We start from the raw sequence: 110,747 nt of genomic DNA, 5'->3' as shown, positions 1-110,747 counted from the left end.
CGCCACCTTCGCGCGCCGGCCCTGATCGAGCGCCGAGAGCGCGCCCACCCACCGGTTGAGGGTCTCGGCTATGGCGAGGCATCGCTTCGGAAAGTCGATGAGTTGCATGGGGATCGGCCGACGCGCGGGATAGAGACGCCCGATGTTAGGCCGGACGCGCCCCTCCGGGGACAAGTTGCGGAACGCGCCCCTCCGGGGACAACATCGCCCCCCGCAAGGCCGAAACACAGGGATAGGGATCAGCGGATCGACGGATCCGCGAAGCACTGGCGCATGTAGGAACAGCGGTGCGAGCCGGCGAAATGCATGCTGTCGCCCTTGGACGGCGCAATGAACTGGCAGATTTCCTCAAGCCCGTTCTCGTCGAGCCATCCCTGGCGCCGACCGCGCTGCACAGCGAAGCAGTCCGCCGTTTCCTCGTCGGGTCCCCGGAACTGGTGGCCGCACTCGTGCGCGTAGATCCAGAGCTTGACCGGCGTCGAGACCTTGGCGAGCAGCCGCGGATTGAGGATCAGGAAGCCCGGATAGGCCGCGCCGTAGTCGTCGAGCTGGCTGTCGATCACGGTTGGCCGTTGACCGCACACCTGCTGGCGCCCATCGAGCTTCAGCTCTCCGGGCGGGAGAACATGAGCATCGCCGCCCACGTGCTCGGCGTACTCGTCGGGAGTTGGAACATCCTCTGCGCGCGCGGGCGCGGCTCCATGCAGCACCGCAGCGAGAAATGCGCCCGCAGCAACCCATCCGAACACGCGCAACCGAGGACGATGAGCCGTCGACAAATCTTACCCCACCCAAATGCGGCCCAGCCCGCGTGGCCTTGCGACGCGCGCCGTCTGCCCCACAACCATGTGCCCGTCACGCCACCCTAGCAGGCCAACCATCGACTGCAAAAGTTAACATTTGCCCGAAACCAACGCGCGCGAGCGATGGCGCGCACAAAGAATTCCAATCACGCCAACGGTTCGCGCGCGTCCGCTGAGGTCACGCGCATCACCCGAGGGGCGCCCCTCTCAGGGTCCGGCATCCTCCTCGATCTCTTCCATATCCTCGTCGGAGAAGCCGAAATGATGTCCGATTTCGTGCACCAGCACGTGCGTGATGATTTCGCCGAGCGTTTCCCCGCTCTCCACCCAGTAATCCAGGATGGCGCGCCGATAGAGAAACACCATGTCGGGCTCGCGCGCGATGTCGAGGGAACTTTTCTTGTCGAGGCTGAGGCCCTGGTACAGGCCCATGAGATCGAACGGATCCTCGATGTCGAGCTCGTCCAGCACCTCGTCGAGGGCAAAATCCTCGACCCGGATCACGAGATCGCGGCAGACGTCGCGGAACTCGGGTTCGATCCGCTCCCACGCCGCCGCTGCAATTACTTCGAAATCCGCAAGGCTTGGCGCCGTTGCCGCTTTGAGATCCGTCGCCATCCCGCTCTCCCGCATCCGCACCACGAAATGTGCAAACGCGACAGATAGGCTGTTACGCCGTCCGAGAGCAAGCGCGCTGGCGAGGTGCTCGCCAGCGCATCAGGTCACTGGGCCAAAAGGCCCACCGCCTCAAGCCTGCCAGTTGCGGATGTCCACGAAGTGGCCGGTGATCGCGGCAACGGCTGCCATCGCGGGCGAGACGAGATGCGTCCGCCCCTTGTAGCCCTGGCGGCCCTCGAAATTGCGGTTCGAGGTCGAGGCGCAGCGTTGGCCCGGCTTCAACTGGTCCGGGTTCATGCCGAGGCACATCGAGCAGCCGGGTTCTCGCCACTCGAAGCCCGCCGCCGTGAAGATCTTGTCGAGGCCTTCCGCCTCGGCCTGCTCCTTCACGAGGCCGGAGCCCGGCACGATCATCGCATAGGCCAGGCGATCGGAAATCGACTTGCCCTCGACGATCCGCGCCACCTCGCGCAGATCCTCCATGCGGCCGTTCGTGCACGAGCCGATCCACACCACGTCGAGCGGAATGTCGGTCATCTTGGTGCCCGGCGTGAGGCCCATGTAGTCGAGTGCACGCACCATCGAGGCGCGCTTGTTCTCGTCGGAAACCTCGGCCGGGTTCGGAACGACGCCCGCGATCGACACGACGTCCTCCGGGCTCGTACCCCAGCTCACGATCGGCGGCAGCTTGGCCGCATCGAGACGGACTTCGTGATCGAAATGCGCGCCCTCGTCGGTGTACAGCGTCTCCCAGTACTTGAGCGCCATGTCCCAGGCCTGCCCTTTGGGCGCCTTGGGCCGTCCCTTGATGAAAGCATAGGTCTTCTCGTCGGGCGCGATCATGCCCGCGCGCGCGCCACCCTCGATCGACATGTTGCAGACCGTCATGCGGCCTTCCATCGAAAGGTCGCGGATCGCCTGGCCCGCATACTCGATCACCGAGCCGGTACCGCCCGCAGTGCCGATCTCGCCGATGATGGCGAGGATGATGTCCTTCGACGTGACGTGCGGCGGCAGCTTGCCGTCCACGGTCACGCGCATGTTCTTGGCCTTCTTCTGCACCAGCGTCTGCGTCGCGAGCACGTGCTCGACCTCGCTCGTGCCGATGCCGTGCGCCAGCGCGCCGAAAGCGCCGTGCGTCGAAGTATGGCTGTCGCCGCAAACGATCGTCGTGCCAGGAAGCGTGAAGCCCTGCTCGGGGCCCACCACGTGCACGATGCCCTGGCGCTTGTCACGCTCATGGAAATACTCGACGCCGAAATCGCGCGCGTTAGCCGCCAGCGTTTCCACCTGGATGCGGCTGTCCTCGTCGGCGATGCCCTTGGTGCGGTCGGTCGTCGGCACGTTGTGGTCCACCACGGCCAGCGTCTTCTCCGGCGCGCGCACCTTCCGGCCCGACATCCGAAGTCCCTCGAACGCCTGCGGGCTCGTCACCTCGTGTACGAGGTGGCGATCGATGTAGAGCAGGCAGGTGCCGTCGGCTTGGCGGTCGACCACGTGGTCGTCGAAGATCTTGTCGTAGAGCGTTTTGGCCATGATGGGGCTCGGGGTCCGGGGCAAAAGTGCTGTCGGAGAGCCGGCCCCGGTTTGAGCCGGGACAGGACCGGCGCTCCGGGAAAGCACGACAATCCAATGAGACGCATGAGATAGCGTTTCGCCCGCCGAGTTGCAAATCAGCAGGCCTAAAAACACCCATCAGACGAGATCGAAAGCCGGGATCGCGACGTTTTGCGCCGGACACCGGGCGCCTTTCGGCCGGCGAGCCGTAAAATGGCCGGACCTGAGGGGCCCGGCCAAGTTCTGCCCGATACGGCCGACCTGGGGTGGTGGCAGTTGACCCCCGAGATGCCGGACCGGATAGCCCTGATACGCACCGGCAGGGTCTTGGATCTCATATGTCCGCGAATTAATGGAGGCGCAGGCGCCGGCCGGGAAAGGCCCGCTACGCCCTCCAAAACCGGAACGCGCCTCCAAAGAGCGCGCACGCCCCGCGCGGCGGCACCACTACTCCCGCCAGTGACGCGCCTTGGCCACCAGGAAGTCGCGCAGCACCTGCACTTTTTTCGAGCCCTTGAGCTCCTCCGGATAAACGAACAGCACCGGCAGGCTGGGCTGCTCAACCTCGCACTTGGTCAAAACAGGCACGAGATCCGTGTCCTGCTCGGTCATGTAGTCCGGGATCATGCCGATGCCGATGCCGGCCAGCACCGCTTGCTTGATCGCCACGACGCTGTTCGTTTTGAGCACCGGCTCGCGCAGTTCCCCGGCGGGGCGCCCCGCGGTCTCGAGCCAGCTGATCGCCGGCAGGAGCTGGGGCGGCAGTCCGCTGTAAGAAAGGATGCGATGCGCTCCGTTGTCGAGCTCCGCAAACGTCTCCGGGACCCCGTAGCGGCGCGTATACTGGGCCGACGCCATCGGCCGGACCTGCGCCGAGAACAACGCCCGCCGGATGAGATCCGGCTGTTCCGGCTCGCGCGTCCAGATCGCGACATCCGCCGCTCGCATGGCAATATCGATCTGGTCGTCGTCGAGCAGCAGTTCGATGCGGATTTCGGGATAAAGCTCCATGAACTCGCGCAGGCGCTGCGACACCCACACCGTCCCGAGCCCGACGGGCGCGGCGATGCAGAGCAGCCCCGAGGGCTTCGTCGTCGTATCCGCCAGCAGGGTCTCGGCGGTCTGCAGCTTGGTCATCACCTCCGCGACCGTGCCGTAGAGCAGTTCCCCCTGCTCGGTCAGCACGAGGCCGCGCGCATGGCGATGAAACAGCGAAACCTTGAGGTCGCGTTCGAGGGCCGACACCTGCCGGCTGACCGCCGATTGGCTCATGTTGAGCGCATCGCCGGCGTGCGTGAAGCTCCCCGCAGCCGCGGCCGCGTGAAAAATCCTGAGTTTGTCCCAGTCCATGAGGCAATCCTCGGTCGGCGAATGAAACGGCGAAGGGGTGCAATGCGGACGAAAATCGAAGCACGACGTAGACGCATGGTCAGTACAGCAATGCAATTATTCGATAGCACAAGCCGATCGCCATCAGAAAATGCATAACGACGCGGGGACACGGTCGTACTTAAGCATGTTGGCAAGGGATAGGCGCGATGCCTATATGCGAGGCACAAACATGCCAGACCGAGGAATTTCCCTTCTGTGCCGACAACATAGGTCAAATTCAAGATGAGCTCGAAAACAGTCGCAGCGTTAGCGCTCGCCGTCACCCTCGCCGCCTGCGGCGATAGCCACACGCCGACCAAGCTTTGGGAGACAACCGGCTTCCAAACCCCAGAATCCGCCATCGTCGATACGGCATCGAACGTCATCTACGTCAGCAACATTGCAGGTGGCCCGGCCGACCGCGACGGCAACGGCTACATCTCCAAGCTCTCGCCCGACGGCAAGGTGACGGTCGAAAAATGGGTGACGGGTCTCGATTCGCCGAAGGGCCTTGGCCTTCACGGCGGCAAGCTCTTCGTCGCCGACCTCGACAAGCTCGTCGAGATTGACGTTGCCTCGGGCAACATTGTCACGAAGCACGAGGCGGCCGGCGCAAAAATCCTGAATGACGTCGCGATCGACGGCGAAGGCAACGTCTACACCTCCGACTGGCCCGGCAACGCCATCTGGCGGCTTTCGGGCGGCACGTTCGAGAAGTGGCTGGAAAGCGACAAGCTGGCAAACCCGAACGGCTTGCTCATCGATGGCGACAAGCTCATCGTGGCCGCATGGGGCGCGATGGAGGCCGACTTCTCGACTAAGACACCGGGCAACCTGCTAGCAGTCAATTTGGCCGATAAGTCGATTTCGAACCTTGGCAACGGTAAGCCGGTCGGAAACCTCGACGGCCTCGAGAGATTTGACGCCGACAGCTTCATCGTCACCGACTGGGTTGCCGGCAAGGTCTTCCAGATCACCCGGGCGGGCGATGCCAAGGAGCTTCTCGTCCTCGGCCAGTGGTCAGCCGACCTGACATATAACGCCACCACGCGCACCGCGATCATCCCGCTGATGGTCGACGGCAAGGTCGTCGCCTACAAGTTCTAAGCGAGCGCTTCGAAAGCACGGCTGTACAGAAACGAAATGCCCTCTCACCGGACCAGCCGGAGAGAGGGCATTTTTCTTGTGAGACTATTCCGCCGCGGCGTGCGTGGCGGAAGCCGCGCCTGCAGCACTCAGATGCAGGAACTTCTCGGTTTCGAGCGCGGCCATGCAGCCCATGCCGGCCGCCGTCACCGCCTGCCGGTAGATGTCGTCCTTCACGTCGCCGGCCGCGAACACGCCCGGAATGGACGTCGCCGTCGAATCCGGAGCCGTGATGAGATAGCCCGACGGCTTGGTCTCGAGCTGCCCCTTGAAGAGCTCCGTCGCGGGCGCATGCCCGATGGCGACGAACACGCCGTCCACCTTGCGCTCCGTGATCTTGCCCGTCTTCACGTTCTTGATGCGCACGGCCGAAACCGCGCGCGGCTCGTGGACACCGACGATCTCCTCGATGGCGCTGTCCCACACCACTTCCACCTTGGGATTCTTGAACAGTCGGTCCTGCAAAATCCGCTCGGCGCGAAAGTGATCCCGGCGATGCACGACCACGACCTTGCTCGCGAAGTTGGTGAGGAAGATCGCCTCTTCCACGGCTGTGTTGCCGCCGCCGACGACCACGACTTCCTTGCCCTTGTAGAAAAAGCCGTCGCACGTCGCGCATGCCGAGACGCCGTAACCCTTGAAGGTCTGCTCGCTCTCGATGCCGAGCCAGCGGGCCTGAGCGCCCGTCGCGATGATCAACGCGTCGCACGTGTAATGGTCGCCGGAATCGCCCTCGAGCCGGAACGGCCGCTGCGAAAGGTCGACCTTGACGATGTAGTCCATCACGATCTCGGTGCCGACATGCTCGGCCTGCGCGCGCATCTGCTCCATGAGCCACGGCCCCTGGATCACGTCGGCGAAGCCCGGATAGTTCTCGACTTCGGTGGTGATCGTAAGCTGCCCGCCGGGCTGGTTGCCCTGGATCATGACCGGGGACAGCATGGCGCGGGCAGCATAGATGGCGGCCGTATAGCCGGCCGGACCCGACCCGAGAATGATGACGCGTGCGTGCTTGGCGTTGCTCATGACGACCCTTCTGTTCGCCGAACCGCGCGGCCGCGCCACCCATGAAGCGGCGGTCGTCCAGCGGCGCTCAGCGTGCGAATCCTGCTGCGAGGCTGCTCTCATATAAGCAAGGATGGCGGGCGGCGCGAGCCCCGCCAAACGCAACGCGCCTAGCGTCAAACCGCGCTGAGATAGGACATGGCCGCGCGAATCACGGGGGGAGCGAACAAAATATTCCTGTGCCCCAAGCCGTCGAACGCCTTGAGGCGGGCCGTCGGGCATTGCGCGACGATTTCCTCGGCGTGGTAGAAGCCGACTTCCGTGTCGTCGCGGGCATGCATCACCAGCGCCGGGCGCCCGGTGGCGGCCAGCAGGCGCGCCCCCGTGAACTCGGCAATCGGCCGGTGCGCGATGCGTGCGAGCCGCTGCTCGTAGGCGCGCGCGGCCGCCGGCTGAAGCGAAAGCTCGTCCGCGAACTCCCGCGTAATGGCGCCGAATTTGTTCGGCATCGACACGAGCACGTAACGCTCGAACGGATAGGCGCGCGCCATCGGCGGTCCGCCCTCGCCCGCCAGCAGCAGCGCCAGCCCGCCCATCGAATGCGCCACCGCAAAACGGATCGGCCCCAGCGCCTCCGCCACCTGCAGAAGCGCCCGCGAGCAATCGATCAGGCTGGCGCGCTCCCGCGCGCTGCGCCCATGCGCCGGCTGGTCGAACGCCACGACGCGGAATCCAGCTCTGCGTAGCTGCTCGGCAAAGACCGCCATGAACGAGGCTTCGCTCGTCCAGCCATGCGCGATCAGCACGCTGCCGCGCTCACTCCCGGCGCGATCGGGCCCGTCCGGCTCGAACACATAGGCCTGCACCGGCCCCTCGGTGGTCGGCACCTCGATCCACTGCGCATGCCGGAGATGAAACCGCGCCCGCTCCGTCAGCACCGTGTGATCGGCGCTCCGCCGCGACGAAAGCTTGGGCGTGCAGAACCGTTCGTAGGCGAGATCCCCGGCGCGCGCCGGCGGAAGTCTTTCGTAGGACAATGGCTGGAGCCGCAGTGTCCGGTCGAAGAACGTCGTCACTCCCCGCCCCCTAGAGCTGCCGCATCGCCTTGAGGCTCGCACAGCCCGAACGACCGACGATGACATGATCGTGCACCAGCACGCCAAGCGGCCGCCCCGCTTCGGCAATCATCCGCGTCATGTCTATATCCGCACGCGACGGCGTGGGATCGCCCGACGGATGGTTGTGCATCATGCCTGCCCGCATGGTAAGCCATTGATTTTTATCAGATAAATGACAGGATGACGAGGAGAGGTGCCGGAGATTGGGATCGGTTGTTGATGCCCGAACGTGACCATCACGCCCGATCACCCCTGTGCTCGACGGCTCCCTTGGATGCACGGCACTGCACCTTATTCTTTTCATCCCATGCATCAAGCTCGTCGAGCGGGTAGAGCACGGCCTTGCCAATTTTGACGAACGACGGGCCAAGACGCATGGCGCGCCAGTTTCGAAGCGTCCCAACCGAAATGCCGCCCCGGTAGCGTTCAGCTACCTCGTCAGGCGTAAGGAATTTGCTGTCTGCCACTACCGCCTCCTTCGGCAGCACGACCAACGCCGTGTCGCCGCGCCTTGAGTTGATCATCGCGGTAGTTTGTCGAGGTTCGCTTCGGGGGTTTGTTTCACGCGCCCGAGCCCGGTGCCTCACGCTTCCGCACGGCCATACATGCTGCGGAATTCTGCAGGGCGAAAGACGTCAGAGGCAGGGGGCGTAGAAACGGATACCGTAGAGGCCACATAGGCGGGATTGACTGCGCTGCCTTTCACCGACGGCGCTAGGTGCCGAGCAGGTGCTGCGCCACGGGCATATGTGGGCGAATTCCGTCACGAGTTTGTGGGGTCGTGCGGGCGCGGAATGACGCGACACACTCAAAAAGAGGTTTGTCTACCATATCCACATGTTTTTCGACGGGCCGAAAGAGAAGTAAGTTCAGTAGGTTAGAGAGATAGGAGTTCAAGCCGCCAGAGTTTAAAAATCGCGCTAGGTGCAATGTAGGTGCAGAGAGCGACGGCTAGAATCGGCGGCAAATGTGCGGGTGTGGTGGAATTGGTAGACGCGCTGGATTCAAAATCCAGTTCCGAGAGGAGTGCCGGTTCGACCCCGGCCACCCGCACCACCTTCTTCAAGTGTTCACTCTGAGTCTAGTTTGAGTCCGGTTGGGCTCGCCGGACTCGACGAAGCCGAGAAATACGAATTCGCCATAGCGCTCCGCCGAGACGCGCCACAGCCGCACCAAATGCGAAAACGTGACCGGGACCGCGCAGTCGCTCTGGCTCGAGAGCGAGGTGAGGTGCGAACGCGTGATCTTTCGGACATTGGTGTGCCCCGCTGTTACCTGACCCGGATGTGTGACGAGGGCCTGCTTATCAAAGTTGGCTATGGCCGCTACCGTGTTGCCAAACCTGAGGCGGCTTGAGATTGGTACGCACCGAATTTAGTTAGAGCATGTAGCCGATATCTGAGGCGCCGGTGGGATAGGCAAACATCGTCCTCTTCAGATTGCCGGCCGTCAGGTCGTGGCGGATCGCCAGGGCAAACAGGTTGATCACTTCATCGGCGTGCGGTCCGACAAGATGAGCGCCGATAATGCGCCCGGTGCCGTCCTCGACCATCACCTTGAAGCCATAGGTCTTCTCTGCGGCTTGGCGGGCTGTAAACCAGTCGGACGCTTTCTGGGACTTCGTTTGGAACTTCAGGCCCTGCTGATGTGCTTCGTGCTCACTCAATCCGACAGCGGCGATCGGCGGGACCGTGAAGGCTACGCTCGGCACGCCGCGATAGTCGGGTCTATGCCGATTGCCCTCCAGAAGATTAGCGGCGACAACCTTGGCGTCGTGGCTGGAAACAGGAGTGAGCGGCGGCCCCTTCTGCGCCGCATCGCCGGCGGCGTACACGGCCGGGTTAGAGACGCTCTGCAGGTGCTCATTCAGCTTGAGCCGGCAGGTCTCGGTGGCGATGCCGCCGGCCTCGAGATCTAGCTCGTCCAGCGCGGGCGCCCGGCCGGCCGAATGGACAACGAGGTCGGCCTCAAAGGTCGCGTCTCTACTTTCGGACGAGGCGCGGACGACAAAGCCCGCACCCTTCTTCTCGATCTCCTGTACTGTGGTCCGCAGGCGCACATCCACCCCGATTTCACGAAATTTGTCCATGAGCCAGCCGACAAGATCCGGATCAAAGTGCGTGAGCATCCGCTCGCCACGCTGGAGGATTGTTACTTGCGCGCCCGCGCGCGCGGCGATGTGGGAGAATTCCGACGCTATATAGCCGCCGCCGACTAGCACGATGCGGCGGGGCAGCCGCTCCATCGCCAGGAAGTCTTCGTTGGTGGCGAAGTACTCTTCACCCGGAATCCCCAGCTTTATCGGCTCGGCACCGGCAGCGATCAGAACGTGCCGGGCTTCAAGGCTCTCGGCGTCCACTGTCAGGCTGTTCCGGCCTGTAAAGCGCGCGTGTCCGTGATACGTATCGATGCCTTTTTCATCGTAACGGTGTTCGTGGTTTTCAGGAATCGGATCGGTGAAGGTGCGTTTGAAGGCTATCAGTTCGGGCCAGTCGATGTGGACGTCGCCAGCAACGCCGTTGCCCCTCATGCGCCGGGCATGGTCGAGGGCGGAGGCGCCGCCGACAAGCATCTTTTTCGGGTCGCAGCCGCGCAGGGCGCAGGTGCCGCCGAAGGGTCTGTGGTCAATCACTGCCACGCTCCAGCCGGCGGCGCGTACGCGCATCGCGGCGACCATGGCCGCGGTTCCGGTCCCTATGACGACAAGGTCGTATCGGTTCGCCACTCGTCTCTCCTAACTTGTTCGTCACTATCGTTTTCGTATGTCTGCAGCCGCCGATCCGAACGCGGCGCCGATTCCCGCGAGAGCGCCGCCATTGATGGCATCCACAGCATCATCGTGCCTGGATCGACAGCGCACGTGCGCTTCCAGGTGACGTGGTGATGGAGTCCTTGCGCTCGAAATCGAATGTTGCCTCGCATGAATCTGCATCAACCGGCGCAGCAGGATAGCTTTGCGACGTCCTTGTTAAAGGATAGCGCTGCGAGCTTCAGACCCTCGACGGTCGTCAGATAAGGAAAGATCATGTCCGCGAGGTCCTCGACGGTGAGGCGCTGCCGGATCGCGAGCGCTGCGGTCTGGATGCTGTCCGCCCCTTCCGGCGCGAGAACATGCGCGCCAAGCAGCCGACCGCTGCCGGCATCGGCAACAAGCTTGATCAACCCGCGGGTGTCGCGTGCGGCAAGCGCGCGCGGCACGTGGTCGAGGCCAATCGTCGAGACGCGGACGGCGTGTCCAGCCGCACGCGCCGCGGCCTCAGTCAGACCGACACTCGCCACCTGAGGATCGGTGAAGACGATGGCGGGCATGGCGCTGTTGTCGTAGCGCAGGCTGTCGCCGTTGAGGGCGTTCTTCACCGCAAGCTTGGCGCCGTAGGCGGCCATGTAGACGAACTGGTCGCGTCCGGTGACGTCGCCGGCGGCATAGATGCCGGCGCGGGTCGTGCGCATACGCTCGTCGACAACGATGCCGCCCTTCGGCGAGACGATGATCCCCTGCTCGGCCAGTCCAAGACCTTCGGTGTTGGGCGTGCGGCCGGTTGTGATCAGCACCTGATCGGCGTCGATCGACGTGTCTTGGCCGTCGCGCGTGACCGTGAGCACAATCCCATCCTCGGTCCTGCGGATAGCGCGGTAGGCGATGCCAGAGACCACCGTGATCCCCTCGTTCTCGAAGTACCCGGTCAGCGCCGCGCCGATCTCTGGTTCGGCCTCGGGCAGCAGGCGGGACCGGCAGACGAGCGTCACCTTGACGCCGGCGCGGGCGAACATCTGGGCGAGCTCCGCCCCGATATAGCCGCCGCCGACCACCAGCAGCGACCGGGGCAGCTCCTCAAGGTCTAGCGCCGTCGTGCTGGTGAGATACGGCACGGTCTCAATGCCTGGGATGGCCGGAACGGCCGGCCGCGCACCGGTCGCGATGATGACCTTGCCGACGGGAAGGCGTGTGCCGCTCACCACGACACCGCCATCGACTAGGCGCGCCGGTCCCTCGCGATAGGCGATGCCGTTATAGGCGGGGAGCAGGTCGACATACTTGGCCTGGCGCAGCTCGGAAACCAGCGCGTCCTTCTGGCGGACGGTTCCGCGCCAGTCGATCAATTCGGCCTCCGCCGTGATTCCGGCAAAGCGGGCTGCCACGCGGGCGTTGTGCAGCGTCTCGGCGGCGCGGATCAGGGTCTTCGACGGCACGCAGCCGACATTGACGCAGGTGCCGCCGATGGTGCCGCTGCCGATGAGCGCTACCTGCGCCCCCTGTTCGGCGGCGGTGATTGACGCCGAGAAGCCGGCCGATCCGGCGCCGATGACGACGAGGTCGTAGGCGCCGTCATTGCGGCCGTTCACGCGGAGGGGGTGGTTCGCGACCGTCGTAATCTTCGATCCCACATCGAGACCAGCAAGACTCGGTCCGAACAGAGCGCGGCCGGCCTCCAGTCCTTCCTCGATCGACAGCCGGAAACCCGGCTCGTCTGCGGAACGTTCGTCGCGCCAGGCGGAAAGATGCTCGTCGGAGCAGAAAAAGGCAGTCGTCGCGCAAAGCGAGCTTGCGGCGCAGCCGTCTTCATAGCGAACGCTGAGCCACACGACGGCCGTCACCGGCGCAACATCGGCCAGGGCCTGGCCGCGGTCCCGCATTGTGATCCGGACCGGTGCGCCGCAGTGGCGACACGGCGATGCGACCGCGATGTCGCGCTCGGTCATCGCGCCGACGCCGAGCGCGTCAACCGCGCACATGGCATTGAGCGTGCGCCCATCCACCGTGACCTGGTGGCCGGTGTCGAGGTCGGTGAAGGGATAGGCACCGACGATCTTGTCGTCGTCGAGCACGACGAGGTCGCGGCGGCGCAGTTCTTCGAGCAGAGGCCTGATCGCGGACTCGCTCAGCGCCGCGCGCTCACCAAGCGTGCCTATTGTCGGAGCGCGTCCGTCTGCGGCGTAGAGCTGAAGCAGCGCAACGCGCACGCGATCGGCGGCGAGATCATAGCCGCTCCAGCGGTTGAGCACATGGTTGGAGCCGACCATGGCCAACAGCGCGTCCTTGACCGCCCGCGACGTGACCACCGACCAGTCCGGAATGGTCACGCCAGGTCGCACGACAAAGCTCGGCAATATCGCGGGGAAGGACGTCGCAACCGTGTTGCGGGGCGAGGACGATGCGCAGCAGTCGTTCATGGCCTTACGCCTTCCTTGTCAATTCGTCTCGGAGCGGGCGGCTTTGACACGGCGATGATGGACGCCCCACGCCACAAGACCGACGCAGGCGACCATAGGGGGAAGCACCACAGGGCCCGCCTGCGCCAGCCACGCGCCAAGACCTGCCAACGGCAAACTATGGCGAGGAGGGGCGCTGCACAGCAAAGCGCGGCGAGAAGCGCGCCTGCCATACCTGCTCGGATCGCGGCGCGGTCATTCATCTCAACTGCCCTTTCGCTTCGGATGCGCCGGAAAGCCCGCGTTCATGCTCGCGGCTGCGATGGCGTCGGGGTTCGTCCTGGCGTCGTCGAAGGTCACCGTCGCAGTTCTGGTTTGGAATGACACAGCCACCTTCGCGACGCCTGGAACCGCCGCCATCGACGTCTTCACGATGTAAGGGCATGAGGCGCAGGTCATGTTGTCGACGGTGAAGGTCATCGTGCGTTCACCGGCGAATGCGGCCGGCGCCACCATCACCGAGGCGATCAGGGCGAGAGCGCTCAAGCTTGTCTTCATGGGACGGGTCTCCTTTTGTTGGTCTCAGGCGCGAAGCAGCAGCGGGGCGATGTAGTCGAAGGCGAAGGCGGCTACGACGAGCACCGTCGCAAGCCAGAGCGCCAGCTGTACGAAGCGGCTGGGGATGGGACGTGCGCAGGCAGCGCCGTCAGCGCAGCTCTGCCTGGGCTTCCAGTAGACGAGGCAGAAGCCGTAGCCGAGAACGCCGGCCGTCCCGGCGACGAAGAGCGGCTTATAGGGCGCGAGCGCCATCAGATTGCCGATCCAGGCGCCGCCGATGCCGAGACTGAACAGGATGAGCGGAACGATACAGCAAGACGAGGCCGCAAGCGCGCCGAGGACACCACCGGCCGCGGCCAGGCGCTGCCGTCCGACTGCTTCCCGCTCAGATGCGGGTAGGTCCGCCGCGGCCGACGTTATCCCTGCTGTTCCATGTCGCGATGCAACCATGTCCGACCTCGCTTTCCTTGCCGAAATTCTACACGTACCGTACTATGCGGTCTGTAGTGACTACAGGGTCAAGAGGTATTTTGCGATGCGCGATCACGCCGTGGTGAAGGGCCTCCAGCGGGCTGAGCTTGCCCGTCGGACAGGCTGCAATCTGGAGACGGTGCGCTATTATGAGAAGGTCGGCCTTCTGCCTGAGCCGCCGCGCACGGCGCGCGGCTATCGGAGCTACGACACGACCCACGAGCGGCGCCTTCGCTTCGTTCTGCGGGCCCGCGAACTCGGCTTCTCCCTAGACGAAATTCGGGAACTGTTGCATTTGGTCGATGAGCGCGAGCAGCCCTGCGTCGAAGCGCGCGTCGTCGCCGCCACCCACCTAGACGACGTGCAAGCGAAGATCGCCGATCTGAAACGCATGGAGCGGGTGCTGAAGGACGTCGTCGCCCAATGCGCCGACGGTGCGTTGCCGGAATGCCCGCTGATCGAGACGCTGTTCGGCGAGACATCGGTCGATTGATCCGTCGCCAACATCGTTGTGCCCCAGAAAGGCGCGTCATTCTCCGCCGGAGCTTTCTGAGCGGCGAACGGCGCGAGCTTGACACTGGACCATGGTCCGGACGTTACCAGTAGGACTCTGTCCATTGGGGCTTAGCCTGGAAGGGAGCGGTAAGGCGACGCAGAAGTCGCTGAATCCTTCGCCTAACTGAATCGGCGTACGCCGAACCCTTTCCTGCCACGCACGCATGAAACGTCTGTTGCATACGAGGCGAGGATCCGGTTGAGCACAGAGTTTAACTTGCGACCAAATTCGCTCACAAAAGACCGGATCCAAAATGCGTGCTAACGATAATGGTTATTCTGCGAATACGAAGAAAGCGGAAGTTGCGTGGCTAACTTGGTTGCTCGGCAGCTATACGATGCTGGGTCCATTTTCGATTTCCACTTATATGCCGTTCTTCCCAGTGCTGATGGTGAGCCTGGGAGTCACACAGCTTGAGCTGCAACAAACTCTGAGCGTCTATTTGGCCGGCTTCGGGCTTATGATGCTACTACACGGGCCGCTGTCGGACGCCTTCGGCCGACGGCCGGTCGTCCTTATCGGCCTGACGGTTTACCTGGTCGCTTCGATTGGAGGCGCGCTCTCCACGTCGTTGACCTTCTTGATCTTGTTCCGCCTGGTACAGGGGCTGTCAGTCGGCGCTGGGAGCGTTGTGGGAAGAGCCGTCGTTCGTGACCGTCTGGAAGGGCCAGAAGCGCAGCGATTACTTTCTCACATCACCATGATTTTCGGTCTCGCACCGGCTGTCGCGCCCATCTTCGGAGGATGGCTACACAATTGGTTTCCCTGGCAGTCTGTGTTCTTTTTCATGGCAGCGTTCAGCTTTCTTCAGCTCATTGCCAGCTACTTCTATTTGCCGGAAAGCCTGCCGCCCGCGAAGCGAGCATCCATGCGGCCAGCGCAACTGGCGCGAAGCTATGGCTCTGTTCTGCGGTCTCGTTCGTTTTGGCTGCTTTCGCTTGCGCTGAGCAGTAACTTCGTCGGTTTCTTTCTCTATATTTCGGCTGCCCCGATATTTGTCATTCAGTATCTAAATCTCAAGCAAGACCAGTTTGGATGGCTGTTCATCCCTGCGATGTCAGGTGTGATTTTCGGCGCGTACCTTTCCGGCAAACTCGCCGGACGGTCTCAACCCGCCAGCACGGTCGCTTATGGCTTCCTCGTGATGGCGGGAGCCGTTGTGCTGAATCTGTCGTACAACGCTTTCTTCCCGCCTGTTATTCCTTGGGTAGTGCTGCCTCTCATGCTCTTCACGACTGGGATGTCTCTCGCCACGCCAAGTATCACTTTGCTGACCTTGGACCTATTCCCGAAGAACCGCGGCATGGCTGCGTCTATGCAGGGGTTTGTTCAAATCCTCATAATGACACTCGTCTCGGGCTTCGCCGCACCTGTGCTGGGCGCTTCGGGCATGAAGATGGCGCTCGGAATGCTTTTATCTCTGGCAGGAGGATATGTCGCCTGGATTGGATATCTGAGGTGTTCATCATCCTCACAAGCGGGGGTTCTGGAAGAACAACCTCGACGGTGAGTGAGCCGTTTCAATGGCTCCGATCGAGAGAACCATCAGGCGCTGAAGGCTCTTGCAGAGGCGGAAAAAGGCTAGGTGAAACTGGCCGTCGGCCACAGATCATAGGTGCTTGACACCGTACTATAGTCGGGAGGGTAAGCTGCGTCCTCAAACGAGGAGGACCATAAACGTGCGAAAAATTGGGATCAGGAAGATGCGGCCGGTCGTGTTCGCCGCGCTGGCAGCAATTCCGCTCATGGGCTGTAGCGAATCCGAGTCGGGACAGAGGTTCACGATGGTGGGCGAGGAGCGGGAAGTTCGAGGTACTGTAACCGATGCGAAGCTTACCCTATGTGCTCCGACGCCTGAAAAGCCGGGGACCTGCGAAGGCACCTTAACTGTGCAACCAGCCGCAAGCGACGCGGGTCGGATCGTTGTTGAGGTGACCCGAAACGTGCAGCTGATGAAGGATGGTCAGTCGGTCTTTCTTCCGCAGCTCAAGGGTGCCCAGGCGATCATCAAGTACCGAGCAAGCAAAGAGGGTCCGAGTGTTGCCACGTCCGTGGTCGCCAGCACGTGATTTTTCCGAGCCCACACGAACGGCTTTGTAGAGCGATTTCCATACTGTTGGGGGGCGCTGTGCTCGGTTATGCCTCGGAGGCGGCCGCCCAGGACCAGACTGTGGCGACAGTAGAAACTCATGGTGCTACTGAAAGCGCAGCAGGGTCTCAATCCGAGGAAATTGCGGAGGAGGCGGCAAAGGGTTCTAATCGACCCGAGGAAAAGCCAGCATCCACTTCCCCGTTACTTTGGAAGGGGTTAATCCAGGGCGGACTGATCAGCCGTTCGGATCCGCGTGCAGAGCCAGCGAACGAGTTTCGCTTGCGGGAGGCGCAAGTCAGCGTCGAAGGAAGCCCGATTAATGGCACGCACTTCTTCATCGAAGTCAATTTTCCCGGCCCCGGAGAGGAGGTTGAACTCAACGATGCGGCCGTGACATTCGATGTCATGAGAGGAGTGCGGGTCGTTGCGGGTCAGCTTCGCGTCCCACTTAACCGGCCGGCCGTGAGCGCGCGGACATCACTTTTCGTCACCGAACCTCGTGCAGCCGGACCCGTGCAGCGCAAGGCAAGGGACCGTGGCATCAACGTCGTCCTGTCGCCGTTCAACGGCCGCGTGCTCTACGAACAGGCGCTTGTGATCGGCAATGGAATCCAGAACGGCGAGCTTGGCAACGACAATGATGGCTTTCTTCTCGAGGGTCGGTTGGTGTGGTTTGCAACTGGCGAATGGCCCCTGCCGCTTCCCTCGCAGACAGATTTGCAGAATTCGCCTTGGAGCACATTTTTCAAAGCCGGTTGGGCATCGGGCAGGTTCGAGAAAGGTCTCAGCGAAGCGTCGAGGTCGCAGGTAAGGGAAATCACCTGGAACGTGGGCCAAGCGGTCGTAGGAAAGGGCTTTTACGCCTACTGGCAATACAGCAAAGCTTTCGCAGAGAGCGAACAGAATTTCGACTCGCAGTCTTTCTCGATCACTTCGGGCTACGCCTTCCCGATTGGTCGGTATCTAGCCGCCAGCGAATCCGCCCCTCGCGCCATCCGGGATGGTTGGGTCGAGCCAAAGCTTCAATTCGAAATGCTTCGTTATGAGGATGCGGTGCTTTCGAGCCAATCGGACCGCAAAATATATCGCTACGGCGTCAACTATTATCCCCTTGGCACACTCAATATCCGTCTGATGGTTGACCACGAAGTGGCAGTCCGTCCTCAACGCAGTGAGACTCTGCTCGTCTCACTTCACTACATGTTTTGAATCGGCCCAAATCGACTCGCGTTCAAGGAGGGTTGAGTGGTTCAAGGCGGGGCTCTGCGTTGGCCGATCGCCAACCGTCATTCGAACCTGACTCGGTACTATGGTCCAGCCTGTAGGGTCCGCGACGCGACGCAGGCATGGGGGTATAAGCGCCGCGCCGCAGTGGTGCGCGTTGTGCGCGGACATCTGTGAAACGAGCCGCCCACGAATGTTCTTCAGCGGCCTGTTAATTGAACGCTGATCTGGGATGAGCTGATTGGGCACGTCTCGCCTCTCTCCCCGGAGCTTTGATCGCGCCAGAGGATGGCCATTGACTCCGTAGATAGGTACGGATGTTAGAGTTTCAAAAGGTAGAGTCGCCGGTGCGTTCTTTGGACGTTTGCCGGCCCGAGGAGCAGAGAATGAGCGCAGTTGCGAGAGGGCTCCGAAATCCCTTCCGAACGCGAGTCCGCACCGGGGTCGTAGTTCTTCTCCTCGCCATCATCATTGGCCTGTTCGCCGTGATGGTTCAGGGCGCCTTTCAGACACGCGCTAAGCTCGAAAGCCTTCAAGCGAACGTCCGGACTGTAGTGGAATTGCGCGAAGCCGGCGCCTTCGGCACCGGGGGATTCGGAGGCGATAAGCCGGTTGGCGCAGATCAATTCTCGGTGGCGACCCTTGAGCAGATTCGGCGCATTCCCAGCGCTGAGCATATCGTGAAGGTCGAGGAGTACATCCATGCGCCTCAGGTCGATCCGTCGAGGCCAAATGCCTATGCGATGATCATCGGACTGCAGCCGGGCGCACCAATGCGCGCGATCGGCGAGGTGGATTACGAGAATGCAGAGATCGTCGCGGGACGAGGCTTAGGCGCGCAGGACGTTGCTCGGGAAGTCGCCGTCGTGGGCCAGGTTTATGCCCGAGAGCGCCTTGGGATCAGTCTGGCGAGCGGCGCCGCACTTCAGGGCAAGACAATCACCCTCCAAAACCGACCGCTACAAGTGGTCGGCATCTACGCCACCGGTAACGATTTCGGCGACAACCACGTCTTCGTTCCGTTGGAGGCGTTTCGGCGCATCTACAATCCTGGCGACAAGCTTTCGAAGATACGGGTCCGGGTCGACTCCATTGCCAATGTAGCGGCCGTCGCCGACGATCTTCAGCAATTGCCCGGCGTGGATGCTGTCACCGCCGCCGAGCAGGTCTCGACGGCCAAAACCACCCTCGGCAGCATGGCCGCCGCAACGCTCTACGGGTCGCTGCTCCTTTTCGCAATCGGCGGCGTTCTGGTTGTTTTCATCATGGTTCTGGCGACTCGCGAACGGATCAATGAGATCGGCACGCTAAAGGCGATCGGCGCCTCCAATTGGGAGATTGTCAAGCAGTTCCTCGCCGAGGTTCTCGCTGTCACGGCACTTGCAGCCTTGGGCGCGGTGATGATGGCAGCCCTCTTTGGAGCGGTTCTTCGGGCGTCCTTGCACCTCGAGTTCAGCATCGACCAGAACACGCTGCTCTTGATCCTGCTGGGCGGCTTCGTTTTCGCCGCGCTCGGCAGCCTCTATCCAATCGTCAAGGGTATCCGGCTGAGCCCGATCCAAGCCATGAAGAACAACTGAGGAGGCCTCATGGGCATGATCATCCTGGGTTTGCGCAATCTCCTTCGAAACAAGGTCCGCCTGGCCCTTGTCGCAATCTTGATTGGCATCCCCTTTTTCCTGCTTCTCGCCATGTACTCGATCGGCGACGCGATGCAGCGGCAGACGAAGATCATGAATGAGAACGTCAACACCGTCGTGCAACTTCGCGGCCGCGGCTCGATGGGCCATGTGAACATGGTCGGCCAGGATCGCCTTCTGCCGCAGGATACGCTGGAGAAGGTGCGCGGGATCGAGCACGTCGAACATGCTGAGCCGTATCTCCTTGCCATGGCGCCGATCACCCCGCCGAACTTTGTCATGCATGTCGGTCTCGCAACCAACGCGGTAAAGCGGCTTGAGTCGCACGGCGAGGCAGGCAATCCGCGGATCATCGCTGGACGGGACTTCATGCCTGAGGACGCTGGACAGGACGTCGCCATCATCGGCCAGGGTTATGCGAAATGGGCCGGCATCACGCCCGCGCAGATCGGCGATGCGACGATCACAATCGATCCGACCCGCACCCATCCGGCCATTTACGGCATGGATCGCCCGAAGCGGGAGCTCCGGATCATCGGCATGTATGCCAGCGGGTATATCTTCGGCGATCTGCAGCTCTTCATGCCGATCGAGACGTTCCGCTCGATCTACGGAACCGACCAGGGCATTTCTTGGCTGTTCGTCAAAGTTGATAGCGTCGAGAACGTTCCTCTGGTGGCGCAGCGCCTGCGAGAAACAGTCGGCGACGTCGCGGATATTCTCGTTCCCGAAAGCGCCGCCGTCTTCACGGCCACGACCAGCGAAACCGTCACGCAGCTCACCAGCGTGGGCGGTATCCTGGCGGTCACGCTAATGGTCATCGTGGTGTTCTTCGTACTCCTGATGATGGTGCGCGAGCGCGCACGCGAGATCGGCACGCTAAAGGCAATTGGTGCGAGCAATGGCGGCGTTACCGCTCAATTCCTCACCGAAGCCGTCGCTCTGACCCTCCTTGGCGGGGTCCTTGGCCTTTTGCTTTTCCGCGGCGTCGGAGAGATGGTTACCGGACGTCTCTTCGCGCTGAGCATCGGCCCGTTCCTGCCGAGCCACTACAAGCCGCTCTTCGAGAGTCTCGCAATCAACAACAATCTTTCGGCTTCGGCTCTCGCCCTTGTCCTTGTCATTGCCGTGCTCGCGGCGATGATCGGCAGCGCCTATGGCGTTTGGCAAGCGGTCAAACTTTCTCCGCTAGAGGCTATGAAACATGAATAATGCATTGATCGAATTCCGCGGCGTCTCAAAATCCTATCGCAAGGGCAGCGAAGTCGTCGATGCGGCGGCCAACGTCGACCTCCGGATCCAGGAGAGAGGCATGGTCGCAATCGTCGGCCCAAGCGGAAGCGGCAAGTCGACGCTTCTGCATATGATGGGCGCCATGGACCGGCCGACGCGCGGCGAGGTCCTCGTCGCCGGGGAAGCTGTGAACAGACTGTCTTCCGGCGAGTTGACTCGCTTTCGCCGAAAGACCGTCGGGTTCGTCTTCCAGACCTTCAATCTGATCCCGAACCTTACGGCGCTGGAGAATGTCGCCCTGCCGATGGAGTTCAACGGTGTCAGTGCCGCGGAAAGGAGCGCTAGGGCGAAGGCTTTGCTCGTGCGCTTCCAGCTCGGACACCGCCTAAAGCATCGTCCGCGCGAGTTGAGCGGCGGTGAGATGCAGCGGGTCGCAATAGCCCGCGCCGTGGCCAACGAGCCGCGCTTGGTGCTCGCCGATGAGCCCACCGGCAATCTCGACTCGCGGTCGGGCAAGCTCATCTACGAGCTCCTGCAAGAGGTCTCGCGCGAAAGAACAGTCATTGTAGTTACACATGCAGAAGAATTGGCCAAGCTAGCTGATCGGGTCATCCACATTCGAGATGGACAGCTCGTGGAAGATCCGAATTCGGCAATCAGGTTGGCATCTAATACTCTCTAACGCCATATCTGCGAGAGCCGTTATCTGCATGGAAACCACCGCCGTCGGGAGATAATGATGCAAGCGTTCACGATCAGCAAAGCCGCTCACGAGGCGGGAGTCGGCGTCGAAACTATCCGATTCTATGAGCGGCGCGGCTTGATAGATCAGCCGGAGAAGCCGGGATACACCGGATATCGACACTATTCTGCAGAGACCGTGAGGCGGATCAGATTCATCCGAAAAGCGCAGCAGATTGGCTTCTCGCTCCGCGAGATCCAAGAGCTGCTTTGGCTTCGGGCCGATCCTGTGGCCGATTGCAGCGATGTGCGCCAGAAGGCGGCGTCGAAGATCGACGAGGTCGATGAGAAAATCATGGAGCTCAAAAAGATCCGCAAAGCGCTGGAGAAAGTGATTGCGGACTGCCCTGGCCGGGGGGCGCTGAAGGGGTGCACCATTCTGGAGGCGCTTCAGGACGGGGAGCGGCTTGAAAAGCAAATGCCCTCTACCCGAACACGAAGGAAGATCGAATGAAGTCCGTCACGCTAAAAATCGAAGGTATGCACTGCAACGGCTGTGCACAGAATATCAAGGCCCTCGTCAGTTCCGAGGCGGGCGTTCGCGGCGCTGATGTTTCCTTCAAAGACGCCCAGGCCCGCATTCTCTTCGATCCGCAAACCGTCAGGGAAGACCGGCTTATCGAGATGATCAAGAAAGCAGGCTACCAGGTTCCGGCCCAAGATCAGTGACCGAGCTGGGAGCTTTTCAACTCGTGGTCCTTCCAATCGGGCTCGGCCTTCTCGACTTTGTAGAGCCTGCTCAATCGGATCGACCTTGGTTTTTGTAAAGTACCTCGAAGGCAAGACCTTCGCAGATAAGCTTGCCCAAGTCTGTATCTTTGCGGTCACTCGTGCAGTGCTCATCGGAGCGTTGGGCGCGGTGGCCATTGTCATCGGCACCGCCTTCATGGGCTTCCAAAAGGCTGCTTGGATCGTGCTTGGCGCGATTTATCTGGCGATCGGTCTCTTGTACATTTTTCGCCGTGCTGGATCGCTGAAGGGCCCGGCTTCGATGGCCTTTCCGGGCCACGTGGTTCCATCGCCTTGGGTCTGTTGTTTGGCCTCAATATTCCTGCCTGCGCTGCGCCGCTGGTATTTGCCTTGTTGGGTATGGCTGCAGCAGGCGGCGTGAGCGGTGCAACTCTTTCGGCTGGCTTTGTTTCATTGGCTCTATTCGGCTTCGCGTTGTCGCGGCCGATCGTGGCAGCGGTTCTCGTCGCGCCGACGCGGCGCGCCTTGGATTGGCTATCTGCCTTATCGCGACGGGTACCCCTCTGGACTGGTTTGCTGCTCGTCGCGCTTGGACTTTGGTCGATCGGCTTAGGCTTGTTCGCCAGATCAAGGCGTAGCCCCACGAAGAGCAACGCGTAGAAATGTCCGCTTGACTCCGTAGGTTGGTACGGAGCGTAGACTCGGTTCAATTGGATAAAGCCGGCAGTTCGCCGGCAAACGTTGGACCGGAGGTCAGGGCATGAACACGGCTACAGCGATTGCATCACTCAACAAGCCTTGGAGCGAGGAGCCTGCGAGCCGACCCGATCGGGCCAGGATACGCGCCCGGATTGGCGGTCTGCATTGCTCGCTTTGCACTGGAACGATCGAAAAGGCGCTTGGCAGCCAAGTAGGCGTCGACAAGGTTGCGGTAAGCCTCACGCACGAGCAGGCGCTGGTCGAATACGATCCGAACGTGGCCCGCCCCGAGGCGCTGCTGAAAATCCTGCGCGACATCGGCTATACAATTTCCGATCCGCGCAAGGTTCGGCCCTTCGAAGAGGAGGAGCGCGAGCTCGTCCGCGAGGGCCGCCGTTTTCTCGTTGCGACCGCGTTCAGTCTGCTCGCTATCGCCCTAATTACGAACCCGATGGGAATCGCCGCCCTCGCCATCCATGGCGTGGTGTTTTTCAGCCTCATCGGGTTGATGTTCCTCGTGCTGCGAGCACAAGGTCTTGCTCAGGCGATTCTCGGAGCCGGTGGGTTGGGCATCGCCGCGCTCGCGCTGATGCTCGTCAAGGAGCAGGCCTGGTTCGCTGCGGCCGTTCCCTGGCTTGTCGCCGCTATGGCCGTTATTCTGGTCTTCGGCATCGGACGCCATATTCTGCTGATGGCAGCACAGGCACTGCGCCGGGGCATTCTCAATCAACATGTCTTGCTCGAGACGGGTGCCTTCGCCGGTATCATCGGCGGCATGATCGGGTTCATCTTCTCCCCCGCGGCCTATCCGACGGCAGCCTTCTTCGCCGTCTCAGTGATGGTCACGACCTATCACATTTTTTCGGAATGGCTCTCGCTCATCGTCAAGACCCGTAGTTCCCAGGCGGTGAAGCAGCTCCTCGATCTTCAGCCGGAAACTGCGCGTGTCGAGCGCGATGGCCAAGAGTTGGAAGTGCCGATCGCGGAGGTGGCGATCGGCGATCTCGTCCGTATTCGTCCGGGCGAGCGCGTGCCAGTCGATGGTGAGGTCGCTAGCGGGCATTCCGCCGTCGATCAGTCCTTCGTCACCGGCGAACCGATCCCGGTCGAGCGAAAAAAAGGTGACGCTGTGATCGGTGGTTCGATCAATGGCAATGGCACCTTGCTTGTTCACGTGCGGGCCGTGGGCGAGGGAAGCTTCCTGCAGAAAGTCATCCGCGAGGTCGAGGACGCTCGGGCACTCAAACCCGGCCTCTTGCATCTCGTCGACCGAGTTCTTCAGGTTTACACGCCGACGGTTCTCGTTATTGCCACGCTCGCCCTTGTCGGTTGGCTGGCCGGATCATGGATCGTATCCGGCGAAGTCGATCTGGAACGAGCAATCTTTGCTGGGTTGAGCGTGCTTGTAATGGGCTATCCTTGCGCGGTGGGTATCTCCGCACCTCTGTCCATAGTGCGCGGTGCTGGCGAGGCAGCCGAACGGGGCGTTCTTATGCGCACGGGCGAAGCCTTCCAAGGCTTCCGGCTGGTGAAGACCATTATCCTCGACAAGACCGGCACGCTTACTCAGGGCAAGCCTGCGGTTCGTGAGATTGAGGCCGTTAATGGCGAAGAGGACGAGCTACTCGCCTTGGCGGCAGCGGCAGAAGCTTCGTCTGAACACCCGCTCGCCCAAGCAGTGGTCACGGCGGCATTCGAGCGAGGTGCCGTCCCGCCAGACGTCGAGTCCTTTGAGGCTGTGCCCGGCAAAGGCATTGTCGCGAAGATTGATGGCGGGGAAGTCCTGGTCGGCAGCCCGCGCTTCCTTTCGGAACGAGGACTGGATCTTGCGAAGTTCACTGATCGGATCTCGGCGCTGGAGGAAATCGGTCGGACAGTGATTGCCGTCGGCAGAGACGGTCGCTCGCTCGGCATCCTCGCCCTCGGTGACACGCTGAAAACTGACGCAAAGGAAGCAGTTGCCGGAATGAGGTCCGACGGGCTCCGCCTGGTCCTGCTGACAGGTGACAACGAGCGCGCAGCACGAAAGGTCGCACGAGACGTCGGGATCGAGACTGTGCACGCCGGCATTCTTCCTGATGGCAAGGCGGAAATCGTCCGTCAGCTTCAAGCGGGCGGAACGCGAGTCGCGATGGTCGGCGACGGCATCAATGATGCCCCCGCTCTGATGCAGGCGGATGTCGGTGTCGCAATGGGCGGCGGCACCGACATCGCGATCGAATCTGCTGACATCATCATCCTGTCCAATCGCTTGGACGCCGTTTTGGTCGCGCGCCAGATCAGCCGGAGGAGCTACCGTAAGATGCTCCAGAACGTGACTCTCGCCTTCCTGTTCAATGGCGTCGGAATTCCGATCGCCGCGACGGGTCTCGTCTATCCGGTATGGGCCATGGTCGCGATGGCCGTCAGTGTCACCGCAATCTTCTTCAATTCGCTGTGGGGTCGACCGCAGCTCTTTTTCGACGCGGTACTGAGTGTCGGCCGCCCCGTCGTGGCGGACGCGATCCAGACGGCATGAGGCACGGACATGGCAACTGCAAGTTACAAGGACATGAGTGGGGATGGATGTTTCACAGGTAAACAATGAACGCGAGCGCCTGCTTCGGATGCTCGCGGCGGCGACCTTCGTCATCTTCTTTCAAGCTTTCATGGTCGCGCCCATCATACCGACGCTCGCCAATACTTTCGGGACGTCGGTCGAGAGAGTCGGGCTCATTGTGCCAGCCTATCTGATCCCTTACGGAATCGCGACGCTGGTTTTTGGGCTTCTCGCGGATCGGCTGGGCATCCACCGCGTCATGTTCGCGTCGCTGGCGGCGTTTGCGGTACTCACAGCTTTGACGGCGACGGCCGCCTCCATCGAACAGATCGCCCTTTGGCGGGTCCTGACCGGGCTCGGCGCCAGTGGAGTCGTGCCGCTCGGCCTCGCGCTCGTCGGCCGCCTCTATCCTTATGAGCAGCGTGGGCGCCCGCTAGGCTGGCTGTTTGGCGCCATGGCCGGCGGGATGGCCTTCGGCTCACCCGCGGGCGCGATGCTCGTTCCCTTGGTCGGATGGCAAGGGCTGTTTCTCGTAGTGGGAGCGGCTGGAGCGGGTATCCTGCTCCTGTTCCTGCCCTATCGCCGCATCATTGCTGCGGCGGTGCAGCCGGTCACGGGCACGTTCGGCGATCTTTTCCGCGGCTACAAGAGCCTCCTCGGCACCCCAAGGGGTCAGCGCACATACGGCTATGTCCTTGTCAACTCGATGTTCCACTCCGGCGTCTTCACGTGGCTTGGCGTGTATTTTGAACAGCGACACGGCGTCGGACCGGTCGGTGTCGGCTTGGCCTTGCTCGGATACGGCGTGCCGGGCTTCCTGCTCGGGCCGATGATCGGCCGGGCGGCGGACCGCTGGGGCCGCGCCAGGTTGCTGCCCCTTGGTCTCACGCTCAGCGCCGTCGCAGCCGCACTGCTGATCCTCGGCTTTCCCTTGATCCTCGCGCCCGTGGTGGCGATGCTTCTCTCTCTTGGCTACGACATGACGCAGCCGCTCTTCGGCGGGATTGTCACCTCGCTCGGCGGTAAGCGGCCTGGGCAAGCCATGGGGTTGAACGTCTTCATGCTCTTCGTCGGCATGGGGCTGGGCAGCTTGATCTTTGGTGAGATGCTCCGCTTTGGCTTCGAAGTATCACTGGGCCTTTTCGCCATGGTCGAGCTGGGGTTGGCCGCGATGTCCATCCGTCTGTTCCGGTCTGAGGTAGTTCAAGTCCGGAGCAGCTGAAGGGCGAGGCACCGTGCCCCTGGCATGCGACATTCGAGGCCTATTGACTCCGGACTACGGTACGGATGGCAGAATCTCAAAAAATGCGGAGCAGCTGCACTTGGTGCGTTACGACGAAAGGCGAACATCACATGACGAACACGAGCCGACCGTCCGGGCTGTCTCACGTCCGTTGGAGAATCCTGTTTTCAGCTGGCGCGTTGCTCCTCTCTTTTCTGTTCTCGCTCGCGATCTCTATAAGCTCAGCTTCCGATAGGGCTGCTGGAACGACAATGGTCGTGCCAGTGACCGGTATGTCGTGCGTGAGCTGTGCCGCGACGATCAAGCGAACTGTGAAGAACATCGATGGCGTATCTAATGTCGAGGTGAGCTTGGCGGCCAGGACCATGCGTGTGACCTATGCTCCCGCACGTGTTTCGCCTGACCGCATCGTCGCCGCTGTCAACGCACTCGGATATCAAGCTGGGACCCCGGTGGAGGCGAAATGACGTTGGAGTCCGCATTGCAGTCGATCCAACCTGGCCTCGCTGGAGGGGGACTACTACCCGCAATAGGCACCACGTTCCTCGCGGGTATTTTGGCGAGCGCGGTTTGTCCGTGCACATTGCCTGTTGGGCTCAGCGTTGCGGGTATGGCCGGAGCATCTGACACCGGAGGTCGTCACGACGGGCTTGCAATCGCAAGTGCTTTCTTCGTCGGAATCGTCGGAAGCCTCACCGCGCTTGGTCTCTTTGCGGGTCAACTCGGCGCATTGGCGACGGAGTCGTTCGGCCGCAATTGGGCGCTTGTTATGGCTATTCTTTCATTCGCAGCCGCAGGGCTTGCCTTCTGGCGACCTCGCCTCCCATTCGACAAGCTGACGGCTTGGCGCCGCCCCGGCGTGGCGGGCGCTTTCGGCTACGGCCTAGTGTTCAGCCTTGGTACTTCCGTGGCTCCGCTTCTGCTTCTGTTTACGATCGTCGCAGCTTCGGGCGCGCCGAAACTCGGCGTATTGCTGGCCTTTTTCTTCGGCATCGGTCGGGGTTTACCGTTTCTCCTCGCGGGGGCTGTTGCAAGCACCGCGACGCGCTTCACTCGGCTTGGTTTGTTGGGCCGCCCAATTCAGTTCGCGAGCGGCATCGCCCTTGTATTTGTCGGCTGGTACTATGCTCAGGTGTATGCCGCATTACTGTAATGGAGAATGACATGCTTCGTCAGGATGGTTCGCTTGCAACTGTGACCCTGGCAATACCTGGGATGGTCTGTGAAGGCTGCGCTGAAAAAATCCGTGGTGCGCTAACGGCGATACCTGGCGTTCATAAGGTCAAGACGAAGCTGTGGCGGAAGCAAGTCGAAGTTACTCTCGAGAAGGAGACCGTTCGTGAACAGACGGTTGTGCAGGCACTCGGCGAGCAGGGGTTCAATGCGGTCGCAACCTAGCAATCTTGACGACCTGGTACTTACCGCATTCAGGCGCGCCTCCGACGAGGATCGACTTGATGTTGCCGAGCATCTGCTGTGTGCACTCGAGACGTTGGCTGACGTGGGCAGAGAAGCGCACAGGCGAATTCCGGCTCAAGCTCGATTAATCCAAGCCTATCGAGTGATCGCGCATCGGGCTGAGCGTCGGCGATGATCGACTCTGACGAGCCGCGAACGCTCGTCAGAGCGCCCACGCCATATCCAAGAGCGCGGATCTATATGCGTGGGCAACGAAGTTGCTGTGAGTGAAGGGATTGCGCGAGTGGCAAGAGTAAAGGAGTATTTGGAGGGCTACCAGGTTTGGATTTACTTCGCCGCGATCCTCATCGGGGCAGTGACTGGCCTAGTAATTCCCGGAAGTCCATCGCTTGAGCCGACGATCAATCCGGCGCTCGCGTTCATGCTCTTCGTGACCTTCCTGCCACTTGCGTTTGCGGTGCCCGGTGGGGTGCCGGTGCTTCCGGCTGTTATCGTGATGCAAACAGTCGTCGAGCTGTTGAGCGAGCTCATCTACATTCGCGTGGCTCCCAGGTTCACCGCCGTCGCATTGAAAGATGTTGGCGAGGTGCAGCCATGAGGGCGGGTGTTCAGCAGCAAAAAGAAGCGATCAGCCTCGCTCCGATGACGCGGCGCGATGGGGGCGCGGGTTGCGCCACGGTCTTACTGCCTCGCCGGCCCGGGCCGGAGGCCTACGGCCGTCGGCTCGGTCGAAGTATGTCGCCGTCCCGTGCCCGATCTCGCGCTTGATCTCCGCTACTTAAAGTATGCGATGCTTGTCGCCGAACACGGTAGCTTCCGCCGTGCCGCGTCGATCCTCAATCTTTCGCAATCGACTATAAGCCGTCGGATTCAGTTACTCGAACGCAGGCTCGGCATGCCGCTATTCGAGCGTAACCACGCTGGAGCCCGCGTGACGCTGGCCGGCGAGCGCTTCATGCGCGACGCTGCGGTAGGTGCGGACCACCTTCATCAAGCCGTTCTTGACATGGCTAGCACGCAACGCGGTGAGATCGGCGATTTGCGGATCGGTTTGATGGCATCGCTGGCTAGCGGTTTCCTATCGGACCTGCTCGGAACTTACCGTCGCCGATTCCCCCGTGTAGACGTCCGGGTCCAAGAGGCAGCATCGCAAGCGAACGCCGCTGGCGTACTGAATGGCCGCCTCGATGCGGCGTTCATCACGGGGAGCCCGCTACTGCCTGGCTGCGAAGCCGAGCACCTCTGGGACGAACGGATCTTCGTCGCGCTGCCAGAGGATCATCGATGTGCTGGCGGACGTGTGGTCGCCTGGGACGACGTGCGCGAGGACATTTTCTTGGTGAGCGCCGAGGCCGCGGGACCGGAGATTAAAGACTATCTCGTGCGGCAGCTATCTGGACTTGGGTTTCGTCCAAGACTCTCCGTCCAGCAGGTCGGCCGAGAGAATCTCCTGAACATGGTTGCAAAGGGCTTTGGCCTGACGCTGACCACTTACTCCACCCTGGGCGCGACCTACCCCGGCGTCGTATTCCTTCCGATCGGCGCCGCCACCGAGACGGTGGGCTCCAGTGTCGTATGGTCGGCGACCAATCGAAATCCAGCGCTAAAGCGGTTGTTGCAGATCAGCTCGGAGTTAGCGGAAAAGCATCGGCGAGGCTCGTCTCGAGCAAGAAGGGCTGAATCGAGACGCGGCTAAATCTGCTAGGGATCTGTCGAGTTAGGTTTGGCTTCCAACCGAAGATGCCCGCCTAGTCTTGGAAAACCCGCGGTCGGTAGCGATGAACCGCTCCAGCATGGGCACTATCAATTTCACTGGATCGGCGATCGGTTGGCCTTGCTCTCGCCCGAGCGCTTCGGCGTAGGCGGCAAGGTCTCGATGAAGGGCTGCCGGCAGCTCCACCGACACCTTTACCGGTTTATCATCGACGATTGGGCCAAGTTTCAGCTTTGCCACTATGATCCTCCATAGGGTTCGAGGACGAGGTCGCGGGTCACGATCACACGCACTGGGAACCCCGGCCGGATCGTCAGTGTCGGCGCAATGTTGAGCTGACGGCGCACGATCTGCTGGCCGGCGTCATTGATAGTGTCCTGGCCGCCATTGCGGATTGCCTGGATCAGGCGATCGTCATTGTCGACCGCGAGTTCAGCCCCGACGCTGAGTAACGTCGAAAGCCCGGCAGCTTTGGCGAGATCCCACCAGTGATAATCAATACCATCCTGCAAGCCGGCATAGCCCTCGGCGTCAGTACCTGGCTGGCGCTCGAGAACGATCGAGCGGCCGTTGGGGAGAATGAGCCGATTCCAGACCAGCAGCACGCGGCTCTGCCCGAACTGCACATTGTTGTCGTACTGGCCGATGACACGCGTCCCCTGCGGCACGAGCAGAATGCGGCCTGTCGGGCTGTCGTAGATGTTCTCTGTCACCTGGGCGGTGATCTGGCCGGGAAGGTCCGATCGGATGCCGGTGATCAGTGCTGCTGAGATCACCGCGCCAGCTTGAAGGATGTTGGGTGACGCCGGCGCCGCGACGCGATCAGGCGCCACCGTCCTCCGATCGGCTGCCGCGTTCAGGAATGCGTTCTGGCGATCCTGCGCCGAGGGCGTTGCTGGCGGAGGCGCAAGGCCGAGGCTCGCCAGGTCCGGCGCTGGCGGCGGGACGATGGCAGGCGCCGCCGCCGCCGCTCCAGCGCGGGTCTCGGTTCCGGAGAAAAGGCGGCTGGTACGTGCGGTCTCGATTTCCTGAAGGCGGCGCTGCTCTTCCGGGCTGATACCGGGATTGGGGGCGGCGACGCCGGGTGAGGGCACCGGCTGCCCACGATCCTGGGTGCTAAGGATCGGACGGCCGAGATCGCCGGGAAGCGGCGGACCGAGCTGCGGCACCCCGCTGTAGTCGCGCGGCAGACCTGCAAGGCCATCAGCGGTCGACCGGTTTTCGGTCGAATAGAGTTCCTCGTTCGGCCGACCGCCGTCCCGGGTCTGGAGTGCATAGATCAAGGCTCCGCCGAGCCCGACGCTGGCGACCAGGCCGATGCCGGCCAGCACCTTCCGCGACAGTCGTGTCACGCGCGGCGGCTCGGCGCGCAGGCGCATCGGCGCGGGACCGGCCGGCTCGCCGGTCAGCGGCTGCGCGTCGTCGTCCGGCACTTCCTCCTTCCGGGGATCACTCTCGCTCACGATGCCGGCCTCCCATCGGTGCGGGTGATACGCACGCGCTTCTGGCGGTCGCCGGAGCCGAAGCGCAGCTCGGCGGCGGCGAAGAGCCGATCGACGATCATGTGATGGCCGCGCACGCGGTAGTTCACCAGCTCCGAAGTGGTGCCCTCGGGACCGACGACGAACAGCGGCGGCATCTCGCCCTGGCTGATACCGCGTGGGAATTCGATGAAGACCTGGCGGCCGTCGTCGAAGGCGCGCAGCGGCCGCCAGGGTGCGCGGTCGCCCTCGATCGCATAGCGGAAATTGACGTTGGCGAGATCAACACCGCTCGCCACCGGCTGGGCGGCCTGCGCCTCGGCGTTCTGCCGGCGCAGCGCGATGAGCTGGTCCTGCGGGTATTGCCAGGAGACCGACGCCATATAGGTCCGCTCGGTCGAACGAAGCTCCATATGATAGGTGCGCAAATTGGTGTTGATGACGAGGTTCGTCATCAGATCGGCGCGGGTCGGCTTGACCAGAATATGGATCTGGCGTGTCGCGCCCGACCCGCTTTCGGTATCACCGATGATCCAGCGCACGGTGTCGCCGGCGGCGACTGGGCCTGAGCCGACGAGCTGCTCGCCGGGCTGAAGCGCAACGTCCGTGATCTGGCCGACAGCGGTATAGACCTGATAGAGCGCGCCCTGTGTGAACGGATAGACCTGCATCGAATTGATGAAGCCGTCCCGCACCGGCTGGATGCGTGCGGCGGCATTGGCCTGGTTCACCCTCGTCGTGGGATCGGTAGATTCCGGCGTGCGCCGGGATTGCTCTACCCGCTGCAACTGGCCCGGCAAGGGCAGCGGGCGCGGCAGTTCGACCACGGTGACGGGCGCGGGCGGATCGACCGTCTGCACTGCCGGCGCGGCGTTGTCGTAGGAAATCTCCGGCGGCGGAGTGGTGGTGGCGCATCCAGCGAGCGCAGTCGTCGCCAGCAGTACCAACGGCAATGCGGATCTGCGCAGAGCCGGGAATACGAGGATGTGTGAAGCCGGTTTTCCAGCTTTACGGAAAGACGGCTTCATTGCCCAAGCTCCCGTGACCAGTTGATAGCGTTGACGTAGATGCCGAGCGGGTTCGCCCTGAGCCGGTCGGCGTTGCGCGGTATCTGCACCACGATGGTCAGGATTGCGGTCCAGCGGGTGGTATCGGCGATCTGGCCGTTCTCGTAGCGGCGCTCGACCCAGGCGACGCGGAAGCTGTCGGGCGAAGCGCGAATGACGCTGGAGACGTCGACGGCGATCTGCTGGCGGCCGACCTTGGTGAACGGGTCGTTGGCCCGCGCATAGTCGTTGAGCGCCGCCGCGCCGCGGTCGGTCGTGAAATCATAGGCACGCAGCCAGTTCTGCCGCACGATGATGGCGTCTGCTGGGATCGAGCGGACCTGCTCGATAAAGCGGGCCAGATGGAAGGCGATCTGCGGGTCGGTCGGACGATAGTCGGCGACTGCAGGCGCCACGGCCTGCGCCTGGCCGAACCGGTCGACCTGCACCACCCAGGGGACGATCGTGCCGCGCGCCGATTGCCAGACCAGCGCGGTGGCGAAGCCGGCCGAGAGGATCAGCGAACCGAACGCCATCAGCCGCCAGTTCTTCGCCTGGACGCGCGACGCGCCGATCCGTTCGTCCCAGACCTGTGCGGCGCGCTGATAGGGCGTCTCGGGTTCGGGGGCTTTGCCATAGTGGGTGGAGGGTCGTTTGAACATCAGCGGTCGCCTTCGGAGAGATTGACGGAAGAGCCACCGCCATGCGCGTCACCGGAGCGCACGGCATGGGCGGTCGCCTGGACGGCGTGGGTCATGCGTTGGGAGCGGCGCATGCGCTGCGCCCATGCGGGCGGCCCCCCGGCAGCTGCCGGAGCAGCCGAGCCGCCACCGTCGCCGGCTGCGTCGCCACCGACCGAGCCCATGGTCGAGGAGCCGCCGGTGGACTCGAACGCGGCCTTGCCACCGGCATTGAAGCTCGAGCGCATGCTCTCGGCGGCGCGTGAGGCGGCACGGCGCAGCGGCGAGACGGCCGCGCTGCCGCCAGCGCGGGCGACACCGCCCAGGCCCGACGCGACGCCGCTGACGCTCGACTGGCCGGCTGCGCCGAGGCTATAGGCCGTGGATGCGCCACCCGCCATTGCGGCGCCGCCCCGGGCTGCAGCGGCAGCGCCACCAGCAAGTGCTGCGCCGCCGGATGCGACGGCGCCGACCGCGCCGGCTCCGGCGGCGATCATGCCGCCGGCCGCGAGGCCCGTACCAACCGCCGCGCCGGCGCTGAGTTGCGGGCCGCCAGAGACGATGCCGCTGGCGATGCCGGGGCCGAAGATGCCGAGGCCGAGGAGCGACAGCGCGGCCAAAACGATGGCCATGGCCTCGTCGATCGAGGGTGTGGCGCCGCCAAAGCCAGCAGTGAACTCGGAGAACAGCGTGGAGCCGATGCCGATGATGACGGCCAGCACCAGCACCTTGATGCCGGAAGATATGACATTCCCGAGCACCCGTTCGGCCATGAAGGCGGACTTGCCGAACAGGCCGAACGGAATGAGGACGAAGCCGGCGAGCGTCGTCAGCTTGAATTCGATGAGCGTGACGAAGAGCTGGATGGCGAGGATGAAGAAGGCGAGCAACACCAGCGCCCAAGCCAGAAACATGCAGGCGATCTGGATAAAGTTCTCGAAGAACGACCAGTAGCCCATCAGGCCAGAGATCGACTCCAAGAGCGGCCGTCCGGCGTCGAGACCGGTTTGCGCCACCTTGCCGGGGCGCAAGAGATCGGCCGTGGTGAAGCTGGTGCCGCTGGCCTTCAGGCCGAGTCCGGCGAAGCTTTCGAAGATGATCCGGGCGAGGTTGTTCCAATTGCCGATGATGTAGGCGAAGACGCCGACGAACAGCGTCTTCTTCACCAGGCGGGCCATGATGTCGTCGTCGGCGCCCCAGCTCCAGAACAGCGCGGCCAGCGTCACGTCGATGACGATCAGGGTCGTGGCGATGAAAGCGACTTCGCCGCTGAGCAACCCGAACCCGCTGTCGATGTACCGGGTGAAGACCTCAAGGAAATGGTCGATGACGCCTGTGCCGCCCATGATGCTATCGAGCCTCGTCGAGGTGTGGCGGAGCGATCGGCGCGGTTGGCCCCAGAGCCGGTCGATCGGTGCGATCTATCGGGGACGCGGGGTTGTCGCGTGGCGCCGGGGGTGGCTCCGGTAGACTTTCGGCCGGTCGGACGCCGGGGGCGAGGAAGCGGTTGCGGTTCTCGGCCCAGGCCCGCAGGCAGGCGGTATCGCGGGGACCGGCTTCGCCGAGTCCTTGGCAGCGGATCAGCTCGTCGCGGAGCGGATCGGTCTGGGCCTGGGCGGCCCGTCCGGACGCCCACGGCTCGGGCGCTTCTTCTTTCCGGTTCATCTCGATCGCGGTCGCGGTGATCGCAACCGCGACGAAGACGACGGCGCCGAGCCGGGCGAGCATCTTCCCGTCCATGGCCAGGCCCTCAGTTGCCGTTCGGGAACATGCGGGCGTTGCCGGGCTGATAGCCCGTACCCGGCGTCAGGAAGCGGCGACGCTGCTCGCGCCCCTGTTCGGCGGCTGCGGCGCGCTCTGCTTCAGAAAGCGCCTGCGCCCGGCCATTCGCCGCGACGACGGCGGTCAGATCGGCGAGCTGCTGCGCCTGCAGGGCGAGAAGCTGGTTGCCGGCCTGCGTCGCCTGTAAGGCACCCGTCGCCCCTTGGCTTTGGCCGACCAGTGCCGACATCTCGCTCCGGTTCGTGTCGATGTTACCGACGACGCCGGCTTGGACGCGCATGGCGTCCTGCAAGCCGCCGACCGTGTTTTGCCAGCGTTCGCGCGCACTGGTGACGAGCTGGCTGTCAGACGCGGACATCGATGCGTTGCCGTAGGTCGTCTGGAACGCACGGTCGATCTGCTGGACGTTGAGGGCGATGCCCTGCGCCTGTTGCAGAAGCTGCTGGGTGCGCTGAACCGACTGCTGAAGCTGTTGGAGAGAGGAGTATGGCAGGCTGGTGAGATTGCGGGCCTGGTTGATCAGCATTGTCGATTCGTTCTGGAGCTGAGTGATCTGCTGATTGACCTGCTGCAGGGTGCGCGCCGCTGTCAGGACATTCTGCGCATAGTTGGTGGGATCGTAGACGATCCATTGCGCGGCGGCGGGTGTGCTGAGGATTGGCGAGAGCGCGATCGGCGCGGCCAACAGCGCGGCGGCCAGACGCAGCGCGCGCGAGCGGGATTGAACGGAACGGGTCATGGGCGTGCCTCCGGATCGGTTTGGGGGGTGACGTTGGTGAGGTCAGCGATCAGGTTTGCCGCCCAGGCGAGCCGGTTCTCCGCGAGCCATTCGGCGAGGAATCCGTCGGTGCCGCTGCGGGCGTGAACCTCGGCGATCAGCGCCTGGTGCTGCTTTGACGAAGCGGCGCAAAGCGCCAACGCCACGTCCGACAGACCCAGCTCGAACAGCCGGTTGCCGCGCCGGGACTGGCAGTAGTAATCGCGCTTGGGCATTGCGCGGGCGAGGATCTCGATTTGGCGATCGTTGAGACCGAAACGGCGATAGATCGCGGTGATCTGCGGCTCGATGGCGCGCTCGTTCGGGAGGAGGATGCGGGTCTGGCAGCTCTCGATGATGGCCGGTGCGATCGCCGAGCCGTCGATGTCGGAGAGCGACTGGGTGGCGAAGATGACGCTGGCGTTCTTCTTACGCAGCGTCTTCAGCCATTCGCGGAGTTGCCCTGCGAAACCCTCGTCATCCAGGGCCAGCCAGCCTTCATCCACGATCAGCAGTGTCGGGCGACCGTCGAGGCGGTCCTCGATGCGGTGGAAGAGATAGGCAAGCACGGCCGCCGCGGCGCCGGTGCCGATCAGCCCTTCGGTCTCGAAAACCTGAACATTGGCTTCGCCGAGATATTCACCTTCGGCGTCGAGCAGCCGCCCATAGGGTCCACCGACGCAATAGGGTCGCAGCGCCTGTTTCAGGTCGTTGGACTGGAGCAGGACGGAAAGACCCGTCAGCGTCCGCTCGCTGATAGGCGCGGAGGACAACGAAGACAGCGCCGACCAGAGGTGCTCCTTCACGTCGGGCGTGACCGGCACGCTCTCGCGCGCCAGGATCGCGACAAGCCAGTCGGAGGCCCAGGCGCGCTCGGCGACATCGTCGATGCGCGCGAGCGGCTGAAGCGACACGCTGTCGTCTGCCCCCTCCGTGAGGCCCCCGCCGAGATCGTGCCAGTCGCCGCGCATGGCTAGCGCGGCGGCGCGGATCGATCCGCCGAAGTCAAAGGCGAAGACTTGGCTTTGGGGATAGCGCCGGAACTGCAGGGCCATCAGCGCGAGGAGCACCGACTTACCGGCGCCTGTCGGGCCGACGATCAACGTATGGCCGACATCGCCGACATGGATGGAAAGCCGGAACGGGGTCGAGCCCTCGGTCTTGCCGAACAGCAGTGGGGGTGCTGCAAAATGCTCGTCCCGTTCCGGTCCCGCCCACACCGCCGACAGCGGGATCATGTGGGCGAGATTTAATGTGTTGATCGGGGGCTGGCGGACGTTGGCATAGACATGGCCGGGCAGCGAGCCGAGCCAGGCGTCCATGGCGTTGATCGTCTCGGGCATCGCGGTGAAGTCGCGGCCCTGGATGACTTTCTCGACCATACGCAGCTTCTCGGCGGCGATGCGCGGATCATCGTCCCAGACAGTGATCGTCGCGGTCACATAGGCTTGGCCGGCATAGTCCGCGCCCAGCTCCTGCAACGCCATGTCGGCATCGGCCGCCTTGTTGGACGCATCGGTGTCCACGAGGGCGGAGGCCTCGTTCGTCATCACCTCCTTCAAGATGGCGGCGATCGATTTGCGCTTTGCGAACCATTGCCGCCGAATCTTGGTCAGCAGCTTGGTGGCGTCGGTCTTGTCGAGCAGGACGGCGCGCGTCGACCAGCGATAGGGAAAAGCCAGGCGGTTCAGCTCGTCGAGGATGCCGGGCGTCGTAGCGGCCGGGAAGCCGACAATGGTGAGGATGCGGATATGTGCGTCGCCGAGCCGGGGTTCGAGCCCGCCGGTCAGCGGCTGATCGGCCAGCAGCGCGTCGAGATACATCGGCGTCTCGGGCACGCAAACGCGGTGCCGCTTGGTCGAGACGGTCGAGTGCAGATAGGTCAGCGTCTCGCCGTCATCGAGCCAGGCGCATTCCGGCATGAAGGCGTCGATGAGCTGAAGAATGCGATCGGTGCGGTCTGCGAAGCCGCGCAGGATCTCGTGCGCATCGACGCCGGCGTGATCGCGACCCTCGTAGAGCCAGGTCTCTGCGCGCGCCGCGTCTTCGGCGGGCGGCAAATAGAGAAAGGTGAGGAAGTAGCTGGACTCGAAGTGTGCGCCGGCTTCCTCGAAGTCGGCTTTCCGCTCGGCGTCGACCAAGGCCGACGCGCTGTCGGCGAACATGCTGGCGGGATAGGTCGCGGCGCCATGGCGCTGCGCCTCGACGAAGATGGCCCAGCCGGAGCCCAGGCGACGGAAGGCGTTGTTAAGCCGACCGGCGACCGCGACCATCTCGGCCGGAACGGCACTGTCGAGGTCGGGTCCTCGAAATCTTGCGGTCCGCTGCAAGCTGCCGTCCTTGTTCAGGACGATGCCCTCGCCGACCAGAGCGACCCAAGGCAGGAAGTCGGCGAGACGGGTATTGCGGTTGCGATATTCGGCGAGGTTCATCATCGGCGTCGCTCCTCAAACCGACAGGTGGCCGGGGATGCGCAGATGTTTGCGCACGACATCGACGAACTGCGGATCGCGCTTGGCCGCCCAGACGGCCGCGAAATGACCGAGAGCCCAAAGGCCCAGGCCGACCAGCCAGAGGCGGAGGCCAAGGCCGAGCGCGGCTGCCAGCGTGCCGTTGAGAATGGCGATCGAGCGCGGAGCGCCGCCGAGCAGGATGTGCTCGGTCAGCGACCGATGGACCGGGACCGAGAAGCCCGCCAGCTCGCCATGATGATCTGCGCCGTTGGCCATCAGACGAGCGCCCCGCCGCCGAACGAGAAGAAGGACAGGAAGAAGCTGGACGCAGCGAAGGCGATCGACAGGCCGAAGACGATTTGGATGAGCTTGCGCGCGCCGCCCGACGTGTCGCCGAAGGCCAGCGTCAGGCCGGTGATGATGATGATCATCACCGCGATAATTTTGGCGACCGGGCCCTCGATGGATTCGAGGATGGACTGTAGCGGGGCCTCCCAGGGCATTTGGGAGCCGGAAGCGTGAGCGGCAGGCGCGAGCGCCAGCGAGACGAAGGTGACGGATACCGCAGTCGCGATATGGCGGCGGAAACGCAGGGCATGCTGGATCATGACGGACCTCCTGTGAGGGGCTGGCTTGCGGGCGTGACGCGGTAGTCGCCGTCGGGGCCAAGGCCCTCGATGCGGGCGAGTTCGGCGAGGCGGCGCGACGTGCCCCGGCCGGAAAGCACGGCGACGAGATCGATCGTCTCGGCGATCAGGGCGCGCGGGACGGTGACGACGGCTTCCTGGATGAGCTGCTCCATCCGACGCAGCGCGCCGATGCCCGTACCCGCGTGGATGGTTCCGACACCGCCGGGGTGTCCTGTGCCCCAGGCCTTCAGCAGATCGAGGGCCTCGGCTCCCCGGACCTCGCCGATCGGAATCCGATCAGGGCGCAGGCGAAGAGAGGAGCGGACAAGATCGGAGAGCGAGGCGACGCCGTCTTTGGTCCGCATGGCGACGAGGTTCGGCGCGGCGCATTGCAGTTCGCGCGTGTCTTCGATCAGGACGACGCGGTCGGAGGTCTTCGAGACCTCAGCCAGCAAAGCGTTGGTGAGGGTCGTCTTGCCGGTCGAGGTGCCGCCGGCGACGAGGATGTTGCGCCGATCGGCGACGGCCTGGCGCAGCGTCTCGGCCTGATGCGCCGCCATGATCCCGGCGGCGACATAGTCGTCGAGCGTGAACACGGCGACGGCCGGCTTGCGGATCGCGAAGGCCGGGGCGGACACGACGGGCGGCAACAGCCCCTCGAACCGCTCCCCCGTTTCGGGCAACTCGGCTGAGACACGTGGGGCGCCGGGATGAACCTCGGCCCCGACATGATGGGCGACGAGGCGGATGATCCGCTCGCCGTCTGACGGCGACAACAGTTCACCCGTGTCGGAAAGTCCTTCGGAAAGCCGGTCGACCCAGAGCCGCCCATCGGGGTTGAGCATCACCTCGACGATCGCGGGGTCTTCCAGAAACCGGGCGATCGCCGGCCCGAGGGCCGTGCGCAGCATGCGCGCGCCGCGAAGGATCGCCTCCGATTTCTGGTGAGTGGCCGCCACGTCGTCCCCGTTCTCTTGCGGGACCGCGACATGCGGCCCTGGATCGGGGATGAGTAGAAGAGGCAGAAATCATGGCCTGACAACAACCATAATGTGGTCGTCGTACTGTGGCGTGCAAAGACAGGAAAACGGCGGAACCAGGGAATACTTGCGGTGCGCCGTTCCCAGATTAATCCGCGTCGCGCGCGGGCGCGATGTCCTCCGAAATCTCCTGCCGAAGTTTCGGTCCCTGCGCGAGTCGCCGTCCGAGCGCGGTGACGAACGCCTCGTAGCGCTCGCCGGCTTTCGCGCGCGCTGCGGCCTGGGCCGGCTCGGGTAGCGGCGGGTTCGTCGTCAACCAGAAGCGGATGAATACGGCCAGCGTTTCGACGGAGATGCCGAGGTCGCGCTCAATACGCGCCATTCGCCGGTCGATCTGATCGAGCCGTTTGGTCGTGGCCGCTTCCTGGCGCTCGGCGGCGTCGGGCGACAGGAACGAGGCGATGCCGGCCTCGGCGATCAGCGAGAGGGATTGATCGCGCCAGGCGGCGTGCGCGGCGAGCGCCTTCATGATGTCCGGTTCGAGATAGACAGACAGCCGCTGCTTTTTGGGAGACTTTGTCATGATGCCTCCTAAAGATCGATGCCGTCGCCGGGATCGAGCGACGCTTGGCGTGCGACCTGGCGCATGGTCTGCGTCATCCGCGAGAGACGTGCGGTGTCCTCATCGGCGTCATCGCGAGGATCGATCTCGAACTCGTTTTCGATGGGTCGCTTAGGCTCGACTGGTTTCGAGCGGCTCAGTTCCGGCTGGTGCCGGCGTTCGGAGTCGGTCGTATCCTCATCCTCCGATCCGCCTCCGGCGGTAGCCGCCGCCAGCGCCGGCGTCACCGGAAAGGGCAGCGTGCTCCAGTCGTCCTGCCGAGCCGTTGTCGACTTGACGAGGTTCGGCGGCGGTAAGATGCGCTCCTGAAACCGGCGATCCTCATAATATCGCGCCTTCTTCGCGCGGATCGGCGGGGTGCCCGCCACCATGACGATTTCGTCGGATGGCGGAAGCTGCATGATCTCGCCGGGCGTCATCAATTGCCGGGCTGTCTCCGAGCGCGAGACCATCATGTGGCCGAGCCAAGGCGACAGCCGATGACCGGCATAGTTCTTCATCGCGCGCATCTCGGTCGCGGTGCCAAGCGCGTCCGAGACACGCTTGGCGGTCCGCTCGTCATTGGTGGCGAAGCTGACGCGCACATGGCAGTTGTCGAGGATCGAGTTGTTCGGCCCATAGGCCTTCTCGATCTGGTTCAGCGACTGGGCGATGAGGAAGGCTTTAAGGCCGTAACCCGCCATGAAGGCGAGCGCGCTCTCGAAGAAGTCGAGGCGGCCGAGCGCCGGGAATTCGTCGAGCATGAGCAGCAGCCGGTGGCGGTTGCCCTTCGCCTTCAGATCCTCCGTGAGCCGCCTGCCGATCTGATTGAGGATCAGGCGGATCAGCGGCTTTGTTCGGTTGATGTCCGATGGCGGCACCACGAGGTAGAGGGTCGTCGGATGCTTGCCGCCGACGATATCGACGATGCGCCAGTCGCAGCGGCGTGTGACCTCGGCGACGACGGGATCGCGGTAGAGGCCGAGGAACGACATCGCGGTGGACAGCACGCCCGACCGCTCGTTGTCGGATTTGTTCAGCAGCTCGCGCGCGGCGCTGGCGATCACCGGATGCGGGCCGGCCTCGCCGAGATGCGCTGTCTTCATCATAGCGGCCAGCGTCGAATCGATCGGCCGCTTCGGGTCGGAGAGGAAGGCGGCAACGCCAGCCAGGGTCTTGTCGGCCTCGGCATAGAGGACGTGCAGGATGGCGCCGACCAGCAACGCGTGGCTGGTTTTTTCCCAATGGTTCCGCTTCTCCAGCGAGCCTTCCGGATCGACTAGAATGTCGGCGATGTTCTGGACGTCGCGAACCTCCCATTCGCCGCGGCGGACTTCGAGCAGCGGATTGTAGGCGGCGGACTTCGCATTGGTCGGATCGAACAGCAGCACGCGACCATGATGCGCGCGGAAGCCGGCGGTGAGCTGCCAGTTTTCCCCCTTGATGTCGTGGACGATCGCCGATCCCGGCCAGGTCAGCAGCGACGGCACGACCAGGCCGACACCCTTGCCTGACCGCGTGGGCGCGAAGCACAGCACATGCTCGGGGCCATCGTGGCGGAGATAGTCGCGATCGAACTTCCCCAGGATGACGCCATCCGCGCCCGTCAGGCCAGCGGCGCGCACTTCGCCGGCGATGGCCCATCGGGCAGAGCCGAACGTCTCGGCATTCTTGGCTTCACGCGCCCGCCAGACGGACATCCCGATCGCGACGGCGATGGAGATGAAGCCGCCTGACGCCGCGATATAGGCGCCCTCGATGAAGATCGGCGGTGCATAGGCATCGTAGAAGTACCACCACCAGAAGAAGGCGGGCGGATAGTAGATCGGCCAGCCGGCCAGTTCGAACCACGGAAGTCCGAGCTGCGGCTGGAAGCCGAGTCGATAGGCCGTCCACTGCGTCGCCGCCCAGGTTGTCATGAGCACGATCAGAAAGACGTTGACGATCTGGCCCCAGAGGATCTTGGTCGCCGACATGGCGGTTACTCCTTTCTTGATTGGGCTACATGCCGAGGCCGCGATTGCGGCCGAAGCTCCAGTCGACGCCGCCGGCGCCGCGCGACACGCCGGAGACGTGCTGACCGATCTGACGCTCGAGGGACGGCGACCAGGGCACGAGCTGGAAGCCGAGGCCGTCATCGATCATGGCGAAGCGGCCAGAGGCGAGCGCGAAGCGCTGGCGATAGGTGCCCGCCACATACTCGCCCGTTGCGGCCTTGGAAAATTGCCGGCCGGTCTCGGCCGCGAGCTTCTGGCCAAGGGCCTCCACCTCGCGCTGCCGCAGCGCGTCGATCAGTCCCGGCGAGAAGCTGACGCCGCGCGTTTGCCGCTCCGCGAGGCCCTGACCAACGAGATGTTCCGCCCGCCTGTCCATCGCCTGGCGAACCTCCGCGCCGAAGCCGCCGCCGCCGAGTGCGACGGGATCACGGGCGATCGCCTGCCGGTCGAGCCAGGTCGCGCCGGTCGCGTTGACTTGGGCGGAGATGTCGAGATCGGAGCGGACGGCGAGTGCGACCCGCCTGCGTCCCTGCGCGTCGTCGAACTTGCGCAGCTCGACGATCGAGCCCGGTGCGCTGTCGCCGGCTGCGTCGAGGTCGGGCAGCTTGATGTGATGGGTTCGTCCGTCCGTGCCGTCGACCACGGCATAGGCCGTGCCCTTCAGCTCATCGTCGAGACCGCGATCGACCAGTCGGCCGACGACGGGATCGTTGATGCTCTCGCCGGCGAGCACATAGCTCGCCGCGCCCCGTTCGATGCCGCGTTCGGTCAGGCCGCGGTGAATGCGCTTGATGATGTCGCCACGCTCGCCCAGCTCGCGCAGGGTCGCCTCGGCATTCTCGGACATAACCCATTGGCCGGGGCCAACCTGATCCGCGAGGCCGAGTGTCTCCAGCTTTCGCAGCCGGCCGACCTTCATCGCCTGGAATTCGTCGGGCTGGCGGTCGGGGTGCGGTGCGAGATCGATGACGCCGGTCCGATAGGCATCGCGCGAAAGCTGGCGGTCGAGGTTGGTCCAGCGCTCGGCATTGATCTGGCGTTCGAGATTGCGGCGTATCTCGAGATCGGTGCGCGGCCCCAGCTCCTGGGTGACGAGATCCTGCGCGCGGGCGCGCATGCCTTCCTTGATGTAGTCGCGCGAGATGACGAGGTCCTGGCCGTCATCGGTGCGCCCGCGCAGGATGATATGGACGTGGGGATTGTCCGTGTTCCAGTGATCGACGCCGACCCAGTCGAGCTTGGTGCCGAGGTCCTTCGCCATCTGCCCCATCAGGTCGCGGGCATAGGTTTTGAGGTCGGACATCTCGGTCGCGTCCTCGGGCGAGACGATGAAGCGGAAGTGATGCCGGTCGTCCTGGGTCCGCTCCGCGAACGCCTTGGGATCGGCGTCCTCGGTCTCGGGCCCGAACAGCTGCGCCTTCTCCCCATCCCGGGTCACACCGTCGCGCCGCAGATAGCTGAGGTGGGCGGAGAGCGGCGCGGCCCGCGCTGTATGACGGACGACGCGCGTCTTGATGACCGTGTTGCGCGATCGGCTGGTGAGCAGTCGATTGGCCTGCACGGTCGCGCGCTGGCCGCGCCCGAAACGCGAGCGGTTACCCGAGCTGATCTTGCCGGAGCGCGAGACGCTGCCGCCGGCGCGCTGGGCAGCAGCGAGCGCCTGGGCGATGAAGGGCCGCGCCTGTTGCGCGCGGGTGGATCGGATGCGGCCCGGCCGGATGCGGAAATCGTCCTCGCCGCTCATCGCCTGGACCCCGCACATCGTGCAAACGCGCGGAAATCCTTGGCGAAATTGCGGATGCGCAGGCTGCGCCGATCAGGCGCACCTCGCGCCAATGCGCGATAAGTCCCTGAAAACACACGACCGAACCAAGCCGCACATCGTGCGCTTTTATCTCGCCATCGTGCGGTTGTGTTGCCTGCTCCTCCTCCCCGGACCGCCATCTGTCCGCCAGAGCCCGCCATTCCCCGATCCGGTGCGAACGCCGTCATCGGGGGCTTCCTGATGCATTGCGAGCCACGAACAGCCCATCGGTGCGTGGCGCAATCGTGTTTGGATCGCGCGCCGGAGCTGGCGTTGTTGCTTCATCCGGCGCGCTTTCACGTTGCACCGGAGCGACGGTCATGCTGCTCGATGGCTGCACGACGAAGAGCGGCGCACGGGTCCAGGCGAGCGGATCGGCGGCCGCCACCACGACGGGGGAAACCATCTCGCCGCCGCCGACGACGGGTCCGAGCATGGCGACATAGGTGCGCGTTTCAGCGGGCAGCGGACGGCCGGCGAGAGATTCTTCGTAGCGACCGGGACCGGCATTGTAGGCCGCGAGGAAGCCCGGCGAACCGTAGCGGTCGTGCATTTCGCGCAGATACGCCGCGCCCGCCAGGATGTTGTCGTGCGGATCGTAGGGGTTCGCGCCGAGGCCGTGACGGGTACGAAGGCTGGCCCAGGTGGCGGGCATGATTTGCATCAAACCCATCGCGCCGGCAGACGAGATGGCGCGCGCATCGCCACGGCTTTCGACGCGCATCACGGCGCGAATCCACGCCTCTGGCACGCCGAACCGTTGCGCCGCCTCTGCGATGAACGTCGCATAGGGATCGACGCGTGATGGGCGATCGGCGGGCATCTCCTGTGCAGTGGCGGCAGGCGCGAGCGGCGCGGCGAGAAGCAGGCCGGAAAGGAGAAGGAAGGCTGTGCGTCGGAGGGCGATCCTCCCTCCGACGACAGTTTGCGAGCGAATGACGGGCATCGCTCAGTCCCGCTCGCCACGCTTCGGCGGGCGATTCCAGTGCAGGCCCCAGGCGGATTTGTCATCAGCCGACTGGAAAAGGTTGGCGCGGATCGGATGATCGAAGGTTGGATCGTCGATCTGTAGCGAGACGTAGTCGCCGGCCTTCTCGCCGGTGCGCTTCCAACCCGCGCCGATCTCGGCGCCGGGTTCGTTGTTCATACCGTCGAAGACATGAACGCGGAAATCCGGCGCATTCTCGGCATCGGAGGCCTCGGCCGGAATGATGATGATGTCCTGCTGCAACAAGAGCGTTTGCAAATGGCCGATGAAGCCGGAATCGTCGCGCGTGAATTGACCGATCAGGGACATGATTTTCTCCGTGGCTGTGCGGTGGACAAGGTCATGGGCGTGCCGTCACCGCGTCGGCGCGCGCCAGACGAAGCGGCCATCGCCGTCCTCGTCGGTGTAGAGCGGGGTGGCCCGGCCAATGACCGAGCTGGCGGGGAGCGGACCGAAGTAGCGGCCGTCGAGGCTGTCGCGGACTTCCCAGTTCATCAGGAACAGCTCACCGTCTGCGACCACGCGGCAGCCTTGCCAGATCGGCAATGGTCGGCCGCGACGGTCGTGGTCCAGCGCATCGCCCATCGGCACGGAATCGACCGTGATGGCGAGCCCTGTTCTGCACACGCGCTGCCCGGGAAGCGCCGCGACGTGCTTCATGAGAGGCACGCCGCGCGGCAGATATCCGCCGTCCGAGAGGAAGGTCGCGAGCGGCTCGGGCGCGCGGACTGCGACCAGATCGGTAACGTCCAGCCGGCCAGGTGCGCCGATCGCGTACAGGCCGATCGGCGTGCTCGCCGAAGCATTCCAGATCAGCTTCGGCGCGAACGAGGCGATCGACGCGATGCCGAGCAGCGACACGGCGGCCGTCGTGACCAAGGCATAGGCGAGCCGCGTCATGCGCCAATCTCCCGGCGCAGAATGAAGGCGCGGTGCTGCTGCACATCGTAGGCGCGCGGGGCTTCGCCGACGGTCAGCCGGTTATGGACATGACGCCAGTGATCCGGTGAAACCTCGATCGCATCGATGCCGCGCGCCTCGATCGCATCGATGAGCTGGAGCACGCGCTCGACCTTCGGCCAGCCATCGGCGCGCAGCAGGATGTCGCCACCGGGGCGCACGAATGGCAGGGTCTGACAGTGCTCACCGGCATTCACGGCGCGGACGATGTCGAGGCGCGACAGCGCGGTGCCGTAATCGTTGGAAGTCCAGCGAACGAAGGCGAAGACGCTGTTCGGTGCGAACGACACGACGCGCCGGCGGCGGTTGAGGATCTGTTCGGCGGCCTCGCGGCCGAACCTGATCCAGAACTCGATCTTCTTCTCAATCCACGTCAGCTCGACATGGGTCAGGGCATCGGCGGCAAGCGTATGCGGCAAGCCGCTGCGCACCGATGCGTCGGCGACGCCGATCATCGTGGATCTCCTTCGCTGTGTGGGAATTCGCGCTCGAACAGGGCGCGCAGCATGTCGGCGACGGTCTGTCCGCGCTGGAAGGCTGCGATCTTGATCCGGCCGCGCATGTCGGCGGTGACGTCGATCGTCAGTCGGGCAGCGAAGTCGGCCGCAGGCTCCGCGCGCGGCGATGGCCGGTCTGGCGCCTTGATCCAGCTTTCCGGGTCCGCCGGCCGAGCGGCGAAGCTGCGTTTCGGGGACCGCTCGCTCATACGCCGGTCCTCGCGACTTCGGCGGCGAGTGCGGCGATCTCCCGCGCGGCAGGCGAGGTATCGTCCTGCTCGGCGGCGAGCCGTCCGGTCTGAACGACATCGGCGAAAGCGATGCGCTGGCCGATGGTTGTCAGGAGCGGCGGCGGGTCATGATCGGCCAGCGTCTCGGCGGTCTCCCGGGCGAGCACTGTGCGCGCCGCGCAGCGGTTCAGCACGAACCGGGCTTTCAGGTCCGGGCGGTAGATCCGCGCTTCGTTGAGCAGCGTCAGCATCTCGGCCGACGCCCAGCCGTCGAGCGGCGATGGCTGGACGGGGATCAGCACGAGGTCGGCGGCCAGCAGCGCCGAGCGCATTAGCCCGGCGACACGCGGGGGTCCATCGATGACGACGTGATCGACGTCGCGCGCCAGCTCCGGCGCTTCGCGGTGGAGCGTATCGCGCGCCAGGCCGACGACACCGAACAGCCGTTCCAATCCCTCCCGGCTGCGCTGCTGCGACCAGTCCAGCGCCGAGCCTTGTGGATCGGCGTCGATCAGCGTCACGCGCTTGCCATTGCGCGCCCATTCGCCGGCAAGATGCAGGGCGAGCGTCGTCTTGCCGACGCCGCCCTTCTGGTTGAGGAGCGCGACGATCATGACGGTCTCCCGGCGGTCGGGGACTCGTCCACAGCCGTCGAAAAACGGACTTCCGTTAGAAAGATTCCGTAGGAATCTAGGTTAGATAAGTTACGGGGTTCGCAAGACGCTGATTTAGCGCGATGAATCGACGATTTCGGTCCCCGATAGCACGAGAGTCCGGTCCCCGATGGCACGATAGTGCCGGTCCCTGATAGCACGAGATGATTCACAGTTTATCCCCAGGGCGAGTTGTCGAGCGGCGACGGCGGCGCGGGATGCCGAGAGCGTCGGGATCGGTGGGTACGAAGGACAGGATTTCGGGGCCGCCGACGCATTGCTCGATGGTCAGGCGGTAGCCAGGCAGCGGCTGGCGGCGGACGATGTCGCGCAGGTCGTAGGCGAAGTGCTTGAGCGGCGAGAGGCTGCCGGACTTGGCGTGGAGATGCGGGAAATCGAAGCTCCAGCCGAACTCCTGTTTGCCGCCATGCTTGCGCACGAGGCGATAGAGCCAGCGCTCCAGGCCGCCGGTCAGCCCGAAATAGTTGCGGTCGATGGTCAGCACCAAGGCATCGTCGAGCACCGCGCCGTAGAACCAGTCGGGCAGGATCAGTTCGAGCCCGAGCGGCCGGCCGCGGTGATCGGCGCGCTCCTTCCACTCGTTGATCCAGGAGAAGCGGTGCATCCGCCGCTCGGTTGGCTGGCGGATCGAGGTCGCGATGGTGGTGGATTGAAGCCGGTCGAGCGCGGCCTTCAGCCGGTCGTAATCGCGCAGCGAGACGCCGCGTCCGATGAAGTTCAGGATCTCATAGGGCGTCGTCGCCATGAGGCGAGACGGGCGCAGGCCGACGTCGCGCGCTTCGACGATCTGCGAGGCCGCCCAGATGAGCACGTCAGCGTCCCAGATGGTGGCCATGCCATGCTCGGCGACGGCCTCGACCCTGATGACGACCGAGCCCGCCTTGAAGTCGATCGGCGCCAGGCGCTTCGACTTGGCGAGCGAGAAGAACGGATAGGCCATCAGGTCCTGCGCATCGCGTGGCGCGAGATCGCCGGGGAGCGCTCGGAACAGATCGAGCTGCGCGCGTTCGTCGTGTTGATGCGGGCGGGACGACATGGCCGGACGCCTCAGCGCGGCTGGCGGCCGGCGAAGCGGCGGTCCGCAGGCTCTTGCCTCTTGGCGGGCAGCACCGTGCCGCGCGGATCGGATGTCGAGCTGACAAGGCCGCGATCCGCCCAGGTCTGGAGATCGTCGATGGCGTAGACGACTCGGCCGCCGAGCTTCCGGTAGGTCGGGCCAGTGCCGTAGGTGCGGTGCTTCTCAAGCGTGCGCTCGGACAGCCCGAGGAAGCGAGCGGCTTCCTGCGTTCGCAGGTAGCGTGGCGGAATGCCGGCGGTAGTTTCGGCCATTATCGAGCCTCCGTGGTCTCGTTGGGGGCCGCTGCCGTCAGGCGGCGGTTCGAGAGCACGGTGGCGTGAAGACGGTGGGTCGGACGATGTCGAAGATAGAACGCTAATTTCGACACGCCCCAGCCGGCCGAAGGCAGGCTATGATCGGCGGGGTCGGCGCAGGAGGGAGCGGTAACCGCCTTCGACGAGTTTCACGCCGTCGCGCACGAGCCGGATCGTTGTTTCACGAACCGAGTTTCCGACCCAGGATTGCGCGTCGATCTGGTATCCAAGGAAAAGGGTTTCGCCGATGGCACGATAGGTCTCACCCGCATAGTGCGCGTCAACCGCTTGGAGCATCCTTCGCATTCGCTGGCGTCGTGGCGTGGTCAGGCGATCGTCGGGTGGGGTTTTCTGCCTCCACATCGTCGACCAGAAACGGTCGATCGCCTGGAGCCGATCCGGCGTGATGTCGTCGAGTATGACGACGACGGCGAGCGGTGCGTGGCCGGCTTCGCCATGAAAAGCCATGTCGAACGTCTCGCCACCGGCGGCGAGACGAAGAGTCCCGTCGGCAGCAAGAGGAGTTGAGGAAATTTGTTCGCTAGTTACCCCTGTGCCAGCGGGCGATGCTGGTGACGGAACGAGGAGAAGTTTGAACGGATCGGCGGTAAGGGTCCAGGAGATAGCCGTAGTCAACGCACTGAGGGCAGGGTCTATAGCGAAAAGATAACCCCCAGCGATCGGATAACGCCTGCGCTTTGTCCGGAGCGAGATGCCCTAAGCGCTGAAGTTCTGAATATTCCCGTCGGTAGTCGTGGTTTCTCCGCAGAAACTCCCACGCGATATCTGGCGCATTCAGGCCATCAATATAGTCATACGCCGAGCCAGTTCTCCAACTTCCTTCCTCAGACATGTTTTTACTCTCCTTTCGCGCCTCTCTGGGGCGAGCAATGCGGAGAGCACGATTCCAAGTTGTCTTTGGCTTGGGAAGTTCGAAGGTGGCGCAACGTGATGCGGCTTCTGCATCACAGTCGGATCAGTGGTAGCTCGACCGGACCAGATGGCGAAAGCCGTTCTCGGTCATCCATTTCGCGCGGGCCAGGTGGGTGGTGTAGACGCGCGCAGCCCGCTGGGCATCTTTGTCAGGGTCGAGGCCGAATATAACGGTCACCGCTTCTTCCCAGCACGCACCGTCGGCCTCGGCATCCAGCAGTCGCAGATAGGTTTTCAGGTGCTCGCGGTCATAGGGCGTGAGCACCGAGCTATCGGGCGGCTGGTCTAGAAAATCTGTCTTGGTCACACCGGTCCTCTGAAGTCATTCTTATCCATTCCGGTGGAATTTGTTAACCGTGTGTCGGGTGCATCGCAGCAAAATCGACACTGGTGATGGCAACGGCGTACCGACGGCATGCGGTTGGCAAGGGAGACGCTATCGCTTGTCGATTTTTCCACGAACCACCATCACACCTTCGCCTTGGTCGGTGGTCAGGAGGAGGATGCCGTGGCCTTCAAGCGCCCGACGCACCTGATCGCGCGTGGTCTCATATACCTCGAGCCCGCTTGCGGATTCGAGGCGCTTCAGCGCGGTCAGGGATACCTGGGCCTTGTCAGCGAGCGTCTCCTGATTCCATCCAAGCAACGCGCGTGCGGCCCGCGATTGTCGGGCGGTGATCATGCATGATCACCTCCCACTCGGACATACGCGCACACCAGAACTACGACTATAATAGTCGTTCTTGCGGGCCGATGCTACCTCATACTGCCTTTGCGGGGTGGCCTAGCAGTCAGTGGAACGCAAACTGATTCGGTCGCCCGACAAGCGATCGCCCCGCCCGGGCCAACCGGGCGGGGCGTCGCGCTGGCCTCACTCGCCGTTGCGGCGGTTCGGGCGGGACCAGATGAGGCTGAAGCCTTCGCCTTCCTCGTCGCCGAAGAGATTGGCGTAGATCGGGGCGTTGAAGCTGGGGTCGTCGAGCTTCAGGCCCAGATAGGCGCGGCCCTCGTTGGAGGTCTTGGACCAGGCGGCGCCGATCTCGGCGCGGCCGACGAAGATGCGGTGGCTGGGGGCGTTCTCGCCGGTGGTGCGGGCATCGGGGACGATGCGGACGTTCTTGGTCTGGAGGCTGAGGGTGACGATTTCGCCGGTGAACTCGTTGTTGCCGGTCTTTTTGAAGGTGCCGATGGTCGCCATGGTAGTTCTCCTTGAACTCTGTTCCGAGCCCGCACCATTGCGGCCTCGATGGCGATCGACAGGCCGGAGGCGATTGACGGCGCACCCCGCAGGGGCCTGACAGCAAAGGAGGGGCTTTCTTGTCTCGCGAGGAATGACGGCGGCCCGGGGTCCTCACGCGACCTGTCGCGTGGGGTGGGTTCCGGCAGGGGAAGAAAGTTTCGACGCCGCTGTTGCGGCATAGGCGATCGAGGCGCAGCCGACCTTCGGCCAGATCAGCCCATTGAAGAGGCCGTTTTGGAGCGGTCGACGTGACAGAGACGCATCACAGGAGAACGTGGCGACCATCCTCGACCGATATGACCGTGGCCACATCGAGAAATCGCGATGTCTCCCGGCTCCGTTAGACCCAATGTCCTGCCGGTTCCCGACCGTCGCGCACGAGCGCCCCCCCTCCCGGCACTCGCACCGTCTGCGCGCTGTCACGGCATTGCCACCGGCACCGTCACCGAGGGGATGGCGCGTCCGTCTGGGCTAGCCGTCGATCCTACCACCGCGGTCTTAGACGAACCCAGGCGTCGAAAAGCGCGATGCGCAAGATATCGGCTACTGTCCCGCCGTCGCGGCAACGATGTCAGGCGCGCGCGACGTTCTGTCTGGTTGGTCCGGGCGCGGCCATTGCTGTCACCCTGATCAGCGCCGTGATGCCGACGGCAATCGCGCCGATGACGGAGAAGATGAGCTGCCAGGTGTCGGAGGGCATGGTGTGTTTCACGATGCCATGCGTCGCGTGATAACCCGCGAGCGCCGCCGGTGCGACGAACGCCAGGGCGATCGCGAGGCGTATCCAGAGCGGACGCATCAAGGCGAGCAGGAATTGTCCGAGGCCAAGCGTCAGTGCGGCGGCGGCGAGGCCGACGACGAGCGCGCCGAGCCAGCCTGCGCCGGTCTGATAGGCCCATGTCCCGGCGCTGACGCCCGCGAAGAACGGCAACGCGAAGACAGCCAGCGTGAACAAAAGCCAGCACAGGCCGCCGATCACGGCGATGCTGGCGAGGATACCGATAAAGATCATGGCGGTGGTCTCCGTGAGATAAAGGTCTGACGGTCGCGCCTCCACCACCACCACGGCGCGATCTGAAGTATAGCGGAAGTTGACCGTTGTCGGGAGCGGAAATCGGTTCGATTTCCGCGTCCTCGACTGGCGATCGCCCCCATCAGGGGGCGAAGGGATCGATCTCCGCCACGATCTCGGCGTCGCCGTCGAACTCGGTGATGGGCGTGACGGAATGGGTGCCGTCGCCTGCCTTGAAGATGATGATCGCGACCATGAGGGTGGTGGCGAGGCTGAAGGCGTAGGCCTGTGCATCGTTGAGGGACATTGTACCGGCTCCTGTCTTGGAGGCGGGGGACCATCCCCCGCGTGACAGGCGCCCGATGTGTCCGGCTGAGGGCCGCAATCACCGCGGAGGCGTAGCTGGAGCGGCGGCATGCTCGCATAGCCGACCCTTCACGGGTTGATGGCATCAGGCCTTCGGCTGGACCAAGGATCAGCGAATGGATGCGGGGGTGGTCTTCCGCCGGTCGGAGGGGCCACCAGACAATTGGACTTCGATGCATCTGCCGGGTCCGCCAGGCGTTCAACCGGTCGTGCTGCCGTCGACTTCAGCCGCTATAGTGCGGCACGAGTAACTGCCTGTGAGGTCGCTGCATGACGAAGGTGCCGAAGAAGAGCGATTTCCCCGTCGGTCAGGTGCGCCGTTATCTGGAGCCAGGCCCGATCGTGCTGGTGTCCTCGAAGTGGGAGGGCAAGACCAACATCATGACGCTCGGCTGGCAGACGATCCTGGAATTCTCGCCGTCGCTCGTCGGCCTGATGATTTCGGGCGGTAATCATAGTTTCGAGATGATCCGAAACAGCCGCGAATGCGTCATCAACCTGCCGACGACGGCGCTGACGGACGCGGTGGTCGGGATCGGCAACACGTCCGGGAGCGAGATTGACAAGTTCGCCCGTTTCGGGCTGACGGCGGCACGCGCCAGCGAGGTCGATGCGCCGCTGATCGGCGAGTGCCATGCGAGCTTCGAATGCCGGTTGCACGACGACGCGCTGGTCGAGAAGTACAATTTCTTCATTTTTGAGGTGGTGAAGGCGCACGTCGCCTCGTCGCCGAAGCATCCCGAGACGCTGCATTATACCGGTGACGGTGTGTTCATGATGTCCGGCAAGATCATCAGTCGGCGCTCCCAATTCCGGCCCGAGATGCTGGGATAGTGGGTGGCGCTCACGCGCCACCCGTGCCGAACTTCCAGACCGGGATGCCGAGCTTCTTCGCCTTGTCGGCGAGGTTGTCCTGAATGCCGGTGCCCGGGAAATGCATCACGCCGATCGGCAGGACGTCGAGCATCTGATCGTTGCGCTTGAAAGGTGCGGCCTTGGCATGTTTGGTCCAATCTGGAGCAAATCCGACCTGTGGGACCTTGCGATGGTCGGCCCAGCGGGATGCGATCTTTTCGGCGCCCTTCGGCGACTTGCCGTGGATCAGCACCATGTCGGGGTGCTTGGCGTGGACCTGATCGAGCTTGGCCCAGATCAGCGTGTGATCGTTGAAGTCGAGCCCGCCGGTGATGGCGATTTTCGGACCGGCCGGCAGCAGCACCTCGTTGTCGGCGCGCCTCTTCGCGGCGAGGAAGTCGCGGCTGTCGATCATTGCCGAGGTCAGGTTGCGATGGTTGACCATCGATCCGCTGCGAGGACGCCAGGGTGAGCGGGTGTGCCGTTCGTAGTGCTCGGCGGCCTGGTCGCGCATCAGCTCGAAGGCGTTGCGGCGCTCGATCATCGTCTGGCCTTCGGCCGTCAGGCGTTCCAGCTCGACCGCCTTCACTTCGGAGCCGTCCTGTTCGCGCTGCCCGCGGCGCTGCGCCTGCTCGTTGTCGTCCAGCTCGCGTTCGATCCGGTCGGTGGCGCGGTGGAAGACGTTGACCGTCGACCAGAGGAGATCGTCGAGGTCGGGCTCGAGGCGAGTGTCCTCCAAGGTGACGATCAGGGCGTCGAAGATATCGGCGATCGCACCTGCGACGTGGTTGCCTTCGGGAAGCGGCCTTCCATCGGGTTCATCCGCAAAGGGACGGTAGCCATAAAGCTGAAGCTCATTGAGGACGTGGTCGGTGGGGGATGATTCGTGGTGCGGCTCGTAGCTGTCGTCGTGCTCGCTCATCGGGATGCTCCTTCATCGGCGTGACCGCGACCCTCGCGGCCTTCTGGCGACGAAAGCCGGCGGGCGGACCGGACCTGCACCCGGAGCGGAGCGAGAGGGCCGGAGCGCAGCGGAGGACGGCGAAGGCCGGCTATTTTGTTTCGCGATGGAAAGGCCCGACGGGCCGCCGGAAAATAGTCGGGTGCCGACGTTGTTGGTCCGGGCCGTTTGCTGGCCGATCGCCCTCCCGAAGGCCGGGTTGCGGCTCTCCCCGACACTTGGGTGCATCCGAGAGCGCCAAGCGACGGCGTTGTCGCAACCAGCATTTCCTCCCGGCTATGCCGCCAGGGCCATGAAGCGCGCGACGTCCTGTGGTGCGATCTGCACCCGCGACGCTGCCCGCAGGCTTTCCATTCCCAGGCTGCGGAGATCCTCGTTGAAGTCGCCCAGTGTCGGAGACACGACAATCGCCTGGATCCCGGCTGCGTTCGCCCGTTCGATCAGCGTCGCCATCGCACCGTCCCCGGCCGGATCGTTGTCGCGCGCGATGTAGAGCCTGCGCAGAGCCTCGGGGAACAGGATGGCGGAGAGGTGTGCTGCCGAGAGCGCTGCCGCCATCGCCATGCCGGGCAATACGCATCGCAGCGACAGCACCGTCTCGATGCCTTCGCCGGCCGCCATCACGTCGCCCGGTACATCGAAGCGGACCGCATGCCCGAGAAGGTCGCCCATCGCCCGTCTTGGTGTGTCGATCGGCGCCTTGTCCGAGCCGTCGGGAGCGAGCCAGGTGCGGTGTGCGCCAGTGATCCGGCCAGCCAGATCGGTGACGGAGGCGATCATCGCCGGCCAGGTCTCGGTCGGGGAATGCTCGTCGGGGCGATAATAGCAACGGGGATGGAACCGCAGCGATCCGGTTCCGTGCAAAGCCGTAATCGCACGTTCCCGCAGATACGCTTCCACGACAGTGCCTAAAATCGGCTGCGACATGCCAACGAGCCGCCGCGCTGCTTCCGGCGATCCGATCGGCGCCGGTGATTTGCGCTCGCCACCATGCGGACGGTCCGGTTCGGCGTGTGGCATCGACAGGAAGGTGCGCGCCTCGTCAGTGACGTCCTTGAAGTCGATCAGGCCGCAGCTCTCACGGATGACGTCGAGCAGATCGCCATGTTCGCCGGTGGCAGCATCGGTCCATTTGCCGGCCGCTCCCTTGCCGGTGTCGCCACCCTTCAGCCGGACGAACAACGAGCGGCCTGGCGTGTTGCGGGCATCGCCAACCAGCCAATAGCGGCCCTCGCGGTGGCCGGCCGAGAGGTAATGACGGCAGACCGCCTCGGCCTGTCGGCCGAGACGTTGCGCCAGTTCGGAAGCATCATGACGGGCCATCATGCCGCCTCTCGCTCACTGACGCGCTCGACCGGGAAGCGCTCCAACACCTTGGTGAGGATCGCAGGGCCGGCAGCGTCGGTGGGCACGAAGAAGCGCAGCTTCCACGAGATAATCTCGCTGAACAGGCCATAGGCTCGGAGGCGATCGCGCATCGCGTCGGTGAAGCCCGACAGTTCGATGCGGTTGGCGCCCATGATGCGGGCCCGGCGGAGCTGCATGCCCTCGGTGAGGTCGAGGATCGTGCGGCCGTCCATCAATGCCGTGAACGCGTCGTCCGGCGTCAGCGTGCTCGCTCCCGTCGCCAGTGCGCCCGCGACCCAGGCCGTCGAGACGCGGCGGCCGATGATGCGCTCGCCCGCATCGGTCTGGAGCCGATAGACCCGCGTCGACTCGTTCGGCAGCCGCTTCCAGATCGGCAGGAGAAGCCCGGCGACGATGTGGATCGTGCTGTCGGAAAATTCCGGCACCTCGGCGATCTCAGCGGTCCAGGCCTCGGCGAAGCTGTTCCGATCAGCTTCCTGCCAATGGCTCTCGTCCATCGAGCGAAGGGTGGCGTGGTGCTGTTCCATCGGGCGGATCAGCGCGACGCGACGCTCGATCTCGCCGTCGTCGAGCATGATGGACGATGCCGGAATTTGTACGGCGGCTCGGCCGGATCGGCCGTTGACCAGCAGCTTGGCGCGCGGGTCGGCAAGAAGATCGAACGCGGCGTCGAGCGAGGCCGGGCGGTTGCGTTCGCGCCGGGTGATCGTGAGCAACTGTGTTTCGGCGCCGGTGCCAGGATGGACGTGGATGGCCGTCCGGTCCGTGACGATGAAGTTCTCGGCCTGAAGCGTCTCCAGCCCGAGGTCATAGACGCCGCTGGTGATGGCGCCCTCGATCTTGGCGGTGAGGAGCTGCTCGAACGCAGTGAACAGGATGCCCTGCAGCGAGATGGTTAGCGCCAGCAGGCGATTGAGGAAGGTGGTGATGGGCGGCAGCTCGTCCTTGATGCCGTTGTCGTCCATCAGCTTCAGTCCGGTGGACTCCCCGAACATCTGGAGCGAGCAGCCCTCGACCTTGCCGCGGACCAGCAGCAGGTAAAGCTGTCGCAGCGCGTCGCGCGCATAGTGCGATTCCAGATTATCCTCGGGCCGGAAAAGACCCTGGCCGCCGGTCTGGCGCTGGCCGCGCGTGATCGCGCCCAGCGTGTCGAGCCGACGGGCGATCGTCGACAGGAAGCGCTTCTCCGCCTTCACATTGGTGGCGATCGGCCTGAACAGTGGCGGTTGCGCCTGGTTGGTGCGGTTGGTGCGGCCGAGCCCCTGGATCGCGGCATCGGCCTTCCAGCCAGGTTCGAGCAGATAGTGGACGCGCAAGCGCTGGTTCCGCCCCGACAGGTCGGCGTGGTAGCTGCGGCCCGTGCCGCCAGCATCCGAGAAGATGAGGATGCGCTTCTGGTCGTCCATGAAGGCGGACGTTTCCGCCAGATTGGCGGAGGCGGCGCGGTTCTCGACGGCGAGGCGCTCGCTCTTCCGCACGATCCGCCGCGATCGGCCGGTGACTTCGGCGACGATGTCCGTGCCGAAGCGCTGGACGATCTGGTCGAGCGCGCCGGGGACCGGCGGTAGGCAGGCCAATGTCTCGATCAGGCTGTCACGGCGCGCGACGGCCTCGCGGCTCTCGACGGGCTGGCCATCGCGATACACCGGCCGCGATGACAGATTGCCCTCGCTGTCGGTGAAGGGCTCGTAGAGCTGCACCGGAAAGGAATGGGCGAGGTAATCAAGGACATATTCCCTCGGCGTGATGTCGACGCGGACGTCGTTCCATTCCTCAGTCGGGATCTCGGCCAGGCGGCGTTGCATCAGGGCCTCGCCAGTCGAGACGATCTGGATGACGGCGGCGTGGCCATCGGCCAGGTCCTGATCGATCGCGCGGATCAGGGTCGGCGTCTTCATGCTGGTGAGGAGGTGTCCGAAGAAGCGCTGCTTGGCACTCTCGAAGGCCGAACGGGCGGCGGACTTCGCCTGCCGATTCAATGTGCCGGTATCCCCGGTGATATTGGCGGCCTGCATAGCCGCGTCGAGATTGTTGTGGATGATCGCGAACGCCCCGGCATAGGCGTCGTAGATGCGCGTCTGCTCGGGGGTGAGCTGGTGCTCGACCAGTTCGTATTCGACGCCGTCATAGGAGAGCGAGCGAGAGGTGTAGAGGCCCAGCGAGCGCAGATCGCGGGCGAGCACCTCCATCGCCGCAACACCGCCGTCCTCGATCGCTTCCACGAATTCGGCGCGAGTCGAAAAAGGAAAGTCTTCGCCGCCCCACAGGCCGAGCCGCTGGGCATAGGCAAGGTTGTGGACGGTGGTGGCCCCGGTGGCCGAGACATAGACGACGCGCGCGTTCGGCAGAGCGTGCTGGAGGCGCAGGCCCGCACGACCCTGCTGCGAGGCGGCGACGTCGCCGCGTTCGCCCTTGCCGCCAGCGGCGTTTTGCATGGCGTGGCTTTCGTCGAAGATGATCACTCCATCGAAATCGGAGCCCAACCATTCGACGATCTGCTTGACGCGCGAAAGCTTGCTCCCGCGATCGTCGGACCGTAGCGTGGCATAGGTGGTGAATAGGACGCCTTGGCCGAGCGTGATCGGCTTGCCCTGCGGGAAGCGCGACAGCGGCGTGACCAGCAGGCGTTCCATGCCAAGGGCCGACCAGTCGCGCTGCGCATCCTCGAGCAGCTTGTCGGATTTGGAGATCCAGACCGCCTTGCGACGTCCGCGCATCCAGTTGTCGAGGATGATGCCGGCCGACTGGCGGCCTTTGCCGGCGCCGGTGCCGTCGCCGAGCATGAAGCCACGGCGAAAGCGGACGGCGTTCTGGGCATCGTCGGGCGCTGCCGAGACGAGATCGAAGGTCTCGTCCACGGTCCAGGCCCCGGCGAGGAATTCGCCATGGGCCTCGCCGGCATAGATCACCGTTTCGAGCTGGGCGTCGGACAGGATGGCGTCGGTGACGATGTTGGCGGGGAGCGTCGGCCGGTAGCTCGGCTTCGGCGGCGCGACGGAGGCCATCGCCGCCGATTGGACCAGCTTGGTCGGGTGCGCGTGAGCGCCGGGAATACGGATCGCCTGAAGCCCGTATTCCTCATAGATGGCATCGGTCAGACGGCCGCCCTCCGGCGGCGTCCAGTCGACGATCTCGTAGGCGAGTTCGACGCACTCGGGCTCTGCAATCGCCCGGGCAACTGGCGGTGATGCGGTGCGGGCGGGAGTGCCGCGCACCGTGCGAGGCGCCGCAGCGGCAGTCACCCTCTGCGGTAGCGTGACCGGCAGACGCGGCGGGACCTGGGCTTCGATCCATCCGAGCAGCGTTGCGACATCGGGTGCGATGCCGGCGGACGGTGGAAACGCAGTGGGGTCCTCGGCGGGCGCCTTGTCGATGACGGTCAGCCGGGTCTCGATCGTCGTGCCATGCTTGGCGTAGACCGCCCCGTCGATCGCCGCGGTGAAGACGACGCGACCGCGCTCCTGCAACCTGGCAAACGTATCGCGCCAGGTCGGTGACTCCGGTGCGAAGCTCGCGCCCGTGATCGTCACCAAGCGACCGCCATCGGCGAGCCGGGTGAGCGCTGAGGCGACATGGCGATAGGCGGCTTCAGTCATGCGGCCGGAGACGTTCGCCATCACCGAGAATGGCGGGTTCATCAACACGACGCTCGGCACCGCGGTGGGATCGAGGTGGTCATCGATCTGGGCGGCGTCGAACTGCGTGACCGGGATGGCCGGAAAGAGGGAGGAGAGAAGCGCTGCGCGCGTGTCGGCCAACTCGTTGAGCATCAGCTTGGCGCCCGCGATTTCGGCGAGAATGGCGAGCAGCCCGGTCCCGGCCGAGGGCTCAAGCACGCGGTCGGCGGGTGTGACCGCGGCGGCAGCGAGCCCAGCAAGACCGAGCGGAGCCGGCGTTGAGAACTGCTGGAAGGCCTGCGTCTCCTCCGAACGCCGTGTATGCGTCGGCATCAGGCTCGCGATCTTGGCCAGCATGGGCAGGCTTGCAGCCGTAGACCCGGACCTGCGCAGAACCGCCTTTCCGTATTTGCGCAGAAACAGCACGATCGCGGCTTCGCAGGCCTCGTAGGCCGTCTTCCAGTCCCAGGCGCCGGATGTGTCGGAAGCGCCGAAAGCTGCCTCCATCGCAGGGCGCAAGGTTGCGGCATCGACGGGCTGGCCGCGTTCGAGATGGGGGAGAAGGTGGTGGGCGGCGGCGAGGATGGTGGCCGGCGCCGGGTTCGCGGCAAGCGGAGACGACGCAGCCGGAACGGCCGCGGATGCGGAAGCGATAGTCATGGAGGACACCTCGGGAGAGCGGGAAACAGGGGAGCCGACAGGCGCTCTCTCTTGACCGCACCGGCTCGAACCCGTCCCGGCGCACCTCTTCCTCTCAACGGCAGGCATGAAAAAAGCGCCTGACCGGGAAGCCAGGCGCTCAACGGGGTCCAGCGCTCAATCGATCGCCTGGAATATCTCGGCGGACTCCGGATGATCCGCCGCATAGTCGTAGAGGCGGCTGTATCCCTCCGACATCAGATCGACGGGATATTGGAAAGAGAGATGGGAAAAGGCGAACAGCGTCGCGATAATCCCTGCCGCCCCGGCGGACACCTCACCTTCATAGCCGTTCGTGTCGCAGACGATCTGAAGGCGGGGCTTCGAGGCTGGCGCGAGGTAAAGCGGCTTTCCATCGCGCTCATAGAAGTCCCAGAGGCCGCCTCGATAATCGCGCGGACTGAGGCGCTCCATGTGGTGATAGACCGTCATCTCTCCGATCAGGAGACGCTTGCGGCCGAAGAGGGTCGGAAGGAAATCCATTCGACGGGCATCCGGAACAAGCAGCGCGGAGCGGTCGAGGGGATATGCAGCGTGGGCTGTGGTCTCGGTCATGGGAGGCACCTCGGGAGAGCGGGAAAAGGAGGAGCCGGCAGGCGCTCTCTCTCGACCGCACCGGCTCGAACCCGTTCCCGGCCAACCTCTCACTCTGGCGCGCGATATGACCTTTTGACCGCTTCGTCTTTCGGGGTCGGCCGCGCGCAGCTACACTTCGCCATCCAACAGATGGCGGGCAGTGGCCTCGGCAATCGAGGGCGCGTGACCGCTTCACTAGCGAGGTCAAGGGAGAGACGGAGATGAAGGGGAGCGCGATTGGTATGGTGGCCGCGGGATGCCTCGTGGTGGGGTTCGGCGCGGGGTTCTTGGTGCGACCCATGATTTCTCCGGGCAGCGCGTCTGCCGCCGCCGTCGCCGGCGTGGCACAGCCGAGTGAGGAAGAAGCGATTGCCGCTGTCCGCCGCCATCGGCTCTTTACGGGGACGTCGCTCGCCAACGCGACCCTGAAGCTCGGTGATTGTTCTCCTGGCGGCGTCGGTCCGGGCGTGACGTGCATGACGCAGTTCACGATGGACACGACGCGGGCCAACGCCACACCGCAGAACCGCCCGATCGGTTTCGCGCGGGTGGACGGTCAGTGGGAGGTGGCGGTCTGGTAGAGATGGGCGAGGAGGCTAAGAAAGAACTGGCAAGTGTGCTCTTCGCCAATGGCGAAGGGTTTCTGCCTTACGGATTGGCGGGCGACAGCAGGGACGAAGGCGAGATCTGCTATGCGACCGCGATCGCGTGCGAGCTTGTTTTAAAGGCATACTTGCTGTCCCAGGGCTGGAACGATGATCGATGCCGTCGGGAAATCCGGCATGATCTGGCGACGGGCTTGGTGCGCGCGCAGGAAGCGGGACTGACGGAAACGCCGAACGGGTTGGGTTATGTGATCGGGGTGTTGAACTCTTACTACCCCGAACATGCCTTCGATCGCTTCACCGCTCCGGCTGGAGACGCGACCTTTCCACTCCGCGCCCGGTCAATCATCTCGCAGGTTTTCGAACTCGTGCGGCCTTACGTCGAGGATCCCGCCGGGCGATAGGCTTCGAACGGATTGCCTTCGGCCAGATGACCGAACGGGGTGAAGACATAATCGACATCGTCGTTGCCGACCGCACAGATGACGTAGCGGGTTTCTCCGGTTTCGGAGTCCGTGCATTCCATAAGCGCCAGATTGCCATCGGCCGCAGCTCGGAGCAGCATCTGGAAATTGGCGCGGGCATGGTCCGGGATGCTCATGACGCGTCTCCCAAAGCGAGGCGGTCGGCGAGCCAACGGCCGCTGCTCATCCATTCGACAGTCTGCCCCGTCGTCAGGTCGAGGATATGGGCGCCTCCGGAAAAGCCGTCGATGCGGGCCTCGGATGCGACGCCGACCCATTGGAAACCCCAGCGTCCGGCGAGGCCAAACGTCTCGGCACACCGCGTCACGAAGGTGATGAGGAGCTGCGGATCGGCGGTGCCGGGGTCACGCATCCACAGGCGCGTGGGTCCATGTTCCGGCTCGATCGAAAGCAGGAACGGCTCGGCCGGAGGCTCTTCGGCGGCGTTCTGCGCCACCAGGTCGTTGTAGATGTCGAGGGCGCGTGCCGCATTTTCGATCGTGCCCACGTCCAGCAGGCATGAGAAGCGTGTGAAATACTCCGCCATGGCGGTCTCTCCTGAAACGAAAAGAGCCCGGCGCATGGCCGGGCTCGAGGTGGATGAAAGGGTGTGGTGGGCTCAGTAGCCGAACTGCCAAGACGGCCACGGCTGGCCGTCGTTGGATGCGCGGACGGCCTCGTCGAGATAGGCCCTATCGCCTTCGACGGCGGTGGGGTCACGCACGGGCGTTTCGTCGATAATCGTCACGCGGCAGACGAGGCCATCTTCGACCTCGACGTGAACGGGAACGAGATACCGAAAGACGACGGGGCGCGACGTGTCGGTGCTTGGTATAGACATCGGGAACTCCTTGACGAAGGTGGCGGGGAGCGATGGTGCCGCTCCCCGCCAGGGGGCTATTCGGCGGCGATCAGGCCAGACGCATCCTCATCGGCCTCGGCCACCTCATCATCGTCACCGGCGAGGAAGTCCGGCAACGCGTCGGCGTCACCGGCGTCACCGGCGTCAGGTTGATCGGCAAGATCAGCAAGGCGCAGCGGTTCGGGCAGCCAGTCGCTGTCGGCCAGGAGCCGTTCGGCCTCCTTGGCCATATCGCCCTTCTTCAGATGGTCGATGAGCTGGGTGGCCTGTTCGCCCTTCGCCTCGCGTACCGCTTCGAGGATGCGCGGCTTGGTCACGCGATTGAGGTAGTTGCCGAAGGTCGGACGCCAGCCGGCCTCCACCATGTTCAGCCCGGTCGCGCGCGTCAGACGATCGGCCTGGGCCAGTCGCATGTCGAGCGTATGCTGCGAGACGCCGTTGGAGCTGTGCGGATTCGGCCGCTCGAAGAGCGCGTTGACGCCGTAGCTAACGCAGTGTGCCAATAGCGCCATGCGGCTGGTATCGTCGAGGTCGGCCAGCCAATCCCAAAGCGCGTCGTCGTCTTTCGGGATGTCGGCGGCCCAGGCGTCGTGCCGCTCCTGCACCGACCGCGCGGAAGGGCTCTCCGCCAGACCCTCATCCTGTGCGGGGAAGTAGATGTGCTTCACCCCCGCTTCCATGGCGCCGTTATACATGCGGGTCATGAACCGATCCGAGACGAGCTTGTGCAGCAGCGCCGTCATGGCGACGTGCGGGTTGTTCGCGACGGCATCACGCAGCGCGAGCGTGCGGTAGGCGGTCAGCTCGATGACCAGGCGTTCGGGCAGCGGCTTGATCGCGTCGTCTTCGTCGTCATCTTCCGGCTCGGTGGGCTGGCCGCCGATCGTGATGACAGCGCGCTGCACCGTCGCATTGGCGGGGTCATGCGATACGCCATCGGCCCCCGACCCGGTGTCGCCGTCGCCCTCGACCGGGATGGCCGGAACGTCCTCGGGACGTACAAAGCCACGATCGGCCGTGAGCGAGCCGTTGGCGTCGATGCTGACGAACACGCCGGCGATGGCGATATCGGCCGGCTCGTAGTGAACCGGGCGATCCTCGAAGTTCGCGAGCGCGGTCTCGATCTCGCCCAGACGCTGATCCACCTCGTCCGGCAGCTCGTCGGCGTCCTGATACTCGGCTTCCAGCTTCGCCATCTCGGCGTTCAGCGCGTCGATAGTAGCCAGCTCTTCGGCCGAGAGGTCCAGCGGCGTGCCGGTGATCTCCTGCAGGCCGCGCACCGCATCGTACGGGAAGCTCACGGCCACCTCGATCCACTTCCAGCCTTCGGCAGCGATCGTCTCAGCTTCGGCCTTCAGCTTTTCGCCAACGAGGCGGTCGAGAAGCGCCGCATCTTGCAGCCAGCCGCCGTCGTCGGACTGGAACAGGTCGCGCATGACGATGCCGCCCGCCGCCTCATAGGCCTCGATGCCGACGAAGACGGCACGTTTGTCGGAAGCGCGCACCGTCGTCTCGGTCAGCAGACGCCGGATCTGATAGGGCTCCTTGGACCAGGCGTCCTTGATCGCGTCCCAGACCTGCTGCTGGCGGGCATGGTCTTCGGAGACCGTGAACGCCATGAGCTGCTCCAGCGTCATGCCGTCCTCGGCATAGACGTCGAGGAGCGCCTGAGAGACCGAGGCGAGCCGCAGCCGCTGCTTCACCACATTCACCGCCACGAAGAACGCCGCGGCGATTTCCTCCTCGGTCATTCCCTTGCCGCGCATGTCCTGAAAGGCGCGGAATTGATCGAGGGGATGAAGCGGAGCGCGCTCGATATTCTCAGCAAGCGAGACCTCTTCGGCGAGGATCTCGCTGTCATGGTCGCGCACGACGCAGGGCACCGGCGCGATCTTGGCGAGGCGCTTCTGCTTCACCAGCAGTTCGAGGGCGCGGAAGCGCCGGCCGCCGGCCGGAACCTCGAACATGCCGGTCTCGACGCCATCAGCATCGACGACGGGCTGGACGCTGAGGCTCTGAATCAAGCCGCGACGCGCTATCGAGGCCGCGAGGTCCTCGATCGAGACGCCGGCCTTCACGCGCCGGACGTTGGACTGGGACAAGACCAGCTTGTTGAAGGGGATGTCGCGCGAGGACGACAGGGTGATCTTCTGTACGGCAGTAGCCATCGGGGTAGTCTCCGCGACGGGCGCCGAGAGCCTCTCTCTCAGCCCTAAACCCGTCACGAAGCAAAGCGCCGCCCTCTTTCTCTAAAGGGGGCAGCACCACGGAACGGACTTGAGAACACGCGGAAGCGCAAAGCCGGAGATACGGAAAATCGCATCTCCGGCTTCCCGGATGTCAGGCGGCTCGATCGAACAGTTTCTTCGCCTTGCCCTCCATGTCGAGGCGAGCGTCCTGATGGGACTTGTCGCGTGCGACGGCGGTGATGCCCTGAACGAAATCGAAGATGCTCTCGGGCGGGCGACCTTCCTCGGCCAGCACCGTGTCGATGATCTTGCCGGTTTCGGCCTTGGAGAAGCCGCGGCGGCGCAGGAAGTTGGTGCGATCCTCATCGCTGCGCGCCACGATCCGCTCGCGGGCCGCCTTGATGCCGTTGACGAAAGGCAGCGGCGAGGAATTGGCGAAGTTCGCCAGTGCCGGCGCCGCCTCATGGGCGAACCGATTGGCGGCATATTTGGAGTGGCGGATGGTGATCTCTTCGAAATCCTCCACGCCCCAGAGGTTTCGATTCTGGCAGACCGCGCGCAGATAGAAGCTCGCCATGCCAAGCGTCTTGGCGCCGACCTCGGAATTCCAGCAGTAGAAGCCCCGGAAATAGAGATCCGGCGAACCGTCCGGCAGACGGCCGGCCTCGATCGGGTTCAGGTCATCGACCAGGAAGAGGAACACGTCGCGGTCGGAGGCATAGAGCGTCGTCGTGTCTTTGGTTATATCGACGCGCGGATTGTAGATCCCCGTTGACCAGTCGAGCACGCCTGGCACTTTCCAGCGGGTGTCGCCCGTGCCGTTGCCGGCAATGCGCTGCACGGCCTCGACCAGCTCGTGGTCGTAGATGCGGCCATAGTCCGGGCCAGTGACGGCGCGCAACTCGACACGGCCGCTATCGGTTTCCAGCGTCTTGATCTGCTCCGCCCGATTGGATGTCAGGCCATATTGCAAGTTGATCGCGGCGAGCGGCGCGGGAAGCTGGCGCAGATAGGCTGCCGGTGCGCCGACGAGGCTGGCCAGTTGGCCGAAGCTCCAATGGGTCGGGGCAATGGCCGCTTCCGTGCCTGGCAGGATCAAGGCCAGCCGTTCCGGGTCGCTGCGGTTCGCCTCCACATGGATAAGTGCGCTCTCCACGACGCGCGTCCGGCTGCGATCGGCGCGGTCGCGAACGGAATATGCCAGCTCGGACAGCGACAGATATCGCTCGTCGGCCGGGCGCGAGAACCATTCCGACGAGACGCGGCCGATGCGCTCACCGCGGCCGACATCCACCTTGTAGCCGCCGCTGGTGTCGCGGCGCGCGTCGAGAACTGAAACCTGGGTCATGGGACTAATCTCCATGACGGGCGCCGGAGACCTCTTCTCCAGCCCTCAACCCGTCACGGAAAATCCCTCAGCACTCTCACTCTCAGGGGGCGTTGCGGGGTCTCCCCGCAGAAGGGGTCGGCCGAGACGGAACGGCTCGACCGCAGGGGAAAGCCTTCCCCTCCACGGATGAATCACGCGGTTAATTCGAAATTTAGCAATCCTTCGAACACCCGCTTCACCCAACCCGACTATTCTAGTCGTCGGGGAATTGTCTCTGGTGTAGGCGGCTCGATTTTTTTGCTTCAATTACAGAACAACATACTTCGGATGATTGCAAAGGGGGAGCCTCTATCAGCAACCGCTCGCCAGCTTTGCCTTGAGGTCGAGTTGGTGTTCCCCGAGATCGTGTGCACGGTTCTTGCGGTGGATCGGGCCGGCTTGTTGCATCCAATTGCCGCACCGAGCTTACCCGAAGAGTTCAGTGCCTCGCTCGAAGGCGTGTTTATCGGACCGGATGTCGGGTCGTGTGGTACGGCGGCGTATCTGGGTGTCCCGATCGCAGCCGACGATATCGAGCATGATCCCAGATGGAGCAAGTACCGCGGACTCGTAATGTCGGTGGGCCTGAGGGCCTGCTGGTCGTCACCTGTAAAGGATGAAGACGGTGCGACCATTGGCGTGGTCGCGCTCTATTTCCGTGAGGTGAGAGGCCCGGACGATAAAGAGCGGGCCGTGATGAGCACAAGCATCGAACTTTGCGAGATGGCTCTCAGCAGACATGCGCGTGTCGTCGATCGCGAACGACGCGCAAGTGTGGATGCTCTGACAAGCTTGCCGAACCGAGCTGCATTCAATGCCGCGATGGCGCGCGTGCCATGTGAGGATGTCGGGTCCTGGGCATTGCTTGTGGTGGACCTCGATAACCTGAAGGTCGTTAATGACACGTTCGGACATCAGGCTGGTGATGCGCTGATCCGGATCGCCGCGCAGCGGATTTCACGGGCGATGGTGCCGGATGTGACCTTCCGTGTCGGGGGTGACGAATTCTCGGTCATCGTGCAGGCCCACGCCAGCCTGGCGGATCTCGATGCTACTGCAGCGCGAATCTTCGATGCGTTGGAAACGCCGGCCGATTGTGATGGCCATATGGTTGTTCCCAAGGCGACGATTGGCGGAGCGGTCCTTTCGCCCGGAGACGCGAGCGCGATGGCTGTCAGCCAGAACGCCGATTTCGCGCTCTATCACGCAAAGGAAACAGGTCGCGGGGGTTTCGTCCGCTACTGGCCCGGGATCGGCACCCGGATCACGCATCGCCGAGACGCCATTCGCGATGTGACAGCCGCTCTGCGGGACGGGCGGATCGAGGCCTACTATCAACCGATCGTTCGCCTCGACAGCCGAGAGATCATCGGGGTCGAGGCGCTCTGCCGGATGATATCGGAGGCTGGCGAGGTTGTGGCGGCGAAGAATTTCCAGACGGCGACCTCCGATGTCCATGTCGCCACGGCGCTGACCAGCCGAATGCTGTCGATCGTGGCGGATGATGTGCGCCGGTGGCTCGACGAGGGCCTGTCGTTTGGACACGTGAGCGTAAATGTCTCGACCGCGGACTTCTACGCCGGGAATTTGGGTAGCAAGCTGAGAGAGAGTTTCGTCGAGGCTGGCGTACCGCTGTCCCATCTCATCCTCGAGGTAAACGAGGATGTTTATGTGGGACAGCGGGACCGGGTCGTGGCCCGCGAGATCAAGACGCTGCGCGAGAGCGGCCTTCTTGTGGCGTTGGACGATTTCGGCACTGGCTTTGCCTCGCTGACGCACTTGCTTACGGTGCCGGTCGATATCATCAAGATCGATCAGTCCTTCGTTGCAAGGCTATGGCCGGACGACGCGAGCCTGGTCGTCGTGGAAGGTGTGATCGACATCGCGACAAAGCTCGGTATTCGCGTTGTCGCTGAGGGAATCGAGACCGAAGTGCAGGCCAGCCAGCTCTGGGCAATGGGGTGCAAGCTCGGCCAAGGGTTCGGCTTTTCGCGTGCCGTGGACCGCAAAGCGATGACCCGGCTCTTACAGCTACATTCTCAAGGCGCCGGCGCGGTGCCGCTCTATCCTCACGACGCGCGCGCCGAAGACCGTGGTGCCGATAGTCGGAAGCGGTTGACGGCCACAGGTTAGCGGCATCTGGCAGAGAACAGCGTAGATCGATCCACGGATAAGCGTTGCCAGAGTCAAGAGGCGTCAGCGTCAGGCCTGCGGAGCGAGCCAAAGATCGTTCGGACCGAGATAGCTGAGGTCGATCTGGCCGGGGTCAGTGGCCATTGTGGCTCGGACGAGGCCATGACGTTGTGGGTTCAATGGATGATTGAGGCGGCCGATCGGGCGTCCGTCGCCAGAAAGCACCAAGGGCTGGCCGTTCCAGTGGTGGAGCGCAATAGGTGCTCCCGGAGGGGGCGGGGCTCCATACCAATGAGCTTGGCCGCGATAGCGTCTTTCCGCCCAAGTGCGATTGTCGCGCGGAGCATATTCTCGCGTGAACTCAAGCCACATTGCCCGGGTCTCGGGAGTTGGCCAGTGCGGCTGATCTGACCAAGCGGCGACCTCGGGCGAGCGTAACCACGTCCGCAGCTCCTGGCCGGTCATGAATGTTGCGCCGGTGTCGACCACCACTTTGATGGCGGCGAGTCGTGAATTGAAGCCGGCTTGGATCAAGATGGACGCGGAGCGGTTCATGGTGCCGGTTTCGACGGCGGGGACGGCCATTCCGAGTTCGTAATCGTCCAAGGCAAGACCGAATTGTCCAACGACGTCGCCGTTCGCTGCCGCGCGAACACGCAGCGCCTCCATCGCCCAGGGAAGGCGATAGACGAGGCCGCCTTCGATGAACTGCAGCGCATCGCCCTCCTGGCCAGCGACTAACCCGGCGAGTGGCTGGCCAAGCAGCCAGCAACGCAAGAGGGCTCGCCAGTTGTCGGGAAACGGATCGGGGGTGAACGGGTAGAAAGCGAACACTCGCTCTGCGAGCGTCGTGATGGCCAAGATCGCTCCCTCTGCGTTTGCGGCCAGAAGCGCACCGTTCGCCTGGATCAGGAGTTCGTTGGCCTCTGGCGCCACGGCATCGAGGGCGTGGCCAGCTTCGAGGCCCAGGCCGGCCAGAAAATAGCCGCGGCGTGTCGCGGCCGTAGACCTAGCCCAGATGTAGCGGCTGCGGGTCAGCAGCGCGGTGCGATAGGCGGTCCGGGAGGCATCGTCGACCCGAAGGAGACGACGCTGCCACAAGGAGGATTGCAGGATCGCATCCAGAGCCGCCTCGATTCCGTGATCGGGAACGTCGGCTTCGCCGATCAAGCTGAGAATGGCGGTGTCGAGGGTGGCGACATGGCGCTCCCAATCCTTTCGGGCGCGCTCCCGCTTGTCTGCTTTCTCGCCGGGGATTTCAGGGAAGGTCCATGCGGCGGCATTGTTGACGACGTAGTCCATCAACTGATCGAGGTTGCCGCCGATGCGGGAGTGCATTCGAGTGAGAAGGGCAAGGATGAGCTGGATCAGCCCGCTTTCCATCTCACGCGCGCCGTGGTCCTCGATCAACGCGACCCATTCGTCGTGCTTCTTGTTCCGCGTGTCTTCGAAGATGGGATAGAGCACCAAGCCTTCGACATCGATGTAGGCGCGTCCAGCGCGGCCGATGACGTTCTTGAATTCTGATACCTTGATGCGCTCGCCGGCGCGGTAGAGAGAGTGCATGACGAGGGCCGTCGCCGATAGGTTCAGCCCCTGCGCGAGCGTGGGTGACGAGATGGTCACCCTGAGCGTTCCTTCGCGCAAAAGGCGCTCGACTTCCTTGCGGTAGGCGGTCGGCAACGCGCCATGGTGGAGCGCGACGCCGAGGCGAAGGCACTTGAGGATGTCGCTCCCCGCGCCGAGCCACTCCTCGCCGAGCGCGATCGCCGTTTGCAGCAAAGCGGCATCGGCGACGAGCAATGACGGAAGTGCGCCACGTTCGTTCAAGTCGACGATGACCTTGGCGAACGGCTCGACACTCCGCCGCTCGGGGCAATAGATCAGGACTGTCTGGCCGTCACCGGCAAGCTGCCAAGCGGTGGCAAGGCTGAGCTCTTGCTGACTGTCTGGGAAAAGGCGCTTCCGCAGCTTCTTCGGCTGCACGAAGAGCGGCGGCGCAGCGCCGGTGAGAAAGCGGGGAACGAAAGGTCGCTCATCGCCTACGCGCAGGTTCAGCCTAGCCGTCGGGGAATGCCAGACGACCTCGCCGAAACGCAACCGCGTGGGACGCCAATCATTCTTGATCGCGCCGCCAGGTTGGTCACGGCGAAGCCACGCCGCGAAATCCTCCATCTGGGTGCCATCTGGAAGGATGGCAGAAAGGCAGACGATACGACGTTGATCGGCGTCTTGGCGCCGGAGCAGGCGTTGTATCTGGACCTCGTATCGAATTTCGCGCTCGCCCGGGCCGATCATATGGCCCTCGTCAAACACGAGCAGTCCGACATTGTCCAAGAGGGAGGGATCGTTCCGCAGAGCGAAGTCGAGCTTTTCGGGCGTCGCCACCACGATGTCACGTTCCCGGATCGCGTCTTCGTCGAAGCCGGACATACCGATGCTTCCGTAGAGCGCGGAGATGGTCTTTCCGAGAGGCCCGAAGGTGCGCTGCAAAGTCGCCTCGGTCTGAGCGGAGAGCGCCCGAAGCGGTGTGACGAACATCACCCGCCGCCCGCCAGCAAGACACCGGAGAATGCAGAGTTCCGCAATCCGCGTCTTGCCGGCACTCGTCGGCAACGACACGACCAGATCATCCGACTGGTCCACGGCTCGAGCTGCTGCTTCGATTTGTGACGGCCAGAGGTCGACTTCCGCCCTCGACCGCCGTCCGAGTGACGCGATGAACAGTTCACGAAGCCCAGGCCATGTTGGCGCGGGGCCTCCGGTAGGTAGCAGCGGCAGTTTTTCGTGGAAGGTGTTCGACCAGAGGTCGGACAGGAGATGGATAGCGATGCGGTGCGCCCACCATTGGGGCAGGAGGTTCAGTTCAGCGCAGACGGCAAGGTTTTCTCGTAGTTGAGCGATGGCCTGGTTGACGAGTGCGCGCTCGCCCCGATCAAGCGCGAGGAGGAAGAGCGCGAACGCGCCGAAGAAGTTGTCGGTCAGGGCGAGGTCGACGCCCTCGAACAGGAAATCGTGGCCGTTACGATCTGGCTGATCCGCAGCTTCTTCCTGGCCAAGTCGCTCGCGGATGAGGGCTGCGATCCGAGCATCCGAGCCTTGGCCGCCGATACGGTACTCATAGACCTGTGCCCGCAGCGTTGTGATGTCTCGGCGCATAAGGCGAGCGAGAGCGTGTTCGATGGGGGAGAAGTTCTCTTCCGCCGCGATGAACGCGAGCAGTGAGTATGCGCGGGCCGATAGATGAGCGAGATGATAGCTAGCGCCAGCCATGACAAAGTGAAAATGGCGGTCCGCTTCCCGGCGATCTCCTCGCGCCATGACGGATTCCAGCGCGGTTGCCGCCTGTTCGAAGGCAACCCGGGCCTGAGAAGCGTCTCCGCCCATTTCGAGCAGGCGGAGTCCAAGTCCCAGAAGACCATATCCATAGCTGTGGAGATCGAAGTTGAGCTGCGGCGCAAACGCCGGAGCATCCGCAGGCAGGACTCCGTCTCGCCAGATCATGGCGCGAGCCTGACCGCGCGCGATCAACCGGCCTCGAAAGCCGGTTGCCGTTGCGTCGGTAATGGCCGCGACGATCGCCTCAGGGGTTGTTGGCATTGGCGATTACCTGCGCGTAAACGGCGCCAATGAACTGAGCATGGCCGTCGACATGGAGGCCGACGCCCCATTGGCCGATCGGGCCCGGATAGACCTGCAAAGCTTGGGTCAGCAGAGCCTGGGGGGCGTTTCCCGAAAACGTAAAGAGCAGGTGCTGAACGCTCTCGACAGGGATGCCGTGCCGATAGAGAGCGTCGTCGATCGCATCGACGAGCGGCAAGTCGTTCCCTAGCTCGAGCAACCTGGCAGAGACGAAAGTGAGCGCGTGCGAGGAAGGGCGGCCGCCATCCTTGTCCAGCCCTGCGCGTGCTTCCCCCAAGGTCTGGGCGCGGAGATCGATCCGGCTCTTCGCCTCGGTCTTCAGAAAGCGGAGGCGCTGCGTCCCTGGGTCGAGAATCATTCCGATAACATCGTCGCCCCGCATCGCCATGTCGCGATGGTCCTTCCAGCGGAGACGTTTGATAGGGGCGCGATAGCCGCTGTGCGCGTTGATCCATTCGGTGGCATACATCTCGCCAAGATCGCCGGAGCGGATTTGCGGCGTCTGGGGAAGCAGGTCGGTGATGACCCTGGCGGCCTCGGGTTTGCTCAGCCGCGCCAGCGCACGCGCGATCCGCTCTTCTGCCGCGTAGTGGCCCGGAATAGCCGACGCCGTGACCTGGACGCCGAGGGCTGAGTCAGCGGGCCGGCCGGTCATGACGCGGAGGCGGTGATTGCCGATAGGGGCGTCGGCTGAATTGCACCAATCGTTGAACTGAATCATCGGGCCCGGCCTCGTCACGCGCGCCGCAGGACGCGCTGGATCCGCATGCGCTGAAAGCCGTGAGTTCCGACGTGTTGGCGCAGCTTGTTCATGTCGCGGATCCCGAACGCTACTGAAGCCTTGAGCGGACTTGCGAATGTTGCGTAGTAGGTCCACCGCACCTCGGGCGGGAGTTTCGCATTCTGCCGCCGATCGGTGATGGCGACGTCTCGCGGGTCATCGGAATTGCGGAAGGCGTGGAACGTATGCCAATCGGGTCGCCGATAACGGGCCGCCTTGGAAAAAGGCACGGATTGGACCTTTACGTCAGTCTGATCGAGGATCCAGTCGCGCTGCTCCATGATTTGCCGGACCATGTGGCCGATCATCTGTTTTGTGCGATCGGCGAGGGCTTCCTCACGGAATTCCTCCAGCAACTGTTCTTCGATGCCCTCAACCGCGGGCTTTCCAAGTTCAGACGCTGTCTCCAGACGAGCTATGGTTTCAGCACGCGTTAGGAATGACCAAAGGCGCTGACCGATGTCGGATTCGGATAGCGACGCGAATTTTTCCGGATTGTAGCGAAGCATGACTAGGCCTCCTTGACCGAGCATAAATGGCCGGTCATAAATGCCTAGTCAAGGGCGCTGTACTCGATTTGCCCAGTCTGCCGGTTTGCCGCTCGTGTGCCGCTTCGATTCCGGTCGGTTGCCTCACGCCAGGCAGCTTCCCCGTGTAGGTTGAGGCATCGCAATGGGTCAACGAGGTCGAGATGAAGAAGGTCGTGCCGAACGGGAAGGTAGTGAAGGCGGTGCGGGAGCAGTTGGAAAGGCTGTCCACCCAAAAGGAGATGGCCAATGAGATCGGGGTCAGCATCCGCATGTTTCGCATGATCGAAAATGAAAATGCGCCGATCTCGGTGTCGACGGCCGATCGGCTGGCAAAAGCCCTGCAAGTTCATCGCGAGCGCATCATCCTCGTCTCGGAGCCTTCGGAGACGGCGGCAGTCAAAAGCGAATCCGATGTCATCGCCGCTCTGATGCAGGATGAGGATCGGCTCATACCTCGCCACGACTATGACATCGCCAGCGCGATGACGGACGAAGGGGCACTCTATACGGAAGCGGCTCGCTCACACGACGTGGCCTGCATCATTGAGACGACGCTTGATGAGGAGACGGGCGCTTATGCGCGGGAGCTGTTCGACATCCTCGTCGGCTTGTCCTGGTCGCAACGTGATATTCTCGTGGCTATTCCCCCTGCGACGGAGATCGCGGTTCGCCGCCGTATCCGACAGCTCATCGTTCTTCTCAAAGGCAACGACATCTGGATCTATCAGACCTCGGTCCTGAGGAGATTGCCCGAGCGCTACACAGTCGCGCCGGCAGAGGAGCCTTGCTCATATCAGAGCCGTCAGGTCGTGGCCCTGGGTCCGCCAGGTGAGTATGGCGAGACCACCATGCGGGTGCCGATCGACCATGGCCAGCCGTTCATACTTCCGGCGTGGCGCAATCTTCGGAAGAGTGAAGATCCGGAGGCCGCCGCCCCGGCATAATGAGAAGCAATCGTTCCGCCGCCGAAGTATTGGGCGCACGCGCTGAAATTGACTAAAGATGCATTGGCCGGAAAGGCTGGGAGCGAACGATGTTTAAGTTGGAAAGTACTTTCGAGGATAATCTCGCTTTATTTCAAGCTGAGGCCGAGCAGATCGACGCTGAGTGCGCCAAGATTCTCTTCGACAATTTGCGCCTCCTGGATTCAGGAGGTGACTCAGCGCCAAGCCGTGCAACGATCGGCGAGTTTCACAAGGCGGTCCTGGCTGCTCTCAACGACCTTTCCAAGCCTTCGGGAGAGGACAAGGCATGACCCGGTATTTTCTGGGCGTACTGTCCATCGAGGGCTTTCGCGGGATCAACAATGACGGCGACCCGCTCGTACTCAAGTTCAAATCCGACGCCGTCAACTCGGTCCATGCGCCGAACGGCGTCGGCAAAAGTTCTATCTTCGAAGCCATTTGTTTCGCGATCCACGGCATCGTTCCTCGCCTGAAGGCGCTCCAAGAAGCTGAGCAGGGCGACAGCTACATTGTTAATCGCTTCCATCCCGGGCAGCAGGCGACGATCGATCTGACCTTCGCCAGCGATGACGGATCGCCGGATGTGACGATCAAGGTGACGCGGGCGGCCAACGGTGCGCGCTTGGTGACCTCGCCGAGCGGTCATGCCGATCCGCAGCAGTTTCTGGCGAGCTTGCAGGAAGATTTCGTACTCGTCGACTACGCCCGGTTCGCGAAGCTGATCGACATCTCCGCCTTGGAACGGGGACGTTCTTTCGCATCGCTCGTGGGACTGAGCCGATACTCCTGTCTGCGCCAGGCACTCGACGGCGCCAAGCGCACGCAAAACATCAACAGCGACCTGGGGCTCTCCGCGCTCGATGCGGAGGTGACCACAGGTGCGCGTGCGTTGAGTGCGATCGAGCGGCGTGTCATCGCCGCCCGCGACGAGGTGGCAGGGGCGGGAGGCGCCGCTGTCGATAAGCTATCCGATCTGAAGGCGGCCGTGACGGACGCCTTGTCCGCGATCGCATTGCTCAAGCCATTGGTGGGCGAGGCCTCGGTCATGAATCTCGATTTCGACGCCGCGGAGAAGGCGATCGAATTGGAGGAAGGCGGGGAAGCACGAAAGACCCTGGATACACTGACCGGCGCGGTCACGTCGCTATCGGGCCTGCCCGTCACGGTGGAGGAACTTGCCGACCTGGATCAACTGCTTGATCTGGCGGGAAAGCGGGACGAGGCGGTGCGCGCCGTCGGCGCGGAAGCTTTGCATGCCCTCCTGCGCGATGCGCTGGCGGTGGTGTCCGGGGCTGAGTGGCACGATCCAAATCAGTGTCCGGTTTGCGAGGCGACAGGCGAAGGCCCTCTGAAGCCCATGCTGGAAGGCAAGATCGCCCAATACGACACCGCCGCTCAGCTTGGCGCCGAACTAGTCAAGGAGGTCGCCACCGCCCCGGGGATCGCGAAGCTCCGCCAGATTGAGGAGGCGGCGGCCATGGCGATCGCGACGGGCGATCGGTTGCATGTCGCGTTCGACCTGGCGGCCAAGAAGGGGGACGCGACGACGGCCGACCTCGAGCGCATCAAGGCGCGTCTTCAAGTTCTGGAGACGCAGCGCAGCGAGACCCTGGCCGGGGTACACGAGGAGGCGGAAGCCTTGCAGGCACGGTTGCCGCCCTCGCTGGTGCAAGTCACCCGCACGCTCAGCTTCGCAAAGCAGTTTCGCGACGCCGTCCTCGAATACGAGGCCGGGGCGCCCGCGCTCAAGGCGAAACAGGACAAGCTCAAGCTGCTGAACCGCTGGAAGACGTTCATTACGCGGGCCGGCCAGAGCTTTGCGGACGCAGAGGCGGCGTTGGCCAACGAGCGGATCGCCGAGATTCAGACGGCCTGTCAGGATCTGTTTGGCCGGTTCGTGCGCGGCGGGCCTGATGTGAAGCCGACCTTGAGCCGGGCGCAGAACAGCGAGAACGTCGATCTGAAGCTAGCCGATTTCTTCGGCCTGCACGATCTCAGCGCCCGGGCTCTCCTCTCGGAGAGCTATCGGAACGCCGTGGCGGCCGCGATTTTCCTGGCGGCTGCGATCAAGCATAGTGGCGTTCCGCGTTTCATGGTGCTCGATGACGTCACGTCCAGCTTTGACGCCGGTCACCAGTTCGCACTGATGGACGCCATGCGGACATTGCTGCGCTACGGGGCTGTGCCCGACGGGCTGCAATTCATTATCCTGAGTCATGACACCAGCTTGGAAAAGTACTTCGACAAGCTGAACGGCACCGCGGATTGGCATCACCAGAAGCTACAGGGCATGCCGCCGAAGGGGCGTCTTATGGTATCCGCTCAGGAGGCGGATCGACTGAAGGCGCAGGCGCTGCAGCACCTGAATGCCGGCCAGATCGATATCGGTGCGCCGTTTCTGCGGCAGTATCTCGAATACAAGTTGGGGCAAATTATCGCCAAGCTTGAGGTGCCTGTCCCACCTGACTACGCAACCCGCGGCGACAAGCGGACGCTCTCGACCTATGTCGACGCGATCACCGAGGCGGTGAAGCTCTATCAGGCGGCAAATCGGTGCGTGCTCGCGGCTCAGCAGATCACCGATCTGCAGAACCATCACGCGCCGTCGATCGTCGGCAATTTCGTCAGCCACTACGAGACCGGCGCGGGGACGCCCTTTAGCGCTTATGCGTTGCTGGGGGTGCTGCAGAGCATCGATGGGCTGGCGGACTGCTTTACCTATGTCGATCCGGCCAACAACCAGAAGCGCTTTTACCGCCGGTTGGACCGCCGCTAGGCAATCCGTGATGGAGCGGTGTCGCGAGCGGGCGGTTCTAGTCTAGGTTTCGGGTAGGGAGGCGTCGACGAGCTCGAGCATGCCTTCCGCAACCATCAGATCAACGGCGAGGCCGAGCGCCTCGGCTTCGCTCTTGGTGAAACCTGCGTTGTCATATCGGCTAGCAAGGTCGACGCTTAACTCTTCGATCAGGCGCAGGATCATGTAGATATGCAGTGCGTAGGATCGTCGGGCGAGGCCTTCGTCAGTCTCGGGAAAGTAGCGCGTTAGGTTTGTCGGCCCGGGAAGATTTTCCATCTGACCGTCCCACGCGGTAGCACTCTGGACGAGATCATGCTGGGATACATGGGCGGCGGCTGAAAGCCCGCCGTAAAGACGGGCGAGCGATTGCTCCAAGACGGCAATGTTCGGAGCACCATTGAGTTTTCGCCGGTTTGCGCGAACCGCCTTGAGCTGAGCCAGGATCTCAAGTTCCTGGCGAAGCATCGCGTGCGCCTGCAGATAGCGCGCCTCCGCGATGGCTCTCTCACAAGGCTCCAGTCCGATCACAAAGGCTGCGAACAGGGCGTCGCGCTCGAACGCAGTCTGGTCGCCTTCGACAACGGCGCCGTTGATGCGCAACATGCCGCTGGCGAGGACGCCCGTCACGAGCAGATGGGCGTCGATCAGCCTTCCATAAGCAGCCATGGCTTTGGCCTTCGCCTGATCCCCATACACCTTCTGAACGGCATAGAGGGTGGCGGCGGGCTCGATCAGCTCCTGCTTGTGACGCTCAATGGTTTCCTCGTTAAGCGTCTCAGTCATCGGCGCTCAAGGCCTTAAGTTCGGCAAGGAAGACCGTGCCGATCTCGACGGACTGCTTCGCCGCGTCCGAGTCGACGTCCACGCCATGCGAGGCTTCGTTCATGACTCGCAGCGCGCCGAGCATCTGCTCGGTGCTGGCGGGCACCAGGCCCTGCCGTTGCAGTTCACGTAGCATGTTCATAATTCCGACCGGCCGATCAAAGGCGACGCCTCTTTCCGAGGCGAGGTCGCGAACGGCGCGTTCGATTTCGATGCGAAGCTTGACCACCGACATCAGCGGGAACTCGCGTGCGAACTCCTCGACCGTCGGAAGGTCCCCTTCGAGCTGAGGTGGGAGCGCATGGGAGAGCTGATATTGAGCGACGCCCATCGGCTTGATGGAATCCCGCAGCGCATACTCCACGATCACCTCGTTGCGGCCCTTGCACAGGATGATGCCGATGGTCGGCTTGTCATCCGGGTGGCGTAGTTGATCATCCACGGCCGATAGATAGAAATTCATCTTGCCCGCGAACTCGGGCTTGAAGTCCTCGATCTTCAACTCGATCACCACATAGCAGCGCAGGCGTAGGTGATAGAAAAGCAGGTCGAGGTAGTAATCCTGGCCGCCAACCTCGAGGTGATATTGGCTGCCGACGAAGGCGAATCCCTTCCCGAGTTCCAGTATCAGCAATCGCAGATGCTCTATCAGGCCGCGTTCGAGATCGCGCTCCAGCATATCTGGACCAAGTGCTAGGAAATCGAACGTATAGGGGTCTTTGAGGATCTGTTGGGCGAGCTCGGATTGCTCGGTCGGGAGGGTCCGAGAGAAGTTGGTGAGCGCGCTCCCTTGACGGGCGTAAAGATTGCTGTCGATCTGGTGGGCGAGGACGTTCCGGCTCCAGCCGTGCTCAATCGCTTGCCGGGCGTACCAGGCGCGCTCCTTGGGAGCTTTGACCGCGTCGAGAAGGCGAACGTTATGGCCCCAGGGCAATAGTGCAACAACCTGTTGCACAAATTCGCCGTCAGGCCAGGCCTCGGCGAAAGCGCGCATATATTTCAGGTTTCGGGCCGAGAGCCCCGTCATCTCGGGGAAGGCCCGGCCAAGATCCTCGGCCAGCCGGTCGATGACCTTGGCGCCCCAACCCTCACGCTCCTGCCGGCCCAAAATATCGCGGCCGATAGTCCAGTAGAGAAGAACCAGTTCACGATTGACCGACAGGCCGGCCCGGTGCCGCGCTGCGGTGATCTTCTGCTTTAGATCGCCGACGAAGGCGGCGTATGTCTGGGCGTCGATTTCGACGGCAGGCTTGACGATCCTGGCGCGGCGAGGCGTGGGCTTGGAGGGCGGAAGACTCATGCCGCCGCCTTCATGCGCTTTTTGACGAGCATGGCGCGGACGAACTTGTCCCATTTCGCCATGCCGGCGCGCTTCTCGGACATGTAATTCCAGCGGTCGTAGTGCTTCGAGCTGACATCTTGAAGCGCGTGGTTCTGCAAGCGGTCGCGGATTTCCTTGGAGACACCGGCTTGGCCGGCCAGGGTCTTGAAGGTGCGGCGAAGATCACGGTTCGTGACATAGGGGATCACGCCGCGATCGCGCTGGCGCCACATGAATGAGTAGAGCGTGCCGTGGCTGACCGGCTTGGACGGGTCCGCCGCCGAGGGGAAGAACCAGCCATATTCGTTCACGTTGATGGATGCGATCAGTTCGGCGGCCAGCGACGGCACCGGGACGGCATGCGGCTGCTGGTTCTTAGTATTTGACCAATCGATAATCCGCTCCTTGGCGTCCCATTGGTCGATGTGAAGGCGTGCGATTTCCTGGACCCGCTGCCCAGTCAGCATAAGAATTCTGACGGCACGGGTATAGGGTGGGTGGACAGGCGTATCCGGGCATTCCAGCCAGCGATAAAGCTGCACGAACTCGTCGTCGCTGAGCCAGCGCGTGCCCTGTACCTTGGGTTCAGTGGGGATGCCTGTCGCCGGATTGTAGGGAATGCGGAAACGGCGGGGAGAGGCGTTCCGATAGTCATTGTCCGATTTCATGCCCCAGCCATAGGCCGCATGGATGTAGCACCGGACATGGTCCGCCATTGACCGGGCACCGCGTTCATAGATCGGCCGGATCAGCTCGATGATTTCATCTGACTCGATATCGCGGGCGAGGCGGTTGCGCCCGAGCGTGTCGGCAATCTTGTTCAATCCTTTTTCTGTTTCTTTCCAGGAGGGTTTGCCCGCAGCCTTGAGCGACGCGACATAGCCCTCGAAGAGATCGGCCACAGTGCCGGGACGCGTGTCGGTCGCGATCTTGATGCTTCGGCCCTTCTGGATCACGTCAGCAAAGTCGCGCTTGAAGATTTCTCGCGCCTGCGCGAGCGACATTGACGGGTAGGCGCCGAGCTTCTTCTTTGTACGCTTCCCGTCGCGCCATTGCTGCGCCATCCAGTCGGCTGTGACGCGCTTCGGCATGGGCTTGAGGACCAGGACGAGACGACCGGTGCCGCGCCCTTCGCCGTCGGCGAGGTTTTCTTGCTTCTGGCTCATCTCGACGCGCTTTAGCGCGTGTCGGATTGCTGTGTCGGTCAGGCTTGGCATGACGTTCCTCCTGGTCCCGCAACTGGGATCGGTCGAGGAGAAACGGGGATCGTTTGCTGGGATCGGAAAGCCGTTTTCAATCCCTCTAACCGCCCCCAATTTGCCATAACCGCCCCCTGTACGCAATGCACAAAAAGCGGCTATTTTATTGATGTTTCAGGGGTATTGAGCGTGATCCAGCGTGATCGAAAAGGGGGTAGTGGGATGGTTGTGGACCAGAATGATGGCCGTCGCCGACAGCTCCAGCGCCCGCTTGACGACCTCGCGCACATAGACGGGCGTATGGTCGACCGTGCCGAGCCCCTGCACCTCATCGGCGATCAGGCGGTTTTTCTTATCGAGAAACAGGATGCGGAAGATCTCGCGCTGCTCGTAGGCTTGCGCCGCCATCAGGTAATCGAGCACCTGCGGCCACGACGAGAGCACGGGCGCGGACGCGATCTCGCTGCGCATGAGGCGCAACGCGGCCGCCCGGATCAGGCGGATTTCCGTCACGACGGCCTCACCCACGCCCGAGACTTCCTTGAGCCGCGCGTCCGGAGCGTTCACGACGCCCGCGAAGCTGCCGAACCGCGCCACGAGCCGCTTGGAGAGATCCTTCGTGTCACGCCGCGCAATGGCGCGGAACAGCACCATTTCCAGGAGTTCATAGTCCGGCAGCGCCTCTCCGCCCGCCTTGCGGAACCGATCGCGCAAGCGCTCGCGATGGCCGGTGTAAAGCGGCTGCGCAACTTCCAGAAACGATCCTTGATCCGGAGCCTCGTCCGGGGCCTTGTCGTCAGCATTCACCTTCGCGTCGCGCGCACCGGGATCCTGCATCGAGACGTCCGCTATCCTTTTGCCACCGACGGCCATTCGAGACCGGCCGGTGAGTGCGTGAACACTTCGACCCCGGTTTCCGTGACGCCCACCGTGTGCTCGAACTGCGCCGAGAGCTCACGATCGCGGGTGACGGCTGTCCATCCGTCCGCAAGCACTTTGACGTGCGGCTTGCCGAGATTGATCATCGGCTCGATCGTAAACAGCATGCCGGGTTCCAGCACCGTGCCTTCGCCCGCCTCGCCGTAATGCAGGATGTTCGGGCGGTCGTGGAACACGCGACCCAGCCCGTGCCCGCAGAAATCACGCACCACGCCGCAGCGTTCGCCTTCGGCATAGGCCTGGATGGCCGCGCCGATGTGGCCGATGGTGTTGCCGGGTTTCACCTGCGCCACGCCGAGCCTCAGCGCTTCGTACGTCACCTCGATCAGCCGCTCCGCACGCCGGCTGATGGCGCCGACCGCATACATCCGGCTCGTGTCGCCGTGCCACCCGTCGACGATCAGCGTCACGTCGATGTTGACGATATCGCCCTCGCGCAGGGGCTTCGGGCCCGGAATGCCGTGGCACACGACATGATTGATCGACGTGCAGATCGACTTCGGAAATCCGCGGTAGTTAAGCGGCGCCGGAATGGCCCCGTGATCGAGCGCGAATTCGAGCACCCGCTCGTCGAGCGCCTCGGTAGCCACGCCGGGCTGAACGTAGGGCCCGATCATGTCGAGCGCCGCCGCCGCGAGCTGCCCCGCCTTGCGCATCGCCGCGAAAGCCTCCGCGCCATGCTTTTTGATGGCGTTGGTCTCGCGCAGCTCGGTCCTGGAGAGTTCGACGTTGGACATCAAATATGCCGGTATCTGTACCAATCGGGGCCACGGCCCGCGCGCCGCACGGAGCAACGGGCCAGCTTGATCAGACCTTGAATGGTATGATCAGTTCGTGAATGTAATCCAATTCGGCTGCCTTGCAACGCCCACCTGGGGCCCATAAACGCCGCACAGAAAACGCAAAACAGGAAAAGCAAAACGGCGGCACCGAGTGGCGCCGCCGCTTGTAATTTCAAATCCGGCTCCACCCGTTTGGGCCTGAGCTTTAAGCCTTTGCTTCGCCCTCTTCAGCCGGCACTTCGCCAGCCGTGGCTTCCGCGATCAGCTTGGCGGCTTCGCCGGCCCAGTTGTCGCGCTCGATCTGGCCCTTCAGCTTCAGAGCCTCGTCGACGTTGGCGATGTCCTCGTCAGAGAAATTCGCGATCTGCTCGAGCTTGTAGCAGTTGAGCGTCTTGAGGCGCGCGGCCAGGTCCGCGTCGATGCCCTTGATCTTGGTCAGATCGTCTGCCTCGCCCTTCGGCTTCTTGAAGCCCTTCCAGGCGGCGTTGAGGCGGCGGGCGCGAACGTCCGTACGCTCGAAGATGCGTGCGGCGCGGCCGCGGCGGCCACGGAGATAGTAAAGCTTCGCGCGGCGAACGCGGCCGCGGCGGAGAACTTCGATCTCAGCGATGTACGGCGAGTAGATCGGGAACACGCGCTCCACGCCCTCACCGTAGGAAATCTTGCGAACCGTGAAGCTCTCGTTGATGCCTCCGCCGGAGCGGGCGATCACGACGCCTTCGTAAGCCTGGAGGCGAACCGTCTGCTTGGCGCCTTCGCCTTCGATCACCTTGACCATGACCTTGACGGTGTCGCCGGGCGAGAATTCAGGCACGGTGCGGGTCTTGAGCACGGCATCCATCTGCTCGCGCTCGATCTGCTGAATAATGTTCATCGTTCTTCCTTTTTCATTATATTTTTCAATGCAGAGGAGCTGCGCCGGGACCTTGGTCCGCGAGCACGGCTCGTGCGGCTCCTTGTGGAGCAACCCTCGATGGGGGAATTTGTTGGGCGCCCTATAGCGGAATTGGGAGCCTCTGTCGAGCCCTCCAGGCCTCGGTTTCTGGCCCGCGCGGCGACCCGCCGCCGCGCTTAATGCCCGCCGCCCTGCACCGCCGCCGTAGGCTTGCGCATGAACAACGCCAGGAGCGCCATGCCGGCGAAAAGCCCCGTCAGCACAAGGAACACGTCGGCGAACGCCAGCACCTCCGCCTGTTGACGCACGAGCCGCGAGAGCTGCTTGACCGCCGCCAGATCCCCGTCCGGGATCTGAGCAGACAACTGCTGCGTAAGCCCGGCCAGGGTGTCCTCGGCAACGGCGCGGCCCCAGGCCACGCTCTCGTGCAGCCGCTGAAGGTGAAGGTCCGTCCGGTTGTTGAGCACGGTGTTGATCGTGGCAAGCCCCACCGCGCCGCCGAGATTGCGGGTCAGGTTGTAGAGGCCGGAGGCATTCTTGAGCTGGTCCGGAGGCAGCGTGCCGAGCGCCAGGTTGTTGATCGGCACCATGCAGATCATGAGCGACGAGCCGCGCAGGATTTGCGGAACCAGAAGCTCGTAGAAATCCCAATCCGCGGTAATGCCGGAGGCAATATAGGTGCCCAGCGCAAAGCCCAGGAAGCCGACGAGCATCATGACCCGCGGATCCATCACCTGCGACAGGCGGCCAGCCAACGGCGCCGTCAGAAACATGGCAACGCCCGTGACGAACATGGTCTCGCCGATCATGAGCGCGTCGTAGCCGCGCAACTGAGAGAGGTAGACCGGATAGAGATAGGTCAGGCCGTAAAGGCCGATGCCCATGATGAAGCTGAAAGCCGATCCGAACGCGAAGTTGCGATCCCGGAAGGCACGAAACTCGACAATCGGTTGCTCCGCCGTGAACGCGCGCCAGAAGAACAGCACGCCGCCCAGCACACAGAGAATGCCGAACACCGCAATCGTCGTATCGTCGAACCAATCGTAGCGCGGACCTTCCTCGAGCACGTACTCCATCGAGCCGAGAAACAGCGCCATGGCGCCAAGCCCGAAGAAATCGAAGCGGCGGAAGAGCGACCGATCGGGCTTGTCGAAATCGACGAGCAGGAACACCGCGATCGCGACAATGATGCCCGGCACGACGTTGACGAGAAACAGCCAATGCCAGGAGAACGCGTTGCTGAGATAGCCGCCCACAGTCGGTCCGATCGTCGGCGCCAGCGTCGCCACGAGGCCGATCATCGGCGAGACGATGTTGCGCTTGGACGCCGGAAAGAGCGAAAACGCGACCGCGAAAACGCTCGGGATCATGCCGCCGCCGATAAAGCCCTGAATGGCCCGGTAGACGATCATCTGATCGATGGTTGTCGCCGTGGCGCACAGCAGGCTCGCCAGCGTGAAGCCGATGGCCGAAGCCGTGAACAGCACCCGCGTCGAGAGCGCGCGCGCAAGAAATCCCGAGAGCGGGATCATCACCACTTCGGCGATCAGGTACGCCGTCTGCACCCACGGGATTTCGTCGCCGCTGGCGGATAGGCCCGCCTGGATCTCAGACAGCGACGCCGAGACGATCTGGATGTCCAGGATCGCCATGAACATGCCGAACACCATTGCGAGAAAGCCCGCCAACTGGCGCGGCGTGACGCCGATCCAGTCGAGCTTCTTCGCTTCGCCCTCCGCGGTGGGGGCAGCATCGAACGTTGTGGATTGGGCCATGGCGGATACCGCCCTCCGGCGGTTGGCAACTTACGTTTCGCGGCTTAGTGGGCGCGCATGCCGATCTGTTGCGGGCTGGAGCCAGGGCTGGCGCTGGTGTCCGGCTTCGGCGCGGTCCGCGTATCGATCTCGACGACGGCCGACAGGCCGGGGCGCAAACGGCCCTGGGCTTCCGACGCCGGTACGACCACGCGCACGGGCACGCGCTGCACAATTTTCGTAAAGTTGCCCGTCGCGTTCTCCGGCGGCAGCAGCGAGAACTGCGAGCCCGATGCCGGCGCGACGCTGTCGACGACACCCCGCAGCGTAGCGCCGCCCAACGCGTCGACGCTGACATCCACCGTCTCACCGGGCTTGATATCGGCGAGCTGCGTTTCCTTGACGTTGGCGTCGATGTAGACCTTGTCGAGCGGCACGATGGCCGCGAGGCGCTTGCCGGCCGTCACGTAGTCGCCGACCTGCACGTTCCTGTTGCCGACGACACCGTCGAACGGCGCGCGGATGAGCGTGAACGACAGATCGCGCTTGGCCTGTGCCAGCGCAACCTCGAGTTCCTTGGCCACGTGCTCCGCCTGAACCTTCTGCGCATTGAGCAGGGAAATGTTGGCCTCAGCCGAGATGATGGCGGCTTCACCGGCCTTGCGCTGCGCCACAGCCGTATCACGCGCGGCAATGGCGGCATCGAGAGTGGCTTTCGACGTGTAGTCGCGATCGGCGAGCGGCTTAGTGCGCTCGTAGTCCGCCTCGGCTTTCGCCACGCTCGCTTTCGCGGCTTCGAGCTGGGCGCGCATCTGATCTTCCGTGGCCGTCGCCGCGAGGATCTGCGCGTCGAACGTCGAGATCGCCGCGCGCTGCGTTGCGAGCTTGGCATCGGCCTGCGAAACCGCGAGCTGGAAGTCGCCGTCATCGAGGCGCACGAGCACGTCGCCCTGCTTCACCGCCTGGTTCTCGACGATGGGAACGTCCGCAACGTTGGCTGCGATCTTGGGAGCAATGATCGCCATGTCCGCGCCGACATACGCGTCGTCGGTCGAAACGATGAAGCGGCCGACGGTGATGTAGTCGTAGGCGAACCACACGGCGCCCGCGAGGGCCAGAGCGCCGGCGGCGCCGAGCACGACCTTCTTGCGCGATCGCGGCGCGGGCGCTGTCGCGGCAGCTTCGGCAGCGGCCGTCGTCTCGGCGGCCCGCGCGGCCGGTTCGGACGCCGGCGCTTCGCTCACGGGTGCGTCTCCGGCAGGCGTTCCTTTGGCGGGCGCTTCTCTGAGGGTGACACGGGCCTCGGGAGCCGCAGCCCCCGCCGCCTCATCCGGCCTGGCTGCTTTCAACGTAGTAAAAGTCTTGAGGCGGGCGCCTTGGGTCGACATTGAAATCGTCCTGACAAAAAGCAAAATAAACTGTACGGTTCAGTTCCAGCATTGACATAGGCCACCGCTGCGCCGATATCAATACCAAACTGAACCGTTTGGTTCCCTTTCGAGAGATTTTTGATGGCGGTCGACAATCATACTAAAAATCAAAGAGATAGCGGCATTCACGCGGAAGCCGAGGGTGTGGAAACCCGCCGCGGCGGGCGTCCGCCTGCCGGAACCGACCCTCAAAAGCGCCGGCAAATCCTCGAGGGCGGCGACCGGGTCTTCTCGACCGTGGGCTTTGATGCCGCGAGCATGAGCGACGTGGCGCGCGAGGCTGCCGTCTCGAAGGCTACCCTTTACGTCTACTTCCAGGACAAGGAGCACCTGTTCACCGCCGTGTGCGCAGAGCGCCGCGACCGCAACATTGGTGAGCTGATCGAGTTGCTGGATGCCTCGGGCCCGCTTGAGACAACCCTGAATGCGTTCGGCGCCGAGTTGCTGCGCCGGATCACCCAGCCGCACGTGATCGCCGCCCATCGCATCATCATCAGCGTCGCCGAACGCATGCCCGACATCGGCACGGAGTTCTTTGCGGCGGGACCGATGCGCCTGACGCAGGCCGTCGCCGCCCTTCTCGACCGCCATGTAGAAAAAGGCACGCTGAAGATCGAGGACACGTTCCTGGCCGCCGCGCAGCTCCTGGAGCTCACGCAAACAACGGTCTTCCGGCCACGGCTCTACGCCGCGATCTCCGCACCCATCACCGACGAAGAGATCAAACCGGTCGTTGCCTCGGCCGTAAGGCTGTTCCTCGCCGGCTACGGCACCTGATCGGGAGATGAGGGCGCAGCCGGAGCCGCAGGCGTTGTAGCGCTGCCGCCCGCCAATGGCTTGTCCATCACGTCCGCGGTGTCGGCGCTGAGCGGCTTCGCCTTCGTTTTGGGCGGCGTGAAGGGCTCCGGTTCCGGGGTCGTCATGTTGCCGCGCAGAAGCTGGCGCCCGGCGGTGAAGCCGCCCACGAGCTGCATCGCAAGCCGGTCCTCGTCGCGCTTGCGCACGTCGCGGGCCGCATCCTCGGCTTCCACGGGATCGAACCCGAGCCCAACCAGCACGGCCTTGCCGAAGGCCAGCGCGGACTCGAACGTCTCGCGGATCTGGTAGTCCACCCGCGCCTCAATGAGCCGCAGCGTATGCCCCCGGTCGAACGAGCGCACGTAGAGCTTGGCGACCGGAAACTCGCTTTTGACGAGCTCCACGATCTTGTCCGCATCTTCCGCATTGTTGATGCAAACGAGAATGGCCTCCGCCGATTGCGCTCCCGAAGCCCGCAGCACATCCAGGCGGGTGCCGTCGCCGTAGTACACCTTGAAGCCGAAGTTTCCGGCGGCGCGGATCATGTCCACGTCGATCTCGATCAGCGAAACGTCGACACCGCGGGCAAGCAGCGGCTGGCTGACGAGCTGCCCGAAGCGTCCGAAACCGATGATGAGCACGCGGTTCTTGAGATCCTCGGCGACCTCGACACCCTCGAGCGAGACCGCGTCTTTTGGCATCAGCCGCTCGACGCCGATCAGAATGAGGGGCGTCAGCGCCATCGAGAGAATGACGATCGCGCTCATGATCGCCGCCACGCGCTGGTCGAACACGCCCGCCGAAAGGGCCGCGGAATAGAGCACGAACGCAAACTCGCCGCCTTGCGCGAACAATGCGGCGCGCAACAGCGCTTCCCGCCATTTGGCGCCGAACAGAAGTGCGATGACGTAGATGCCGGCGGCCTTCGTCGCCATGAACAGAAGCACGCCGGCGATGATGAGCAGCCATTCGCGCCCGACCAGAGCCAGATCGAGCGACATGCCCACGCTGATGAAGAACAGTCCGAGCAGCAGGCCCTTGAATGGATCGATATCGGCTTCGAGCTGGTGGCGGAACGCGGATTCAGACAGCAGCACGCCGGCCAGAAAGGCGCCCATTGCCATCGACAATCCGCCCCACTGCATGACGAGCGCCGCGCCGAGCACCACCATCAGCGACGCCGCAAGCATGATCTCGCGTCCGCCAAGTTTCGCCACCAGCGCAAACAGCGGATTGAGCAGCCAGCGCCCGGCGAAAACCACCGCGACCAGCGCCGCAAGGCCCATCGCCGCGCTGACCCACACCGCCTGCTCCGAATTCGGCCCCGACCCGTCGAGCGCGGCGAACACCGCAACCAGCGCCAGCAACGGCACGATCGCCAGGTCTTCGAGCAGCAGGATAGAAACTGCGCGCTGCCCGGCGGGTGTGGCGGTCTCGCCCCGCTCGTCGAGCATCGTCATGATGACCGCCGTCGACGAGAGCACGAAGCCCATTGCACCGATGACGGCCACCGGAACGGCGAGCCCGCCGAGATAGACCCCAACGGCGCTCAGCAGCGCGCCGCAGGTCAGCACCTGCACCAGCCCCAGCCCGAAGATGTCGCGCCGCAGCGCCCACAGCTTGGCGGGTTTCATTTCGAGGCCGATGATGAAGAGGAACATCACGACGCCGAGTTCCGCCACATGCAGGATGGACACGGGGTCTGAGATCAGGCCGACACCAAACGGTCCCACGACGAGACCCGCCGTCAGGTAGCCGAGAACGGAGCCGAGCCCGAGTTTGCGGAACAGCGGCACCGCCACCACGCTCGCGGTGAGCAGGGCCACGGCATGATCGAGACCGACAACTGTCGTGTGAGCATCCATGCAGCGTCGTCTCCGGAACAAAAAACCAAGCCAAGCCGATCGCGCGTGTCGAGCGCATCCCCTGGATTAAGCGGCACAGCCCGAACGCGCAAGGCACGGACGGATTTGGCACGATGCGCCGCGTACCCCGCATTCGCCGAATAGGCCGGGAGCACAAGGCCGATGCTGATCCGCGAAGTCTTACCGCTTCGCCCGCGACCCGGGCAGATCCGGGCGCCGCTCGCGCGTGATGCGCCGGGCTTCCTCGCTCCTCCACTCCGCGATCTTCTTGTGATCGCCGGAGAGGAGCACGTCGGGCGTGGCCCGCCCCTCCCACTCGCGCGGCTTCGTGTAGTGGGGGTATTCGAGCAGCCCGTCCTCGAAGCTCTCATGCATCAGGCTCTCCTCGGCGCCGAGCACGCCCGGGATCAGCCGCACGCAGGCGTCGATCATCACCATGGCCGCCAGCTCCCCGCCGGACAGCACATAGTCGCCGATGGAGATCTCGGTGATGCCGCGCCCCGCGATGATCCGCTCGTCGATGCCCTCGAAGCGCCCGGCCAGCAGCATGACCCCAGGCCCGGCCGACAACGTGCGGGCCTGCGCCTGGGTGAGCGGCGCTCCCCGCGGCGACAGATAGAAGAGCGGCAGGTCGCCGCTCGCCTCACGCGCATGATCGATGGCCGCGGCCAGCACGTCGGCGCGCAGCACCATCCCGGCGCCTCCACCAGCGGGCGTATCGTCCACCGCCCGATGCCGGCCGATCCCGAAGTCGCGAATCTGATGCAGGTCGAGCGACCACAGCCCCGCCGCGAGCGCCTGGCCGACAAGCGAGACGCCGAGCGGTCCCGGAAACATCTCGGGAAAAAGTGTGAGCACCGACGCACGCCACGGCGTGCGGCCCGTGCCGGTCGGGATATGGGGCATCACGCCGTCCAACAAGTGATCATGCAGGGAGATTTACGGCACGAAGGCCGAATTGGGAACCGCTTCTCGTGCGGTCAAGCGCGGGGGCGATTTCGCCCGCGGCGCGCTCCGCCGGACATCCTCGTCCGGGTTAGCGCGCGACGTCAGCGTCGCGAAACGAATCACTGACCGAATCGATTCGGCTCTTGGAGAGGTCGCCGACAAACCCGAAAAGCATGCGCAATCCGCGGCCAAACCACTTCATAAAGCCCCGTCTTTGCTGGGCTTGCACGTCGAAATAGTCTTCCAGCCGGTAGAACATTTTGGTCATTCATCCACCTCCCCAACCAGCCTAGTCGTCGGATGGTTAATGAAAGCTTGACCGTCGATATCTCCACTGACAAGGCGGATCGGGAGGATATCCCCGATCCAACTTTCGCCTTACGAATCAGTTCCGCAAAGCTAGGGCTTAGACCCCTTCGACAACCGTGATGTCGATCGTGCCTGCCCCAGCCCGCAGCGCCTTGGCCTCGGCATACTCGGGGCTCGTGGCATAGCCGATCGCGTGCTCGTAGCTCGGAAACTCGAGCACAACGTTGCGCTGCGTGCCGTTGCCTTCGATGATCTGGCACTTGCCGCCGCGCACCACCGGCTTGCCCTCGAACTTGTCGAGCGCCACCTTGGACTTCGCGACGTATTGACCCCACTTGTCGGCGTCCGTCACAACCGCGTGCGCAATCACGTAACCCTTAGCCATCGGCATTCCCTTTTTTCTTTGGTGCTCGTTAGTGCGACGTCGGCGATCCGCTGCCGTGTGCGGCGAGCGCTTCGTCGATGCATGTGATGAACTTCTCCGCCGCCGCCTTCGGCGCATCGGCCTGCGTGATCGGCCGGCCGACGACGATGTGGTTGGCTCCGGCCGAGATAGCGTTGTCGGGCGTCATCACGCGCTCCTGATCATCCGTCGTGCTGCCCTGAAGCCGGATGCCGGGCGTGACGATCAGGAACTTCGGGCTGGTCGCCTCGCGGATGCGCGCGGCCTCCTGTCCAGACGCGATCACGCCGTCGAAGCCTGCCGCGTAAGCGAGTTCGGCGCGGCGCAGCGCAAGGTCTGCGGGCGCAAGCGAGGAGCCCTGCTGGCGGATGTCGTCGGCGGTGAGGTTGGTCATCACCGTGACCGCGAGCAGCTTCAGCTTGCTCCCCGTCCGCCCCGACACCGCGGCCCTGAGCGTCTTGAGGTCGTGTCCGTGAACGGTGAGAAAATTGATGCCGAGCTCCGTCGCATTGGCCACCGCGCGCTCGACGGTGTTGCCGATGTCCAGGAGCTTCATGTCGAGAAACACGTTCTTGTTCTGGCGCTTGAGATCGCGCGCGAGATCGAGCCCGCCCGCAAACAGCAGCTCAAGACCGACCTTGTAGAACGAAACCGTATCGCCGAGCTCGGCGACCAGCCGGCGCGCCTCCTCGACGGTCGGCATGTCGAGCGCAACGATCAGATGATCGCGGGCTGCGGAACTGGTCATGGCGCAAGTATCCCGATGTTCGTGAGGGCCGGCACGGATCAGGGTCCGTGTAGCACATGCGCCGCGCGCGCGAGCTTGACGATCAGTGCCTTGAAATTTTCCTGCTGATCGCGGTTTTTGAGGTGCCCGTTGGCCTCGAATGCCTCACCGGCTTTCGGCACCGCGAACTGATCCGGCAGCACCAGTGCGCCAAGCCCGAGCTCGAGCACCGTCCGCGTCGTGTTCACGCCGCGCAATCCGCCCATGCCGCCGGGCGAAGCGGACCCCAGCGCAAACACCCGAGACTTGAACACCGCCAACGGCTCCTCACCCTCGATGCGCACTCGGCTCACCCAGTCGAGCGTGTTCTTGAGCAGCGGCGTGATGGAGGCATTGTACTCGGGCGAGGCGATGAAAATGCCCGTGTGCACCTTCATCAGCGCTTCGAACTTGAGCGCGTTCTCAGGGATACCCTCGAGCGCCTGCAGGTCCGCGTCGTAGAGCGGCATCGGATAGTCGCCGAGATCCGCGAAGGTCGCAGCGAGCCCGTTCGCCTCCGCGATCTGCGCACCGAGACGCGCAACGCGCTTGTTGAACGACGCCTCTCTCGCGCTGCCGGCGAAAAAGAGCAGTTTGGTCGACGACAGGCTCATGCTTGCTCCCGTTGATGACGCAGGGAGAGCCTCAGCCCCCCTTCCCCTCGAAGAAATCCTTCACGCGCGCGAAGAAACCCGCGCTTTCCGGACTTGTTCCCTTGTGGCTTTCGCCTTCGAACTCTTCGAGCAGCTCCCGCTGCCGGCGCGTCAGGTTTTTCGGCGTCTCGACATCGACCTGGATGAAGAGATCGCCCACCACCTTGGAGCGCAGCACCGGCATGCCCTTACCCTTGAGACGGAACTGTTTTCCGCTGGGCGTCCCTTCCGGAACCTTGACCCGGCTCGCCGTACCGTCGAGGCTCGGAACCTCGATCTGCCCGCCGAGCGCGGCCGTCGTCATCGCAATCGGAACCTTGCAGAAAATGTCGGCACCGTCGCGCTGGAAGAAGGAATGCGGCTTAAGCGACAGGAAGATGTAGAGGTCGCCCGGCGGGCCGCCCCGCAACCCGGCCTCGCCGTCGCCGACGAGACGCACCTTCGTGCCGTCTTCGACACCGGCGGGAATGTTGATCTGCAGCGTCCGCTCGCGCATCTGGCGCCCGGCGCCCGAGCACGCCGTACAGGGATCGTCGATCACCTCGCCACGCCCCATGCAGGTCGGGCAGGTCCGCTCGATGGTGAAAAAGCCCTGGCTCGCGCGCACCTTGCCCATGCCCCCGCAGGTCGGGCACTGCGTCGGCTTCGTGCCGGGCTTAGCGCCTGTGCCGGTGCATGTTTCACATGCGACGCTCGTCGGCACGCGCACTTCCGCCGCCTTGCCCGCGAACGCCTCCTCGAGCGTGATCTCCATGTTGTAGCGCAGGTCCGCCCCGCGCTCGCGGGAGTTGCGACCGCGCGGCCCGGCTGCTCCGCCTCCACCGCCACGGCGTCCGCCCATGAACTCGCCGAACAGGTCTTCGAAGATGTCGGACATCGATGACGCGAAATCGGGACCGAAGCCCCCCCCGGGATGGCGTCCCATGCTCTGGTCGAAGGCGGCATGGCCGAATTTGTCGTAGGCCGCCCGCTTCTGCGGATCCTTCAACGCCTCATAGGCTTCGTTGAGATCCTTGAAGTTTTGCTCGGCAGCCGTGTCACCGGGATTGCGATCGGGATGGCATTCCTTGGCCAGTCGGCGAAAGGCCGACTTCAGGTCCTGATCGGTTGCTGTGCGCTGCACCCCCAGAAGTTCGTAGTAGTCGCGCTTGGCCATCGAAGCTCTCGTTTCACTCATCGGGACCCGCTTCCGCGGTCGTAGGCGGTCATTGTCTTGAGACTGAGCACCCGGTCACCGGTCCTGCCGAGAAATAGACGCCCCACGCCCCATCCACCAGACCCACCCCCGCATCATGCGGCCGATAGGCCGCGCGCGGAAGATAGGCGCCGTGAGCAAAGTGGCAATCTTTGGCGAATTGAACAAGCCTCGCGGACCGGCCGCCCGGCTTTAGGTGTGGCAAAGGCCCGAAGCGGCAACCGGAGATGACGCACAAGGGCCCCGCAACTGTTCTCGACAAACGGCGCTGCGGCGCCCTCGGCGCCGCAGCACGGGCTTCAAGAGTTCGCCCGGCATGGAGAGAGCACTGCTCCCGTCTGCCGGACGGCCTCGCTTAGCCGGCCTTCTTCTTGTCGTCCTTGACCTCTTCGAAGTCCGCATCGACGATCGTGTCGTCGCCGTTCGCTTCGTTCGGCTCGCCGGCCGCGCCGCCCTCGGCACCCTTGGCGCCGTAGACAGCCTCGCCGATCTTCATCGCGACCTGCGCCAGCGCCATGGTGGCAGCCTTGATCTTCTCGGCATCTTCCGAGGCGATCGCTTCCTTGGTGGCTTCGACGGCCTTCTCGACGTCGTCCTTCACCGCCGCGACTGCCGCGTTGGAGCCGTTGTCGACCAGCTCCTTCTGCGTCGAGTGGATCAGGGCTTCCGCCTGGTTCTTGGCTTCCACCAGCTCACGCTTCTTCTTGTCTTCGCCAGCGTGTGCCTCGGCTTCCTTGACCATGCGATCGATGTCGGCATCGGACAGACCGCCCGACGCCTGGATGCGGATCGACTGCTCCTTGGCCGTCGCCTTGTCCTTGGCCGAGACGTGCACGATGCCGTTGGCGTCGATGTCGAACGTGACCTCGACCTGCGGCACGCCACGCGGCGCCGGAGGCAGCCCGACGAGATCGAACTGACCGAGCAGCTTGTTATCAGCCGCCATCTCGCGCTCGCCCTGGCTGACGCGGATCGTCACCGCGCTCTGGCCGTCTTCCGCCGTCGAGAACACCTGGCTCTTCTTGGTCGGAATGGTCGTGTTGCGATCGATCAGGCGCGTGAACACGCCGCCCAGCGTTTCGATGCCGAGCGACAGCGGCGTCACGTCGAGCAGCAGCACGTCCTTGACTTCGCCCTTGAGGACGCCGCCCTGGATCGCCGCACCGACAGCCACCACTTCGTCCGGGTTGACGCCCTTGTGGGGCTCCTTGCCGAACAGCTCCTTGACGACCTGCTGCACCTTGGGCATGCGCGTCATGCCGCCGACCAGCACCACTTCGTCGATATCGGCCGCCTTGAGGCCGGCATCCTTGATGGCCTGTTCGCACGGACCGCGCGTCCGCAGGATCAGATCGTCGACGAGGCTCTCGAGCTTGGCGCGCGTGAGCTTCATCGTGAGATGCTTCGGACCCGACTGGTCAGCCGTGATGAACGGCAGGTTGATCTCGGTCTGAGACGCCGACGACAGTTCGATCTTCGCCTTTTCGGCAGCTTCCTTGAGGCGCTGCAGAGCGAGCTTGTCGTTCCGGAGGTCGATGCCCTGCTCCTTCTTGAACTCATCGGCGAGATAGCCGACGAGCTTCATGTCGAAGTCTTCACCGCCGAGGAACGTGTCGCCGTTCGTGCTCTTCACCTCGAACACGCCGTCGCCGATTTCGAGCACGGAAATATCGAAGGTGCCGCCGCCGAGGTCATAGACCGCGATCGTCTTGGCTTCCTTCTTCTTGTCGAGACCGTAGGCAAGGGCAGCCGCCGTCGGCTCGTTGATGATGCGGAGCACCTCGAGCCCGGCGATCTTGCCGGCATCCTTCGTGGCCTGACGCTGGGCGTCGTTGAAATACGCGGGAACGGTGATGACCGCCTGCGTGACCGGCTCGCCAAGCTTGGCTTCCGCCGTCTCTTTCATCTTCTGCAGAATGAAAGCGGAGACTTCCTGCGGCGAATACGCCTTGCCGTTCGCCTCGACCCAGGCGTCGCCCGTCGGGCCTTTGACGATCTTGTAGGGAACGAGCTTCTTGTCCTTCTCGACCAGCGGATCCTCGTAGCGCCGTCCGATGAGGCGCTTGATGGCGAAGAACGTGTTGGTCGGGTTGGTCACCGCCTGGCGCTTAGCCGGCAGACCGATGAGCCGCTCGCCATCATCCGCGAACGCGACGATCGACGGCGTGGTGTTGGCACCCTCGGCATTTTCCAGAACCCGGGGCTTGCCCCCTTCCATGACGGCAACGCACGAGTTCGTGGTGCCGAGGTCGATACCGATTACTTTTGCCATGTATCCGAATTTCCTCTTCGTTGCGGCAGACCGTCCGGACCCTGAAAGGCCGGCGTCCGGTAATGTCCTTTGAGCCTCCGGACGGGAGGCGTGGAGACGGTCTCCTGGGAGCACTGTTGGTGTTGCGCGATGTATATAGTGTGTGCTTTTCGGGGCGCAACGGGCGCGCCGCGCGGCCGCAGCATCAATTTTGGATCAGTTGCTTTACCACTTTGAACGCCGCCCGATGCAAGACTTTTGAAGGCCGATCCTTCCAAAGGAGTTCAAGTCTGATCGGCGCCCGCCAGACAAACCCCGCGGACGGTTGATTAAGGGTTACTTTCCGGGCCGCCAGACCCCGCCGGGGCCTCCCCGGCCGTGGCCGATGCTTCGCCGGCTGCCGGGCGGGAAGTTTTTGCCCCTCCCTTCGAAACGACCACCATCGCGGGCCTCAGCACGCGATCTTCGATGACGTAGCCCGGCTGATAGACTTCCAGCACCGTGCCAGGGGGCACGTTGGCATTCTCCATCTCCATCATCGCCTGGTGCTGATGGGGGTTGAAGGCCTCGCCGCGCGGATTGATCCGGCGCACGCCGTGCCGCTCGAATACGTTGATGAGTTCGCGCTCGGTCATGGTCACGCCCTCGACGAGGGCCTTGAACGAGGCATCCTGCTCGGCCGCACCCGCCGGCACAGCTTGCACGGCCCGCTCGAAATTGTCGGCCACGGCGACAACGTCGCGCGCGAACTTGCTGATGGCGTACTTCGCGGTGTCCTCGCGGTCGCGCTCAGCCCTCTTGCGAATGTTGTCCATTTCCGCGTGCGCCCGCAGCAGGCGATCGGTCAGGTCCGCGATCTGGCCCTGGAGCGTGTCAACCTCGGCCGCAAGGCGCAGCGCCTCATCCGCGGCATCCGGCCGCCCCGCAGCCTCGGGCGGGAGATCCCCTCCCGGTACTCCACCGGGCGCATCGGGTTTCGGTGTCTCGTCGGCCATGACTTCTCCGGATCGGGCTGTCGTCAAAGATATGCGGGGCAGGTCGACGGCCATGCGCCGTCAGCGCTTGGCCCGATATCGGCCGTAAGCCCGGAAAAATCAAGTCAACACACGGCTAACGAGCCGCGCCGTGTAGTCAACCATCGGAATGATTCGCGCATAGTTGAGGCGGGTGGGACCGATGACCCCAAGCACGCCGACAACTTTACGTTCTCCGTCGCGGAACGGAGCCACGATCAGCGACGAGCCGGAGAGCGAAAACAGCTTGTTCTCCGACCCGATAAAAATGCGCACGCCATCCGCCTGATCCGCGAGCCCCAGGATTTGCGACAAATCGCGCTTGGTTTCGAGATCGTCGAACAACTGACGGATCCGCTCGAGATCCTCGATTGCCGTGAGATCCTTCAAGAGATTGGCCTGACCGCGCACGATCAGGCTCTTGCGGTCGTCGTGCACGCCGGACCACTCCGCGAGCCCGGCCTTGATCACCTTCTGCGTGAGCTGGTCGAGCTCCGCGCGCGATTTGGCGAGCTCCGCATCGATCGACGAGCGCGCTTCCGCGATCGTGAGCCCGCGGATATGCGCGTTGAGGTAGTTGGCCGCTTCGATCAGCGCCGACGGCGGCAGACCTGCCGGGACATCGATCAACCTGTTCTCGACATTCCGGTCCTCGTCCACCAGCACGACGAGCGCGCGCGTCGGCTCGATCATGACGAACTCAACGTGCTTGAGGCGCGCCACCTGCTTTTCGGTCAGCACGACGCCCGCGCAGTGCGAGAGCCCCGAGATCATCTCGCCGGCTTCCGTCAGCACCTGGTCGAGCGGCTTGGACCGCCGAACCGCGATCTGGGCTTCGAGCTTGCCGCGCTCTTCAGCGCTGAGATTGCCGACCTCGAGAAGTCCGTCGACGAACAGCCTGAGGCCGGACTGCGTCGGCAGCCGCCCGGCCGATGTGTGCGGCGCGTAGATGAGGCCCGCGTACTCCAGATCGCTCATGACGTTGCGGATCGAGGCCGGCGACAGCGCCATCGGCAGAACGCGCGCCAGGTTGCGCGAGCCGACGGGCTCGCCGGTCGCAATGTAACTGTCGACGATCTCGCGCAGAATGGCGCGCGAGCGGTCGTTGAGCTTGCTGATGGCGGACTGGTATTCGGACATCGCGTTTCCGGGACCCTGCGGCGCCGAATGCCTGAAGGCCGAATGCCTTGGAGGGACGCGCCGTGAAAGACCCTAGGAAATGGCGAACCGGCTCGTCAATGCAAGACCCCGGTCTAGCCGCGCGCTCCCTGTTAACGGCCCAAGGGCCGGGCTCCGCGGACGTCGTTTGCGGTTGATCCGGACTGGTCCCTCCCTTAGGGTCGCCGGAAATCTGGGCAAGACACCTCTTAAGGCTCTCGATCCCGGATTTTCCCTGCCATTCATCAAGAGATACATCGGGCCGACATGCGTCCTTCAAAGCGCCAGCCAGGCGAGCTTCGCCGCGTCTCCCTCGAGCGCGCGGTCTCCATGCACGCGGAAGGCTCCTGCTTCATCAAATTCGGCAACACGCACGTGCTGTGCACGGCGAGCCTCGAAGAGCGCATTCCGCCGTGGCTCAAGGGCCAGGGCCGCGGCTGGGTGACGGCCGAATACGGCATGCTGCCGCGCGCCACGAGCGAGCGCACGCGCCGCGAGGCTGCCGTCGGCAACCAGTCCGGCCGCACGCAGGAAATCCAGCGCCTGATCGGCCGCGCGCTCCGCGCCGTCGTCGACCTGCCAAAGCTCGGCGAACGCCAGATCTCGATCGACTGCGACGTCATCCAGGCGGACGGCGGAACGCGCACGGCTGCCATCACCGGCGCCTGGGTTGCGCTCTACGACTGCATCCAGTGGATGAAGCTGCGCGACATGGTGAAGGATGGCGTGCTGCGCGATCACGTCGCCGCCGTCTCCTGCGGGCTCTACAAGGGCACTGCCGTGCTCGACCTCGACTACCTCGAGGATTCGGCTGCGGACGCGGATTCCAACTTCGTCATGACGGGCGCGGGCGGCATCGTCGAAATCCAGGGCACGGCGGAAACCACCGCCTTCAGCCAGGAAAGCTTCGACCAGCTCATGGGCCTGGCCCGCAAGGGCATCGCCGAGCTGGTGGAACTGCAGAAGCTGACGGTTGCCTAAGGGAGCCAGCAGCCAGCATGTCGAAAGCACTTCTGGTGCAAAGCACTGTTGCCCGTTGCCGATTGCCGGCTGCCTAACACGGAGCACGACCATGCTCACCGCCCACCTGGCTCTCACGGTCGCCGCGCTGTTCACCGGCGCGGCTTTTTACATCAACTTCGCCGAACAGCCGGCCCGCCTGCTGCTCGATGACCGCGCCCTGCTGGCGCAATGGAAGCCGAGCTACCAGCGCGGCTACACCATGCAGGCCTCGCTCGCAGTTCTGGGCTTCGTTCTTGGCGCCGCGACGTGGTGGACATCCGGCAATGTGGCGTGGCTTGCGGGCGGGCTCGCGATGCTCGCCAACTGGCCGTTCACGATGCTGGTCATCATGCCCACCAACGCCCAATTGAACGCGACGCCGCCCGATGCGGCCGGCCCGGCTACCCGCGCGCTCATCCAGAAATGGGGCGGCCTGCACGCGGTGCGAACCGCCCTCGGCGCCCTGGCCACCGCGATCTTCCTGTGGGCGCTCAGCTAGGCTGCCGAAACGGGATGGCGAACTTCAGGGCATCCGGAAGCGCCTCCCGCCACACATCCCAAGTGTGATCGCCGCTGGTGACGTGAAACGACATCGGGCGATTCCCGGCTTTCATCGTTGCGAACAGCGAAAACGCGCCGCGCCACAACAGATGGCTGTCGTCGCTCGCGACGCTCACATAGATCTGCGGCAGAGGCGCGCCGTCTGCGATGCGCTTCTCGAGCAGCGTGAGCGGATTGAGCGCGTTGAAGCGTCTCGGATCGAACGGCTCTCCGAACGCACTGTTGAAATGAGGGCCGGGATTTGGAAGCACGATGCCTTCCGTGACGCTCCCGTCCACGCCGGTATGAAAGTAGCTCGACTCGATCAGAAGGTTGATCTGATCGGGCGGCAGACCGAGTTGGTCCGCGGGCACGTTTTGCCAGATGGCCGGGGAAAGCGCGGCGACGCATCCGAACACGTCAGGATATTTGAGAGCAAAGCGAAGGGCGCCGTAACCTCCCATCGAATTGCCGATGATCGAGACGTCGCGCGCATCTCGGGAGACCCCGAACTTCTGCCGCACGAACGGCAACACATCGTCCATCAAGGCGCTCTCGGCCTTGATGCCGTTTGGCTGCGCGGAATCGACGTACCAGTTGTTTCCCATGCCCGGCATGACAATTACCGCCGGACGCACCACCTTTGCAGCCAGAAGAGAAGCGTAGGCTTTGTCGGCGCTGCCAAGCGCCGTCCAGTCGTTCTCGCTTCCTCCAAAGCCGTGCAGCAGCACAACGAGCGGCCAACCGCCGGGAGGAGCGCCCCCCACAGGCACGAGGGCGACGACCGGAACGGGAGACCCGAAGTTGGGAGAAGCGATCTCGAACCGCTCGACTTGGATTGGCGCGCCCGCGACGGCACCCTCTCCGGGTGCCTTCGCGACGACGAGGGCGGGGATGGCCAACAGCAATGACAGAAGAAGGCCGGAGAGAAGATATTTGGGCATGCCAAGACGTCAGAGTTAACCCGCCGGTGGGGAGCCAGACGGCGGCGAGCCTAGCATGGAGTAGAAGGTTCGCCTGATGCGACAAAGATTATAGGCTCGCGACATGCCCACGCCATCGATCCTCGAAACTGTGCTTTACGCCCGCGACCTTGCTGCCGCCGAAGACTTCTATGGGCGTGTGCTAGGTCTGCGCCTGCACGCCAAGGCCGAGAACCGCCACGTCTTCTACAAGCTCGAAAGCCAGATGCTTCTGATCTTCAATCCCGACGTGACGCGAACGCCGTCCAAAGGCACGCTCCCGGTCCCCGCGCATGGGGCGACCGGCGAGGGCCACGTCTGCTTTGCCGCGACCGCCCCCGAGCTGGACGGCTGGCGAGCCGTGTTCGCCAGCCTCGGCATTGCGATCGAAGCCGATTTCGAGTGGCCGGGAGGCGGCCGCTCCATTTATATCCGCGATCCAGCGGGCAACTCCGTCGAGTTCGCCGAGCCACGCATTTGGGGATTTCACGCATGAAGCAGCTTGAGCCGGGGAGCCGGTTGGTCGTCGCGAGCCACAATCCGGGCAAGGTCTGGGAGATCAAGGAGCTGATCGCGCCCTACGGCTTCGACGCCGTCTCGGCTGGCGATCTCGGCCTGCCCGAACCCGACGAGACCGAGCCGACCTTCGACGGCAACGCGCGCCTCAAGGCACTGGCCGCGGCCACCGGCTCGGGCCTGCCCGCGCTCGCCGACGACTCCGGCCTCGAGGTCGACGCCATCGGCGGCGATCCGGGCATCTATTCGGCCCGCTGGGCGGGCCCGGGCAAGGACTTCGGCCTCGCCATGCAGCGCGTCCACGACGCTCTGGAGGAAAAACGCGCCTGGGAGGGCACGCCGCCGCGCGCCAACTTCATTTCCGTCCTGTGCCTCGCCTGGCCGACCGGCGAACACCGCATTTTCGAAGGCCGCGTCTACGGCACGCTGCACTGGCCACCCCGCGGCGGAAACGGCTTCGGCTACGATCCGATGTTCTCGCCCGACGGCGACACGCGCACGTTCGGCGAGATGCCGCCGGAGGCCAAATACGCCATCTCGCATCGCACGCGCGCTTTCGAGGCGTTCAAGCGCGACTGCCTCGATCACGTAAAAACGCGGGCGCCAAACGCGAAATCCGGGCGCGATCTCGAAGCCCTCGACGCAGCATCGCGCAATCTGTCCACCCAGGCCGAGCTGGCGAAGTTCATCGCCAGCCTGCGCGAGGACTACGCGGCCAACCGGCTATCCTGGAAAGCAGCCGACCTGTCGGCCTTCCTCGTCGCGCTGGAACGCGCGGCAGCGACTACGGACGCATCTGACTCCGAGCCGCGCTGGCGCACGCTGGCGCGAACGCTTCTCGCAGCCAGCCGATGAGCGGCCCCTCGCCCGCGACAGCCAAGATGCATGCAAGGCCCGTGCGGGCCGCTGGGAACGCGCGCGCCGTCACGCCGGGCGACCCCGGTTTCGGCGTCTACATCCATTGGCCTTTCTGCGCGCAGAAGTGCCCCTATTGCGACTTCAACAGCCACGTGCGCTTCGGCGGCTGGGATGAGCCGCGCTACCTCGCCGCTTACAAACGCGAGCTGGACCACGTCGCCGCGCTGATCGGCGACAAGCGTGCCCGAACCGTCTCGTCCATCTTCTTCGGTGGCGGCACGCCGTCGCTCATGAAGCCGGAAACGGTCGGCGCGATCCTCGACCACATCGCAGCACTCTGGCCAGTCGATCCCAACGCCGAAATTACGCTCGAAGCCAATCCCGGCAGCGTCGAAGCCGCCCGCTTCGCCGGCTACCGCACGGCCGGCGTCAATCGCGTCTCCATCGGCGTGCAATCGCTGCGCGACGCGGACCTGAAGCGCCTTGGCCGCATTCACTCCGTCGAAGAGGCCAAGGCCGCCATCGGCATCGCCACGCGCACCTTCGATCGCGTCTCGTTCGATCTCATCTACGCGCGCCCCGAGCAGACCCTCGATGGCTGGCGCGAGGAGCTGACGGAAGCCATCGCCATGGCCGCCGGGCACCTGTCGCTCTACCAGCTCACCATCGAACCCGAGACGCGCTTTGCCGATCTCTACGCCAAGGGCCGCCTCGTCATCCCCGCCGCGGAAGCCGCTCACGACCTCTACGAGCTGACGCAGGAGCTGACGCAGTCAGCCGGCCTCGCGCAGTACGAAATCTCGAACCACGCCCGGCCCGGCGAGGAGAGCCGTCACAATCTGCTCTATTGGCGCTATGGCGCGTATGCCGGCGTCGGCCCCGGCGCGCACGGACGCATCGAAACGAGCGCGGCTCACCTCGCGACCCAGACCGAGCGCAGTCCCGAACGCTGGCTCGCGAGCGTCGAGCAGCACGGCCACGGCATTGTCGACACAGAAGACCTCACACCGGCCGCCCGCGCCGACGAAATGCTGCTGATGGGCCTGCGGCTCGGCGAAGGCGTCGACCTCGACCGCCTCGCGGCCGTCGGCGGGCTCACGCCCAGCGCCGCGAAACTGGCCGATCTGGCGGCCCAGGGCCTGATCGAGCACGCCACTCAGGCAACCGGCGGAGTTGATCTCTCTCCGGAACCCGAGCCCTCTCCGGAACCATGGGACGAAATCCGGGCCTGCGTCGGCCCCGGGCTCTCCCCGGCTTCACCCGTCCCGGCCCGGCACCGCCCTTCCCTCGGGCGCATCCGGGCAACCACCGAGGGGCGCTTCATTCTCAATCGCCTCGTGCTGGAGCTTTCCGCGAGCTTCGTGCCGGCCGATCGAGCCTCGCCGCGATAGACAACCGCGCCCGCGCCCACTAATCACGAGAGCGCTTTTTCCGGAGAGTTCAAACTCATGATGCGGCGGCTGTACGATTGGATGATGAACCTCGCGCGCAGCGATCGCGCTCCGCATGCGCTGTTTGCGGTCTCGTTCATCGAAAGCTCGTTCTTCCCCATTCCGCCGGACGTCATGCTGGTGCCGATGGTGATCGCCAACCGGCTCAAGGCCTGGTGGTATGCCACGGTTGCGACCATCGGCTCCGTGCTGGGCGGCGCGGCGGGCTATGCCATCGGCTACTTCTTCTTCGAGCAGATTGGCCGGCCCATTCTCGACTTCTACGGCAAGTCCGGAAGCTTCGGAGAGTTCGCGAGCTGGTTCAACGAGTGGGGCGTCTGGATCCTCATCATCAAGGGCATGACGCCCTTTCCCTATAAGGTGCTGACGATCACCGCGGGCGTCACCCACATGCCGTTCCTGGAGTTCATGGCGGCAAGCGTCGTCGCGCGCGCCATGCGGTTCTACCTCGTAGCCGGCCTGCTCTACTTCTTCGGCGAGCCGATCCGCGAGTTTATCGAGAAGCGCCTGACCCTCGTGACCACCGTGTTCGTGGTCGTGCTGGTGCTGGGCTTCGTCGCCGTGAAATACCTGTTCTAGCCGCGGTAGCGGTCGCGCACGATCCGGCGCGGACACGAGGAGCGTAACAGTCATGCTGACGTCCGAAACTCCCGAACGGGGCGCAGCCTACCGCGCCGGTGGACTGGCCCTCTTCCTCGCCGCCGGCGTCATTCTGACGGCCCTCGCGTTCGAGCACCTCGGCGGATACGCGCCCTGCCCGCTCTGCCTCATGCAGCGCTATGCCTACTACGCCGCCATCCCGCTCCTGTTCGTCGCCATGGCGCTGGTCTCGGAGATGCCACGCATCGCCGCGCTCCTCTTTTTCCTCGTAGCCCTCGCCTTCCTCGGCAATGCCGGGCTCGGCGTCTATCACGCGGGCGCCGAATGGAAGTTCTGGCCCGGTCCCGACACGTGCGGCGCGGCGCAGGCCCTCCCGACCTCGGCCTCCGACCTCCTGAGCGGCCTCCAGCAGACGCGCGTCGTGCGCTGCGACGAGGCCGCGTGGACGTTCGCGGGCCTCTCGATGGCCGGCTGGAACGTCATCGCCTCGCTCGTCATTTTCGCGCTGACCGCCAAGGCCGCCATTCAGTCCGCCTCGACCGGCGACTGACACCTGAACGCTGGGCACCGGGAAATCGGCGCCTCTCCAACGCTTTGCGCACTCACGTGCCCTAGAAAGCACAACGAGATGCCGAACTATATTGAGAAATGACTTTAAGATGTCGACTCAGTGACAGAGCGACTACTGTTGTTTATCGAATAAAAACAACAGACTGCCCCGATGCATACTTGCAGATTCAAGCAACAGGAAAAGGAGGAGCTTGCCCTCCTCGGCCCTCGCCATCCCGGCGAAATCGTCGGCGAAGACGTGCTGCCACACCTCGACATGAAGAAAAAGGAGATCGCCCGGGAGCTGGGTATCTCTCGCAGCGCGCTCTCGCAGTTTCTGGGCAGCCGTGCCCGCGTCACTCCAAAGCTTGCCGCGGGCCTTGCCGCCCTGACCGGCACGACCGCCCTCTACTGGCTCATCCTGCAGGCGCATCGTGACGCCTGGCTTCTCGAACAGGTCGAAGCCGAATATGGAGCGCGCCGGAAGCGCCGCTCCCGCACGCAGAAGAAAGCGGTCGCCCAGCAGGCTCGCGCGTCCAAACCCCGGAAAGCAAGCAAGCCAATTCCGGCGCTCGTCGCGGCAAGCTTCTAGCCGACTGCGCCGTTGAGCGGCGCGCACGGCATCTCGATTCGGCGCTGAAAACGTAGCGCGCACCGGAATCTTCTGGCGGCGCCATGCCTCTCACACCCTCGCAAATCGCGCGTTCCGGTTATCAACAGCAGCACTGCTGCGCCTCCGCGCGCCGTGATTTTCGAATGCGCTGAACCGCTTGCGCGCATCGCATGTGGCGCGTTCACATCCAGTCAACAACATAACGCTCGCCAGTCAATTTTCAGCCTTCGCGTGGCCATAGTGTCACGGTTTATTGGCCTTGTTCGCGGAACACAAAAGGAACTGAAGTGTGAGCGTACCGCGGTGGAGGGAAATGTTGCCGATTAGGAATCGGTCGGCGCGCCAAGTTTCGGAAACTGTCCCGGCCGAAACTGCGAATTCGCGAAACCTGGCGCAGAAGCAAAGTCCCACCGAGGCGTTGCGTGAGTTTTCAACAGGACTTCGTTCCGCGAGCCGGAACCCACTGAGTAGCCCTTGCGTCACTGACATACCGAGTAGCGTTGCGTTGCGTATGCGTGCCCCAGAGCTGAGTAGCGTGTTGAGTAGCGTTCTGTTGCGTACCGACGAGTTGCGTTCAGTCGAGTTGAGTACCGCGTCCCCCAAGTCCGTTCTGCGTACCCTGGTTTTGCGTACCCCAGTCCCTAGCGCCCGAGTTCTGCGTACCCCAGTTCTGCGTACCGAAGTGTCTGCGTACCCCACTGCATCCCCCAAGAGCACGCTCGCCGGCGTGTTCGAGACCATGAAGCGAGCCGCAAGGTCGAGGAAGTCCCAGCGTATCGGCGAGCGGCTCGCCACCCAGGTCCAGTCTGCGTACCCGCGTCCGCGTAACAGCGTCCCACTAACCGTGTCGTAGTTCGCGTACCCGTCCAGTCTGCGTCCTGTTCTGCGTCCCACATCAGTCAGCGTTCAAGTGTCGTTTGCGTCGGCGCCAGCCTCTTCGTGTGCGTTCGGTCATGGCTGGCCGCGATCAACACGGCACCGCGTAACAAGTGAGTGAGTTGCATGCCGAGTGAAGTGAATGAGTGGCGTTCTTTGCACGATGCTGTTGGCGCCGTCCTAGCGGCGGCGCGCACCGGGGGGCGGTCCCCGGGTGAGGCAAGCGCAAAGGCGAAATAGCGCCAAAGCGAACGAGTGAGGTCGAACTTTTGTATCGCGTAACCGGCCGAGAGAATTGAAGACGGTTTCCGTCTTCCACGAGAAGGCAAGCATACCGCGTATCTGACACCAGTCCCAGTTGGTGCTGCATGAACCGGTTTTGCGTAGTGGCACTGAAAAAGTGGTGTGCTTGCCGATCCATCTGCGCGTTACAGTAGGAAGGAACGTTCCATGACCCCCGATCACGTCAATCCGATGCAGTGGCACCAGTCCATGGGCATTGCACGCCAGTCCTGCGCCCGGTTTTTCCGCGATGGAGGCACGGCACACGATGCCATGCGCGCCTTCGGCGTTGAAACCCGGCAGGCCGATGCGGCCGATTGGGGCAAGGCGGTCGAATCCATCGCCTACGTTCTCTGCGCGAAACCCGAAAAGCGCGCCGCCTAACGCGTTTCCGAAACGAGCGCGCTCCGGGGCCGTGCCGCAGTTCCGCGTAAAGCGGACCGGCTCTTGGCAGCCGCGCTCAAGACACACCGCCTGAGATCGGCCCCCGCCGATCCCATCCGGAAATCATTCGCCGCGTGACTCACCGGCCTTGCGAGGCTGCACGCGCGGATGACACTTCGAAGTGCCTTCCAATCCTTGGCCCCGGCAACGGGGCCTTTTTTATTGCGAGAGCCGCACGCACACGCCAACGCGCGCGCAAAAGTGGGCTCCGCCGAAAATCACGATGTCGCGGTGCAAAAGCAGCCCTAGGGCTCGAGCTCGGTATCCCAATAGAGATAGTCGAGCCAGCTATCGTGCAGATAGTTGGGCGGAAACAGCCGCCCGTTGCGGTGCAGTTCGAACACCGTCGGACGATAGGGATGCTGATAGGGCCGCATGCCCGCATCCCACGGCATCGCCCCGCCCTTCTTGAGATTGCAGGGCGCGCACGCGGTGACGACGTTGTCCCAGCGCGTGAGCCCACCGCGCGACCGCGGGATCAGATGATCGAACGTCAGATCCTCGCGACAGCTGCAGTACTGGCACGAGAACCGGTCGCGCAAAAACACGTTGAACCGTGTGAACGCGGGATAAAGCGCTGGTTTTACGTAGGTTTTGAGCGAGACGACAGACGGCAGCCGCATCTCGAAGGACGAGCTTCGCACCGTCCGGTCGTACTCGGAGACGATGTTGACGCGGTCCAAAAAGACAGCCTTCACCGACTCCTGCCAGCTCCAGAGCGATAACGGATAGTAGCTCAGGGGCCTGAAGTCAGCGTTGAGAACCAGTGCCGGAAAGGATTCCGGCGTGGCAGCATGGGCATTCACCAGCTTGCTTCCAGTCGGTTCAAATCGAGGCGTCACCCCCCGCTATCGCGAGCGGATACTAGCGACGCATGTCAGCTCTGTGAAGCCCAGGAGCTTCACGCGGGAAATCCCGGGATAAATCACGGGATCTTCCTGATTATACGGCCGAATATGCAGGCTGGATGACAGTCAGCCTCCCGGCTCGCGGAAACCGTGGAACACCCACAGCAGCCTTGCGGCCACGCCGCGCCAGGGTCGCCAGCGTTCTGAGATTTCAAGAAGCTCCTGCGCGCTCGGGCGTGCTTCGAGCTGAAGCGCCCGCTGCGCGGCCAGTTGCAGCGCAAGATCGCCGGGCGCAAAGCCGTCCGCATGGCCCAGGCAAAACATGATGTAGATGTCGGCCGTCCAGGGCCCGATGCCGGAGACGGCCAGCATGTCCTCCCGCAGCACCTCGATCGATTGCGCGCCATCGAGCGCAAGCCTGCCGGCCAGGACCGCCTCGGCAGCCGCCCGCAATGTCCGCACCTTGCCCCCGGACAGTCCCGCCGCGCGCAACGCGCTGTCGTCCTCGCGCAAAAAAGATGCGGGCTCGAAGGGATCGACCAGCGCCGCCGTGCGCCCCCAGATCGCGCGCGCGCTCGCCGCCGAAACCTGCTGCCCCACGATCACCTGCGCCAATCCGGAGAAACCCGGCGGATGACGTCGCAACGGCGGATCGCCAACGAGCGCGTGCACGCGCGCAAGCCCGGGACAGAGCGCTTTCAAGGCCGTCGTCCCCGCGCGGATATCGCGCGCGGTGTTCAACGTCCGCGCACGAGCGGGCGGGCGCGGTTTGTGTGGACGGCGTGCCTTGGGCGCGGCCACTGCCATGCTCCTCGCTTTTCGTTGGCTTCGTCTCATTTTAAGGTGAGGAGCCTGGCCTTGGGTAGTCTCGCGTGGAGGGTGGTGACATGACGCGCACCTGGAACAACGCCGCCGTCTCGCTCGCGGCCTTCTCGGCGACGATGCTCGCAATCGCCTCTCCGGGCTTCGCGGCCCGCCTTCGGCTCCAGCAGTGGGAGACGATCGCGAGCGAGCGCTATGGCTTCATGATTGCCTATCCCGGCTCCGTCTTCGCCCCGCGCGACAGCACGCCCGACGAGCATGGCCACGTGCTCGCATCCCATGACGGCGCCGCGCGCCTCGTCGTCGGCGCGTTCGCCAACGACAGCGCCGTCACGATGTTGGAATACCGCGAGCAGCTCCTGACCGAAAACTACAGCGGCTCCGACATCGACTTCGCGCCCGTGAACCGCAGCTGGTTCATCGTCTCAGGCACGCGTGGCAACATGCATTTCTACGAGCGCGTGAGCTTCACGTGCGGCGGTCGCCTCATCAACAGTTGGGCGCTGCTCTATCCGGTTGCCGAGCGCCATATCTACGACCGCATCGTGGAAGCGGTGGCCCGCACCTACCAGCCCGGCGCCGGACGCTCGGGACAATGCGAGTAGGGACAGACGCAATGGGCTGGCAATGAAAGCGACAGCATGAGCGTCCGCCCCGTCCTGCGTTTCGCCCCGAGCCCGAACGGCGAGCTTCATCTCGGCCACGCCGTCTCTGCGTGGATCGGCTCCGACATGGCCCGCCGCCTCGGCGGCCGCTTTCTGCTGCGCATCGAAGACATCGACATCGCGCGCTGCCGGGAAGCCTACATCACGCAAATGTACGAGGACCTGCGCTGGCTCGGCATAGAGTGGGAAGAACCGGTGATGCGCCAGAGCGAGCGCTTCGCCACCTACGGCCGCGCGTCCGACATGCTGCTGAAGCTTGGCCTGCTCTATCCGTGCTTCGCCACGCGCTCCGAAATCGCCGAAGCGACGAAATCCAACCCCGAAGCACGCGATCCGGATGGCGCGCCCCTCTATCCGGGCCTGCACAAGCACTTGGCGCCGGAGGAGATCGCCGCGCGCCTCGCGCGCAAGGAGCCGTTCGCGCTGCGCTTCCACATGGACCGCGCGCTTAGCTCCCTCGAGCAGATCACCGGCTCGCGCCGCGTGACGTTCACGGAACTCGATGCGGAGGGTGTGCCGGTTCGCATCGAATGCGATCCCGCGGTCTGGGGCGATGCCGTCGTCGTGCGCAAGGATGTACCGGCGAGCTACCATCTCGCCGTGACCATCGACGATGCCGCGCAGGGCGTGACCCACGTCACGCGCGGCCGAGACCTGTTCGCGGCCACCAGCCTGCACCGCCTGCTGCAGGCGCTTCTGGGATTGCCCGAGCCGCTCTACCACCACCACCCGCTTCTCAACGACGCGACGGGGCGGAAGCTTTCGAAGAGCGACGGCGACACGTCCCTGCGCGAGCTGCGTGAGGCGAGCGCTGATGTGTTGCAGCTACGCCGTCATTTGTTGTTTGCGACCGCGAACACCGAAAACGCCATTCCAAGGCCTCCGTAAACGCACAATTTCAATGGCAAACCATTGGGTTGTAAGCTACAATTAACGAACAACTCTCGCGCGGAATCTGGCATCACGTGAAGAAGCCCCGCAAGCAACGGTCGAAGGGGAAACCCCACCGCGCCAGCGCGCTTGTGGCGTCGCAGGTGCATGCAAAGTCTGGCGGCAGCGCGCAGACAAAAGCCCGCGGTAACGCGCACGCAAAGACAGCCTCGCCCCTCCGCTTCCGAAAAAAGGGATCGGCCTGGGCACGCAGCACCGCTTGGGCGCGCGCGTGGACCCGCAGCGCCGCCGCCCAGGGTCGCGCAAGCGCTGACAATCTCCGCAAGGCCGCCCGCGCGGCCGGCTCCCTGCGCTTTGACGATCTCAACCGCACGGCAGACCGCTGCTGGACGAGCGCGAAGTCGTCGGTTGCGCGGCGCGCGGATACCCTGCAGACGCACATCGCCCGGCTTTCCGAAGCCGCAGCCCCCCGCCAGCGCCTCGACCGCGTGCGGACCGACGCGCGCGCCTTCGCACAGGCTTACGGCCACAACGACCGCCAGGCGTTCGCGCTGCTCGTGCTGCCGTTCCTGATCGTCGCGTCCGCCGTTGTCGTGCATCAGAGCATGCGCAGCCTGCACGCCTACATGACGCTCGCCGGCATCCGCACGCCTGACGCCGTGCTCGCGTCCGTACGGCCGCCGGCCACGCCGCTTCGGGTGGCAATCGACACCGTGCCGCGCACCAGCGCGCGCGAAACCGTCGCCCAGCGCATTGCGCTTGCACCCGTCAACGGTGGCGCGGCGCCCCTTGCTCCCGCGCGCGCCGCACCGCAACGGCTGGCCGAGCCGCATGCCGCGCTCTCGGGCGCGCCCGAAGCCCCGCTTGGCGCGGCCATCCCTTCCCGCCGCGCCGAACGATCCATCCCGGCCATCCCGGAGCCTGGAACCACCAGCAAGCCGCAGCCTGCCGTTCTTGCGCTACTTGCCCCGTTTGCGGCCGTCGACCGCAATGCGCCGCCGAGCCCCGTCGACACCATGACGGCAATGGACACCGACGAGCATGGCGTCCCCATCCGCCCGGGCATCTGCACGACCGACGACGTGCCCCGCGCCGTCCCTGCATCCTTCTCGACATCCGACCCGGCCAACCTGAGCGACGAAGCGTTCGGCGTCGAGCTCGCCAAGGCCGCGCAATCGCAAGTCGGAAAGTTCGTCATCTATAACGACGCCTACCGCAGCATTTCCTATCCGATGGGCGACGTGAACGGCCTGTTCGGCGTCTGCACCGACGTCATCGTGCGCGCCTATCGCTCGCTGGGCGTCGATCTGCAGCCGCTCGTGCATCGCGCCCGCTCGGGCTCCGGCGACACGAACATCGATCATCGTCGCACCGAGGTGCTGCGCCGCTTCTTCGCCACGCAGGGCGAAAGCCTGCCCCCCTCAACGTTCCCGGAGGACTATCGCCCGGGCGATATCGTGACGTACTACCGGCCACAGAACCGCGGCTCGCGCTCGCATATCGCCATGGTCTCGTCGGTCATCGCCCCGTCGGGACGGCCGATGATCATTCACAACCGCGGTTGGGGCCCGCAGCTCGAAGACGCCCTGTTCGTCGATGAGATGACTGGCCACTATCGCTATCGCGGAGCACGCCTCACGCGCGACGCCGCACTGCCCGCCACGCTGCCGGCCGCAGCACCCGATCGTCCGGCCGCCGGCAAAGCACAGCCCGCCTCGGCCGCACTTCGCGTCCGCTTCCCGCTCCCTTGAGAGCGACTGCGCTATCGATCAGCGCGACGCGACTTGCGGCGGCTCGATCACGTTGAGGATCGACGGCAGCAACGCTGCTGCCATTTTCTCATGA

115 protein-coding genes, 1 tRNA gene and 1 pseudogene (2 of these 117 running past the window's edge) are annotated in these 110,747 nt (G+C 63.9%); 40 read left to right on the top strand and 77 right to left on the bottom strand.

Annotated features, from left to right (window positions below; translation table 11 throughout):
* From K2Y42_RS15945 to K2Y42_RS15925, 5 genes are all read right to left on the bottom strand, one after another.
* Window positions 1-108: the 5' end (the start) of a hypothetical protein gene (locus K2Y42_RS15945; RefSeq protein WP_291154292.1), read on the bottom strand. It extends 315 nt beyond the left edge of the window; the window shows 108 of its 423 coding nt (coding positions 1-108); its start codon is at window positions 106-108; the stop codon falls past the left edge of the window.
* A gap of 131 nt (window positions 109-239) precedes the next feature.
* On the bottom strand, window positions 240-779 hold the full coding sequence (locus tag K2Y42_RS15940; protein ID WP_291154291.1) for a hypothetical protein: 540 nt from the start codon (window positions 777-779) through the stop codon (window positions 240-242).
* 231 nt (window positions 780-1,010) lie between these two features.
* Window positions 1,011-1,421 (bottom strand): metallopeptidase family protein, encoded by a 411-nt coding sequence (locus K2Y42_RS15935; protein WP_291154290.1) that lies wholly within the window; start codon window positions 1,419-1,421, stop codon window positions 1,011-1,013.
* A 129-nt stretch (window positions 1,422-1,550) separates the two neighbouring features.
* A complete protein-coding gene (gene leuC / locus K2Y42_RS15930; protein ID WP_291154289.1) occupies window positions 1,551-2,957 on the bottom strand; it encodes a 3-isopropylmalate dehydratase large subunit in 1,407 nt (468 codons plus the stop codon).
* A gap of 468 nt (window positions 2,958-3,425) precedes the next feature.
* Entirely contained in the window at window positions 3,426-4,328 is a 903-nt protein-coding gene (locus K2Y42_RS15925) for a LysR family transcriptional regulator (RefSeq protein WP_291154288.1), read from the bottom strand.
* A 264-nt stretch (window positions 4,329-4,592) separates the two neighbouring features.
* Between K2Y42_RS15925 and K2Y42_RS15920 the strand changes: the two genes are divergently transcribed.
* The gene (locus tag K2Y42_RS15920) at window positions 4,593-5,456 is read left to right on the top strand and encodes a hypothetical protein (protein WP_291154287.1); all 864 of its coding nucleotides are present in this window, start codon (window positions 4,593-4,595) and stop codon (window positions 5,454-5,456) included.
* 84 nt (window positions 5,457-5,540) lie between these two features.
* On the opposite strand, the gene trxB is transcribed toward K2Y42_RS15920, so the two are convergent.
* The 4 genes and pseudogenes from trxB to K2Y42_RS15900 all read right to left on the bottom strand — a co-directional run bounded on the left by trxB (window position 5,541) and on the right by K2Y42_RS15900 (window position 8,085).
* Window positions 5,541-6,521, bottom strand: a complete 981-nt coding sequence (gene trxB, locus K2Y42_RS15915; protein ID WP_291154286.1) for a thioredoxin-disulfide reductase — start codon at window positions 6,519-6,521, stop codon at window positions 5,541-5,543.
* A gap of 155 nt (window positions 6,522-6,676) precedes the next feature.
* Window positions 6,677-7,576 carry an alpha/beta fold hydrolase gene (locus K2Y42_RS15910; protein ID WP_291154285.1) on the bottom strand — a complete coding sequence of 300 codons (900 nt, stop codon included), beginning with the start codon at window positions 7,574-7,576 and terminating at the stop codon, window positions 6,677-6,679.
* 10 nt (window positions 7,577-7,586) lie between these two features.
* Window positions 7,587-7,751, bottom strand: a pseudogene (locus K2Y42_RS15905) (JAB domain-containing protein); the annotation flags it as partial.
* Between the two features lie 103 nt (window positions 7,752-7,854).
* Window positions 7,855-8,085 (bottom strand): helix-turn-helix domain-containing protein, encoded by a 231-nt coding sequence (locus tag K2Y42_RS15900; RefSeq protein ID WP_291154822.1) that lies wholly within the window; start codon window positions 8,083-8,085, stop codon window positions 7,855-7,857.
* A gap of 504 nt (window positions 8,086-8,589) precedes the next feature.
* On the opposite strand from K2Y42_RS15900, the gene K2Y42_RS15895 reads away from it, so the two are divergent.
* Together K2Y42_RS15895 and K2Y42_RS21295 are read left to right on the top strand one after the other, a co-directional pair.
* Window positions 8,590-8,674: transfer RNA gene (locus K2Y42_RS15895), tRNA-Leu, on the top strand.
* Window positions 8,675-8,794: 120 nt separating this feature from the next.
* A complete protein-coding gene (locus K2Y42_RS21295) occupies window positions 8,795-8,974 on the top strand; it encodes a type IV toxin-antitoxin system AbiEi family antitoxin domain-containing protein (RefSeq protein WP_366512411.1) in 180 nt (59 codons plus the stop codon).
* Between the two features lie 22 nt (window positions 8,975-8,996).
* Here the strand turns inward: K2Y42_RS21295 and K2Y42_RS15890 are convergent, their stop codons facing one another.
* The 4 genes from K2Y42_RS15890 to K2Y42_RS15875 all read right to left on the bottom strand — a co-directional run bounded on the left by K2Y42_RS15890 (window position 8,997) and on the right by K2Y42_RS15875 (window position 13,777).
* Window positions 8,997-10,343: an NAD(P)/FAD-dependent oxidoreductase gene (locus K2Y42_RS15890; protein ID WP_291154284.1), complete on the bottom strand. Its 1,347-nt coding sequence runs from the start codon at window positions 10,341-10,343 to the stop codon at window positions 8,997-8,999.
* Between the two features lie 206 nt (window positions 10,344-10,549).
* The gene (merBA, locus tag K2Y42_RS15885) at window positions 10,550-12,790 is read right to left on the bottom strand and encodes a bifunctional organomercurial lyase/mercury(II) reductase MerBA (RefSeq protein ID WP_291154283.1); all 2,241 of its coding nucleotides are present in this window, start codon (window positions 12,788-12,790) and stop codon (window positions 10,550-10,552) included.
* A 243-nt stretch (window positions 12,791-13,033) separates the two neighbouring features.
* On the bottom strand, window positions 13,034-13,327 hold the full coding sequence (locus K2Y42_RS15880) for a cation transporter (RefSeq protein ID WP_291154282.1): 294 nt from the start codon (window positions 13,325-13,327) through the stop codon (window positions 13,034-13,036).
* Window positions 13,328-13,351: 24 nt separating this feature from the next.
* Window positions 13,352-13,777: a mercuric transporter MerT family protein gene (locus tag K2Y42_RS15875; protein ID WP_291154281.1), complete on the bottom strand. Its 426-nt coding sequence runs from the start codon at window positions 13,775-13,777 to the stop codon at window positions 13,352-13,354.
* 85 nt (window positions 13,778-13,862) lie between these two features.
* Between K2Y42_RS15875 and K2Y42_RS15870 the strand changes: the two genes are divergently transcribed.
* From K2Y42_RS15870 to K2Y42_RS15815, 12 genes are all read left to right on the top strand, one after another.
* The gene (locus tag K2Y42_RS15870) at window positions 13,863-14,291 is read left to right on the top strand and encodes a helix-turn-helix domain-containing protein (RefSeq protein WP_291154280.1); all 429 of its coding nucleotides are present in this window, start codon (window positions 13,863-13,865) and stop codon (window positions 14,289-14,291) included.
* Window positions 14,292-14,607: 316 nt separating this feature from the next.
* Window positions 14,608-15,864: a multidrug effflux MFS transporter gene (locus K2Y42_RS15865; protein ID WP_291154279.1), complete on the top strand. Its 1,257-nt coding sequence runs from the start codon at window positions 14,608-14,610 to the stop codon at window positions 15,862-15,864.
* A gap of 169 nt (window positions 15,865-16,033) precedes the next feature.
* Entirely contained in the window at window positions 16,034-16,423 is a 390-nt protein-coding gene (locus K2Y42_RS15860; RefSeq protein WP_291154278.1) for a hypothetical protein, read from the top strand.
* Between the two features lie 59 nt (window positions 16,424-16,482).
* On the top strand, window positions 16,483-17,655 hold the full coding sequence (locus tag K2Y42_RS15855) for a hypothetical protein (protein ID WP_291154277.1): 1,173 nt from the start codon (window positions 16,483-16,485) through the stop codon (window positions 17,653-17,655).
* Between the two features lie 401 nt (window positions 17,656-18,056).
* The gene (locus K2Y42_RS15850) at window positions 18,057-19,250 is read left to right on the top strand and encodes an ABC transporter permease (protein WP_291154276.1); all 1,194 of its coding nucleotides are present in this window, start codon (window positions 18,057-18,059) and stop codon (window positions 19,248-19,250) included.
* Window positions 19,251-19,259: 9 nt separating this feature from the next.
* Window positions 19,260-20,522 (top strand): FtsX-like permease family protein, encoded by a 1,263-nt coding sequence (locus tag K2Y42_RS15845; RefSeq protein ID WP_291154275.1) that lies wholly within the window; start codon window positions 19,260-19,262, stop codon window positions 20,520-20,522.
* Window positions 20,523-20,526: 4 nt separating this feature from the next.
* A complete protein-coding gene (locus K2Y42_RS15840; protein ID WP_291154274.1) occupies window positions 20,527-21,225 on the top strand; it encodes an ABC transporter ATP-binding protein in 699 nt (232 codons plus the stop codon).
* Between the two features lie 57 nt (window positions 21,226-21,282).
* On the top strand, window positions 21,283-21,738 hold the full coding sequence (locus K2Y42_RS15835) for a MerR family DNA-binding protein (protein WP_291154273.1): 456 nt from the start codon (window positions 21,283-21,285) through the stop codon (window positions 21,736-21,738).
* Window positions 21,735-21,953, top strand: a complete 219-nt coding sequence (locus tag K2Y42_RS15830; RefSeq protein WP_291154272.1) for a heavy metal-associated domain-containing protein — start codon at window positions 21,735-21,737, stop codon at window positions 21,951-21,953. The genes K2Y42_RS15835 and K2Y42_RS15830 overlap by 4 nt, the downstream gene beginning before the upstream one ends.
* Window positions 21,954-22,038: 85 nt before the next feature.
* Window positions 22,039-22,395 (top strand): hypothetical protein, encoded by a 357-nt coding sequence (locus K2Y42_RS15825; RefSeq protein WP_291154271.1) that lies wholly within the window; start codon window positions 22,039-22,041, stop codon window positions 22,393-22,395.
* A 339-nt stretch (window positions 22,396-22,734) separates the two neighbouring features.
* Window positions 22,735-25,191: a cation-translocating P-type ATPase gene (locus K2Y42_RS15820; RefSeq protein ID WP_291154270.1), complete on the top strand. Its 2,457-nt coding sequence runs from the start codon at window positions 22,735-22,737 to the stop codon at window positions 25,189-25,191.
* A 43-nt stretch (window positions 25,192-25,234) separates the two neighbouring features.
* Window positions 25,235-26,434 carry an MFS transporter gene (locus K2Y42_RS15815; RefSeq protein ID WP_291154269.1) on the top strand — a complete coding sequence of 400 codons (1,200 nt, stop codon included), beginning with the start codon at window positions 25,235-25,237 and terminating at the stop codon, window positions 26,432-26,434.
* Between the two features lie 163 nt (window positions 26,435-26,597).
* On the opposite strand, the gene K2Y42_RS15810 is transcribed toward K2Y42_RS15815, so the two are convergent.
* Window positions 26,598-26,822, bottom strand: a complete 225-nt coding sequence (locus K2Y42_RS15810) for a hypothetical protein (RefSeq protein WP_291154268.1) — start codon at window positions 26,820-26,822, stop codon at window positions 26,598-26,600.
* Between K2Y42_RS15810 and K2Y42_RS21290 the strand changes: the two genes are divergently transcribed.
* The 5 genes from K2Y42_RS21290 (at window position 26,728) to K2Y42_RS15790 (ending at window position 29,570) form a co-directional block, all read left to right on the top strand.
* Window positions 26,728-26,922, top strand: coding sequence for a heavy metal-associated domain-containing protein (locus K2Y42_RS21290; RefSeq protein WP_366246908.1), 195 nt, complete (start codon window positions 26,728-26,730; stop codon window positions 26,920-26,922). The two genes, K2Y42_RS15810 and K2Y42_RS21290, sit on opposite strands and share 95 nt — an antisense overlap.
* Window positions 26,919-27,608, top strand: a complete 690-nt coding sequence (locus K2Y42_RS15805) for a cytochrome c biogenesis protein CcdA (protein ID WP_291154267.1) — start codon at window positions 26,919-26,921, stop codon at window positions 27,606-27,608. The genes K2Y42_RS21290 and K2Y42_RS15805 overlap by 4 nt, the downstream gene beginning before the upstream one ends.
* 11 nt (window positions 27,609-27,619) lie before the next feature.
* Window positions 27,620-27,853 carry a heavy-metal-associated domain-containing protein gene (locus K2Y42_RS15800; protein ID WP_291154266.1) on the top strand — a complete coding sequence of 78 codons (234 nt, stop codon included), beginning with the start codon at window positions 27,620-27,622 and terminating at the stop codon, window positions 27,851-27,853.
* A 265-nt stretch (window positions 27,854-28,118) separates the two neighbouring features.
* Window positions 28,119-28,472: a hypothetical protein gene (locus K2Y42_RS15795; protein WP_291154265.1), complete on the top strand. Its 354-nt coding sequence runs from the start codon at window positions 28,119-28,121 to the stop codon at window positions 28,470-28,472.
* Between the two features lie 150 nt (window positions 28,473-28,622).
* Window positions 28,623-29,570, top strand: coding sequence for a LysR family transcriptional regulator (locus tag K2Y42_RS15790; RefSeq protein WP_291154264.1), 948 nt, complete (start codon window positions 28,623-28,625; stop codon window positions 29,568-29,570).
* A 21-nt stretch (window positions 29,571-29,591) separates the two neighbouring features.
* Here K2Y42_RS15790 and K2Y42_RS15785 read toward each other — a convergent pair whose 3' ends face one another.
* The 29 genes from K2Y42_RS15785 to K2Y42_RS15645 form a co-directional block, all read right to left on the bottom strand.
* Entirely contained in the window at window positions 29,592-29,828 is a 237-nt protein-coding gene (locus tag K2Y42_RS15785; RefSeq protein WP_291154263.1) for a DUF2274 domain-containing protein, read from the bottom strand.
* Window positions 29,828-31,051 (bottom strand): TrbI/VirB10 family protein, encoded by a 1,224-nt coding sequence (locus K2Y42_RS15780; protein ID WP_291154262.1) that lies wholly within the window; start codon window positions 31,049-31,051, stop codon window positions 29,828-29,830. The genes K2Y42_RS15785 and K2Y42_RS15780 overlap by 1 nt, the downstream gene beginning before the upstream one ends.
* The gene (gene trbG, locus K2Y42_RS15775; protein WP_291154261.1) at window positions 31,048-32,097 is read right to left on the bottom strand and encodes a P-type conjugative transfer protein TrbG; all 1,050 of its coding nucleotides are present in this window, start codon (window positions 32,095-32,097) and stop codon (window positions 31,048-31,050) included. Before trbG ends, K2Y42_RS15780 begins: the two co-directional genes overlap by 4 nt.
* Window positions 32,094-32,777: a conjugal transfer protein TrbF gene (gene trbF, locus K2Y42_RS15770; RefSeq protein WP_291154260.1), complete on the bottom strand. Its 684-nt coding sequence runs from the start codon at window positions 32,775-32,777 to the stop codon at window positions 32,094-32,096. The genes trbG and trbF overlap by 4 nt, the downstream gene beginning before the upstream one ends.
* Window positions 32,777-34,141: a P-type conjugative transfer protein TrbL gene (gene trbL, locus K2Y42_RS15765; protein WP_291154259.1), complete on the bottom strand. Its 1,365-nt coding sequence runs from the start codon at window positions 34,139-34,141 to the stop codon at window positions 32,777-32,779. The genes trbF and trbL overlap by 1 nt, the downstream gene beginning before the upstream one ends.
* Before the next feature lie 4 nt (window positions 34,142-34,145).
* Complete coding sequence (trbK-alt, locus tag K2Y42_RS15760) at window positions 34,146-34,535, bottom strand: putative entry exclusion protein TrbK-alt (RefSeq protein WP_291154258.1); 390 nt, start codon at window positions 34,533-34,535, stop codon at window positions 34,146-34,148.
* Between the two features lie 10 nt (window positions 34,536-34,545).
* Window positions 34,546-35,316 carry a P-type conjugative transfer protein TrbJ gene (gene trbJ, locus K2Y42_RS15755; RefSeq protein WP_291154257.1) on the bottom strand — a complete coding sequence of 257 codons (771 nt, stop codon included), beginning with the start codon at window positions 35,314-35,316 and terminating at the stop codon, window positions 34,546-34,548.
* Window positions 35,313-37,769: a conjugal transfer protein TrbE gene (trbE, locus tag K2Y42_RS15750; protein ID WP_291154256.1), complete on the bottom strand. Its 2,457-nt coding sequence runs from the start codon at window positions 37,767-37,769 to the stop codon at window positions 35,313-35,315. The genes trbJ and trbE overlap by 4 nt, the downstream gene beginning before the upstream one ends.
* Window positions 37,770-37,781: 12 nt before the next feature.
* Window positions 37,782-38,063, bottom strand: a complete 282-nt coding sequence (locus K2Y42_RS15745; RefSeq protein WP_103243964.1) for a VirB3 family type IV secretion system protein — start codon at window positions 38,061-38,063, stop codon at window positions 37,782-37,784.
* Window positions 38,063-38,395 carry a TrbC/VirB2 family protein gene (locus K2Y42_RS15740; protein WP_103243963.1) on the bottom strand — a complete coding sequence of 111 codons (333 nt, stop codon included), beginning with the start codon at window positions 38,393-38,395 and terminating at the stop codon, window positions 38,063-38,065. The genes K2Y42_RS15745 and K2Y42_RS15740 overlap by 1 nt, the downstream gene beginning before the upstream one ends.
* Window positions 38,392-39,375 (bottom strand): P-type conjugative transfer ATPase TrbB, encoded by a 984-nt coding sequence (trbB, locus tag K2Y42_RS15735; protein ID WP_103827476.1) that lies wholly within the window; start codon window positions 39,373-39,375, stop codon window positions 38,392-38,394. The genes K2Y42_RS15740 and trbB overlap by 4 nt, the downstream gene beginning before the upstream one ends.
* 169 nt (window positions 39,376-39,544) lie before the next feature.
* Window positions 39,545-39,979, bottom strand: a complete 435-nt coding sequence (locus K2Y42_RS15730; protein WP_291154255.1) for a CopG family transcriptional regulator — start codon at window positions 39,977-39,979, stop codon at window positions 39,545-39,547.
* 8 nt (window positions 39,980-39,987) lie between these two features.
* Window positions 39,988-41,973, bottom strand: a complete 1,986-nt coding sequence (locus K2Y42_RS15725; protein WP_291154254.1) for a conjugal transfer protein TraG — start codon at window positions 41,971-41,973, stop codon at window positions 39,988-39,990.
* A gap of 25 nt (window positions 41,974-41,998) precedes the next feature.
* On the bottom strand, window positions 41,999-43,738 hold the full coding sequence (locus tag K2Y42_RS15720; RefSeq protein WP_291154253.1) for a VirD2 family relaxase/mobilization nuclease: 1,740 nt from the start codon (window positions 43,736-43,738) through the stop codon (window positions 41,999-42,001).
* A gap of 244 nt (window positions 43,739-43,982) precedes the next feature.
* Window positions 43,983-44,744, bottom strand: coding sequence for a lytic transglycosylase domain-containing protein (locus K2Y42_RS15715; protein WP_291154252.1), 762 nt, complete (start codon window positions 44,742-44,744; stop codon window positions 43,983-43,985).
* 3 nt (window positions 44,745-44,747) lie between these two features.
* A complete protein-coding gene (locus K2Y42_RS15710) occupies window positions 44,748-45,095 on the bottom strand; it encodes a DUF736 domain-containing protein (RefSeq protein ID WP_131573118.1) in 348 nt (115 codons plus the stop codon).
* 45 nt (window positions 45,096-45,140) lie between these two features.
* Window positions 45,141-45,686: a S26 family signal peptidase gene (locus K2Y42_RS15705; protein WP_291154251.1), complete on the bottom strand. Its 546-nt coding sequence runs from the start codon at window positions 45,684-45,686 to the stop codon at window positions 45,141-45,143.
* Window positions 45,683-46,201, bottom strand: a complete 519-nt coding sequence (locus tag K2Y42_RS15700) for a DUF2840 domain-containing protein (RefSeq protein ID WP_291154250.1) — start codon at window positions 46,199-46,201, stop codon at window positions 45,683-45,685. The genes K2Y42_RS15705 and K2Y42_RS15700 overlap by 4 nt, the downstream gene beginning before the upstream one ends.
* Complete coding sequence (locus K2Y42_RS15695) at window positions 46,198-46,452, bottom strand: hypothetical protein (RefSeq protein ID WP_291154249.1); 255 nt, start codon at window positions 46,450-46,452, stop codon at window positions 46,198-46,200. The genes K2Y42_RS15700 and K2Y42_RS15695 overlap by 4 nt, the downstream gene beginning before the upstream one ends.
* Window positions 46,449-47,087 carry a ParA family partition ATPase gene (gene parA, locus K2Y42_RS15690; protein WP_291154248.1) on the bottom strand — a complete coding sequence of 213 codons (639 nt, stop codon included), beginning with the start codon at window positions 47,085-47,087 and terminating at the stop codon, window positions 46,449-46,451. The genes K2Y42_RS15695 and parA overlap by 4 nt, the downstream gene beginning before the upstream one ends.
* A gap of 208 nt (window positions 47,088-47,295) precedes the next feature.
* Window positions 47,296-48,183 carry a replication initiator protein A gene (locus K2Y42_RS15685; RefSeq protein WP_291154246.1) on the bottom strand — a complete coding sequence of 296 codons (888 nt, stop codon included), beginning with the start codon at window positions 48,181-48,183 and terminating at the stop codon, window positions 47,296-47,298.
* A gap of 11 nt (window positions 48,184-48,194) precedes the next feature.
* Window positions 48,195-48,476 carry a helix-turn-helix domain-containing protein gene (locus K2Y42_RS15680; protein ID WP_291154244.1) on the bottom strand — a complete coding sequence of 94 codons (282 nt, stop codon included), beginning with the start codon at window positions 48,474-48,476 and terminating at the stop codon, window positions 48,195-48,197.
* 138 nt (window positions 48,477-48,614) lie between these two features.
* Entirely contained in the window at window positions 48,615-48,986 is a 372-nt protein-coding gene (locus K2Y42_RS15675) for a DUF2285 domain-containing protein (protein ID WP_131573112.1), read from the bottom strand.
* Between the two features lie 73 nt (window positions 48,987-49,059).
* Window positions 49,060-49,371 (bottom strand): DUF6499 domain-containing protein, encoded by a 312-nt coding sequence (locus K2Y42_RS15670; protein ID WP_223262840.1) that lies wholly within the window; start codon window positions 49,369-49,371, stop codon window positions 49,060-49,062.
* A gap of 123 nt (window positions 49,372-49,494) precedes the next feature.
* Complete coding sequence (locus K2Y42_RS15665; protein WP_291154242.1) at window positions 49,495-49,758, bottom strand: DUF2285 domain-containing protein; 264 nt, start codon at window positions 49,756-49,758, stop codon at window positions 49,495-49,497.
* 129 nt (window positions 49,759-49,887) lie between these two features.
* Window positions 49,888-50,133, bottom strand: a complete 246-nt coding sequence (locus K2Y42_RS15660; protein ID WP_008830084.1) for an XRE family transcriptional regulator — start codon at window positions 50,131-50,133, stop codon at window positions 49,888-49,890.
* Between the two features lie 189 nt (window positions 50,134-50,322).
* The gene (locus tag K2Y42_RS15655; protein ID WP_291154239.1) at window positions 50,323-50,649 is read right to left on the bottom strand and encodes a DUF736 domain-containing protein; all 327 of its coding nucleotides are present in this window, start codon (window positions 50,647-50,649) and stop codon (window positions 50,323-50,325) included.
* 613 nt (window positions 50,650-51,262) lie between these two features.
* Window positions 51,263-51,703: a hypothetical protein gene (locus K2Y42_RS15650; RefSeq protein WP_291154238.1), complete on the bottom strand. Its 441-nt coding sequence runs from the start codon at window positions 51,701-51,703 to the stop codon at window positions 51,263-51,265.
* A 142-nt stretch (window positions 51,704-51,845) separates the two neighbouring features.
* Window positions 51,846-52,010 carry a hypothetical protein gene (locus K2Y42_RS15645; protein ID WP_189338532.1) on the bottom strand — a complete coding sequence of 55 codons (165 nt, stop codon included), beginning with the start codon at window positions 52,008-52,010 and terminating at the stop codon, window positions 51,846-51,848.
* Window positions 52,011-52,339: 329 nt separating this feature from the next.
* On the opposite strand from K2Y42_RS15645, the gene K2Y42_RS15640 reads away from it, so the two are divergent.
* Entirely contained in the window at window positions 52,340-52,903 is a 564-nt protein-coding gene (locus K2Y42_RS15640; protein WP_291154237.1) for a flavin reductase family protein, read from the top strand.
* Between the two features lie 10 nt (window positions 52,904-52,913).
* On the opposite strand, the gene K2Y42_RS15635 is transcribed toward K2Y42_RS15640, so the two are convergent.
* The 4 genes from K2Y42_RS15635 to K2Y42_RS15620 all read right to left on the bottom strand — a co-directional run bounded on the left by K2Y42_RS15635 (window position 52,914) and on the right by K2Y42_RS15620 (window position 60,124).
* On the bottom strand, window positions 52,914-53,846 hold the full coding sequence (locus K2Y42_RS15635; protein ID WP_291154236.1) for a DUF2493 domain-containing protein: 933 nt from the start codon (window positions 53,844-53,846) through the stop codon (window positions 52,914-52,916).
* A gap of 315 nt (window positions 53,847-54,161) precedes the next feature.
* Window positions 54,162-55,208, bottom strand: coding sequence for a toprim domain-containing protein (locus K2Y42_RS15630; protein WP_291154819.1), 1,047 nt, complete (start codon window positions 55,206-55,208; stop codon window positions 54,162-54,164).
* A complete protein-coding gene (locus K2Y42_RS15625) occupies window positions 55,208-59,530 on the bottom strand; it encodes a strawberry notch-like NTP hydrolase domain-containing protein (protein ID WP_291154235.1) in 4,323 nt (1,440 codons plus the stop codon). The genes K2Y42_RS15630 and K2Y42_RS15625 overlap by 1 nt, the downstream gene beginning before the upstream one ends.
* Before the next feature lie 156 nt (window positions 59,531-59,686).
* Window positions 59,687-60,124 carry an antirestriction protein gene (locus tag K2Y42_RS15620; protein WP_291154234.1) on the bottom strand — a complete coding sequence of 146 codons (438 nt, stop codon included), beginning with the start codon at window positions 60,122-60,124 and terminating at the stop codon, window positions 59,687-59,689.
* A 242-nt stretch (window positions 60,125-60,366) separates the two neighbouring features.
* On the opposite strand from K2Y42_RS15620, the gene K2Y42_RS15615 reads away from it, so the two are divergent.
* Complete coding sequence (locus tag K2Y42_RS15615) at window positions 60,367-60,726, top strand: hypothetical protein (protein ID WP_291154233.1); 360 nt, start codon at window positions 60,367-60,369, stop codon at window positions 60,724-60,726.
* Between the two features lie 2 nt (window positions 60,727-60,728).
* Window positions 60,729-61,154, top strand: a complete 426-nt coding sequence (locus K2Y42_RS15610) for a hypothetical protein (RefSeq protein WP_291154232.1) — start codon at window positions 60,729-60,731, stop codon at window positions 61,152-61,154.
* On the opposite strand, the gene K2Y42_RS15605 is transcribed toward K2Y42_RS15610, so the two are convergent.
* The 5 genes from K2Y42_RS15605 to K2Y42_RS15585 form a co-directional block, all read right to left on the bottom strand.
* Window positions 61,127-61,351 (bottom strand): DUF6117 family protein, encoded by a 225-nt coding sequence (locus tag K2Y42_RS15605; protein ID WP_291154231.1) that lies wholly within the window; start codon window positions 61,349-61,351, stop codon window positions 61,127-61,129. The genes K2Y42_RS15610 and K2Y42_RS15605 overlap by 28 nt on opposite strands.
* Entirely contained in the window at window positions 61,348-61,761 is a 414-nt protein-coding gene (locus K2Y42_RS15600) for a hypothetical protein (protein ID WP_291154229.1), read from the bottom strand. Before K2Y42_RS15600 ends, K2Y42_RS15605 begins: the two co-directional genes overlap by 4 nt.
* 72 nt (window positions 61,762-61,833) lie before the next feature.
* Window positions 61,834-62,055, bottom strand: coding sequence for a hypothetical protein (locus K2Y42_RS15595; protein ID WP_291154227.1), 222 nt, complete (start codon window positions 62,053-62,055; stop codon window positions 61,834-61,836).
* A gap of 56 nt (window positions 62,056-62,111) precedes the next feature.
* Window positions 62,112-64,244 carry a ParB/RepB/Spo0J family partition protein gene (locus K2Y42_RS15590; RefSeq protein WP_291154225.1) on the bottom strand — a complete coding sequence of 711 codons (2,133 nt, stop codon included), beginning with the start codon at window positions 64,242-64,244 and terminating at the stop codon, window positions 62,112-62,114.
* A gap of 172 nt (window positions 64,245-64,416) precedes the next feature.
* Window positions 64,417-65,613: a DUF932 domain-containing protein gene (locus K2Y42_RS15585; RefSeq protein ID WP_291154224.1), complete on the bottom strand. Its 1,197-nt coding sequence runs from the start codon at window positions 65,611-65,613 to the stop codon at window positions 64,417-64,419.
* Between the two features lie 372 nt (window positions 65,614-65,985).
* On the opposite strand from K2Y42_RS15585, the gene K2Y42_RS15580 reads away from it, so the two are divergent.
* Window positions 65,986-67,767, top strand: coding sequence for a GGDEF domain-containing protein (locus tag K2Y42_RS15580; RefSeq protein ID WP_291154222.1), 1,782 nt, complete (start codon window positions 65,986-65,988; stop codon window positions 67,765-67,767).
* A 69-nt stretch (window positions 67,768-67,836) separates the two neighbouring features.
* Here K2Y42_RS15580 and K2Y42_RS15575 read toward each other — a convergent pair whose 3' ends face one another.
* From K2Y42_RS15575 to K2Y42_RS15565, 3 genes are read right to left on the bottom strand one after another with little or no spacing between them, the layout of a single operon-like run.
* Complete coding sequence (locus K2Y42_RS15575) at window positions 67,837-71,367, bottom strand: DEAD/DEAH box helicase (RefSeq protein ID WP_291154221.1); 3,531 nt, start codon at window positions 71,365-71,367, stop codon at window positions 67,837-67,839.
* The gene (locus tag K2Y42_RS15570; protein ID WP_291154220.1) at window positions 71,351-72,130 is read right to left on the bottom strand and encodes a Hachiman antiphage defense system protein HamA; all 780 of its coding nucleotides are present in this window, start codon (window positions 72,128-72,130) and stop codon (window positions 71,351-71,353) included. Before K2Y42_RS15570 ends, K2Y42_RS15575 begins: the two co-directional genes overlap by 17 nt.
* Before the next feature lie 14 nt (window positions 72,131-72,144).
* Complete coding sequence (locus K2Y42_RS15565) at window positions 72,145-72,699, bottom strand: hypothetical protein (protein ID WP_291154219.1); 555 nt, start codon at window positions 72,697-72,699, stop codon at window positions 72,145-72,147.
* 182 nt (window positions 72,700-72,881) lie between these two features.
* On the opposite strand from K2Y42_RS15565, the gene K2Y42_RS15560 reads away from it, so the two are divergent.
* The 3 genes from K2Y42_RS15560 to K2Y42_RS15550 all read left to right on the top strand — a co-directional run bounded on the left by K2Y42_RS15560 (window position 72,882) and on the right by K2Y42_RS15550 (window position 76,461).
* Complete coding sequence (locus K2Y42_RS15560) at window positions 72,882-73,664, top strand: helix-turn-helix transcriptional regulator (RefSeq protein ID WP_291154218.1); 783 nt, start codon at window positions 72,882-72,884, stop codon at window positions 73,662-73,664.
* A gap of 89 nt (window positions 73,665-73,753) precedes the next feature.
* A complete protein-coding gene (locus K2Y42_RS15555) occupies window positions 73,754-73,975 on the top strand; it encodes a hypothetical protein (RefSeq protein ID WP_291154217.1) in 222 nt (73 codons plus the stop codon).
* Window positions 73,972-76,461 (top strand): AAA family ATPase, encoded by a 2,490-nt coding sequence (locus tag K2Y42_RS15550; RefSeq protein WP_291154216.1) that lies wholly within the window; start codon window positions 73,972-73,974, stop codon window positions 76,459-76,461. The genes K2Y42_RS15555 and K2Y42_RS15550 overlap by 4 nt, the downstream gene beginning before the upstream one ends.
* A gap of 42 nt (window positions 76,462-76,503) precedes the next feature.
* Here K2Y42_RS15550 and K2Y42_RS15545 read toward each other — a convergent pair whose 3' ends face one another.
* From K2Y42_RS15545 to K2Y42_RS15510, 8 genes are all read right to left on the bottom strand, one after another.
* Window positions 76,504-77,265, bottom strand: a complete 762-nt coding sequence (locus K2Y42_RS15545) for a hypothetical protein (RefSeq protein ID WP_291154215.1) — start codon at window positions 77,263-77,265, stop codon at window positions 76,504-76,506.
* Window positions 77,258-78,604 carry a PDDEXK nuclease domain-containing protein gene (locus K2Y42_RS15540; RefSeq protein ID WP_291154214.1) on the bottom strand — a complete coding sequence of 449 codons (1,347 nt, stop codon included), beginning with the start codon at window positions 78,602-78,604 and terminating at the stop codon, window positions 77,258-77,260. The genes K2Y42_RS15545 and K2Y42_RS15540 overlap by 8 nt, the downstream gene beginning before the upstream one ends.
* The gene (locus K2Y42_RS15535; RefSeq protein WP_291154213.1) at window positions 78,601-79,842 is read right to left on the bottom strand and encodes a site-specific integrase; all 1,242 of its coding nucleotides are present in this window, start codon (window positions 79,840-79,842) and stop codon (window positions 78,601-78,603) included. The genes K2Y42_RS15540 and K2Y42_RS15535 overlap by 4 nt, the downstream gene beginning before the upstream one ends.
* 156 nt (window positions 79,843-79,998) lie before the next feature.
* Window positions 79,999-80,661 (bottom strand): DNA repair protein RadC, encoded by a 663-nt coding sequence (gene radC / locus K2Y42_RS15530; RefSeq protein WP_291154212.1) that lies wholly within the window; start codon window positions 80,659-80,661, stop codon window positions 79,999-80,001.
* An 11-nt stretch (window positions 80,662-80,672) separates the two neighbouring features.
* A complete protein-coding gene (map, locus tag K2Y42_RS15525) occupies window positions 80,673-81,500 on the bottom strand; it encodes a type I methionyl aminopeptidase (protein WP_291154210.1) in 828 nt (275 codons plus the stop codon).
* 250 nt (window positions 81,501-81,750) lie between these two features.
* Entirely contained in the window at window positions 81,751-82,419 is a 669-nt protein-coding gene (gene rplS / locus K2Y42_RS15520; RefSeq protein ID WP_291154209.1) for a 50S ribosomal protein L19, read from the bottom strand.
* A 197-nt stretch (window positions 82,420-82,616) separates the two neighbouring features.
* Window positions 82,617-84,215, bottom strand: a complete 1,599-nt coding sequence (locus K2Y42_RS15515; RefSeq protein ID WP_291154207.1) for a DHA2 family efflux MFS transporter permease subunit — start codon at window positions 84,213-84,215, stop codon at window positions 82,617-82,619.
* A 44-nt stretch (window positions 84,216-84,259) separates the two neighbouring features.
* Complete coding sequence (locus K2Y42_RS15510; protein ID WP_291154205.1) at window positions 84,260-85,438, bottom strand: HlyD family secretion protein; 1,179 nt, start codon at window positions 85,436-85,438, stop codon at window positions 84,260-84,262.
* A 267-nt stretch (window positions 85,439-85,705) separates the two neighbouring features.
* Between K2Y42_RS15510 and K2Y42_RS15505 the strand changes: the two genes are divergently transcribed.
* Window positions 85,706-86,401 carry a TetR/AcrR family transcriptional regulator gene (locus tag K2Y42_RS15505; protein ID WP_291154814.1) on the top strand — a complete coding sequence of 232 codons (696 nt, stop codon included), beginning with the start codon at window positions 85,706-85,708 and terminating at the stop codon, window positions 86,399-86,401.
* Here the strand turns inward: K2Y42_RS15505 and K2Y42_RS15500 are convergent.
* The 10 genes from K2Y42_RS15500 to hrcA form a co-directional block, all read right to left on the bottom strand.
* Window positions 86,389-88,287 (bottom strand): monovalent cation:proton antiporter-2 (CPA2) family protein, encoded by a 1,899-nt coding sequence (locus tag K2Y42_RS15500; protein WP_291154203.1) that lies wholly within the window; start codon window positions 88,285-88,287, stop codon window positions 86,389-86,391. The genes K2Y42_RS15505 and K2Y42_RS15500 overlap by 13 nt on opposite strands.
* Before the next feature lie 180 nt (window positions 88,288-88,467).
* A complete protein-coding gene (gene trmD / locus K2Y42_RS15495) occupies window positions 88,468-89,193 on the bottom strand; it encodes a tRNA (guanosine(37)-N1)-methyltransferase TrmD (RefSeq protein ID WP_291154807.1) in 726 nt (241 codons plus the stop codon).
* Between the two features lie 130 nt (window positions 89,194-89,323).
* On the bottom strand, window positions 89,324-89,503 hold the full coding sequence (locus tag K2Y42_RS15490; RefSeq protein WP_291154202.1) for a hypothetical protein: 180 nt from the start codon (window positions 89,501-89,503) through the stop codon (window positions 89,324-89,326).
* Between the two features lie 138 nt (window positions 89,504-89,641).
* A complete protein-coding gene (locus K2Y42_RS15485; RefSeq protein ID WP_291154201.1) occupies window positions 89,642-89,929 on the bottom strand; it encodes a DUF1330 domain-containing protein in 288 nt (95 codons plus the stop codon).
* A 28-nt stretch (window positions 89,930-89,957) separates the two neighbouring features.
* On the bottom strand, window positions 89,958-90,695 hold the full coding sequence (pyrF, locus tag K2Y42_RS15480) for an orotidine-5'-phosphate decarboxylase (RefSeq protein WP_291154200.1): 738 nt from the start codon (window positions 90,693-90,695) through the stop codon (window positions 89,958-89,960).
* A gap of 38 nt (window positions 90,696-90,733) precedes the next feature.
* On the bottom strand, window positions 90,734-91,327 hold the full coding sequence (locus K2Y42_RS15475) for an NAD(P)H-dependent oxidoreductase (RefSeq protein WP_291154199.1): 594 nt from the start codon (window positions 91,325-91,327) through the stop codon (window positions 90,734-90,736).
* 31 nt (window positions 91,328-91,358) lie between these two features.
* On the bottom strand, window positions 91,359-92,522 hold the full coding sequence (dnaJ, locus tag K2Y42_RS15470) for a molecular chaperone DnaJ (protein WP_291154197.1): 1,164 nt from the start codon (window positions 92,520-92,522) through the stop codon (window positions 91,359-91,361).
* A 394-nt stretch (window positions 92,523-92,916) separates the two neighbouring features.
* Window positions 92,917-94,833: a molecular chaperone DnaK gene (dnaK, locus tag K2Y42_RS15465; RefSeq protein ID WP_291154196.1), complete on the bottom strand. Its 1,917-nt coding sequence runs from the start codon at window positions 94,831-94,833 to the stop codon at window positions 92,917-92,919.
* A 308-nt stretch (window positions 94,834-95,141) separates the two neighbouring features.
* Window positions 95,142-95,807 carry a nucleotide exchange factor GrpE gene (grpE, locus tag K2Y42_RS15460; protein ID WP_291154195.1) on the bottom strand — a complete coding sequence of 222 codons (666 nt, stop codon included), beginning with the start codon at window positions 95,805-95,807 and terminating at the stop codon, window positions 95,142-95,144.
* Window positions 95,808-95,906: 99 nt separating this feature from the next.
* A complete protein-coding gene (gene hrcA / locus K2Y42_RS15455) occupies window positions 95,907-96,965 on the bottom strand; it encodes a heat-inducible transcriptional repressor HrcA (protein WP_291154193.1) in 1,059 nt (352 codons plus the stop codon).
* Window positions 96,966-97,250: 285 nt separating this feature from the next.
* Between hrcA and rph the strand changes: the two genes are divergently transcribed.
* The gene (gene rph, locus K2Y42_RS15450; protein WP_291154191.1) at window positions 97,251-97,964 is read left to right on the top strand and encodes a ribonuclease PH; all 714 of its coding nucleotides are present in this window, start codon (window positions 97,251-97,253) and stop codon (window positions 97,962-97,964) included.
* 91 nt (window positions 97,965-98,055) lie between these two features.
* A complete protein-coding gene (locus tag K2Y42_RS15445) occupies window positions 98,056-98,484 on the top strand; it encodes a DUF1772 domain-containing protein (protein ID WP_291154190.1) in 429 nt (142 codons plus the stop codon).
* On the opposite strand, the gene K2Y42_RS15440 is transcribed toward K2Y42_RS15445, so the two are convergent.
* Window positions 98,477-99,469, bottom strand: coding sequence for an alpha/beta fold hydrolase (locus K2Y42_RS15440; protein ID WP_291154189.1), 993 nt, complete (start codon window positions 99,467-99,469; stop codon window positions 98,477-98,479). The genes K2Y42_RS15445 and K2Y42_RS15440 overlap by 8 nt on opposite strands.
* A gap of 103 nt (window positions 99,470-99,572) precedes the next feature.
* Here K2Y42_RS15440 and K2Y42_RS15435 point away from each other — a divergent pair, with 103 nt between their 5' ends.
* The 7 genes from K2Y42_RS15435 (at window position 99,573) to K2Y42_RS15405 (ending at window position 105,616) form a co-directional block, all read left to right on the top strand.
* On the top strand, window positions 99,573-99,983 hold the full coding sequence (locus tag K2Y42_RS15435; RefSeq protein WP_291154187.1) for a VOC family protein: 411 nt from the start codon (window positions 99,573-99,575) through the stop codon (window positions 99,981-99,983).
* The gene (locus K2Y42_RS15430) at window positions 99,980-100,858 is read left to right on the top strand and encodes a non-canonical purine NTP pyrophosphatase (protein ID WP_291154185.1); all 879 of its coding nucleotides are present in this window, start codon (window positions 99,980-99,982) and stop codon (window positions 100,856-100,858) included. The genes K2Y42_RS15435 and K2Y42_RS15430 overlap by 4 nt, the downstream gene beginning before the upstream one ends.
* Before the next feature lie 26 nt (window positions 100,859-100,884).
* Entirely contained in the window at window positions 100,885-102,252 is a 1,368-nt protein-coding gene (gene hemW / locus K2Y42_RS15425; protein ID WP_291154184.1) for a radical SAM family heme chaperone HemW, read from the top strand.
* A 57-nt stretch (window positions 102,253-102,309) separates the two neighbouring features.
* Window positions 102,310-102,891 carry a YqaA family protein gene (locus K2Y42_RS15420; RefSeq protein ID WP_291154183.1) on the top strand — a complete coding sequence of 194 codons (582 nt, stop codon included), beginning with the start codon at window positions 102,310-102,312 and terminating at the stop codon, window positions 102,889-102,891.
* A 52-nt stretch (window positions 102,892-102,943) separates the two neighbouring features.
* The gene (locus tag K2Y42_RS15415; protein WP_291154182.1) at window positions 102,944-103,462 is read left to right on the top strand and encodes a disulfide bond formation protein B; all 519 of its coding nucleotides are present in this window, start codon (window positions 102,944-102,946) and stop codon (window positions 103,460-103,462) included.
* 171 nt (window positions 103,463-103,633) lie between these two features.
* A complete protein-coding gene (locus K2Y42_RS15410; protein WP_291154181.1) occupies window positions 103,634-104,053 on the top strand; it encodes a HigA family addiction module antitoxin in 420 nt (139 codons plus the stop codon).
* A 1,347-nt stretch (window positions 104,054-105,400) separates the two neighbouring features.
* Entirely contained in the window at window positions 105,401-105,616 is a 216-nt protein-coding gene (locus K2Y42_RS15405; protein WP_291154179.1) for a hypothetical protein, read from the top strand.
* A gap of 305 nt (window positions 105,617-105,921) precedes the next feature.
* On the opposite strand, the gene K2Y42_RS15400 is transcribed toward K2Y42_RS15405, so the two are convergent.
* Together K2Y42_RS15400 and K2Y42_RS15395 are read right to left on the bottom strand one after the other, a co-directional pair.
* Window positions 105,922-106,482, bottom strand: coding sequence for an HNH endonuclease (locus tag K2Y42_RS15400; RefSeq protein WP_291154177.1), 561 nt, complete (start codon window positions 106,480-106,482; stop codon window positions 105,922-105,924).
* Between the two features lie 168 nt (window positions 106,483-106,650).
* Entirely contained in the window at window positions 106,651-107,325 is a 675-nt protein-coding gene (locus tag K2Y42_RS15395) for a DNA-3-methyladenine glycosylase 2 family protein (RefSeq protein WP_291154176.1), read from the bottom strand.
* A gap of 86 nt (window positions 107,326-107,411) precedes the next feature.
* Here K2Y42_RS15395 and K2Y42_RS15390 point away from each other — a divergent pair, with 86 nt between their 5' ends.
* The 3 genes from K2Y42_RS15390 to K2Y42_RS15380 all read left to right on the top strand — a co-directional run bounded on the left by K2Y42_RS15390 (window position 107,412) and on the right by K2Y42_RS15380 (window position 110,653).
* Entirely contained in the window at window positions 107,412-107,951 is a 540-nt protein-coding gene (locus K2Y42_RS15390) for a hypothetical protein (protein ID WP_291154174.1), read from the top strand.
* Between the two features lie 36 nt (window positions 107,952-107,987).
* Window positions 107,988-108,899, top strand: a complete 912-nt coding sequence (gene gluQRS / locus K2Y42_RS15385) for a tRNA glutamyl-Q(34) synthetase GluQRS (RefSeq protein ID WP_291154172.1) — start codon at window positions 107,988-107,990, stop codon at window positions 108,897-108,899.
* 77 nt (window positions 108,900-108,976) lie between these two features.
* Window positions 108,977-110,653, top strand: coding sequence for a DUF1287 domain-containing protein (locus tag K2Y42_RS15380; RefSeq protein WP_291154170.1), 1,677 nt, complete (start codon window positions 108,977-108,979; stop codon window positions 110,651-110,653).
* An 18-nt stretch (window positions 110,654-110,671) separates the two neighbouring features.
* On the opposite strand, the gene K2Y42_RS15375 is transcribed toward K2Y42_RS15380, so the two are convergent.
* Window positions 110,672-110,747: the 3' end of a hypothetical protein gene (locus K2Y42_RS15375; protein ID WP_291154169.1), read on the bottom strand. 872 nt of this gene lie beyond the right edge of the window; 76 of the gene's 948 nt are visible here — the last part of the coding sequence; its start codon lies beyond the right edge, outside the window; it ends in the stop codon at window positions 110,672-110,674.

Origin of the sequence: Hyphomicrobium sp., from assembly GCF_019744875.1 — a bacterium.
Classification (GTDB): domain Bacteria; phylum Pseudomonadota; class Alphaproteobacteria; order Rhizobiales; family Hyphomicrobiaceae; genus Hyphomicrobium_C.
Note: the sequence above shows the minus strand (reverse complement) of the source record. Positions and strands in the feature narration are given on the sequence as shown.

Excerpts from the sequence above, each read along its gene's own strand:
- K2Y42_RS15935 (WP_291154290.1), bottom strand. The coding sequence starts at position 1,421 with ATGGCGACGGATCTCAAAGCGGCAACGGCGCCAAGCCTTGCGGATTTC.
- leuC (WP_291154289.1), bottom strand. The coding sequence starts at position 2,957 with ATGGCCAAAACGCTCTACGACAAGATCTTCGACGACCACGTGGTCGAC.
- K2Y42_RS15925 (WP_291154288.1), bottom strand. The coding sequence starts at position 4,328 with ATGGACTGGGACAAACTCAGGATTTTTCACGCGGCCGCGGCTGCGGGG.
- K2Y42_RS15920 (WP_291154287.1), top strand. The coding sequence starts at position 4,593 with ATGAGCTCGAAAACAGTCGCAGCGTTAGCGCTCGCCGTCACCCTCGCC.
- trxB (WP_291154286.1), bottom strand. The coding sequence starts at position 6,521 with ATGAGCAACGCCAAGCACGCACGCGTCATCATTCTCGGGTCGGGTCCG.
- K2Y42_RS21295 (WP_366512411.1), top strand. The coding sequence starts at position 8,795 with ATGCGAAAACGTGACCGGGACCGCGCAGTCGCTCTGGCTCGAGAGCGA.
- merBA (WP_291154283.1), bottom strand. The coding sequence starts at position 12,790 with ATGAACGACTGCTGCGCATCGTCCTCGCCCCGCAACACGGTTGCGACG.
- K2Y42_RS15880 (WP_291154282.1), bottom strand. The coding sequence starts at position 13,327 with ATGAAGACAAGCTTGAGCGCTCTCGCCCTGATCGCCTCGGTGATGGTG.
- K2Y42_RS15875 (WP_291154281.1), bottom strand. The coding sequence starts at position 13,777 with ATGGTTGCATCGCGACATGGAACAGCAGGGATAACGTCGGCCGCGGCG.
- K2Y42_RS15870 (WP_291154280.1), top strand. The coding sequence starts at position 13,863 with ATGCGCGATCACGCCGTGGTGAAGGGCCTCCAGCGGGCTGAGCTTGCC.
- K2Y42_RS15865 (WP_291154279.1), top strand. The coding sequence starts at position 14,608 with ATGCGTGCTAACGATAATGGTTATTCTGCGAATACGAAGAAAGCGGAA.
- K2Y42_RS15850 (WP_291154276.1), top strand. The coding sequence starts at position 18,057 with ATGAGCGCAGTTGCGAGAGGGCTCCGAAATCCCTTCCGAACGCGAGTC.
- K2Y42_RS15845 (WP_291154275.1), top strand. The coding sequence starts at position 19,260 with ATGGGCATGATCATCCTGGGTTTGCGCAATCTCCTTCGAAACAAGGTC.
- K2Y42_RS15835 (WP_291154273.1), top strand. The coding sequence starts at position 21,283 with ATGCAAGCGTTCACGATCAGCAAAGCCGCTCACGAGGCGGGAGTCGGC.
- K2Y42_RS15830 (WP_291154272.1), top strand. The coding sequence starts at position 21,735 with ATGAAGTCCGTCACGCTAAAAATCGAAGGTATGCACTGCAACGGCTGT.
- K2Y42_RS15820 (WP_291154270.1), top strand. The coding sequence starts at position 22,735 with ATGAACACGGCTACAGCGATTGCATCACTCAACAAGCCTTGGAGCGAG.
- K2Y42_RS15815 (WP_291154269.1), top strand. The coding sequence starts at position 25,235 with ATGGATGTTTCACAGGTAAACAATGAACGCGAGCGCCTGCTTCGGATG.
- K2Y42_RS21290 (WP_366246908.1), top strand. The coding sequence starts at position 26,728 with ATGTCGTGCGTGAGCTGTGCCGCGACGATCAAGCGAACTGTGAAGAAC.
- K2Y42_RS15810 (WP_291154268.1), bottom strand. The coding sequence starts at position 26,822 with ATGGTCCTGGCCGCCAAGCTCACCTCGACATTAGATACGCCATCGATG.
- K2Y42_RS15805 (WP_291154267.1), top strand. The coding sequence starts at position 26,919 with ATGACGTTGGAGTCCGCATTGCAGTCGATCCAACCTGGCCTCGCTGGA.
- K2Y42_RS15800 (WP_291154266.1), top strand. The coding sequence starts at position 27,620 with ATGCTTCGTCAGGATGGTTCGCTTGCAACTGTGACCCTGGCAATACCT.
- trbG (WP_291154261.1), bottom strand. The coding sequence starts at position 32,097 with ATGAAGCCGTCTTTCCGTAAAGCTGGAAAACCGGCTTCACACATCCTC.
- trbF (WP_291154260.1), bottom strand. The coding sequence starts at position 32,777 with ATGTTCAAACGACCCTCCACCCACTATGGCAAAGCCCCCGAACCCGAG.
- trbL (WP_291154259.1), bottom strand. The coding sequence starts at position 34,141 with ATGGGCGGCACAGGCGTCATCGACCATTTCCTTGAGGTCTTCACCCGG.
- trbK-alt (WP_291154258.1), bottom strand. The coding sequence starts at position 34,535 with ATGGACGGGAAGATGCTCGCCCGGCTCGGCGCCGTCGTCTTCGTCGCG.
- trbJ (WP_291154257.1), bottom strand. The coding sequence starts at position 35,316 with ATGACCCGTTCCGTTCAATCCCGCTCGCGCGCGCTGCGTCTGGCCGCC.
- trbE (WP_291154256.1), bottom strand. The coding sequence starts at position 37,769 with ATGATGAACCTCGCCGAATATCGCAACCGCAATACCCGTCTCGCCGAC.
- K2Y42_RS15745 (WP_103243964.1), bottom strand. The coding sequence starts at position 38,063 with ATGGCCAACGGCGCAGATCATCATGGCGAGCTGGCGGGCTTCTCGGTC.
- K2Y42_RS15740 (WP_103243963.1), bottom strand. The coding sequence starts at position 38,395 with ATGATCCAGCATGCCCTGCGTTTCCGCCGCCATATCGCGACTGCGGTA.
- K2Y42_RS15730 (WP_291154255.1), bottom strand. The coding sequence starts at position 39,979 with ATGACAAAGTCTCCCAAAAAGCAGCGGCTGTCTGTCTATCTCGAACCG.
- K2Y42_RS15725 (WP_291154254.1), bottom strand. The coding sequence starts at position 41,973 with ATGTCGGCGACCAAGATCCTCTGGGGCCAGATCGTCAACGTCTTTCTG.
- K2Y42_RS15720 (WP_291154253.1), bottom strand. The coding sequence starts at position 43,738 with ATGAGCGGCGAGGACGATTTCCGCATCCGGCCGGGCCGCATCCGATCC.
- K2Y42_RS15715 (WP_291154252.1), bottom strand. The coding sequence starts at position 44,744 with ATGCCCGTCATTCGCTCGCAAACTGTCGTCGGAGGGAGGATCGCCCTC.
- K2Y42_RS15710 (WP_131573118.1), bottom strand. The coding sequence starts at position 45,095 with ATGTCCCTGATCGGTCAATTCACGCGCGACGATTCCGGCTTCATCGGC.
- K2Y42_RS15705 (WP_291154251.1), bottom strand. The coding sequence starts at position 45,686 with ATGACGCGGCTCGCCTATGCCTTGGTCACGACGGCCGCCGTGTCGCTG.
- K2Y42_RS15700 (WP_291154250.1), bottom strand. The coding sequence starts at position 46,201 with ATGATCGGCGTCGCCGACGCATCGGTGCGCAGCGGCTTGCCGCATACG.
- K2Y42_RS15695 (WP_291154249.1), bottom strand. The coding sequence starts at position 46,452 with ATGAGCGAGCGGTCCCCGAAACGCAGCTTCGCCGCTCGGCCGGCGGAC.
- parA (WP_291154248.1), bottom strand. The coding sequence starts at position 47,087 with ATGATCGTCGCGCTCCTCAACCAGAAGGGCGGCGTCGGCAAGACGACG.
- K2Y42_RS15685 (WP_291154246.1), bottom strand. The coding sequence starts at position 48,183 with ATGTCGTCCCGCCCGCATCAACACGACGAACGCGCGCAGCTCGATCTG.
- K2Y42_RS15680 (WP_291154244.1), bottom strand. The coding sequence starts at position 48,476 with ATGGCCGAAACTACCGCCGGCATTCCGCCACGCTACCTGCGAACGCAG.
- K2Y42_RS15675 (WP_131573112.1), bottom strand. The coding sequence starts at position 48,986 with ATGGCTTTTCATGGCGAAGCCGGCCACGCACCGCTCGCCGTCGTCGTC.
- K2Y42_RS15670 (WP_223262840.1), bottom strand. The coding sequence starts at position 49,371 with ATGTCTGAGGAAGGAAGTTGGAGAACTGGCTCGGCGTATGACTATATT.
- K2Y42_RS15660 (WP_008830084.1), bottom strand. The coding sequence starts at position 50,133 with ATGATCACCGCCCGACAATCGCGGGCCGCACGCGCGTTGCTTGGATGG.
- K2Y42_RS15655 (WP_291154239.1), bottom strand. The coding sequence starts at position 50,649 with ATGGCGACCATCGGCACCTTCAAAAAGACCGGCAACAACGAGTTCACC.
- K2Y42_RS15650 (WP_291154238.1), bottom strand. The coding sequence starts at position 51,703 with ATGATCTTTATCGGTATCCTCGCCAGCATCGCCGTGATCGGCGGCCTG.
- K2Y42_RS15645 (WP_189338532.1), bottom strand. The coding sequence starts at position 52,010 with ATGTCCCTCAACGATGCACAGGCCTACGCCTTCAGCCTCGCCACCACC.
- K2Y42_RS15640 (WP_291154237.1), top strand. The coding sequence starts at position 52,340 with ATGACGAAGGTGCCGAAGAAGAGCGATTTCCCCGTCGGTCAGGTGCGC.
- K2Y42_RS15635 (WP_291154236.1), bottom strand. The coding sequence starts at position 53,846 with ATGAGCGAGCACGACGACAGCTACGAGCCGCACCACGAATCATCCCCC.
- K2Y42_RS15630 (WP_291154819.1), bottom strand. The coding sequence starts at position 55,208 with ATGGCCCGTCATGATGCTTCCGAACTGGCGCAACGTCTCGGCCGACAG.
- K2Y42_RS15625 (WP_291154235.1), bottom strand. The coding sequence starts at position 59,530 with ATGACTATCGCTTCCGCATCCGCGGCCGTTCCGGCTGCGTCGTCTCCG.
- K2Y42_RS15620 (WP_291154234.1), bottom strand. The coding sequence starts at position 60,124 with ATGACCGAGACCACAGCCCACGCTGCATATCCCCTCGACCGCTCCGCG.
- K2Y42_RS15615 (WP_291154233.1), top strand. The coding sequence starts at position 60,367 with ATGAAGGGGAGCGCGATTGGTATGGTGGCCGCGGGATGCCTCGTGGTG.
- K2Y42_RS15610 (WP_291154232.1), top strand. The coding sequence starts at position 60,729 with ATGGGCGAGGAGGCTAAGAAAGAACTGGCAAGTGTGCTCTTCGCCAAT.
- K2Y42_RS15605 (WP_291154231.1), bottom strand. The coding sequence starts at position 61,351 with ATGAGCATCCCGGACCATGCCCGCGCCAATTTCCAGATGCTGCTCCGA.
- K2Y42_RS15600 (WP_291154229.1), bottom strand. The coding sequence starts at position 61,761 with ATGGCGGAGTATTTCACACGCTTCTCATGCCTGCTGGACGTGGGCACG.
- K2Y42_RS15595 (WP_291154227.1), bottom strand. The coding sequence starts at position 62,055 with ATGTCTATACCAAGCACCGACACGTCGCGCCCCGTCGTCTTTCGGTAT.
- K2Y42_RS15590 (WP_291154225.1), bottom strand. The coding sequence starts at position 64,244 with ATGGCTACTGCCGTACAGAAGATCACCCTGTCGTCCTCGCGCGACATC.
- K2Y42_RS15585 (WP_291154224.1), bottom strand. The coding sequence starts at position 65,613 with ATGACCCAGGTTTCAGTTCTCGACGCGCGCCGCGACACCAGCGGCGGC.
- K2Y42_RS15575 (WP_291154221.1), bottom strand. The coding sequence starts at position 71,367 with ATGCCAACAACCCCTGAGGCGATCGTCGCGGCCATTACCGACGCAACG.
- K2Y42_RS15570 (WP_291154220.1), bottom strand. The coding sequence starts at position 72,130 with ATGATTCAGTTCAACGATTGGTGCAATTCAGCCGACGCCCCTATCGGC.
- K2Y42_RS15565 (WP_291154219.1), bottom strand. The coding sequence starts at position 72,699 with ATGCTTCGCTACAATCCGGAAAAATTCGCGTCGCTATCCGAATCCGAC.
- K2Y42_RS15560 (WP_291154218.1), top strand. The coding sequence starts at position 72,882 with ATGAAGAAGGTCGTGCCGAACGGGAAGGTAGTGAAGGCGGTGCGGGAG.
- K2Y42_RS15555 (WP_291154217.1), top strand. The coding sequence starts at position 73,754 with ATGTTTAAGTTGGAAAGTACTTTCGAGGATAATCTCGCTTTATTTCAA.
- K2Y42_RS15550 (WP_291154216.1), top strand. The coding sequence starts at position 73,972 with ATGACCCGGTATTTTCTGGGCGTACTGTCCATCGAGGGCTTTCGCGGG.
- K2Y42_RS15545 (WP_291154215.1), bottom strand. The coding sequence starts at position 77,265 with ATGACTGAGACGCTTAACGAGGAAACCATTGAGCGTCACAAGCAGGAG.
- K2Y42_RS15540 (WP_291154214.1), bottom strand. The coding sequence starts at position 78,604 with ATGAGTCTTCCGCCCTCCAAGCCCACGCCTCGCCGCGCCAGGATCGTC.
- K2Y42_RS15535 (WP_291154213.1), bottom strand. The coding sequence starts at position 79,842 with ATGCCAAGCCTGACCGACACAGCAATCCGACACGCGCTAAAGCGCGTC.
- radC (WP_291154212.1), bottom strand. The coding sequence starts at position 80,661 with ATGCAGGATCCCGGTGCGCGCGACGCGAAGGTGAATGCTGACGACAAG.
- map (WP_291154210.1), bottom strand. The coding sequence starts at position 81,500 with ATGTCCAACGTCGAACTCTCCAGGACCGAGCTGCGCGAGACCAACGCC.
- rplS (WP_291154209.1), bottom strand. The coding sequence starts at position 82,419 with ATGAACATTATTCAGCAGATCGAGCGCGAGCAGATGGATGCCGTGCTC.
- K2Y42_RS15515 (WP_291154207.1), bottom strand. The coding sequence starts at position 84,215 with ATGGCCCAATCCACAACGTTCGATGCTGCCCCCACCGCGGAGGGCGAA.
- K2Y42_RS15505 (WP_291154814.1), top strand. The coding sequence starts at position 85,706 with ATGGCGGTCGACAATCATACTAAAAATCAAAGAGATAGCGGCATTCAC.
- K2Y42_RS15500 (WP_291154203.1), bottom strand. The coding sequence starts at position 88,287 with ATGGATGCTCACACGACAGTTGTCGGTCTCGATCATGCCGTGGCCCTG.
- trmD (WP_291154807.1), bottom strand. The coding sequence starts at position 89,193 with ATGCCCCATATCCCGACCGGCACGGGCCGCACGCCGTGGCGTGCGTCG.
- K2Y42_RS15490 (WP_291154202.1), bottom strand. The coding sequence starts at position 89,503 with ATGACCAAAATGTTCTACCGGCTGGAAGACTATTTCGACGTGCAAGCC.
- K2Y42_RS15485 (WP_291154201.1), bottom strand. The coding sequence starts at position 89,929 with ATGGCTAAGGGTTACGTGATTGCGCACGCGGTTGTGACGGACGCCGAC.
- pyrF (WP_291154200.1), bottom strand. The coding sequence starts at position 90,695 with ATGACCAGTTCCGCAGCCCGCGATCATCTGATCGTTGCGCTCGACATG.
- K2Y42_RS15475 (WP_291154199.1), bottom strand. The coding sequence starts at position 91,327 with ATGAGCCTGTCGTCGACCAAACTGCTCTTTTTCGCCGGCAGCGCGAGA.
- dnaJ (WP_291154197.1), bottom strand. The coding sequence starts at position 92,522 with ATGGCCAAGCGCGACTACTACGAACTTCTGGGGGTGCAGCGCACAGCA.
- dnaK (WP_291154196.1), bottom strand. The coding sequence starts at position 94,833 with ATGGCAAAAGTAATCGGTATCGACCTCGGCACCACGAACTCGTGCGTT.
- grpE (WP_291154195.1), bottom strand. The coding sequence starts at position 95,807 with ATGGCCGACGAGACACCGAAACCCGATGCGCCCGGTGGAGTACCGGGA.
- hrcA (WP_291154193.1), bottom strand. The coding sequence starts at position 96,965 with ATGTCCGAATACCAGTCCGCCATCAGCAAGCTCAACGACCGCTCGCGC.
- rph (WP_291154191.1), top strand. The coding sequence starts at position 97,251 with ATGCGTCCTTCAAAGCGCCAGCCAGGCGAGCTTCGCCGCGTCTCCCTC.
- K2Y42_RS15445 (WP_291154190.1), top strand. The coding sequence starts at position 98,056 with ATGCTCACCGCCCACCTGGCTCTCACGGTCGCCGCGCTGTTCACCGGC.
- K2Y42_RS15440 (WP_291154189.1), bottom strand. The coding sequence starts at position 99,469 with ATGCCCAAATATCTTCTCTCCGGCCTTCTTCTGTCATTGCTGTTGGCC.
- K2Y42_RS15435 (WP_291154187.1), top strand. The coding sequence starts at position 99,573 with ATGCCCACGCCATCGATCCTCGAAACTGTGCTTTACGCCCGCGACCTT.
- K2Y42_RS15430 (WP_291154185.1), top strand. The coding sequence starts at position 99,980 with ATGAAGCAGCTTGAGCCGGGGAGCCGGTTGGTCGTCGCGAGCCACAAT.
- hemW (WP_291154184.1), top strand. The coding sequence starts at position 100,885 with ATGCATGCAAGGCCCGTGCGGGCCGCTGGGAACGCGCGCGCCGTCACG.
- K2Y42_RS15420 (WP_291154183.1), top strand. The coding sequence starts at position 102,310 with ATGATGCGGCGGCTGTACGATTGGATGATGAACCTCGCGCGCAGCGAT.
- K2Y42_RS15415 (WP_291154182.1), top strand. The coding sequence starts at position 102,944 with ATGCTGACGTCCGAAACTCCCGAACGGGGCGCAGCCTACCGCGCCGGT.
- K2Y42_RS15410 (WP_291154181.1), top strand. The coding sequence starts at position 103,634 with ATGCATACTTGCAGATTCAAGCAACAGGAAAAGGAGGAGCTTGCCCTC.
- K2Y42_RS15405 (WP_291154179.1), top strand. The coding sequence starts at position 105,401 with ATGACCCCCGATCACGTCAATCCGATGCAGTGGCACCAGTCCATGGGC.
- K2Y42_RS15390 (WP_291154174.1), top strand. The coding sequence starts at position 107,412 with ATGACGCGCACCTGGAACAACGCCGCCGTCTCGCTCGCGGCCTTCTCG.
- gluQRS (WP_291154172.1), top strand. The coding sequence starts at position 107,988 with ATGAGCGTCCGCCCCGTCCTGCGTTTCGCCCCGAGCCCGAACGGCGAG.